At 65.7% G+C, this 115,343-nt stretch carries 95 protein-coding genes, 1 pseudogene and 1 riboswitch (1 of these 97 running past the window's edge); of the genes and pseudogenes, 46 read left to right on the forward strand and 50 right to left on the reverse strand.

Translation table 11 applies throughout. The features are described from left to right. Positions 1 to 154: 154 nt before the first annotated feature. Entirely contained in the window at positions 155 to 3,214 is a 3,060-nt protein-coding gene (locus IIE29_RS14010; RefSeq protein ID WP_343071912.1) for a DEAD/DEAH box helicase, read from the reverse strand. Positions 3,215 to 3,312: 98 nt separating this feature from the next. Further along, positions 3,313 to 4,587, reverse strand: coding sequence for an integrase catalytic domain-containing protein (locus IIE29_RS14015; RefSeq protein WP_209325920.1), 1,275 nt, complete (start codon positions 4,585 to 4,587; stop codon positions 3,313 to 3,315). A 207-nt stretch (positions 4,588 to 4,794) separates the two neighbouring features. Here IIE29_RS14015 and IIE29_RS14020 point away from each other — a divergent pair, with 207 nt between their 5' ends. The 4 genes from IIE29_RS14020 (at position 4,795) to IIE29_RS14035 (ending at position 8,429) form a co-directional block, all read left to right on the forward strand. Then, on the forward strand, positions 4,795 to 5,163 hold the full coding sequence (locus tag IIE29_RS14020) for a hypothetical protein (RefSeq protein WP_209325921.1): 369 nt from the start codon (positions 4,795 to 4,797) through the stop codon (positions 5,161 to 5,163). Positions 5,164 to 5,176: 13 nt separating this feature from the next. Then, positions 5,177 to 5,590: a VOC family protein gene (locus tag IIE29_RS14025; protein WP_209325922.1), complete on the forward strand. Its 414-nt coding sequence runs from the start codon at positions 5,177 to 5,179 to the stop codon at positions 5,588 to 5,590. A gap of 77 nt (positions 5,591 to 5,667) precedes the next feature. Then, positions 5,668 to 6,948 (forward strand): ArgE/DapE family deacylase, encoded by a 1,281-nt coding sequence (locus IIE29_RS14030; protein WP_209325923.1) that lies wholly within the window; start codon positions 5,668 to 5,670, stop codon positions 6,946 to 6,948. A gap of 167 nt (positions 6,949 to 7,115) precedes the next feature. Further along, positions 7,116 to 8,429, forward strand: coding sequence for an MFS transporter (locus tag IIE29_RS14035; RefSeq protein WP_209325924.1), 1,314 nt, complete (start codon positions 7,116 to 7,118; stop codon positions 8,427 to 8,429). A 50-nt stretch (positions 8,430 to 8,479) separates the two neighbouring features. On the opposite strand, the gene IIE29_RS17060 is transcribed toward IIE29_RS14035, so the two are convergent. Together IIE29_RS17060 and IIE29_RS14040 are read right to left on the reverse strand one after the other, a co-directional pair. Next, positions 8,480 to 8,614 (reverse strand): hypothetical protein, encoded by a 135-nt coding sequence (locus IIE29_RS17060; protein ID WP_281389163.1) that lies wholly within the window; start codon positions 8,612 to 8,614, stop codon positions 8,480 to 8,482. A gap of 51 nt (positions 8,615 to 8,665) precedes the next feature. Next, positions 8,666 to 9,475: a helix-turn-helix transcriptional regulator gene (locus IIE29_RS14040; protein ID WP_209325925.1), complete on the reverse strand. Its 810-nt coding sequence runs from the start codon at positions 9,473 to 9,475 to the stop codon at positions 8,666 to 8,668. A gap of 193 nt (positions 9,476 to 9,668) precedes the next feature. On the opposite strand from IIE29_RS14040, the gene IIE29_RS14045 reads away from it, so the two are divergent. The 5 genes from IIE29_RS14045 (at position 9,669) to IIE29_RS14065 (ending at position 14,176) form a co-directional block, all read left to right on the forward strand. Beyond that, positions 9,669 to 11,267, forward strand: coding sequence for an AMP-binding protein (locus tag IIE29_RS14045; RefSeq protein WP_209325926.1), 1,599 nt, complete (start codon positions 9,669 to 9,671; stop codon positions 11,265 to 11,267). A 48-nt stretch (positions 11,268 to 11,315) separates the two neighbouring features. Beyond that, a complete protein-coding gene (locus tag IIE29_RS14050; RefSeq protein ID WP_209325927.1) occupies positions 11,316 to 11,981 on the forward strand; it encodes a homing endonuclease associated repeat-containing protein in 666 nt (221 codons plus the stop codon). A gap of 81 nt (positions 11,982 to 12,062) precedes the next feature. Beyond that, positions 12,063 to 12,854 (forward strand): alpha/beta fold hydrolase, encoded by a 792-nt coding sequence (locus tag IIE29_RS14055; protein WP_209325928.1) that lies wholly within the window; start codon positions 12,063 to 12,065, stop codon positions 12,852 to 12,854. Between the two features lie 120 nt (positions 12,855 to 12,974). Beyond that, complete coding sequence (locus IIE29_RS14060; RefSeq protein ID WP_209325929.1) at positions 12,975 to 13,556, forward strand: hypothetical protein; 582 nt, start codon at positions 12,975 to 12,977, stop codon at positions 13,554 to 13,556. After that, complete coding sequence (locus tag IIE29_RS14065; protein ID WP_209325930.1) at positions 13,556 to 14,176, forward strand: OmpA family protein; 621 nt, start codon at positions 13,556 to 13,558, stop codon at positions 14,174 to 14,176. Before IIE29_RS14060 ends, IIE29_RS14065 begins: the two co-directional genes overlap by 1 nt. 44 nt (positions 14,177 to 14,220) lie before the next feature. Here IIE29_RS14065 and IIE29_RS14070 read toward each other — a convergent pair whose 3' ends face one another. Further along, positions 14,221 to 15,390: a pyridoxal phosphate-dependent aminotransferase gene (locus IIE29_RS14070; RefSeq protein ID WP_209325931.1), complete on the reverse strand. Its 1,170-nt coding sequence runs from the start codon at positions 15,388 to 15,390 to the stop codon at positions 14,221 to 14,223. A gap of 231 nt (positions 15,391 to 15,621) precedes the next feature. Continuing rightward, positions 15,622 to 16,848, reverse strand: a complete 1,227-nt coding sequence (locus tag IIE29_RS14075; RefSeq protein WP_209325932.1) for a metal-dependent hydrolase family protein — start codon at positions 16,846 to 16,848, stop codon at positions 15,622 to 15,624. An 85-nt stretch (positions 16,849 to 16,933) separates the two neighbouring features. Between IIE29_RS14075 and IIE29_RS14080 the strand changes: the two genes are divergently transcribed. Next, positions 16,934 to 17,776: a MurR/RpiR family transcriptional regulator gene (locus tag IIE29_RS14080; RefSeq protein WP_209325933.1), complete on the forward strand. Its 843-nt coding sequence runs from the start codon at positions 16,934 to 16,936 to the stop codon at positions 17,774 to 17,776. Positions 17,777 to 17,862: 86 nt separating this feature from the next. Then, entirely contained in the window at positions 17,863 to 19,287 is a 1,425-nt protein-coding gene (locus IIE29_RS14085) for a sodium:solute symporter family protein (protein ID WP_209325934.1), read from the forward strand. 99 nt (positions 19,288 to 19,386) lie between these two features. Here IIE29_RS14085 and IIE29_RS14090 read toward each other — a convergent pair whose 3' ends face one another. Further along, positions 19,387 to 19,923: a VOC family protein gene (locus IIE29_RS14090; protein WP_209325935.1), complete on the reverse strand. Its 537-nt coding sequence runs from the start codon at positions 19,921 to 19,923 to the stop codon at positions 19,387 to 19,389. Between the two features lie 33 nt (positions 19,924 to 19,956). After that, positions 19,957 to 20,613, reverse strand: a complete 657-nt coding sequence (locus IIE29_RS14095) for a GntR family transcriptional regulator (RefSeq protein ID WP_209325936.1) — start codon at positions 20,611 to 20,613, stop codon at positions 19,957 to 19,959. A gap of 186 nt (positions 20,614 to 20,799) precedes the next feature. Between IIE29_RS14095 and IIE29_RS14100 the strand changes: the two genes are divergently transcribed. The 6 genes from IIE29_RS14100 (at position 20,800) to IIE29_RS14125 (ending at position 28,585) form a co-directional block, all read left to right on the forward strand. Then, a complete protein-coding gene (locus IIE29_RS14100; protein ID WP_209325937.1) occupies positions 20,800 to 23,031 on the forward strand; it encodes an alpha-ketoacid dehydrogenase subunit alpha/beta in 2,232 nt (743 codons plus the stop codon). Positions 23,032 to 23,048: 17 nt separating this feature from the next. Continuing rightward, positions 23,049 to 24,410: a dihydrolipoamide acetyltransferase family protein gene (locus tag IIE29_RS14105; RefSeq protein ID WP_209325938.1), complete on the forward strand. Its 1,362-nt coding sequence runs from the start codon at positions 23,049 to 23,051 to the stop codon at positions 24,408 to 24,410. 54 nt (positions 24,411 to 24,464) lie between these two features. Beyond that, a complete protein-coding gene (locus IIE29_RS14110; RefSeq protein ID WP_209325939.1) occupies positions 24,465 to 25,232 on the forward strand; it encodes an SDR family NAD(P)-dependent oxidoreductase in 768 nt (255 codons plus the stop codon). A gap of 64 nt (positions 25,233 to 25,296) precedes the next feature. Next, positions 25,297 to 26,049, forward strand: coding sequence for an SDR family NAD(P)-dependent oxidoreductase (locus IIE29_RS14115; protein WP_209325940.1), 753 nt, complete (start codon positions 25,297 to 25,299; stop codon positions 26,047 to 26,049). Positions 26,050 to 26,140: 91 nt separating this feature from the next. Further along, positions 26,141 to 27,118, forward strand: a complete 978-nt coding sequence (locus tag IIE29_RS14120; RefSeq protein WP_209325941.1) for a cyclase family protein — start codon at positions 26,141 to 26,143, stop codon at positions 27,116 to 27,118. Between the two features lie 132 nt (positions 27,119 to 27,250). After that, the gene (locus tag IIE29_RS14125; RefSeq protein ID WP_209325942.1) at positions 27,251 to 28,585 is read left to right on the forward strand and encodes an MFS transporter; all 1,335 of its coding nucleotides are present in this window, start codon (positions 27,251 to 27,253) and stop codon (positions 28,583 to 28,585) included. A 24-nt stretch (positions 28,586 to 28,609) separates the two neighbouring features. Here the strand turns inward: IIE29_RS14125 and IIE29_RS14130 are convergent, their stop codons facing one another. Continuing rightward, positions 28,610 to 30,064 carry an NAD(P)/FAD-dependent oxidoreductase gene (locus tag IIE29_RS14130; RefSeq protein WP_209325943.1) on the reverse strand — a complete coding sequence of 485 codons (1,455 nt, stop codon included), beginning with the start codon at positions 30,062 to 30,064 and terminating at the stop codon, positions 28,610 to 28,612. 182 nt (positions 30,065 to 30,246) lie between these two features. Between IIE29_RS14130 and IIE29_RS14135 the strand changes: the two genes are divergently transcribed. The 3 genes from IIE29_RS14135 to IIE29_RS14145 all read left to right on the forward strand — a co-directional run bounded on the left by IIE29_RS14135 (position 30,247) and on the right by IIE29_RS14145 (position 32,114). Continuing rightward, positions 30,247 to 30,627 carry a cupin domain-containing protein gene (locus IIE29_RS14135; protein ID WP_246475964.1) on the forward strand — a complete coding sequence of 127 codons (381 nt, stop codon included), beginning with the start codon at positions 30,247 to 30,249 and terminating at the stop codon, positions 30,625 to 30,627. 81 nt (positions 30,628 to 30,708) lie between these two features. Continuing rightward, positions 30,709 to 31,494 carry an SDR family oxidoreductase gene (locus tag IIE29_RS14140; RefSeq protein WP_209325944.1) on the forward strand — a complete coding sequence of 262 codons (786 nt, stop codon included), beginning with the start codon at positions 30,709 to 30,711 and terminating at the stop codon, positions 31,492 to 31,494. 62 nt (positions 31,495 to 31,556) lie between these two features. Continuing rightward, positions 31,557 to 32,114 (forward strand): hypothetical protein, encoded by a 558-nt coding sequence (locus IIE29_RS14145; RefSeq protein ID WP_209325945.1) that lies wholly within the window; start codon positions 31,557 to 31,559, stop codon positions 32,112 to 32,114. A 34-nt stretch (positions 32,115 to 32,148) separates the two neighbouring features. Here IIE29_RS14145 and IIE29_RS14150 read toward each other — a convergent pair whose 3' ends face one another. After that, a complete protein-coding gene (locus tag IIE29_RS14150) occupies positions 32,149 to 32,442 on the reverse strand; it encodes a metal-sensitive transcriptional regulator (RefSeq protein WP_209325946.1) in 294 nt (97 codons plus the stop codon). Positions 32,443 to 32,555: 113 nt separating this feature from the next. Between IIE29_RS14150 and IIE29_RS16915 the strand changes: the two genes are divergently transcribed. The 5 genes from IIE29_RS16915 to IIE29_RS14170 all read left to right on the forward strand — a co-directional run bounded on the left by IIE29_RS16915 (position 32,556) and on the right by IIE29_RS14170 (position 38,483). Further along, positions 32,556 to 32,741 (forward strand): hypothetical protein, encoded by a 186-nt coding sequence (locus IIE29_RS16915; RefSeq protein WP_246475965.1) that lies wholly within the window; start codon positions 32,556 to 32,558, stop codon positions 32,739 to 32,741. A 46-nt stretch (positions 32,742 to 32,787) separates the two neighbouring features. Continuing rightward, positions 32,788 to 33,543, forward strand: a complete 756-nt coding sequence (locus IIE29_RS14155) for a sulfite exporter TauE/SafE family protein (protein ID WP_209325947.1) — start codon at positions 32,788 to 32,790, stop codon at positions 33,541 to 33,543. A 181-nt stretch (positions 33,544 to 33,724) separates the two neighbouring features. Then, positions 33,725 to 35,113, forward strand: coding sequence for an MBL fold metallo-hydrolase (locus IIE29_RS14160; RefSeq protein WP_209325948.1), 1,389 nt, complete (start codon positions 33,725 to 33,727; stop codon positions 35,111 to 35,113). 271 nt (positions 35,114 to 35,384) lie between these two features. Beyond that, positions 35,385 to 36,578, forward strand: a complete 1,194-nt coding sequence (locus tag IIE29_RS14165; RefSeq protein WP_209325949.1) for a pyridoxal phosphate-dependent aminotransferase — start codon at positions 35,385 to 35,387, stop codon at positions 36,576 to 36,578. A gap of 210 nt (positions 36,579 to 36,788) precedes the next feature. Further along, positions 36,789 to 38,483: a nucleobase:cation symporter-2 family protein gene (locus IIE29_RS14170; protein WP_209325950.1), complete on the forward strand. Its 1,695-nt coding sequence runs from the start codon at positions 36,789 to 36,791 to the stop codon at positions 38,481 to 38,483. Positions 38,484 to 38,630: 147 nt separating this feature from the next. On the opposite strand, the gene lgt is transcribed toward IIE29_RS14170, so the two are convergent. The 3 genes from lgt to IIE29_RS14185 are packed head-to-tail and all read right to left on the reverse strand — an operon-like array spanning position 38,631 to position 40,567. Next, complete coding sequence (gene lgt, locus IIE29_RS14175; protein ID WP_209325951.1) at positions 38,631 to 39,557, reverse strand: prolipoprotein diacylglyceryl transferase; 927 nt, start codon at positions 39,555 to 39,557, stop codon at positions 38,631 to 38,633. 33 nt (positions 39,558 to 39,590) lie between these two features. Beyond that, positions 39,591 to 39,926: a hypothetical protein gene (locus IIE29_RS14180; protein ID WP_209325952.1), complete on the reverse strand. Its 336-nt coding sequence runs from the start codon at positions 39,924 to 39,926 to the stop codon at positions 39,591 to 39,593. Beyond that, positions 39,923 to 40,567 (reverse strand): maleylpyruvate isomerase family mycothiol-dependent enzyme, encoded by a 645-nt coding sequence (locus IIE29_RS14185; protein WP_209325953.1) that lies wholly within the window; start codon positions 40,565 to 40,567, stop codon positions 39,923 to 39,925. The genes IIE29_RS14180 and IIE29_RS14185 overlap by 4 nt, the downstream gene beginning before the upstream one ends. Positions 40,568 to 40,772: 205 nt before the next feature. On the opposite strand from IIE29_RS14185, the gene IIE29_RS14190 reads away from it, so the two are divergent. Beyond that, the gene (locus tag IIE29_RS14190; protein ID WP_209325954.1) at positions 40,773 to 41,249 is read left to right on the forward strand and encodes a MarR family winged helix-turn-helix transcriptional regulator; all 477 of its coding nucleotides are present in this window, start codon (positions 40,773 to 40,775) and stop codon (positions 41,247 to 41,249) included. 247 nt (positions 41,250 to 41,496) lie between these two features. Here IIE29_RS14190 and IIE29_RS14195 read toward each other — a convergent pair whose 3' ends face one another. Continuing rightward, positions 41,497 to 43,698 carry a DUF222 domain-containing protein gene (locus IIE29_RS14195; protein ID WP_209325955.1) on the reverse strand — a complete coding sequence of 734 codons (2,202 nt, stop codon included), beginning with the start codon at positions 43,696 to 43,698 and terminating at the stop codon, positions 41,497 to 41,499. 362 nt (positions 43,699 to 44,060) lie between these two features. On the opposite strand from IIE29_RS14195, the gene IIE29_RS14200 reads away from it, so the two are divergent. Beyond that, positions 44,061 to 45,563 (forward strand): amidase, encoded by a 1,503-nt coding sequence (locus IIE29_RS14200; protein WP_209325956.1) that lies wholly within the window; start codon positions 44,061 to 44,063, stop codon positions 45,561 to 45,563. Between the two features lie 45 nt (positions 45,564 to 45,608). Here IIE29_RS14200 and IIE29_RS14205 read toward each other — a convergent pair whose 3' ends face one another. From IIE29_RS14205 to IIE29_RS14230, 6 genes are all read right to left on the reverse strand, one after another. Next, the gene (locus IIE29_RS14205) at positions 45,609 to 47,072 is read right to left on the reverse strand and encodes a lipase family protein (protein ID WP_209325957.1); all 1,464 of its coding nucleotides are present in this window, start codon (positions 47,070 to 47,072) and stop codon (positions 45,609 to 45,611) included. A gap of 421 nt (positions 47,073 to 47,493) precedes the next feature. Next, a complete protein-coding gene (locus IIE29_RS14210) occupies positions 47,494 to 48,924 on the reverse strand; it encodes a purine-cytosine permease family protein (protein ID WP_209325958.1) in 1,431 nt (476 codons plus the stop codon). A 261-nt stretch (positions 48,925 to 49,185) separates the two neighbouring features. Beyond that, positions 49,186 to 50,325: an acyl-CoA dehydrogenase family protein gene (locus IIE29_RS14215; protein WP_209325959.1), complete on the reverse strand. Its 1,140-nt coding sequence runs from the start codon at positions 50,323 to 50,325 to the stop codon at positions 49,186 to 49,188. Between the two features lie 106 nt (positions 50,326 to 50,431). Continuing rightward, positions 50,432 to 51,571 (reverse strand): CaiB/BaiF CoA transferase family protein, encoded by a 1,140-nt coding sequence (locus IIE29_RS14220; protein ID WP_209325960.1) that lies wholly within the window; start codon positions 51,569 to 51,571, stop codon positions 50,432 to 50,434. A gap of 88 nt (positions 51,572 to 51,659) precedes the next feature. Further along, positions 51,660 to 52,553 (reverse strand): LysR family transcriptional regulator, encoded by an 894-nt coding sequence (locus tag IIE29_RS14225; RefSeq protein WP_209325961.1) that lies wholly within the window; start codon positions 52,551 to 52,553, stop codon positions 51,660 to 51,662. 432 nt (positions 52,554 to 52,985) lie between these two features. After that, positions 52,986 to 53,549 carry a dihydrofolate reductase family protein gene (locus IIE29_RS14230; protein ID WP_209325962.1) on the reverse strand — a complete coding sequence of 188 codons (564 nt, stop codon included), beginning with the start codon at positions 53,547 to 53,549 and terminating at the stop codon, positions 52,986 to 52,988. 320 nt (positions 53,550 to 53,869) lie between these two features. On the opposite strand from IIE29_RS14230, the gene hutU reads away from it, so the two are divergent. Further along, on the forward strand, positions 53,870 to 55,591 hold the full coding sequence (hutU, locus tag IIE29_RS14235) for a urocanate hydratase (protein WP_209325963.1): 1,722 nt from the start codon (positions 53,870 to 53,872) through the stop codon (positions 55,589 to 55,591). Between the two features lie 128 nt (positions 55,592 to 55,719). On the opposite strand, the gene IIE29_RS14240 is transcribed toward hutU, so the two are convergent. After that, positions 55,720 to 56,595 carry an SDR family oxidoreductase gene (locus IIE29_RS14240; protein WP_209325964.1) on the reverse strand — a complete coding sequence of 292 codons (876 nt, stop codon included), beginning with the start codon at positions 56,593 to 56,595 and terminating at the stop codon, positions 55,720 to 55,722. Positions 56,596 to 56,903: 308 nt separating this feature from the next. Here IIE29_RS14240 and hutI point away from each other — a divergent pair, with 308 nt between their 5' ends. The 5 genes from hutI to IIE29_RS14265 all read left to right on the forward strand — a co-directional run bounded on the left by hutI (position 56,904) and on the right by IIE29_RS14265 (position 63,610). Continuing rightward, entirely contained in the window at positions 56,904 to 58,226 is a 1,323-nt protein-coding gene (hutI, locus tag IIE29_RS14245; protein ID WP_209325965.1) for an imidazolonepropionase, read from the forward strand. A 35-nt stretch (positions 58,227 to 58,261) separates the two neighbouring features. Continuing rightward, positions 58,262 to 59,938: a histidine ammonia-lyase gene (hutH, locus tag IIE29_RS14250; RefSeq protein WP_209325966.1), complete on the forward strand. Its 1,677-nt coding sequence runs from the start codon at positions 58,262 to 58,264 to the stop codon at positions 59,936 to 59,938. Between the two features lie 66 nt (positions 59,939 to 60,004). Then, on the forward strand, positions 60,005 to 61,321 hold the full coding sequence (locus tag IIE29_RS14255; RefSeq protein WP_209325967.1) for an allantoate amidohydrolase: 1,317 nt from the start codon (positions 60,005 to 60,007) through the stop codon (positions 61,319 to 61,321). Next, positions 61,318 to 62,784, forward strand: coding sequence for a formimidoylglutamate deiminase (locus tag IIE29_RS14260; protein ID WP_209325968.1), 1,467 nt, complete (start codon positions 61,318 to 61,320; stop codon positions 62,782 to 62,784). Before IIE29_RS14255 ends, IIE29_RS14260 begins: the two co-directional genes overlap by 4 nt. Positions 62,785 to 62,866: 82 nt before the next feature. Next, positions 62,867 to 63,610 (forward strand): IclR family transcriptional regulator, encoded by a 744-nt coding sequence (locus IIE29_RS14265; RefSeq protein ID WP_209325969.1) that lies wholly within the window; start codon positions 62,867 to 62,869, stop codon positions 63,608 to 63,610. A 100-nt stretch (positions 63,611 to 63,710) separates the two neighbouring features. Here the strand turns inward: IIE29_RS14265 and IIE29_RS14270 are convergent, their stop codons facing one another. After that, positions 63,711 to 64,928 carry a methyltransferase domain-containing protein gene (locus IIE29_RS14270; RefSeq protein WP_209325970.1) on the reverse strand — a complete coding sequence of 406 codons (1,218 nt, stop codon included), beginning with the start codon at positions 64,926 to 64,928 and terminating at the stop codon, positions 63,711 to 63,713. Between the two features lie 93 nt (positions 64,929 to 65,021). On the opposite strand from IIE29_RS14270, the gene IIE29_RS14275 reads away from it, so the two are divergent. The 3 genes from IIE29_RS14275 (at position 65,022) to IIE29_RS14285 (ending at position 68,751) form a co-directional block, all read left to right on the forward strand. Continuing rightward, on the forward strand, positions 65,022 to 66,569 hold the full coding sequence (locus IIE29_RS14275; protein ID WP_209325971.1) for an amidohydrolase family protein: 1,548 nt from the start codon (positions 65,022 to 65,024) through the stop codon (positions 66,567 to 66,569). Then, positions 66,569 to 67,279: a sulfite exporter TauE/SafE family protein gene (locus IIE29_RS14280; RefSeq protein ID WP_209325972.1), complete on the forward strand. Its 711-nt coding sequence runs from the start codon at positions 66,569 to 66,571 to the stop codon at positions 67,277 to 67,279. The genes IIE29_RS14275 and IIE29_RS14280 overlap by 1 nt, the downstream gene beginning before the upstream one ends. Positions 67,280 to 67,566: 287 nt before the next feature. Then, the gene (locus tag IIE29_RS14285) at positions 67,567 to 68,751 is read left to right on the forward strand and encodes a LacI family DNA-binding transcriptional regulator (protein ID WP_209325973.1); all 1,185 of its coding nucleotides are present in this window, start codon (positions 67,567 to 67,569) and stop codon (positions 68,749 to 68,751) included. A 116-nt stretch (positions 68,752 to 68,867) separates the two neighbouring features. Here IIE29_RS14285 and IIE29_RS14290 read toward each other — a convergent pair whose 3' ends face one another. The 3 genes from IIE29_RS14290 to IIE29_RS14300 all read right to left on the reverse strand — a co-directional run bounded on the left by IIE29_RS14290 (position 68,868) and on the right by IIE29_RS14300 (position 71,907). After that, complete coding sequence (locus IIE29_RS14290) at positions 68,868 to 70,250, reverse strand: uracil-xanthine permease family protein (protein WP_209325974.1); 1,383 nt, start codon at positions 70,248 to 70,250, stop codon at positions 68,868 to 68,870. Positions 70,251 to 70,398: 148 nt separating this feature from the next. Then, entirely contained in the window at positions 70,399 to 70,965 is a 567-nt protein-coding gene (locus tag IIE29_RS14295; protein WP_209325975.1) for a hypothetical protein, read from the reverse strand. 126 nt (positions 70,966 to 71,091) lie between these two features. Further along, a complete protein-coding gene (locus IIE29_RS14300; RefSeq protein ID WP_209325976.1) occupies positions 71,092 to 71,907 on the reverse strand; it encodes a class I SAM-dependent methyltransferase in 816 nt (271 codons plus the stop codon). Positions 71,908 to 72,362: 455 nt separating this feature from the next. On the opposite strand from IIE29_RS14300, the gene IIE29_RS14305 reads away from it, so the two are divergent. After that, entirely contained in the window at positions 72,363 to 73,637 is a 1,275-nt protein-coding gene (locus IIE29_RS14305) for an Nramp family divalent metal transporter (RefSeq protein WP_246475966.1), read from the forward strand. Positions 73,638 to 73,787: 150 nt separating this feature from the next. Here IIE29_RS14305 and IIE29_RS14310 read toward each other — a convergent pair whose 3' ends face one another. From IIE29_RS14310 to IIE29_RS14335, 6 genes are all read right to left on the reverse strand, one after another. Further along, positions 73,788 to 74,669 (reverse strand): metal ABC transporter permease, encoded by an 882-nt coding sequence (locus IIE29_RS14310; protein WP_209325977.1) that lies wholly within the window; start codon positions 74,667 to 74,669, stop codon positions 73,788 to 73,790. Further along, the gene (locus IIE29_RS14315) at positions 74,666 to 75,418 is read right to left on the reverse strand and encodes a metal ABC transporter ATP-binding protein (protein WP_209325978.1); all 753 of its coding nucleotides are present in this window, start codon (positions 75,416 to 75,418) and stop codon (positions 74,666 to 74,668) included. The genes IIE29_RS14310 and IIE29_RS14315 overlap by 4 nt, the downstream gene beginning before the upstream one ends. Next, positions 75,415 to 76,347, reverse strand: coding sequence for a metal ABC transporter substrate-binding protein (locus IIE29_RS14320; RefSeq protein WP_246475971.1), 933 nt, complete (start codon positions 76,345 to 76,347; stop codon positions 75,415 to 75,417). The genes IIE29_RS14315 and IIE29_RS14320 overlap by 4 nt, the downstream gene beginning before the upstream one ends. A 222-nt stretch (positions 76,348 to 76,569) precedes the next feature. After that, positions 76,570 to 78,150 (reverse strand): lipase maturation factor family protein, encoded by a 1,581-nt coding sequence (locus IIE29_RS14325; RefSeq protein ID WP_209326027.1) that lies wholly within the window; start codon positions 78,148 to 78,150, stop codon positions 76,570 to 76,572. 185 nt (positions 78,151 to 78,335) lie between these two features. Further along, a complete protein-coding gene (gene betT / locus IIE29_RS14330) occupies positions 78,336 to 80,606 on the reverse strand; it encodes a choline BCCT transporter BetT (protein WP_209325979.1) in 2,271 nt (756 codons plus the stop codon). Positions 80,607 to 80,786: 180 nt separating this feature from the next. Then, positions 80,787 to 81,302, reverse strand: a complete 516-nt coding sequence (locus IIE29_RS14335) for a hypothetical protein (RefSeq protein WP_209325980.1) — start codon at positions 81,300 to 81,302, stop codon at positions 80,787 to 80,789. A 95-nt stretch (positions 81,303 to 81,397) separates the two neighbouring features. Between IIE29_RS14335 and IIE29_RS14340 the strand changes: the two genes are divergently transcribed. Beyond that, complete coding sequence (locus tag IIE29_RS14340; RefSeq protein WP_209325981.1) at positions 81,398 to 82,072, forward strand: metal-dependent transcriptional regulator; 675 nt, start codon at positions 81,398 to 81,400, stop codon at positions 82,070 to 82,072. Position 82,073: 1 nt separating this feature from the next. Here IIE29_RS14340 and IIE29_RS14345 read toward each other — a convergent pair whose 3' ends face one another. Both IIE29_RS14345 and erm read right to left on the reverse strand, forming a co-directional pair. After that, positions 82,074 to 82,571, reverse strand: coding sequence for a hypothetical protein (locus IIE29_RS14345; RefSeq protein ID WP_209325982.1), 498 nt, complete (start codon positions 82,569 to 82,571; stop codon positions 82,074 to 82,076). Between the two features lie 43 nt (positions 82,572 to 82,614). Then, positions 82,615 to 82,725: riboswitch (SAM riboswitch) on the reverse strand. A gap of 541 nt (positions 82,726 to 83,266) precedes the next feature. After that, positions 83,267 to 84,025: pseudogene (erm, locus tag IIE29_RS17250) on the reverse strand (23S ribosomal RNA methyltransferase Erm); the annotation flags it as partial. A gap of 693 nt (positions 84,026 to 84,718) precedes the next feature. On the opposite strand from erm, the gene IIE29_RS14355 reads away from it, so the two are divergent. Further along, a complete protein-coding gene (locus IIE29_RS14355) occupies positions 84,719 to 85,753 on the forward strand; it encodes a PDDEXK family nuclease (RefSeq protein WP_209325984.1) in 1,035 nt (344 codons plus the stop codon). A gap of 164 nt (positions 85,754 to 85,917) precedes the next feature. Here IIE29_RS14355 and IIE29_RS14360 read toward each other — a convergent pair whose 3' ends face one another. From IIE29_RS14360 to IIE29_RS14385, 6 genes are all read right to left on the reverse strand, one after another. Next, positions 85,918 to 87,417, reverse strand: coding sequence for an inorganic phosphate transporter (locus IIE29_RS14360; RefSeq protein ID WP_209325985.1), 1,500 nt, complete (start codon positions 87,415 to 87,417; stop codon positions 85,918 to 85,920). Positions 87,418 to 87,819: 402 nt separating this feature from the next. Next, a complete protein-coding gene (locus IIE29_RS14365; protein WP_209325986.1) occupies positions 87,820 to 88,416 on the reverse strand; it encodes an HdeD family acid-resistance protein in 597 nt (198 codons plus the stop codon). A 70-nt stretch (positions 88,417 to 88,486) separates the two neighbouring features. Next, positions 88,487 to 89,485: a slipin family protein gene (locus IIE29_RS14370; protein ID WP_209325987.1), complete on the reverse strand. Its 999-nt coding sequence runs from the start codon at positions 89,483 to 89,485 to the stop codon at positions 88,487 to 88,489. A gap of 113 nt (positions 89,486 to 89,598) precedes the next feature. Beyond that, the gene (locus IIE29_RS14375; protein ID WP_209325988.1) at positions 89,599 to 90,405 is read right to left on the reverse strand and encodes a glutamate racemase; all 807 of its coding nucleotides are present in this window, start codon (positions 90,403 to 90,405) and stop codon (positions 89,599 to 89,601) included. Beyond that, on the reverse strand, positions 90,402 to 91,049 hold the full coding sequence (locus tag IIE29_RS14380) for an HAD domain-containing protein (RefSeq protein ID WP_209325989.1): 648 nt from the start codon (positions 91,047 to 91,049) through the stop codon (positions 90,402 to 90,404). The genes IIE29_RS14375 and IIE29_RS14380 overlap by 4 nt, the downstream gene beginning before the upstream one ends. Before the next feature lie 229 nt (positions 91,050 to 91,278). Continuing rightward, positions 91,279 to 91,674 carry an acyl-CoA thioesterase gene (locus IIE29_RS14385; protein ID WP_209325990.1) on the reverse strand — a complete coding sequence of 132 codons (396 nt, stop codon included), beginning with the start codon at positions 91,672 to 91,674 and terminating at the stop codon, positions 91,279 to 91,281. 227 nt (positions 91,675 to 91,901) lie between these two features. Here IIE29_RS14385 and IIE29_RS14390 point away from each other — a divergent pair, with 227 nt between their 5' ends. Continuing rightward, a complete protein-coding gene (locus IIE29_RS14390; protein ID WP_209325991.1) occupies positions 91,902 to 92,279 on the forward strand; it encodes a response regulator transcription factor in 378 nt (125 codons plus the stop codon). Positions 92,280 to 92,306: 27 nt separating this feature from the next. Here the strand turns inward: IIE29_RS14390 and IIE29_RS14395 are convergent, their stop codons facing one another. The 6 genes from IIE29_RS14395 to IIE29_RS14420 all read right to left on the reverse strand — a co-directional run bounded on the left by IIE29_RS14395 (position 92,307) and on the right by IIE29_RS14420 (position 101,257). Further along, a complete protein-coding gene (locus tag IIE29_RS14395) occupies positions 92,307 to 94,184 on the reverse strand; it encodes an XrtP-associated glycosyltransferase (RefSeq protein ID WP_343071914.1) in 1,878 nt (625 codons plus the stop codon). Next, on the reverse strand, positions 94,181 to 95,866 hold the full coding sequence (locus tag IIE29_RS17170) for a sensor histidine kinase (protein WP_209325992.1): 1,686 nt from the start codon (positions 95,864 to 95,866) through the stop codon (positions 94,181 to 94,183). Before IIE29_RS17170 ends, IIE29_RS14395 begins: the two co-directional genes overlap by 4 nt. A 205-nt stretch (positions 95,867 to 96,071) precedes the next feature. After that, a complete protein-coding gene (locus IIE29_RS14405) occupies positions 96,072 to 97,064 on the reverse strand; it encodes an electron transfer flavoprotein subunit alpha/FixB family protein (RefSeq protein ID WP_209325993.1) in 993 nt (330 codons plus the stop codon). Further along, positions 97,061 to 97,837 (reverse strand): electron transfer flavoprotein subunit beta/FixA family protein, encoded by a 777-nt coding sequence (locus tag IIE29_RS14410; RefSeq protein ID WP_209325994.1) that lies wholly within the window; start codon positions 97,835 to 97,837, stop codon positions 97,061 to 97,063. Before IIE29_RS14410 ends, IIE29_RS14405 begins: the two co-directional genes overlap by 4 nt. 2 nt (positions 97,838 to 97,839) lie before the next feature. Continuing rightward, entirely contained in the window at positions 97,840 to 100,353 is a 2,514-nt protein-coding gene (locus tag IIE29_RS14415) for a GcvT family protein (protein WP_209325995.1), read from the reverse strand. A gap of 127 nt (positions 100,354 to 100,480) precedes the next feature. Further along, on the reverse strand, positions 100,481 to 101,257 hold the full coding sequence (locus tag IIE29_RS14420) for an IclR family transcriptional regulator (protein ID WP_209325996.1): 777 nt from the start codon (positions 101,255 to 101,257) through the stop codon (positions 100,481 to 100,483). Between the two features lie 117 nt (positions 101,258 to 101,374). On the opposite strand from IIE29_RS14420, the gene IIE29_RS14425 reads away from it, so the two are divergent. Next, a complete protein-coding gene (locus tag IIE29_RS14425; protein ID WP_209325997.1) occupies positions 101,375 to 102,124 on the forward strand; it encodes an IclR family transcriptional regulator in 750 nt (249 codons plus the stop codon). 159 nt (positions 102,125 to 102,283) lie between these two features. Here the strand turns inward: IIE29_RS14425 and IIE29_RS14430 are convergent, their stop codons facing one another. After that, a complete protein-coding gene (locus IIE29_RS14430; RefSeq protein ID WP_209325998.1) occupies positions 102,284 to 103,144 on the reverse strand; it encodes a methylenetetrahydrofolate reductase in 861 nt (286 codons plus the stop codon). Positions 103,145 to 103,309: 165 nt separating this feature from the next. Here IIE29_RS14430 and IIE29_RS14435 point away from each other — a divergent pair, with 165 nt between their 5' ends. Next, the gene (locus IIE29_RS14435) at positions 103,310 to 104,593 is read left to right on the forward strand and encodes a glycine cleavage T C-terminal barrel domain-containing protein (protein ID WP_343071915.1); all 1,284 of its coding nucleotides are present in this window, start codon (positions 103,310 to 103,312) and stop codon (positions 104,591 to 104,593) included. 410 nt (positions 104,594 to 105,003) lie between these two features. On the opposite strand, the gene IIE29_RS14440 is transcribed toward IIE29_RS14435, so the two are convergent. From IIE29_RS14440 to IIE29_RS14450, 3 genes are all read right to left on the reverse strand, one after another. Further along, on the reverse strand, positions 105,004 to 106,464 hold the full coding sequence (locus IIE29_RS14440; protein WP_209325999.1) for an APC family permease: 1,461 nt from the start codon (positions 106,462 to 106,464) through the stop codon (positions 105,004 to 105,006). A 271-nt stretch (positions 106,465 to 106,735) separates the two neighbouring features. After that, a complete protein-coding gene (locus tag IIE29_RS14445; protein ID WP_209326000.1) occupies positions 106,736 to 107,032 on the reverse strand; it encodes an antibiotic biosynthesis monooxygenase family protein in 297 nt (98 codons plus the stop codon). 444 nt (positions 107,033 to 107,476) lie between these two features. Then, positions 107,477 to 108,835 (reverse strand): site-specific DNA-methyltransferase, encoded by a 1,359-nt coding sequence (locus tag IIE29_RS14450; RefSeq protein ID WP_209326001.1) that lies wholly within the window; start codon positions 108,833 to 108,835, stop codon positions 107,477 to 107,479. Positions 108,836 to 108,872: 37 nt separating this feature from the next. On the opposite strand from IIE29_RS14450, the gene IIE29_RS14455 reads away from it, so the two are divergent. Next, complete coding sequence (locus IIE29_RS14455; RefSeq protein ID WP_216629798.1) at positions 108,873 to 110,390, forward strand: FAD-dependent oxidoreductase; 1,518 nt, start codon at positions 108,873 to 108,875, stop codon at positions 110,388 to 110,390. A gap of 13 nt (positions 110,391 to 110,403) precedes the next feature. Further along, a complete protein-coding gene (locus IIE29_RS14460) occupies positions 110,404 to 111,615 on the forward strand; it encodes an alpha/beta hydrolase (protein ID WP_209326002.1) in 1,212 nt (403 codons plus the stop codon). Here IIE29_RS14460 and IIE29_RS14465 read toward each other — a convergent pair. Beyond that, positions 111,609 to 113,060: an XRE family transcriptional regulator gene (locus IIE29_RS14465; protein ID WP_209326003.1), complete on the reverse strand. Its 1,452-nt coding sequence runs from the start codon at positions 113,058 to 113,060 to the stop codon at positions 111,609 to 111,611. The two genes, IIE29_RS14460 and IIE29_RS14465, sit on opposite strands and share 7 nt — an antisense overlap. 176 nt (positions 113,061 to 113,236) lie before the next feature. On the opposite strand from IIE29_RS14465, the gene aceA reads away from it, so the two are divergent. Together aceA and aceB are read left to right on the forward strand one after the other, a co-directional pair. Beyond that, entirely contained in the window at positions 113,237 to 114,532 is a 1,296-nt protein-coding gene (gene aceA / locus IIE29_RS14470; protein ID WP_209326004.1) for an isocitrate lyase, read from the forward strand. A 276-nt stretch (positions 114,533 to 114,808) separates the two neighbouring features. Next, a protein-coding gene (gene aceB / locus IIE29_RS14475) for a malate synthase A (RefSeq protein ID WP_209326005.1) crosses the window boundary here: on the forward strand, positions 114,809 to 115,343 show its start. Its footprint extends 1,076 nt past the window's final position; 535 of the gene's 1,611 nt are visible here — the first part of the coding sequence; the start codon lies at positions 114,809 to 114,811; the stop codon falls past the right edge of the window.

Here is a 115,343-nt window from a genome sequence, read left to right on the forward strand (position 1 = left end):
TAATTTCCACCGACCCCATACCGGCATCGGTGGACTCACGCCATCAGCTCGTGTTCACAACCTCACGGGGAAGTACAGCTAGGGCGCAGAGCTCGTCCTACATCGGCGAGTCCGCGATGTGCATGGACTCCGACGCTCAAGGTGGAGTCTTGCCCTACCCCTCGAACAGCCCCTTGATGTCCTCGGCGGTCACCGTCTGGCTGAACGCCTGGCCTGAAGGCCCGCGGCCTTCGAAGGTGCCGGCCTCGGACATGAGGGAATCGAAGAGTTCGGCCTTGCGCTTCTGCAGGGCGAGCACCTTCTGCTCGATCGTGCCCTCGGCGACGTAGCGGTAGACCATGACGCTCTTCGTCTGCCCGATCCGGTGAGCGCGGTCGATGGCCTGATTCTCCGAGGCGGGATTCCACCACGGGTCCATGAGGAAGACATAATCCGCCTCGGTGAGGTTGAGCCCGAAGCCGCCGGCCTTGAGACTGATGAGGAACACCGGAGCCTCACCGGAGCGGAATGCATCGACGACCGCACCGCGGTTGCGCGTCGATCCGTCGAGGACGACATGGGGGACCCCACGGGCCTCGAGGCCCTCGGCCACGCGGTCGAGGAACGAGGTGAACTGGCTGAACACGATCGAGCGGTGTCCTTCGGCGATGACGTCGTCGAGGCGCTCCATGAGCGCGGCGAGTTTCGACGACGGCACTTCCGCATGCTCGGCGTCGACGATGCTCGGATCGAGGGCGAGCATGCGCAGCAGGGTGAGCGAACGGAAGACGATGAACCGCTGCTTGTCATATTCGCTGTCGATGAAGCCGAGGATCTTCTTCCGCTCCTTCTGCAGCACCCGATCGTAGAGCTTCCGGTGAGCGGCGTTGAGCTCGACGTTGATCACCTGCTCCTGCTTCTCCGGCAGGTCCGCGGCCACAAGATCCTTCGTCCGACGCATCATGAATGGGCGGATCCGCCGCTGCAGTCTCTGCATCCGGCCCGGATTCTCACCCGATTCGATGGGGCGGACATACTCCTCGTCGAACCGGCGCCGGCTCGGGAACAGACCGGGCGCGGTGATGGAGAACAGTGACCACACATCGCGAAGCGAGTTCTCCAACGGCGTGCCGGTCAGCGCCAGCCGGAACGGAGCGCGGACGGACTTCGCGGCCTGGTGGGTCAGCGCCGATGAGTTCTTGACGAACTGCGCCTCATCGAGGACGAACCCAGCCCAGTCGAGGCGGGAGATCGGATCCTCCTCGAGGCGCAGCATCGCATAGGACATGACGATGACATCCGCGCCGTCGACCACCTCGGCGAGTCGGCTGCCGCGCTTCTTCGTCGACTCCGCGACGACGCGCACGTCGAGGTCGGGGGTAAAGGCGGCGGCTTCCTTCACCCAGTTCGGCACCACCGAGGTGGGCGCGACGACGAGGAACGGCGGCAGCGTCGCATCGTCGGATGCGAGGGATCGGTCGGCCGCCTCGGCGACGGGATGTTGGATTTTCGCGTGTGAGATGAGCGCGAGCGTCTGCAGGGTCTTGCCGAGTCCCATATCGTCGGCGAGGATCCCGCCGAGGCGACACCGGTAGAGCAGCGCCAGCCACCGGAATCCCTGGACCTGGTAGGGCCGGAGCATCGCCCCATTCAGGTGGGGCACCTCGGCGGCGGGCAGATGGTCGAGATCGGCCAGGGCCTGGGCCGACTCCCTCCAGGTCACGGCCGGTTCGGACTCGTCGGCGAGGTCCTCGAAATCCGACCACAGGCCCACATGCATGCGGGAGATCTTTGGGGATTCGGGTTCCCATTCGGGGATGAGGTCCGCCTCGGCGAGGAGGGCCTTGAGCCGGTCGAAGATCGGCTTGTTCAGGGACAGGAACGAATCGTCGGAGAGTTTGATCTTCTTCGTGCCGCGCGCCAGCGCTTTGTAGAGCTTGACGAAGGGGACCGGGCGGCCGTCGATGGTGATCTGGAATCCGAGGTCGAACCAGTCGTTCTTCTCCGACTCGACCGAGGTGATCTTGACGTTCGGTTCTCCGCCGAGCTCTCTGTAGGGCTGCTTCTTCCCGCGGGTGATGACCTTGAGGTGCTCGATCTCCTCGAGCCCGGGCAGGACGTTGACGACGAAGTCGGCGGTGTCGGCGTCGTCGAGTTCGACATCGGTGATGCGGCTCAGAGCTGACCCCGTCTCGTGGGTCTCGGCCAGGAGCTTTTCGACTTCGGCAACCACAGCATCCTCGTGCTCGAGGTCGCGCAGCTGCGCATAATCCGCCGCCGAGGTGGCCGTGAGTTCTGCCCGATCGATGACCGGGTAGGTCCGCGTCGGTCCCGAATACTCCCAGTACCAGCGCAGACTGAGCTTGTCGCCGGCGCCGAAGGTGAGGAAGGTGACGAGTCGGGGCTGCCGGTAGGCCGGGAAGGTGACGGTGTCATCGCTGCTGACGACCTCGGCGCTGGTGCGCAGCTGCGGATAGTACTCCTCGAAGAACTCCTCGGTCTCGGAGACGGGGATCGTGATCGGGCCGGGCGACCTGAACACGGGCAGAGCCGACTCCTTCGTCGGGGATTCGGCCGGAGCGAGAGTGACTCTGAAACCCGAGGTGACGTCGATGCCGAAGAAACCGTGTGTCCAAATCGGCTTGATCAGCCCCGGGGCGAACTCGCGTTCGTCGATCGTCGCCCGGGGCTGGACGCGCAGCTGACCTTGGACTCGGCGGATGTCGATCGCTGCTGTGGCCGTCCGGCCGATGGATATGGTCATGCCCGCGTTGATGCCGACAAATTCGATGCCGATCCTCGCGCCCTGCTCGAGGTGCTCCCACAGCAGGGGAGTGTGGAAGTCGCCGAGGTGGAACGGCGCCCCATCGGGCGTGAAGTCGGTCTTGCCGCGAGTGCGCAGACCCGCGAGCTGGGAGAACCATTCCTGGTGGCGGGGGTCGATGTCGTACTGGCGGGCCATCCGATCGATGGTGCGCCAGGTCAGTGACTTCTTCACCCAGTTGCCCGACTCGCTGAGCATGAGCGGTCGGATAGCCAGGGACGGATTCGCTCCCGGGGTGACGGTGTCGCGGTCGAGCAGCACCGAATGCTGCGCCTCGAACCAGGTGCGGGGGATGACCTCGACGAGCTCGAAGCCCAACGCCACGGGCGTATGCATGCGCGGGGCTGCCTCGGCGAGGGGCGCGAAGGCCTCACGCCAATCGGCGGTCACGGCAGGTCGGGTTTCGGACACCCTGCCATCCTCTCACTCGAGGCTGACATAGCGTAATGCCTCATGTCAATATGCCCGCGAAAAGTAGTCGATGCCTCACATGGTTTTGCCCGCGAAACTCATCCGGTCTTGACCCTGACGCCCTTGCGTACCTCCGGCAGGGCTGACGGGAACGATGCCAGGTATAACTGCTCGGTCTTCTCGCGTGAGAGAACCAGCAGCCGGTCCTGGACCCGGGCGATCTCGGCAGCGATCTTCGCCGGGTTGAGACTGTCTCGATACGCCGTCATCTCCTGCACCTGTTTCGGCGACAGGACACCGGCGTCAAGGAGCCTGTCGAAGGGTGTACGCGGGGCGTCGTAGACCCGTTTGCGTCGCCCGTTCCTTGTCGAGGAGTAGCCGGTGGGTTTGATCGTGGGCATCAGGTAGTTCACCCGATCATTGACCAGGCGCCAGAGTCGGTTGAGGGCGCGTCTTTCCAAGTCGGTGTCATAGCGGTAGTAGAACCCGTAGCGGCGGACGACGTGGTTGTTCTTCGACTCGACCGTGGCCTGATCATTCTTCTTATACGGCCTGGATCGGGTGAAGTAGATGCCCCGCGACCCGGCCCATTCGATGACGTACTGGTTGAGGAATTCCGACCCGTTATCGAAGTCGAGGCCAGTGATCTGGAACGGAATCTCACGCGCTGCGGTCTTCAGCCCAGTCAGGATGTTCGTGTGGGCGTTGTTGCGCACGGTGCGGGTGTAGGTCCATCCGGTGTGGAAGTCGGTGAGGTTGAGAGTGCGGGCGAATTCTCCGGACTCGACGGGTCCGCAGTGGGCAACGGTATCGCCTTCGAAGAACCCGGGTTCGGCTTCAACTTCGTCGCCGGCCCGCCGGATCGTGATCGCTGAGCGCAGCAACGTGCCGGGCTTCGTCGTCGAGTGCCCACCGATGGCGTCTTTGGCCCGCACTGGTCCCAGGTAGCGGTCGATCGTGGCCGGGCTCATCATCAGCAGTTCCTTGCGCACACCCTTGGTGTAGCGTCCCTGGCCGGGAACCAGTTCGTGATGGGCTTCGAGGAGGTCGAGAAGGATCTGCATCGTCGCGTGGAGGTATTTGCCGCATTGGCCGCCGGAGATCGCCCATACGCGTTGCAGGGTCCTGGTCGCGTCGTAGGAGTATTTCCTGGCCCGAGGTTTCCGTGGCTGTGTGGCGACTGTCCGGCCGGGTCCGGGCGGGTGGTTCGCTGCTTGGGTCAGGCGGCGTCGGGCGTTGTCGCGGGTCCACCCGGTCACGGCCACGACTTCGTCGAGCACGGCTCCTTTGGTTTTCTTCGTCGCTTTCTTGTACGCCTTGGCGTATTTCGTGGTGATCTCGGCTCGTGTCGCCATCGACAGTTCACTCCCCATAGTGTTCGAGGGTCCACCATTTCGCGGGCAAAAGTATATGAGGCAGCGAGGGTGGCTCGCGGGCTGTTTATCTGAGTCTGGTCGCATAGTTGCCGATGATCCATACGTCTGCCTACCGTGGAAGCGGAAGATCGACAAGGATGCCTGATGCCGTGAAGCAAGAGCGAGGGGCTAGCCACGGCGGTGCCCCGCGCTAAGCTGGGGCATATGGATGAGAACAAAGGCGTTCACACAGAATTTTTCGACACCTACAGTCGGGCTCTGATCGACCGAGATGCAACGGCGATCGCCGACCACTATGCGGTTCCGGCCCTCATCGAATTCCCCGGACAGCGGATCCTCGTCACCGATGCGAGCCAGACGGAGAGCTTCTTCGCAGGAGCCTTCGACCAGTACGAAGGAGTCACCGAGGCAGACGCCGCCGTCTCGGATGTCGCGTCGACCGGGCACAGCATCTGGGCCGATGTCACCTGGGCATACCACGGCGGAGCTCCCGACGAGCGGAACATGTACCAACTCGTGCAGACCGATGACGGTTGGAAGATCGCTGTCCTCACACCACTGACGCTCGACTGAACGGGCGGCTGAGATGTCTGAATATCCCGAGTTGCTGCACACTGTGATCGATACAACGGTGCCGAGGCAGTCAGCCGAGTTCTATCGTCAGTTGCTCGGCTACGTCTATCGTCCCGGTGACGAGCCGGGTGCGGATGCTGACGCCGAGGGCCCCAACTGGTTGGTGCTTACCGACCCCCACGGGCGCAGAAAGTTGGCGTTCCAGCAGGTCGACCGACTCGAGCCGACCACCTGGCGGAAACCAGACGTTCCCATGCAGCTGCATCTCGACTTCACCGTGACGGACACGGGTGAACTCGCCCGACAGCGTCGCCGAGCCGAGGAGCTGGGAGCCGAACTGATATTGGACCGCACTGATGATGAGGACGAACCGCTTTACGTCTTCACGGATCTGGATGGCCACCCGTTCTGCATCTTCGTGGCATGACGTAGTGGCTGGCTCAGCTGAAGGGCCCGCTCCGCATCTCCGCCGACCATAAGCCCGCAAATCTGGAAGAGTAGATCATGAAACAAGAAATCGCCCAGGCCATCACCGTCGCCGTCGACAACGCGTTCGATCGTCAACTCGAATTCACCAGCGATCTGATCCGCTGCCCTTCTGTCCGCGGCAGCGAGGCCGGAATCCAAGATCGCATGGAACAGGAGTTCGCTGACAGAGGGCTGGAGATCGACCGCTGGCGCATCGACGAAGAGGACATCGAGAACCATGCGGGTTTCGGACCGATGACGGTGCCCTATGACGAGGACTTCAATGTCGTGGGCACGCATCGACCGGCCGCCATACAGGGCCGGTCGCTCATCCTGCAAGGCCACGTGGACGTGGTGCCGACCGGACCGCTGGAGAATTGGACCACTCCGCCGTTCGAGCCTCGAATCGAGGACGGCTGGCTCTACGGTCGTGGCGCCGGCGACATGAAAGCCGGTCTCGCGGCCAACCTCTTCGCCTTCGACGCGATCACCTCGGCCGGCTTCTCTCCTGCAGCCCCCATTCATCTTCAGTCCGTGGTGGAGGAGGAGAGCACCGGAAACGGCGCACTTTCGGCGCTTCTGCGCGGATACACCGGCGACGCTGTTCTCATTCCCGAGCCGGAAGAGAATGCACTGGTGCGAACCAACGTCGGAGTCATCTGGTTCACCGTGCGCGTCGAAGGAAAACCGAGTCATGTTCGAGAGATGAGCCAGGGCTTCAACGCCTTCGACGCCGCCAACGACGTCATCGCCGACCTGCGCACGCTCGAGGCGGATTGGAATGCACAGAAGGACCGGTTCCCAGGCTTCGAGGACGTCGACCATCCGATCAACTTCAACGTCGGACAGATCTCGGGTGGGGACTGGCCATCCAGCGTCCCATCGTGGTGCGAGATCTCCGTACGTGCCGCCATCTATCCGGGGATCGACCCGGAACAGGCATGGGAAGAGATCCAGGAGCACCTGCGGCATGCGAGCATCGCCCGGCGCGGCCAGGACAGTCGCTTGCCACGCTTGGAACGAACCGGCTTCTTCGCCGCAGGCTATCGACTCGAAGAAGGCGGCGAAGCCGAGAGCGTGCTCGCCTCGGCCCACCAGGACGTTTTCGGCCAGCCCCTGCAGACCTTCACCACACCGGGTTACCTCGACGGCCGGGTCTACACGAACTTCGGAGCGATGCCTACTCTGACCTACGGGCCGCGGTCCCTCGATATCCACGCGTTCGACGAACGGGTCCACATCGAGTCCGTCCGCAGCGTCACGAAGACCATAGCGCTCTTCATCGCCCAGTGGTGCGGACTGGATCCGCTGAGATAGAACCGCCGCTGGGCCAGCAGGCCGTTCGACCCTGTCATCCTACTCGCGTCGCGCGTACAATCATGGCTTACCTGACTGCATCAGGGAGAGCCCCGGGCACATGGAGTGTTCCATGAACCTGTCGCGTTCGCCCGGATGATCGACCGAAACAATGAGGATGACGTCGAATGACCGCAGACGAAGCAGACAGCTCTCAGCCCAGGTATATCGACTCGGCACAGCTGCGTCGAGTCTCGGCAGGATCCCTCATCGGCACCGCCATCGAGTGGTACGACTATTTCATTTACGGCCTGATCGCCGCCCTGGCCTTCAATGAACTCTTCTTCCCGACTTTCGACCCCGCCGTGGGCACCATCGTGGCGTTCCTGTCCTTCGCCATCGGCTTTGTGGCCCGGCCCGTCGGCTCCATCGTCTTCGGCCACCTCGGCGACAAGATCGGGCGCCGAAACACTCTCATCGCCACGGTCGTCGTCATGGGCATCAGCTCAGGCGCGATCGGGCTGCTGCCGACCTACAGCACGATCGGAGTTCTGGCGCCGATCCTCCTCGTCGTGCTGCGCATCATCGAGGGGATGTCTGTCGGTGGTGAGTGGGGCGGCGCCGTCCTCATGGTCGTCGAGCATGCTCCACCCGAGAAGCGCGCTTTCTACGGCGCGATGCCGCAGTACGGGTCGCCGATCGGCAATCTGGGTTCGAGCGGAGTCGTCGCTCTGGTGACGCTGCTTCCCCATGACCAATTCATCGCATGGGGTTGGCGCGTTCCGTTCCTCCTGTCCTTCCTCTTCATGGGCATTGCGCTCTACATCCGCTTCAAGGTCGACGAAACACCGGAATTCAGGAAGATCGTTCAGCAGGACCGAACGGTCAAGGTGCCCCTGTTCCACGTGCTTCGAACCAATTGGCGCCGTGTGCTCATCGGCGTGTGCGCCAGCCTCGTCGGCAGCGCGCCCTTCTATCTGCTGACGACTTTCATCGTCAACTTCGGCACCGAGACACTCCACTTGGCAGCCGGCATCCTGCTGACGGGCACGATGCTCGGCGCCGTCCTCGAAGGTATTGCGATCTTCTTCGGCGGTCAGCTCGGGGATCGGTTCACTCCGTGGAAGGCCGTAGGAACGACTGCGCTGATCTCTGTACTCCTTGCCTTCCCGCTGATGGCTCTGGTCGGCACCGCCTCTCCGCCGCTTGTGATCATCGGCATCGGTGTCGGCATCGGACTGCTTGGTCTTCCATACGGTGCGCTGGGCTCGATGATGGCCGATATGTTCCCCGATCGTTCTCGCTACACAGCTGTCGCCGTGTCCTACAACGTTTCGGGAGCCATCGGCGGCTTCGCGCCTTCGGTCGCCTTGGCTTCGGTGGCCGTGTTCGGCGGAACGATCTGGGCCACCGCGGTTCTGCTGGCGCTGAGCATGCTCATCACCGCATTCGGCGGCATCCTCGCGGGGCGCGCCGCCCATAACGACGCACTGACATCATGAAGGCTCTTCAGAGCAGCGCCTGACCGGGGCCCCACACCTGATCGATGCGGTCAGCCGAGCTGGTCGGCGAGGTCCTCGAAATCCTCTGCGATGACATTCCAGGCGCCGGAGGGATCGAGGTCACTCGTCTGATCAGGGCCGTGCTCGGTCGGGCGACTGACGAACACGCTGGCGTACCGCTCCATTGACGGCTGGCATTCGAGCTCTCAACGGTCGACGGACTGGCTCATTGAGGTTCAGGGGAGCAGCCCCTGGGCCTGCGCCTCGGCCACCGCTGCCGTGCGTGAGCGTGCATTGAGCTTGGCCATGATCGCTTTCATGTAGGCCTTGACGGTGAGCAGAGTGAGTCCCAGTCGGCCAGCGATCTCCCGATTCGTCAGCCCCGTGGCCACGAGCGTGAGCACATCGGTTTCCCGCACCGTCAGCGTGACGTGTCCGGAAGCGGGCTCGACCGTGGTCCCGCTGAGGTTCTCGGCGATGGAACGCAGTGTGTTCCTCAGCATCCGGTCGTCGACGGCGGAGCTGAGTTCGCAGAGTTCGGCATGGGCGCGGCGAGTTCGAGCACGCAGGGCCCTGGCGGCAGTGAGATCTTTGTCGACGCCGAGATGGACAGAAGTGAGCAGATCGTGTTCGAGCGCGCGGGCCTCGTCCATGAGCGTGGAGAGGATGCGGTCGGCGATGCGATTGTCATTGCGGTAGGCGACATAGAGGACCAGTAAGGTCTCTCGGCCGATGACCACCGGCGCCGATGCGATCGCACGCAGCTGCTCCGCCTGGATCACCTTGTCGTACTGGTGGGAGATGGTATCGGACTCGACATAGTCGTTCAGGACCAGCGGCCGGCGTTGGGCCACGGTCCGTCCGCCGAGTCCGACGTCATAGGCCAGCTCGATGCCCGGCAGAGCGCCAGCGGTCTGCCCGGAGAAGTGACGGAGCGCCAGACCGTGGGAACGGGTGGTCTCCCCTCCGAAGGACAGGGACACGCCGGTCCGGTAGCGGATGGCGTCGAGGGAGCGCTGAATCCGGTCGTTGCGGATCAGGGCCACACCTGCACCTCCGCTTTCTGCTGCATACCGTGAATAGATCGCGCACTGTCCTCTTTGGAGGGTAGCCGCGCTCACAGCCATTCTCTACGATGACTTCGAATAGGCGAAAGCCGTGTCTGATAAGGAAGAATGCATCGGCGATCTGAGTGCGCTGTAATTCGACCGCGAGCAAGAATCAATGAGGAGTTTGCAGATGGAGGACAACCAGGCCGTCGGCTCGACCGACGACATCCCGCGGGGCGCGCCCGCTCCGTGGCAGTCTCATCCGAGCATCGTCGCCGAGGTCGAGGCGCTCAAACAGAAATATACCGCCACCGATCTCTCGGTCGCCGAGGTGCTCTGTGATGTCCACCCGGCGGAGGACACCGCGTTCATCTGCGTCGATGACCGATTCGAACCCTATCGCCTGAGCTATGGCGAACTGTCAGAGCGATCACGCAGACTTGCCACCTACCTCAGCAACCTCGGTGTCGGATGCGGATCACGTGTCGGCGTCCTCATGGAGAAGACCCAGCAGCTGCCGATCGTCCAGGTGGCACTATGGCGTCTTGGCGCGATCGAGGTCCCACTCTTCACCGCGTTCGCGGGACCCGCAATCGCCACCCGCGTCAACGATGCCGAGGCCGCCCTCATCGTCGCCGACGCAGGCCAGCAGCACAAACTCAAAGGCATCGACATCCCTGTACTCGGGACAGGACCCGACCTCGACCAGGAGATCGACGTCCACGAGCCGATCGGCACCGCAGAGAAGATCGGCGGTGACGGTCTCTTCCTGCAGCTCTATACCTCGGGGACCACAGGTACTCCGAAGGCAGTGGGAGTGCCGGGCCGAGCGATCGGCGCTTTCATCGCCTATATGCGCTACGGTCTGGATGTCGCTGATGACGACGTGTTCTGGAACGCTGCGGACCCCGGTTGGGCTTACGGCCTCTACTACGGAGTCGTAGGCCCCATGGCGATCGGACAGGCCAATATCCTCTTCGCCGGACGATTCACCCCAGAGATGACGGGACGGCTGTTCGAAGAACTCAAAGTGACGAATCTGGCAGCCGCACCGACGATCTATAGGGCGCTCAAGAAAGACGGAGTGAGGGCAGAGAATCCTCTGCGGGTAGCATCCTCTGCGGGAGAGCCGTTGACCTCAGACGTCGTCGAATGGGCTCCCGAGGCTCTTGGCGTAACGGTCCGTGATCATTGGGGCCAGACCGAACAGGGAATGGCGATCTGCAACCCCTGGGACGAACGCCTCCTCGCCCAGGTGGCCCCGAATTCGATGGGCCAGGCGCTGCCGGGCTTCGTCGCCGGCACGGTCGGACCCTCAATCGCCCTGTCGGTCCTCGACAGCCCGCTGATGTGGTTCAGCGGTTATGTCGGTGATCCCGATCGGACAATGGAGCGCTTCACCGAAGACGGAGCCTGGTACTTCACCGGCGACGTCGGACGCTCGGAGGACGCGAACTTCTTCTTCGCTTCCCGCGACGACGACGTGATCCTCGCCGCCGGCTATCGCATCGCCCCCTTCGACATCGAGAGCATCCTCGTCACCGACGATGTCGTTGTCGAGGCCGCCGTCGTCGGACGTCCCGATGAGATCCGCGGAGAGGTCGTCGTAGCTTTCGTTGTCACTAACCAGGACGTGTCGGAGGACGAACTCCAGAAGCGACTGCAGCAAGCGGTGCGTGACGCTTACGGCGCGCACGCCTACCCGCGTCGTGTCCATATAGTCGGTGAGCTGCCGAAGACTCCCAGCGGCAAGGTCCAGCGCTTCGTCTTGCGCGAAGCCGCGATATGAACTGGGGCAGGTGTTGATCGCTACGACGTCGGACCCCGACCCCGTAGGATGGGAGGCGTGAATGCTGTCTCCGCGGATCGATCCCACACCTCGTCGCTGGCCGTGCTCGGAGCGCTGCTGTTCGTCACCGCGCGCAGCCTCGACTCCTCGGACACGCCGGGGACACCGGCGAGCGCCGACCCTGCCAAGCTCAGCCCCATAGACCGGGAGACCCTCGCCGAGGTGGAGACGGCCCTGACCTCCCAACTCGAGGACTCCGAGTCGACCGTGACCTCCACCCTCGCCGAGGTGGCCGCCGCCATCGCGTTCGTCCGCGGCCGTGCCGAGGTGCCGAGTCTGACTGCGAGCAGATACGACGCGCTGCGCAAGACGGTGCTCGGCAGCCTCGGGGCGACATCGGCCCAGGGGGCGACCATCTGGCCGCCGACCAGCCAGACCGCCGTGCAGCGCTTCGGGTCCTGGAACGAGGCCCTCAAGGCTGCAGGTCTGGCGACGAACAAGGTGGGGCGGGCCAAGGGGCAGCTGCGCTTCGACGAGGCGGCCTACGACAGGGCGATCGCCGAGTTCCTCGCCGACTGTGAATCGCAGGGAGTCGGAGCGACCTACAAGGCCTATACGGAGTACGCTGCCGAGCACAAGGGCGAGGTGCCCTCGGCGGCAGCGGTACGCAAGTTCTACGGCTCCTGGAACGCGGCGCTCGCCGCCGTCGGGTGAGAGCAGGGGAGTCGAACAGAAGATTTCCACCGTGCTGGCTCAATCAAGAGAACTGCTCCCGGTTCAGAGAGGAACGCGATTATGAGCACAGTAGTTTCCCAAGACGGTACGACCATCGCCTACGAGCTGCACGGAGACGGTCCGCCCGTCATCCTCGTCGACGGGGCGATGTGCTACCGCGAAGCAGGCCCGATGCGCGCGATCGCCGACCAGCTGCAAGCCACCCACACCGTGTGCCTGTACGACAGACGCGGCCGCGGAGAGAGCGGCGACACCCTTCCCTATGCGCCCGCTCGGGAAGTCGAGGACATCGAAGCTCTCGCAGAGGCGCTGGGTGGTCGGGCGGCTCTGCTCGGAATGTCGTCGGGAGGTGCTCTGGCGGTTCACGCCGCGGCGAAGCTCGGCGCAGCCGTGACCCACCTGCTCGTCTACGAGCCTCCTTTTTCGGCAGAACCCGCCGACTCCGGCACGGTGGAGCAGGCGGAGAAGGTGTCTGCTTTCCTCGAGGCCGACGATCGCAGCGGTGCGGTCGCGGCTTTCATGAACCAGATCGGTATGCCTCTGGCGATGATCGAGGGGATGAAGGAGTCGCCGGAGTGGGAGAGCTTCACCGCCATTGCTCCGACTCTTGCCTACGACAACGAAATCATGGCCGACGGTGCGATTCCGGCGTCTGCCTCCGAAGTCACCGCGCCCACTCTGGCGCTCGCGGGAGGAGTCTCCCGCGACTCCCTGCGATGGGGCGCCGAAGAGCTTGCACGGACGGTGAGCGACGGACGGTTCGAGACGCTCGAGGGCCAGGCGCATGACGTCGATCCCGGGGTCCTCGCCGGTCGGCTCGTGGAGTTCCTCGAGCCTCATCACGATCAGTGACCGGAACGGAGGCTCAGCTCCCTTTGTCGGTGACTACATCCGTGCTAGCGTAAATGCTCGAGAATGACGGAGTCGTCGGCATCGGCGGCTGCGCGGATACCGACGAAGGAAAGCGTCAGCATGGTGATTTCGCCCAAGCTCGGTCGGGGCCTCGCGGGAGCGGCCCTCTGCCTTCTGGTCGTGACAGGCTGCTCATCGCCGCAGGATTCCGACTCGAAGAGCGGCGACTCGTCGGCCGAGGAGGCCGGCAGCAAGGACGGAGCGAAGCCGGGCGTCGAGAAGGTCGATCCCGATGACGTCATCGCCAAGCAGGACGTCAAAGTGCCTGGATCGGATGAGGACGAAGTCACCGTCGCGATCCACTCCCTCGTGGTCGATGGGAAGACCCAGACGCTGACGATGGTCGTCACGCCGCACTTCAGATCTGTCGGTGATGACGAGTCGATCAGCATCTATGATTCCTGGGGCGAGAACAAATTCAACCCGCAGCTCATCGACACCGACAACCTCAAGGTCTATTCGCCGATTTCAGACACTTACGAAGAGTGGACCTCGGATCCTGTATTCACGAAGACGACGAACAATCAGCCGGTGACCGCGTGGGCGGTCTTCAAAGCTCCGGAGAACGACATCGATTCCGTCGACATCCGGCTGCAGGAATCGTGGCCAAAGTTCACCGACATCCCGATCACGGAGTCGTGATGAGGCGCGGAACGCACAGGCGATGGGCCTGCGCTCTGGGCCTGGTAGGGGTCGGTGTGATGATCGGCTCCGGGGCCGGAGTCATGGCCGGACCGAGCGTCAGTGCTGCCGCCGAATCGGAAGCGACGACTCCGGCGGACCTCCCGGTGCCCACGGAGAAGCAGCTGAACAACTCGGTCCAACGGTGGGAGCCGGGTGGCGTCATGGAGTGGAACACTTCCGACTCCGTCACCCCGCTGGCGACGAACAAGAAGGAGGGGAGCGACGCCGTCATCACTTTGGCCAGCGACATCCTCTTCGACTTCAACAGCGCCGATATCTCCGACAGAGCCGCAGAAGCGATTGCGAATACCGTGGAGAACGTTCCCGAAGGCACGAAGGTGACCGTATCCGGCTACACGGATTCGGTCGGCGACAACTCGGCGAACAAGAAGCTGTCGAAGAAGCGGGCGCAGGCTGTGGCCGACGTCATCGCAGACTCACGTTCAGACCTGGAACTGAGCGTCGAAGGCCATGGCGAAGCCGACCCGGTCGCAAAGAACTCCACGAAGGACGGCAAGGACAATCCGCAGGGTCGGGCGAAGAACCGGCGCGTCGAAGTCAGCTACGCCGACGACTGAATGCGCGGCGGCACCTGACGTGCGCTCGATGCGCAGACACGAGTTCACCGTCCCGCGGCGAATGCTTCCAGCCGGTCGCAGGCGGTGTTGATCGTCTCTGGGGAGACGGCGAACGTCAGGCGCAGGTAGCCCTCGCCGGCCCGGCCGAACGCCGAGCCGGGAATCGTGGCGAGATTGTGCTCCTCCAGCAGACGGGTCGCCAAGTCCCAGGAGTTCAGTCCCCATTCCCTGACGTTGACGAATGCGTAGAAGGTCGCCTCGGGGCGGATGAGGCTCAAGCCCTCGACGGCGTTGATGCGCTCGACCATGAGCTCACGGCGTTCCGCATAGGAGGCCACCATCGTGTCGACGACGCTCTGCGGTCCGTCGAGGGCGGCGACCGCCGCCTCCTGGACGAAGCCCGGCAGGCTCGAGGTCAGGCCCTCTTGCAGCAGGGCCATCGGTGCGATGTAGTCCTGCGAGCCGATGACGAAGCCGCATCGCCACCCGGTCATGGCGTAGGTCTTCGAGAAGCTGCCGACGGCGAGGAAGCGGTCGAAATCGGCCCGCACCTCGGCGACGGAGGTGAACTCGGCATCGTCGAAGACCATCTCGTCATAGACCTCATCGGAGATGACGGTGAACTCGTGCTCATCGGCGAGCTCGGCGATCTGCTCGATCTCGGTCCGGTCCATCACCGAGCCCAGCGGATTCGAGGGGCTGTTGATGATCACGGCCGCGGTCCTGTCCGTGACTGCGGCGAGCACATCCTCGGCGCGCAGTTTGAACTCGTTCTCCTCCCGCACGGGAACGGACACGGCCACCCCGCCGAGGCGGTGCACCTGACCCAGATAGTTCGGGAAGCTGGGGTCGGGGACGATGACCTCCTGACCGGGGGAGACAGTGACGTCGAGGGCGAACGTCAGCGCTTCCATGGCACCGAAGGAGACCATCACGTTCTCCGGCCCGAGACCGCGCCCCCACCGACCGGAGTACTTCCGGGCCAGTGCCTGCCGCAGCTCGGGGATGCCGGCATTGGCGACGTAGCGTGTGTTGTCGTTCTCGATGGCGCGGATGCCCGCGGCCTTGATGTGCTCGGGTGTGTTGAAATCCGGCTCTCCGACCGTGAGCTTCACGGCGTCGGGAAAGTCGAGTGCGAGGTTGAACATCTTGCGGATGCTCGAGGCCGGGTAGGTCTCGGCCATAGGTGAGATGCGGGAGGGGGTGCTGGTCATGCAGAGCGTCCGTTCTGATGCGTCTGGGGTTCGAGAATTGGTAATAGAATCTGCACCAGAATCTCGTACGAGAAGCTTGTGTCGGTTGGTGATTGGACTCATATAGGTCGCCAGCTGAGAGCCGAACCGGGCGAGAGAGGTCGTCGACAACGCTGTTGAGAATACCACCGGTCCCCGAGAAAACTGAGGAACCTTAAGGCAGAACCATACCTCGAAAGAACTCAGTCAGTTTCACTGAACCAGTCGGCCTCCCTTCAATACAGCATGGATGGCGCTATGTGGATCCCCAAGCACGGAGACGTCGTCGAGCGGGTTCGAGTCGAGGATGAGCAGGTCGGCGAAAGCTCCCGGTGCCACGACTCCCAGCTTCCCTTCCTGTCCGAGAAGCTCAGCAGCAGTGGTTGTTGCGGAACGCAGAACCTGTTGTGAGGTCTGCACTTGCGCACGGATTGCGAACTCCTGGCTCTGATGAGGTTGCATACCTCCAAGGAGATCTGACCCGTAGACGATCTTCACCCCGTGGTCGTTTGCGAGTTTGAGTGCGTCGAGCCCCGCGTAGAGCACGTCGTCCACTTTCGCCTGGCTGGCTTCTGGCAGACCGAACTTGGCACCGTCCTGTTTGAGCCGCTCGTAGGTCACAAGTGTTGGGACGAGGAAAGCGTTGTGGGCGAGCAGTAGCTGGATGCTGCGGTCATTGATGAGGTTGCCGTGTTCGATGGAGCGGACGCCGAGCTCGAGACCGCGATTAACGGCCCGGGCGGTGTAGGCGTGCCCGAGCACGTACCGGTTAGCCGCCGCGGCCTCCTCGACTGCCGCCCGAATCTCGTCGTCGGAGAATTGGGTTGAGTCGACTCGATCAGTCGGGGAAGCCACTCCGCCTGAAAGCATGATCTTGACGTGGTCAGCCCCAGTGCGCAGATTCTCTCTTGCGGCCTTACGTACGGCGTCAGCACCATCGCAGACGATGCCGATGTTCGGGCAACACAGGTGTTTGTCCATCACCTGTGTGCCCGGTCCGCGCATATCGGCGTGGCCACCTGTCTGAGACAGTGCTTTGCCCCCGAAGAAGAGGCGCGGCGCCGGGAAGAGATTCTCCCGTGCAGCCGCCGCCAGACCGAAGTCGGCTCCTCCTGCATCGCGAACGGTCGTGAATCCGCGGCTGAGCATGTCGCCCATCAGACGCGCCGCCTGAGCGCCGAGGTAGTACGGAGACTGGTCGCCGAGGTCTCCGAGGCTTGCCGTTGCTGCCAGGACATGGACATGAGCATCAATGAGGCCTGGGGAGACGATCCTGCCACCGGCGTCGAAACTGTTTTCCCCGTCTGCGACCGCGCCCCCACCCAGCTCGGTGATTCGATCACCATCAATCATCACCGTCGTCGGTTCGGAGACCGATCCCGTCTCCACGTCGAGGATCCGGGCGTTAGTGATCGTGTTGATGCTCAGATCGAGGTTCATTTCGCGTCTCCTTCATTGGAACCGAATAGGATGATGGGCCTAGATTAGATGTGATGCAATGTTCTTTGCAAAGGAAGTCCGGACTGTGAGCAGCTTCTCCGAGTGGATAGCCAGCCTGCGATCGAACGCCCGCCTCACGCGGGCGACAGATGCAGTTCTCGGCGTCATTGCTTCTGGCCCCGAGGAGGCCGCCTATTGCTCGGCCCAGGCGTTGGCGAATCTTGCGGACGTCAATGTCGCCACGGTTGTGCGAGCAGCCCAGTCGCTTGGCTACTCAGGCTGGCCCGCCTTTTCCGCTGACATTCGTTCCCGTTATCTCGCCTCGCTGAGTTCACGCAGCCTCTACCTCCACAATCGAGGAGCAGGGATGCTGGAGACGTCGATCGACAAGGACATCGAGCTCCTCGAGCGAATGCGCATAGAGCTCGACGAGAACGTGCTCAACACGATGGCCGAGCACATCATCTCTGCGGAGAGCACCGGCGTCTTTGCAACGGGTTCCTATGCTGCGCCCGGAATGCAGCTTGCGCACGTCGCCCAGATGTTGGGCTACCGCGTGCACTTGCACTCGGGTTCGGTGACCTCGATGGTCAATGAGGTCAACCTGCTGACGCCCAGTGACTGCTTCTTTGCGATCACCTTGTGGAAATCATCCCGGGCCCTCGTCCGGCTCGCCGAGGCGGCCCACGAGAAAGGGGCCAAAGTTCTTGTCATTTCCGATCGCAGAAACAGCCTGACCGAGATCGCTGACGAGTTCGCGCTCGTGCCAGCTGAATCCTCGGAGCTGATCTCTTCCCTCGTCTGTGCCACCAGCGCTATCCAGTATCTGTTGGGTTGCTTGGCCCGCCATGATGAGGAGCAGACCCAAAGAATGCTCGGGAAGATCGATGAACTTTGGGGAGTCACGGCGGCTATCACCGAGGAATGAGATTTCTGCAAAAAATATTGCATTCATAAGTATTCATCGTTGAGAATCGACTCAGCGCACTGTGCTCCACGACACAAGGGATACCCATGAACCTCACATTCGTTTTCGTCCTCATCGCTTATGTGGCGATCATGCTCGCCATTGCCGCTTGGTTCGGGCGCGCCTCTGCCATGAAGGACGGCGAGGATTTCGTGCTGGCTGGTAAATCGTTGCCGACGTGGGTTCTGGCTGGAACGCTGCTGGCGACGTTCGTCGGCTCCGGCTCGATCATCGGTGGGGCGAACTTCATCTTCAGCAATGGCCCATTGGCGGGGATGCTCTTCTTCGGGGGTACTTTCTGCGGCATCATTGTTCTCTATCTCATTGCACCTAAGGTGCGGCAGAACGGCTTCCGGACTGTTCCTGAGCTGTTCGAGTCGAAGTTCGGACGTCCTGTCCGTGTCGCTGGCACGATCATCGTCCTCGTTGCCTTCGTTGGCATTACGGCATATCAGTTCACCGGGGCGGGCTACATCCTCACTCTCATCACGCCGCTGAGCACGACGCAGGCGACCATCGTGGCGACCGTGCTCATCACCTTCCTGTCACTGTCGGGAGGGCTGAAGTCCGTCGCTTGGACAGATTTTCTGTCGGCGGTACTCATCGTCGTCTCTCTTATCGGCACTCTCATCTGGGTTTTTGTCAGCGACCTCGGTGGGTTCGGTTCCTACGTCGAGCAATTGGACCCGGCGTTCAAAACGTTCACCGGTGTTCTCACTCCCTGGCAGATCCTCGGATACTTCCTCCCGCTGTTCCTCCTCATCCTCGGTGACCAGAACATGCATCAGCGACTGGCTGCGGCCCGCTCTCCAAAGGTCGCGCGGAATGCGACGATCCTCTTCTTCGTGGGAGCCGGGCTGATCGTCGCCCCGATCATTCTGCTGGCCTCGAGCTCGTCGATTCTCATGCCCGACGTCAACCCAGACATGGCCGTGCTCGCGCTCGCGGAAGGCGACTTCACCCCGGCCGGCATCGGTGCAGTGCTCCTCGTGGCGGCTCTGGCGCTCATCATCACCACGGGTTCTTCGTACCTTCTCACCTGTTCCGGCAATGTCGTTTATGACCTTGTGTTTCTGAAGAACAAGGAGCGTGGGGACTCGAAGCAGGGCGTGCTGGTCGGACGGCTCTCCGTTCTCGGCATTGCTGTCCTGGGGTTCGTCATGGTCCAGTTCTTTGAGTCCGTGCTCGCGTTGCAGATGTATGCGTACACGATGTACGGCGCTGCCATCACGCCTACCGTCCTCGCCGCTCTGTTCTGGAAGCGCGTAACGGCTCCCGGAGCGTTGGCGTCAATGGTCGCCGGCGGGGTGGTGACGATCTTCTGGGAAGCCACCGGGCGCGCCGAGGCGATCAATTCCGTCATCCCGGCGCTGCCGGCGGCCGTCGTTGTTCTGGTTGTCGTCAGTCTCGCGACCCAGCGCCGTTCCGGACGCATGTCGCAGGTTCCGAGGACGCCCGTTTCCGAGAACTGAGACGATGCGGAAAGTCCTAGCCGGTTCTCTTCGGCTTAGAGCAGTCGCAGAGTCGGGAGGAGCCTCGGGCCTAAAGCAGCCCGATGCCGATGCTGCGGCTCACTTCTCGGGCGCGCGAGGATCCCAGAGCAGAGTAGAAGCCTCCGCCTCATACGCCTTGCCCTCGGGGAAGCTGACGAGTTCGAACTGCATGCCCCAGGGCGAGAGGAAGTAGACCCAGCGTTGGCCCCTGCTGGAGCCGCTGCTGGCCGTCGGCTCGCCGAGGACCCGGATGCCCTTGCTCCGCAGCCAATCGACAGCCTCGTCGAGATCGGAGACGTAGAAGGCGAGATGATGGCCTCCGATGTCCGAGTTGCGAGGCTGGGTCCGGTTCTGATCAGGAGAGTCGTAGGAGAAGACCTCGAAATTCGCTCCCGTGTGGCAGCGGTAGAAGCGGATCTCCTGCATCACGGCGTCGGGATGCACATTGAGCCGATCGACCATGAGCCCGGGATCGGCAGGGAACGGACCGAGCGAATAGACGTGTGTGCAACCGAGGATGTCGGTGAAGAAGGTGTGCGCCTGCTCCATGTCCGGGACGGTGAAACCGATATGATCGGTGCCGACGAGACCGGGGAGACCCGCTTCTGTGCTCATTGAGTTGTCCTTTCGGTGGTCATTTCGTCGTACTCACGCAGTCGCGAATACTTCGGGATGATGCTCGAGCGCCAAGCGCGTGCGTCGAATGTGGACGGCCATGAGCTCCTCGGCCGAGCGCACATCGCGGTCGCAGATGGCTTTGACGAGCAGATCGTGCTCCATGTGGGTCTCCCTCAGCCCGGAATCCCAGACCAGTTCCATAAACGCCCGACGGTAGTGCTGTGTCGAGTTCCAGAGCCTGTCGACCATCGAACGCAGATTATCGACCGAAGGCCCCTCGAAAGTCGCGAGATGGAACTTCCGATCGAGGTCGAGGAACTCCTCGACAGAGTTCGCCGCGTTCGCCTCGGCAGCCAGTTCGCTCAGCCGTGTCAGAGAGTCCGGCGAATGCAGGGGCACAGCCAGTCCGAGGAGCAGAGGCTCAAGCCGTTCCCTGATGAGATAGCTCTCCTGCAGCTCCGCCAGATTCATCGAAGCGACCCAGGCTCCAGACGAGGCGATGATCGTCACGAGACCGGCCGACTCGAGGATACGCAGAGACTCTCGGATGGGGATGCGGCTCACTCCGAACTCTTCTGCGATCTCTTCTTGGAAGATCCGCGTGCCGGGACCGAGGGTGCCGCTGAGAATCCGTTCGCGGAGCGCGTCCGCGATGCGCACGCTCGATGCCGAAGACGATGTGGCCATTGCTGGTTCCTCTGTGGGTCGTAGGAGTTTCAGTCGATCAGTTAAGACTATCGAGTTCCCTTCGCTTCACTGAGTGTATACATATAGGGCGAAAATCGGGCGCAAGACTGCAATAATACGTTTGAATGTATACGCAGACTGGGTTAACGTGGTCCGCAACACAGTCCTCGCACCTCTGGAGCATCGATGCCCGTCAACCAAGAAATGTCTGCGCCGAACCCGGTCGAAGTCGTATCCACCACGACTGCTGACTGGGACGCCGCCGCCCCGGAGCTTCTCGAATCGATGCTCGTCCACTCACACACGATCCGGATCTTCGAAGAGATCGTCCTCGGACTCGCGGGCAGCGGATTGGTCCACGGCCCGGCGCATTCGAGCATCGGACAGGAGGGTGCGGCAGTCGGCTCCGTCCTCGCCCTGCGAGCAGCGGACGGGGTCAATGGCACCCACCGCGGCCATCACCAGTTCCTCGCGAAGGGACTCTCATACCTGCGGCCGGAAGGACTGAAGGCCGTCGACGGGATCAAGGCCGATGAACTCACGGAGTTCGTCCACCGCACCCTCGCCGAGATCCTCGGGCTCAGCGCCGGTTTCAGCGGAGGCCGCGGCGGATCCATGCACCTGCAGTGGACCGAAGCCGGTGCCCTCGGCACGAACGCGATCGTCGGGGGAGGCGTCCCTCTGGCCGCCGGCAATGCTTGGGCTCAGCGCCACGACGCGCTCAGTCAGGCCTCGGCGACCGACAGCGAGGCGAGCCCCGATATGGGAGTGACGGTCACATACTTCGGCGACGGCGCCTCGAACATCGGATCCACGCTGGAGACCTTCAACCTCGCCGCCGCCTGGAAGCTGCCTCTGTGCTTCTTCCTCGAGAACAATCTCTACGCGGTCTCGACCTCTGTCGACGACGTCACCGGCGAGGGCAATCTCGCACTGCGCGGCCCGGGATTCGGCATCCGGTCCTGGCAGGTCGACGGTATGGACCCGCTGGCCGTCTACCTCGCTCAGCAGGCCGCCGTCGAGCACATGCGCGCCGGTCATGGACCGACTCTCATCGAAGCGCGCACCTACCGCTTCTTCCACCAGAACGGCCCGTTCCCCGGTTCCGCATTCGGCTACCGCTCCAAAGCCGAGGAGAAGGAATGGCGGGAGAAGGACCCTGTTGACAAGGTCGCCGGCGAAATGATCCGCCGCGGTCTCCTCACGGACAAGGACAACGAGGATCTTGCGGAGCGCATTCGCGAGGTCATCAACCGGATCGTCGGCGACCTCACCGAAACCGACCCGGAATCGACGAAGGGCGCCCAGCGGATCCGCCAGGCCGAATGGCCCGACACCGCCGAGGCGGACGCTCACATCCGCTCATCGGCTGCACTCGGCGAGCTGCCTCCGGGAACCCACGGACCCGCATCCGAAGAGACGATCGAGCGGCGCTTCGTCGACGCGATCGCCGACACCCTCGAGCACAGGATGAGCACGGATCAGTCCGTCGTCGTCATGGGCGAGGACGTCCACCGGCTCAAGGGCGGTACGAACGGAGCGACGCGCGGGCTCGCGGAGGCCTATCCGGATCGGGTGCTCGGAACACCCATCAGTGAGAACGCGTTCACCGGCCTGGCCGGCGGGCTGTCGATGACCGGTCGCTACAGTCCCGTCGTCGAATTCATGTACTCCGACTTCATGTGGGTCGCCGCCGATCAGGTGTTCAATCAGATCGGCAAGGCTCGTCACATGTTCGGCGGCCAGTCCTCGATGCCGGTGGTGCTGCGGTCGAAGGTCGCAATGGGAGCCGGATACGGTTCCCAGCATTCGATGGATCCGGCAGGAGTCTTCGCCACGAACCCGGGGTGGAGGATCATCGCTCCCTCGAACGCCGAAGACTACATCGGGCTGATGAATACCGCGCTCGACCTCGATGATCCGGTGCTCGTCCTCGAACATGTCGATCTCTACGCGCGCAAGGACCGGATCCCGTCCGGCACTCCCGACTACCGGCTGCCGTTGGGCAAGGCCGCTGTCCGTCGGGCGGGCACCGATGTCACAGTCCTCAGCTACCTGAACATGGTCTCCCTTGCCCTCGACGAGGCGGAGGCGCGCACGGATCTCGACGCCGAGGTCATCGACCTGCGCTGGCTCGACCGAGCCAGCCTCGACTGGCAGACGATCGGCGACTCCATCCGGCGGACGAACAGCGTCCTCATCGTCGAGCAGGGACCGGTCGGCACCTCCTACGGATCCTGGCTGGCCGACGAGATCCAGCGCAGGTTCTTCGACTACCTCGACCAGCCGGTCCAACGCGTGACCGGGCGTGAGGCGAGCCCGTCCATCTCGAAGATCCTCGAATCCGCAGCAAACGCCGGTCCCGCCGAAGTCACCCGCGGCTTCGACCTCATCGCCGACGGCCTGGGCCGCAACTGAGAGCAAGGAACAACACCATGGCACAGCTTGTCACCCTCCCCGCCATCGTCGCGGATGCCACTGACGCCGTCATCGAATCCTGGTTGGTCGAAACGGGCGCGGACATCAGCCACGGTCAGGCTCTGGCCGATATCGAGACTGAGAAGGCCACAGTCGAGCTCGAGGCCGAATCCTCCGGCACGCTCGCCCGGATCCTCGTCGCAGCCGGCACCACCGTCGAGGTGGGAGCCCCGATCGCGGTGCTCGCCGAGCCGGGCGACGGCGAAGCCGAGATCGATGATCTTCTCGCGGGCGTGAACGCAGAGACCACCAGTTCGACGTCAGGCGGCGACTCATCAGCAGAGGTCGAGAAGGATCAGCCAGCAGACGAGGGTCTCGAACGCTCGAACGCTTCGAGGGCCGGCACCGCAGACGCCGCTGCCGACGCTCCTATCGACACCGCCGAGGTCGCTGCCTCCGATATGACCCGGGTGTTCGCCTCGCCGCTGGCCCGTCGTCGTGCCCGCGAACTCGGCATCGACGTCACCGGACTGAACGGCAGCGGTCCGGGAGGCCGAATCATCCGCTCTGACGTCGAGACCGCGGCCGAGACCGCGGCCGAGACCGCGGCCGAGACCGCTGACAGCGGCTCGGCAAGCGCCCCGAGGTCCGCACAGCCGTCGACCGTTCCCGCGGGAGACGCCGCAGGCACCGGCTATACCGATGTGCCGCTGACCGGCATGCGACGGGCGATCGCTCGCCGTCTCACAGAGTCCAAGTCCACCGTTCCCCACTTCTACCTCACCGGCGACATCCGCATGGATGCCCTGCTCGACTTCCGGAAGCAGATCAACGTCTCCCTGGAAAGGCAGGGGATCAAGGCGACGATCAACGACCTCGTCCTCAAAGCTCTCGGTCATGCCCTGCGCGAAGTGCCCGAGGCGAATGCGATCTGGAACGAGAACTCCATCCGGACGTTCGACTCCGTGGACATCTCCATGGCGATCGCCACCGAGGGCGGCCTGCTGACCCCAGTCGTCCGTGATGTCACCAACCTGTCGATGGCCGCCCTGTGCCGCACGACCCAGGACCTCAAGGTCCGTGCCGGTGAGAAGGCCATACGACAGCAGGAGCTCGAAGGCGGTTCCTTCAGCCTCTCCAATCTCGGGATGTTCGGCACGCGTGAGTTCTCCGCGATCCTCAACCCGCCGCAGGCAGGCATCCTCGCCGTGGGAGCCACCGAGCAGAGAGCCGTCGTCAGCGACGGCGAACTCGCCGTCGCTTCGATGATGACCGTGACCTTCTCCGCTGATCACCGGGTCATCGACGGCGCCGTTGCGGGCAGACTCCTGACCTCACTTCGGGATGCCCTCGAAGACCCGATGAGCCTGGTGCTCTGACCTCACCGAGGGCAGAGACCGCATGCAAACACAGATCGAAGGAGATTGATGGAAATGAGTTCCACAGACAGCGCACCCGTGCTCGCCGTGACCGGAGGCGCCTCGGGAATCGGCTGGGCCACCGTCGAAGCATGGTGTCGCGACGGCGGCGCTGCAGTCATCCTCGACTTCTCCCGGGAGAAGCTCGACGCTGCACTGGCGGGGGCGCCCTCGGACTGGTCCCTGCGGGGAATCATCGTCGATGTCACCGACCGTGCCGCTGTCGACGACGCATTCGCATCGATCGCGGAGACTGAACAGCGGCTCGACGCGCTCGTCAACTGCGCCGGCAACGCCAAGCCCGTGCCGAGCGCCGAGATGAGCGACTCGGACTGGGAAGCCCTCCTCGAAGTGCACCTCACCGGGACGATGCGTGCCTGCCGTGCCGCCCACTCACTGCTCAAGAACGGCGGCGGAGCGATCGTCAACATCTCCTCGGTGGCAGGAGTGGCGGGCATGCCGAAACGCGCCAGCTACAACACCGTCAAACACGGCCTGATCGGATTGACGAAGAGCCTGGCAGTGGAATGGGCGTCCGACGGCATCCGAGTCAACGCAATCGGACCGGGATACACCTGGACTCCATTCAACGCCGCGCTCGAAGAGCAGGGCCTGCTCGACCCCGCTCCGATCACCAAGCGGATCCCGCTGAACCGGTGGGCACAGCCGGAGGAGATCGCGGCCGGCATCACTTTCCTCGCCGGGCCCAAAGCATCCTTCGTCACCGGCCACACCCTCATGGTCGACGGCGGAATGACCATCGACGGCAACTGGTACGAGTGACCGCAGCCCCGGGACGCCCTCGCTGAAGGCGACTCCGGCATCTTCTGAACGAAAGGCAACAACCATGAACCCATTCGCCCCGGACCTCTTCTCCGGACGACGTGTGCTCATCACCGGCGCCGGGGGAGGAATCGGTTCGAAGAGCGCCGAGTACTTCGCGGCCGCTGGAGCCGAACTTGTCCTCGTCGACCTCGCGCCCGAGATGGTCGAGGCTGTCGCTGCAAAGCTGCCTGAAGGCACCTCGGTCTCTCAGCTCGCGGGCGACCTCACCGACGCCGGCACGCTCGAAGAGCTGCGCCGCCGCGTCGAATCTGCCGGCGGCATCGATCATCTCGTGCTCGCCGCCGGCATCTACACCGCTCATCCGGTCGCGGAGATGAGCGACGAAGACTGGGACCGGACGATGACCATCAACCTCGACAGCAGCTTCAAGCTGACTCGCGCCCTGATCCCGCACATGCGCGAGGGCGGCTCCATCGTCAACTTCGGTTCGATGGCCGGTTCCCGCGGCAGCCGCAATCACGCGCACTACGCGGCCACCAAGGGAGCGATCGTCTCCTTCGGCAGGAGTCTGACCTGGGAACTCGGGGAGCGGAACATCCGTGTCAACGCCGTCGCGCCCGGAATCATCGCGACGCGAATGACCGAAGGGCTCGTCGCCTCCGGCGGTGACGCCCTCCTCGCTGCGACGCCGCTGCATCGGTTCGGACGACCGGAGGAAGTCGCCTCGGCGGTGGTGTTCCTCTGCTCTCCGGCGGCGTCATTCATCAACGGTGACACCCTCCATGTCAACGGCGGGCTGCATATGGCCGGCTGAAGCACCTGATTCGGCCACATGGCCGCCCGGCTTCACCGGACCATGCGGGAAGCCGTCCCGAAGCACACGAATCACATTCGAAGGAGAAGACATGAGTGATACGAACGTTCCAACGCTGGCCGAACTCTTCGGTCCCAACCCACCGACGAACTGGGGCAGATGGGGTGCCGAGGACGAAATCGGAACCCTCAACTACCTCGGCCCGCAGGAGGCGCTCAAGGGCGTCGCTGAGGTGAAGACCGGCGAGAGCTACACCCTGCAGATCCAGATGGGGTGGGACGACGAGCGCGGAGACCCGGTGTGGCCCGGTCGTCCCCAGATCGAACGCAAGAACGTGCGCGATGCCGAAGTGTGGGCGAAGGGAGAGACGGGACTCGACCCCTACCCGGGAGGGCTGACAGACGCCGACGACGTCGCGACCATCGCGCTGCAGGGTTCGACCCAGTACGACGCACTCGGCCACACGTGGTACGACGACCAGATCTGGAACGGCTACGATTCGCAGACGACTGCCGGTGCCCTGTCCAAGGCCTCCATTCTCCCGATCGCCGAGCACGGCATCGTCGGGCGCGGCGTGCTCGTCGACATGGCGCGTCATCGCGGCAAGGACGTCCTCGACAAGGGGGAGACCTTCACCCATGAAGACGTCCTCGCCGCGGCCGAGGCCCAAGGTGTCGAGATCAGACCGCGCGACATTCTCGTCATCCGAACCGGCTTCATCGGCTCCTGGTATTCACGCCAGCCCGAGGAGTTCTTCGCCGACTTCATCGAGCCCGGTCTCACTTACTCGCGGGAGCTCGTCGAGTGGTTCCAGTCGATGGAGATCGCCAATCTGGTGACCGACACCATCGCGAACGAAGTGACCACCGATCCCGAATCCGGAGTGCTGCTGCCTCTGCATGCCGCGTTCCTGCGCAATCTCGGACTGCTCATGACGGAGATGACGATCCTCGACGAGCTTGCCGAGGCCTGCGCCGCGGACGGCCGCTGGTCGTTCCTCTACACGGCTGCTCCTCTCAAGGTCGTCGGAGGTACCGGGGCACCGGTCAATCCAGTCGTCATTCGGTGAATCCGCCCGCCGCCGCAGTGGCATCGTGAGGCAGGCCGCCTCGCACACCGCAGACGCGATACCGCTGCGGCGGCGCTCGAACTCCGCCTCGAGACCGGTTCCCTCCCATCCGCTCTTCACGAAAGGCCCGCCTTGTCCTCATCAACCACCGCTGCCGCAGCACCCGATGCTGCGGCCCAGCGCAGGAACGCTCGCAACGCTGCGACTTCGGGGTTCGTCGGAACCGCACTCGAATACTACGACTTCTACATCTTCGCCACTGCTGCCGCCCTCTATCTGCAGCCTCTCTTCTTCCCCAGCGAGGGAGGACTCGGGCAGATCATGGCGCTCGCCACCGTCGGTGTCTCCTATGTTGCCCGCCCTGCCGGCGCGATCATCTGGGGATGGCTCGGCGACGTCCTCGGACGCAAGACCGCGCTGATGGCCTGCATCGTGCTCATGGGTGCCTCGACATTCATCATCGGTCTGGTCCCCGCATACTCGACCATCGGAATCTGGGCACCGATCCTGATCGTCCTCATGCGACTGCTGCAAGGCCTCTCCGCCGGCGGAGAGTCACCAGGGTCAGCTTCGCTGTCGATGGAGACGGCGCCGGAGAATCGCCGCGGCTTCTACGCCAGCTGGACGATCGCAGGTGCGACCGCAGGCCTCGTCCTCTCCTCTGCCGTGTTCATCCCGCTGAATCTGCTTCCGCAGGAATTCATGCTGAGCATCGGCTGGCGGATCCCGTTCCTGCTGAGCATCGTCGTCACCGTCATCACCATCTACATGCGAGCACGCTTGCAAGAACCCGAGATCTTCGAGGAGGCGAAGGAGAACGACGAGACGGTCAAGGTTCCGCTGTTCCATCTGATCAAGCACTACCCGCTGCAGATGCTCCGAGTGGCGGGAATGGCTCTGTTCCTCCTCATGGTCGGCCTCTTCAGCACCTTCTCCTTGGCGTACGGCACCCAGGTCGCAGGAGTCTCCAGCAGCGAGATGCTCGCGCTGATCACAGTGTCGAACCTCGGCACCCTATTCATGATCCCGTTCCTCGGGCACCTCTCGGACAGGATCGGACGCAAACCCGTCTTCATCTCGGGCTGCATCGGAATGATCGTGCTCACCTTCGCCTACCTCGGCGCCCTGTCCCATGCCGCTCCGGGGCACACGGGTCTCGTCTGGGTGCTGGGAATCCTGCTCATGTCCTTCGCCTATGCTGCGGCCAACGGGATCTATCCCGTCTATTTCCCGGAGCAGTTCCCCGCGAACATCCGCTACAGCGGAATGGCCATCAGTCTCATGCTCGGCCTGGTCCTCGGCGGATTCTCGCCAGCGATCGCCCAGACGATCAACGGCGCTGACAACAACTGGGTCGGCGTCGCGCTCTTTGCCGCTGCCGGAATCGCTGTCTCAGCGATCTGTGCTGCATTCAGCCCCGAAACCGCGAAGACGCCGACAGCGGAACTCGGTCTGAAACGCAACTGACATTCTCAGACCGTCGGCAATGGCCTACTCGTGCAATCCGGCCAGGCGGGAACCGAACTGGGCGAGCAGGCTCGTGCGCTTCGCTCCGGTGATGCGCTCCCACTCGTCGGCGATGCCGAAGATCCGATACATCGACCGGATGCCCAGCCACCTGATCGGTTCCGGCTCCCACTGCCCGGAGAAGTGATCGTTCCACGGCAGCCCGGTCAGCGGGGTCGCTTCCCCCGATGCACGGTCGAGCAGGGTCTTCGCGGCCAGATGCGTGGCCGTCACCCCGTGCCCGGCATAGCCGCGGGCCACGCCGATCCGCTGCTCGGGGTCGAAGAAGATCCCGGCGCACCAATCCCGTGTCACACCGAGGGCCCCGCGCCAGGCGTGGGCGATGTCGAATTCGAGGTCCGGGAAGAGCGAGGACAGGCGGGTGCGCAGCAGTTCGACAACCTCGGCGGGGACCTCGCCGTCCCCGGGCAGACCGGACCGATACGCATAGGGCGCCCCGCGTCCGCCGAGTGCGATGCGATCATCGGCGGTGCGCTGAGCGTAGATGAAGGTGTGGGCGGTGTCGCCGAGGCATTCGCGGCCTGCCCACCCGATGTCCTCCCACGCTTCGGCCGGCAGCGGTTCGGTTGCGATCATCGAGGAGAAGACCGGAATCACCTGTCTGCCTTCGAGCCCGGGCAGGTTGCCGCTGACGGTGTCCGAGTAGCCCTCGAGGCAGACGAAGATCGTCTCCCCACGCACCGGTCCGCGGTTCGTCGCGACGACGCCCTTGCCGATATGGCCCGCCGAGGTGTCCTCGCAGATCGTCACCCCTTGATCGCGCAGCACTCGGGCCAGGCCGCGGCTGAGCAGGGCCGGGTCGACGGCGGCGGTGCCGGGGAAGTGGATGCTGCCCTGTGCCTGGTCGACGTTGATGTGTGCTCGGGTCTCCTCCGCGTCGAGGAACTGCATGTCCTCGGGGCCGTAGCCGAACTGCGCATTGCCCTCGAAGAGCTCGCGCAAGCGGGACATTCCGGCTTCCGACTGGGCGACGTCGATATGGCCGCCGCGCACCTGGTGGGCGTCGATGCCCTCGGTCTCACACACCTCGAGGACCTCGTCGATCGAATCGAAGAGAGCGGACTGGAACGCACGTACGCTCGCGATCCCGTCGAGCCCCGCGGACGCGACCGGCCCGGTCGGGTCGGACTTGAGGACGCGGTCGACGGCCTCGGCGTACTTGGCCCTGTTGCCCGGCAACAGGGTCGACAGCCACCCGCCGTTGCGCCCCGAAGCGCCATAGCCGATGTGCCTGGCCTCGATGATCGTGATCTCCCAATCGGGGTGTGCCCGGCGGGCGCAGTAGGCCGACCACAGGCCGGTCAGTCCGCCGCCGACGATGACGAGATCCTGCTTCTCGGCCGGCAGTGGGGAGGGGGTGAGGGGTTCGGCCGGCGAGGCTGCCAGCCAGTGTGAGGCTTCACCGTTGAAGTAGGGCATGGATCAACTCCTGGTCATCGACGCGTGCGGGTCATCAGCGCGTACGGAATCAGTTCTATCTCACGCCAGGAGCGAAGTAAATGGTTGTTCCCGAACGTATTGCCTGCTGGAACCGCCGACGGCAGGTTCTGAATACGCGGCCTTGTTCGCCGAACCGGAGACTGTCTGGCTACACTGATCGCATGAGTGCAATGGAGCCGATCGACACCCGTGGATTCCCTCTCGACCACGAACCCATCGAGGACTGGCAGGCAATCGATGCGGCCGCCTCGGCGGGGGAGGCCGACGACGCGACGACCACCGCCTTCGCCGATCTCGGCACGATCGCCGGAGCCGACTACGGACTGTGGGAGATGAGCGCCGGGGCGATGCGCGACGTCGAAGGCGAGGAGGTCTTCCTCGTCGTCTCCGGGACCGGTCGGATCGAGTTCGACGAGCCGACCCGAGCTGATATCGCGCTGGCGCCGGGAACGCTGGTCCGCCTCGAGGACGGGATGAAGACCCGCTGGTTCATCGACGAGGCACCCTTGCGAAAGCTCTTCATCGCCCCACACGAGGACTGAGCCCGCACGAAGACCAAACCCGCACGAAAACCGAACCCGCACACAGACCGAGCCCACACGAGGACTGAGAGAGGGAGCATCATGGCACGGACAATCGTCGTCACCGGAGCGGCATCGGGAATCGGGGAGGCGACCGCCGCCATCCTCGAACGCCAGGGGGACACCGTCATCCGCGTCGACCTCGAACGCGGAGACGTCACCGGCGACCTGGGCGACCGGGACTCCATCGCACAGGTCGCGCAGAAGATCGCCGAGATCAGCAGCGGACGGATCGACGGACTCGTGGCCAATGCCGGCGTCTCCTCGCCGACCCCGCTGTCGCCGAAGATCAACTGCATCGGCACCGTCCGGCTCATCGAAGCGATGCGTCCGCTGCTCGTCGAATCCGACGCCCCGCGGATCAGCGTGACCACCTCGGCGGCGACGCTGCAAGGAAACGACGAGACGCTCGTCGATCTTCTGCTGGCCGGAGACGCCGAGGCGGCCCTGTCCCGCGGTGCCGAACTGGCAGACCAAGGGCCCGAGGTCGGCTATGCGAACTACTCGAGTTCGAAACGGGCGATCTCGCGGTGGATCCGCCGAGTCGCGCCCACCGGTGACTACGCCGGGCTGGGGATCGGCATCAACGGGGTCGGACCCGGCCAGGTGCGCACCGCGATGACGAAGGAGCTCTTCGCCTCCGAAGAGGGACGGAAGCAGGCCGCGACGGCCATGCCCACGCCCTTCAACGGCCCCGCCGACGCCGAGGACATCGGGGCGGTGCACGCCTTCCTCGTCTCCGCCGCGAACTCACGCATGACCGGGCAGATCATCTTCGTCGACGGCGGGTTCGACGCCCTCAGCCGCGGCGACGACATCTGGGACTGAACCGGAATCCCGAACCCGGGCTAGACTCGAAAGACAGCTGCCTTGGGTGAAAGGGATCAGCGATGATCGACCTGTCCTTCCCGCGCGACTTGGTGATGATCGGCGCGGTGTTCGGCCTCGCTGCGTTCATCTGGTCCGGATGGGCGCAGGAGGCCCCACCGGATCGAGCCGTCTTCCGGATCATCCTCGGCGGACTCTCGGCGGCCGGGCTCGCCCTGGCGATGCCGAGCATCTTCCTGGCCATCGGCAATTGGTCCGAACCGAGTGCGATCGCCACGGGCACGACCGCGTTCACGATCTACATCGTCGTGGTCTGGGCGGAGATCATCGCGGCCGCCGTGCTCAGCTTCTTCGCCCTCCGGTCCGGCCACGCCGAGGCGGTCGCCCCGCTCATCCTCGCGATCGTCGGCATCCACTTCTTCGCGCTCGCCGTTGTCTTCGCCCAGCCGGTCCTCCACCTCGCGGGGGCGCTCATCACGCTCATCGCGATCATTGCGTTCTTCCTCCCGCGCAGCCTCGCCGCGCCGAGCTTCTGGTGCGGTGTCCTCGGCGCCCCTGTGCTGCTGGCCATCGGGCTGTGGTGCCTGCTGGCCGGACGCGCAGCTCTGGCCGTGGACTGACCGGCCTGATCGCTCGGCTGCGGGCAGAGACGGCTCAGGCCAGGGACATGAAGAGCTTCTGCAGCTCTTCGGGTTTGATCCCTTCGGGATTGTCCGGATCGGCCAGGCACTCTTCGAGGGCCGTGGAGATCACGAGGAACCCTGCCCGATCCAGGGCCTTGGACACGGCCGACAGGCGCTGGACCACCGTCCGGCATCCGGCGTCCTCCTCGACGGCGCGAGTGACAGCGGCCAGCTGTCCTTCCGCGCGCCGCAGACGGTTGACGATCGCCCGCTTCGCTTCGGCAGTGCTCGCGGCATCCTGACTCGCCGCAATCTGGTCATCCATTCGATTCTCCTCCTCAACGCTGGTGTTGACATCGCTGGCGGACAACCCGCTACAATCATCAGCATACCCCATAGGGTATATATATTGATGAATTCGAGAGAAGAAGGTCGATCATGTGTCGAGCGACTCGCTGCAGCACCTGCGGAAAAACCACCTGGGCCGGATGCGGCCAGCACATCGCGCAAGTCAAGGCCGAAGTCCCCGCTGGCCAGTGGTGCAACGGCAAGCATTCGCAGGCCGAGCAGGATGCTGCGCGGGCGCAGCGACCGGGATTCTTCTCCCGCCTGTTCGGACGGTGAGCCGGCTCCGCATGGCCGGAGCTGAGGCAGTCGGAAGAGGCAATCGATGATCGCGGCGCTCGGCTTCGGTCTGATCGTCGGGGCCCTGCTCGGGCTCGTCGGCGGCGGAGGCTCGATCCTCGCAGTTCCGGCGCTCGTCTACGGGGTCGGTCTGTCGATGTCCGACGCCGTGCCCAGTTCACTCATCGTCGTCGGCGCCTCCTCGGCGGTGGCCGTCCTGCCGCGCATGCGTCGCGACGTCGACTGGCGACTGGCCCTGACGATCGGCGTCTCGGGCGCACTCACCGCCGTCGTCGGTACGGCGGTCAACTCCCACCTGAGCCAGCCCGTGCTGTTGCTCGTCTTCGCCGCGATCATGGTCCTGGCCGGGGTGCGGATGCTCCTGCCCTCCGGCGGCTCCGCCGGCGCCGATGAGGAAGCGCCGACCTGGCGGAAGCTGCTTCCGAAGGCAATCGGAACCGGACTCGTCGTCGGCTTTCTCACCGGCCTCCTCGGTGTCGGGGGAGGCTTTCTCATCGTTCCGGCCTTGACGCTCATCCTCGGGGTGCCGATGTCGGTGGCCGTGGGCACCTCCCTGGTCGTCATCGTCATCAACTCCCTGGGAGGCTTCCTCTCCCACCTCGGTGACCTCAGTCTCGATTGGGGGCCGACTCTGGTCTTCGCCGCAGCCGCGATGGTCGCCTCGCTGGTCGCGGGACGCTTGGGGCGGTCGCTGTCGAACACAGTGCTCAAGCGCGGATTCGCAGTTCTCGTCCTCGTCGTTGCGGCCTTCGTCGCCGTCAGCACTCTGGTGACGTGGTGAGGATTCTGCACTCGGCCGGGCTCTCGACGCGCAGGGCCAGCTCGGCGAGGCTCTCGACGCACAGCGGAATATACCCGCAGGGGTATGTGTTGAATCTTTTCAAGAACCGATGTCAATCTGGTCGACCGATAGTGGGCCGCAGGCCCGAACGCAGCATCGACCGGGGAAAGTGAGAAGACCTATGCTTCTCGAACGCATCTACGACGAAGACCTGGCACAGGCGAGCTACTTCATCGGCTGCCAGGCGAACGGCACTGCGCTCGTCGTCGACCCGCGACGCGATGTCGGTGTCTACCTCGACCTCGCCGCGAAGAACGACATGACGATCACCGCAGTGACCGAAACGCACGTCCACGCCGACTATCTGTCGGGAACCCGCGAACTGGCCGCAGCCACTGACGCGCAGATCTACGTCTCCGGGGAGGGCGGAGACGAATGGCAGTACGCCTTCGAGGGAACACGGCTGCGTGACGGAGACGAGTTCAGCCTCGGCAACATCGTGATCACGGCGATGCACACGCCCGGGCACACTCCCGAGCATCTGTCGTACCTCGTCACCGACGGCGCATTTGCCGACCAGCCGGGATTCGTCCTCACCGGTGACTTCGTCTTCGTCGGCGACACCGGTCGCCCCGACCTGCTCGATGAGGCGATGGGAGCCGAAGACACCCGCTATGAGGGCGCGCGCCAACTCTTCGCCAGTCTGCGCGACAAATTCCTCGCTCTTCCCGACTACGTTCAGGTCCTGCCCGCTCACGGTGCCGGCAGCGCCTGCGGCAAGGCCCTGGGCGCGGTGCCGACGACGACAGTGGGCTACGAGCGTCTGTTCTCCTGGTGGGGCAAGCATCTGGCCGCCGATGACGAACAGAGCTTCGTCGACGAGCTGCTCGACGGCCAGCCCGACGCCCACGCCTACTTCAGCCGGATGAAGAGGCAGAACGTCGCCGGTCCGGCGATCCTCGGAACGCGCGGGCCGCTGCCCGAGGCGGATACCGCCGATCTGGCGCCCGAGGTCAGCGCCGACTCGGTGACCTTCATCGACACCCGACCCGTCGAGCAGGTCCACGAGGCGAGCGTCGTCAACGCCATCAATCTGCCCAACCCCGGCAAGATCGCCAGTCACGGCGCCTGGGCGATCGACCCCGAGACCGACACCCGGCCGATCTTCGTCCTGGCCGACGATCAGGACGCGGCAGAAGACATCCGCGATCGCCTTCTGCGTGTGGGCATCGACGAAGTCAGCAGCTTTGTCACAGGCATCGACGGGCTGCCGACGACAGTCCCGCAGGTCGTGCGCCCCGAAGACCTCGACAGCTTCGACGCCGCTGGTGTGGTCGATGTGCGGAACAAGACCGAGCACGCCGACGGGCACGTTCCCGGCTCCCAGCAACTCAGCGCCGGACGTGTCCTGTGGCACCAGGACGAGCTGCCCCACTCAGGCACATTCGTCACCTACTGCCAGACCGGCGTGCGCAATTCGGTCGCGGCGAGCACGCTGCGACGGGCCGGGCATGACGTCGCCGAACTCGACGGCAGCTATGCGGCCTGGAGCGCCTGGAAGAACTCCTGAGCCCGCTCGGGCGCATCGGCCGACCCCGGGTCTGCCGGCCCCGCGGCGAGAGGTACGCTGCGGGGCCGGTCGCCTGTGCGGAGTTGGCGACCAGTCCGGCCGCTGATCGGCCGGTGACTCTGTCGGTGCACCACGAAGTCCCCTAAGGTGTGGGATAAGGCCGTCTCGGCCGACGAGGTCCGCCTCTGAACCCAATGCAGGAGACCCTTGTGAACCCTGCGCCGGGATCGCTGTCGGACCCCGCACGCCCGCGCATTCGAAGGAGCCGACAATGAAGACTGCTCGCCGCTTGGACAACCTCGGCACCGAGACCGCGTTCCGAGTTGCCCAGGCCGCCGCCGAGTGGAAGGCGCAGGGGAACGAGGTCTTCCCGTTCCACCTCGGCGATCTCAATTTTCCCATGGCCGGCCACATCGTCGAGGCGATCGAGCAGGCCATCCGCGACGGCAAGACCGGCTACTGTCCCGGTCCCGGCGTCCCTGAGCTGCGCGAGGCCCTGGCCGATGACATCGGTTCGCGGCGCGGCATCACGATCGACCCCGCCGAGGTGGTCGTGACCACCGGGGGCAAACCCGTGATCACGAAGTTCCTCCAAGCCGTCATGGACCCCGGCGATGGTGTGCTCTATCCGAATCCCGGGTTCCCGATCTACGAATCCCAGATCGAATACCTCGGCGGAACCGCGCTGCCCTACCGATACGTGCCGACCGAGGGCGGCTTCGCCATCGACCTCGACCATCTGCGGGCCTCGATCGACGAGAACACGACGGCGATCATCTACAACGACCTGCAGAACCCGATCTCGGCCGAGTCGACTCCGGCCGAGCGCGAAGCCGTGGCCGCCATCGCGCAGGAATTCGACCTGTGGGTGCTCTCCGATGAAGCCTATTTCGAGATGCGCTACAAGGGGCGCTCGCAGTCCATCGCCGCGCTGCCGGGAATGGCCGAGCGGACCGTCATCCTCTACACGTTCTCGAAGAAGTACGCGATGACCGGATCCAGGCTCGGGTGCGCGGTGGCTCCGAAAGCCGTCGCCGAGGCGATCTCGACGATGAACACCAACGACGAATCCTGCACCAACCAGTACGTGCAGTGGGCGGGCATCGCGGCGCTGCGCGGACCGCAGGGGCCGGTGGGGCAGATGCTCGAAATGCTGCGCAAGCGGCGCGACGCCACCTGCCGCCTGATCAACGAGATCCCCGGCATGAGTGTGGCCACCCCGGGTTCGACGTTCTACGTCTTCCCCGACGTCACCGAGGCGATGGCCGCCAAGGGGATCTCGACCTTGGCGGATTTCTCCACCGAGGCGCTGCACGCCACAGGAGTCTCCTTCTGCACGCGTGAGCACTTCGGGGCCCCGCAGCCGGGGGAGGAGAGGTCGTATATCCGTCTGGCCTACTCGGGCATCGACGAGTCCGCGATCACGACCGGTCTCGGCCGGCTCAAGGAGTGGATCGAGAGCTGAGCGGGGCCGCCTCGGCGAGGTGGGTCGCAGGCCCGGTTACCGAAGAGTCAGATTTGACTTGGACGTGAAAAGGGAAGAGGGTGATCAGGATTACATTTTCTGGAAAATGTGATCCACGATACGAAAAAGATAAGAGGTTCGACGCGTAGCCGCAGCGACGTAGGTGAGTCTGAGCCCCTTGCTGAGAAACCCTCCTGGAAAGTTCTATCGATGACACAGAAGTCCACGAAACGCCGTCTCAACTCGCTTCCGCCGGATTCCGACCGGCCCGAGGATTCCTGGCTGCCGCTGCCGCAGCAGTTCGCCTACGGCCTGCAGCACGTGCTCACCATGTACGGCGGAATCATCGCCGTGCCCATCATCATCGGCGGGGCGGCCGGTCTCTCCCCCGCCGAAAGCGGACAGATGGTCACGGCAAGCCTGTTCGTCGGCGGCCTCGCCACACTCATCCAGAGCATCGGCTTCGGCTTCATCGGTTCAAAGCTTCCCCTCATCCAAGGCGTGTCATTCGCCGGCGTCGCCACCATGCTGGCCATCCTGCAGGGTGGCGGGACCGTCAACTCGATCTTCGGCTCGATCATCGTCGCCAGCATCATCGGCTTCGTCATCGCCCCCTTCTTCGCCAAGATCATCCGGTTCTTCCCGCCGGTGGTCACCGGAGTGGTGATCACCTCCATCGGCCTCACCCTCATCCCCACCGCAGCTGATTGGGCGATGGGCGGGGACGAAGAAGCAGCCGGATACGGCTCGATCAGCAATATCCTCTTGGCGTTCATCACCTTCGGCATCATCCTTCTGCTCAGCAAGGTCGGATCCGCAACGATCTCCCGACTGTCCATACTCATCGGCCTCGTCCTCGGCACCGCGATCGGAGCGCTGATGGGCAAAGCCGATTTCTCAGAGATCGGCTCCTCCGCCCCCGTGGCTCTGCCGGCGCTTCTGCCGTTCGGGGTGCCGACTTTCGACATCGCATCAATCCTGTCGATGCTCATCGTCATCCTCGTCATCAAAACCGAAACCGCAGCCGATATCATCGCCGTCGGCGAGATCGTCGGAACTCCGGTGAACTCGAAGCGAGTGGCCAACGGCCTGCGGGCGGACATGCTGTCCTCGACCATCGCCCCGTTCTTCGGTTCGTTCACTCAGTCGGCATTCGCGCAGAATGTGGGACTGGTCGCCCTGTCGGGGATCACGTCCCGATTCGTCGTCTCGGCCGGTGGCGTCATCCTCGTCGCACTCGGACTCATCCCATTCCTCGGCGAGGTCGTCGCCGCTGTGCCGATGCCCGTGCTCGGCGGTGCAGGCTTCATCCTCTTCGGAACCGTGACAGGATCGGGCATTCGCAGCCTGAAGACGGTGAGCTTCGAAGGGAATATGAATCTCATCATCGTCTCGTCCTCACTCGCCTTCGCGATGCTGCCGGTGATGAAGCCGGACGTCTACGATGCATTCCCGAACTGGTTCCAAGTGGTGTTCCATTCCGGCATCTCCTCGGCGGCGATCATGGCTGTCCTGCTCAATCTGCTGTTCAACGAGTTCACTGCCGGCAATTCGAAGGACCCCTCGGTATTCGCGGCGAAACCGATCCGGTACCTCACTCCGACCAATCTCAAGGACCTTCGTGAGGGCGACTGCTTCATCGACGGCAAATTCGTCGACTGCGACGGAGAAGAGATCCCTGTCATCCCCGATGAGAAGGAAGACGTCGTCAGAACAGCGATCGAGAACGGCGATATCGCACATACTTCCCAGATCAAGCTCGTCGTCGAAGACGGGGAGTCCCCAGATTTCGCGCCGTCTTCGGACCATGCATCGGAAGCCGACGACAATGCGTCGCAGGCACCCTCTGTGAGCACCACGGACCATCCCGAAGGAGCCGCGCGATCGGAGGCGGAGCGGGGCTGAATTCCGTCCGTGACCCGATCCGGGTGAAGGACGGTCTGGCCGGATTCCACGGTCTGGCCGCATCTGATCCAGGTGATGGACTGCCCCGGATCCCTCATGGTCCAGGTGATGGCGGTCGTGGGGGAGCCGCCTCGGCGAGGGTGAGCCTCAGGATTCGGCCGGCTGCGGTTCACGTCCCTTGATGAACGGTGATTCCTCGGGTTCGGGGTGGCGCTTCCACTGCACGAGCATGATGGCCACGCCCAGCGCCACGGCTCCGATCGCGCCCCAGACGTTCGTGCGCAGACCGAGGATGACGAAGCTGGGGTCGAGGCGGATGGACTCCCAGACGATGCGGCCGGCGCCGTACCACATGAGGTAGACGGCGAAGAGTCGTCCCCACTGGAAGAAGATGTGGCGAGAGAGGTAGAGCAGGACCAGGGCGCCGAGGCTGTTCCAGATGACCTCGTAGAGGAACGTCGGGTGGAACAGAGTGCCCGGGGGAGTGCCGAGCGGGATCGCCGGATTGCCCGGATCGATCTCGAGCCCCCAGGGCAGGGTGGTCGGCAGGCCGAAGAGCTCCTGGTTGAACCAGTTGCCGAAGCGTCCGCATGCCTGGGCGAGGATGAGGCCGGGAGCGAGGGCATCGAGCAGCGTCGTGAGCTTGAGGCCGAGCCGGCGGCACATGATCCAAGCGCCCAGGGTGCCGCCGATGAGCGAACCGAAGATCGCGATGCCTCCCTCCCAGATCGCCCACACGGATCCGGGTTCGAAGGGGTTCCACGGGTTGCGGCCAGGGCCGAAGTAGTCCGTGTAGTGCGTGATGACGTGGTAGATGCGGGCGAAGACGATGGCCATCGGCACGGCCAGGGTCGCGATGTCGAGCACCTGCCAGTCCTCGACTCCGCGTGCGGTCAGACGGCGATTGGTCAGGACGATCGCGATGATGATGCCCACGAGGATGCACAGCGCATAGAAGTGGATCGTCAGCGGGCCGAGCTGGAAGCTCGAGATGCTCGGACTCGGGATCGCCGCCGAGATGTCGTGCGGCAGGGCGGTGTCGGCGAGCGTTGCGCTCGTGGGAACTGCAGGCATGGACTCAGTCTATTTGCGACGACTGAGAATCCCTTATGCAGTCGCCAGCCCGCCGTCCGCCGTCCCTTCCGCGCGGAGGCTCCGGCGGTGACGCAGTCGGATCCGCAGCCGGTGGCCGGCCTCGACCAGAGCGAAGCCGATGACGAGCACCCCGAGGGTGACCAGACCGTACTCCAAGGGGAACGTGCCCGGGGAGAACGCCGGGTCGCTGCCTCCTTCGAGGCTGGCCAGCAACAGGTACAGAGTCTGGAAGACGAACGCCCACAGATAGGCGACGGCATAGATGAGATGGGCGGCCAACCTCGAGCGGAGCAGGCAGCCGAGCCAGAAGGCCCCGAGTGCGGTGATGATGGCGACCATGATGATCATTTCCTTAAGAGAGGTGGTGAATTGAGCAGGGACATTCCCGGTCCGGACAGGTGCGGCAGCGCGGCTTCGGTGCGGCCCGTGACGAGCAGGAGCAGATCGCCGAGGCGGCCCTCGACTGGTGCGCCCGATCCGACGATGAGGTCTGCGTCCGTGGCGGTGAGCCGGATGCCGCGCAGGCGTCGTCGTGCGTGGAAGGGCCAGCCCATCGACCAGGCGTGGTGGAGCGCGGCGAGGCCCGCGGACGTGGGGATGGCACGAGTCATTCCCAAAGGGCGGACGATGTCCTGACCGTGGACGAGCACATCGAGCAGCGCATTGTCCGGGCTGGTCAGCGGCGGCAGATGCCGGGATGCGGCGGTGCGCCTGAGCTCGGCGATGATCTCCTCGGTGGGGAAGCGTGCGTAGGCGCGGGCGATGTCCCGGCCGAAGGCCCAGATGTCGCCGCGGGAGCGGATGAGGCCGACCATGATCTGTCCCAATGTGGGCGCGGTCGGTGTCATGGCCAAGTGCGCTGTTACGTCCCGCACGCTCCATTCGGAGCACAGGGACTGGGTCGTCCACTGCTCGGGAGTGAGTTCGGTGAGTGTCTCGGCGAGATCGAGCCGCTCGGCTTCCACGGTGGACCACAGTGCATCGTCCATGATGCTTTCTCCTCTGTGAAGGGCGTTCCGTCTGTGCAGGATGGACCGTCTGTGTGAGACGGCCCGTCTGCGTGGGGCGGACCGGTTCAGGGTTCGAGTGATCGGTGAGGGCGGTGGAATGAACAATAGTAGTCAGATAGTCTGACTATTATAAGAGCCGCCGTAAAGCGGCACAAGAGCTGTTTCGAGCAGTGGGGGAATGCTGATGGGTGAACAGAGCGCGCAGTCGGGTTCAGACCGGCAGTCCCGTCCGAGCGGGCAGCCGAGCCTCGGGATGCTGGCCTTCCTCGCCTACCGGCAAACGGAGATGCGGTCGATGACCGCCGTCGAAGCAGCCGGGTACACGATCACCCTGTCGCAGGCACGGCTGTTCGAGCGAGTGAGCCCCGAGGGTTCACGACTGACCGAGCTCGCTGAGTCTGCGCAGCTGACGAAGCAGAGTGCTGCCTACCTCGTCGACGAACTCATCACAGGTGGCTTCTTGCGACGTTCGCCCGACCCCGAGGACGGGCGTGCCAAGCTCATCACCATCACTGACCGAGGGTATGAGGTCATCGCTGTTGCCCGTCGGTCGGAGGCCGAGGTTGAAGATGAATGGAGGAGCCAACTCGGGGACGGATCATTCGATACGCTGCGCCGGCTGCTCGCCGACCTGAGCGAAGTCACGGATCCTTTTCGGTGACGGCGTGCAGGCTCGCGCTGTGAGGGCGACTGGCCATATTTCGTACAGGCTTCAGTGCGCGTCTGCGTCATTTCGCGTCTCATGCATCTGCTCGCGTCCTGAAACATGGACCAAATATGGTCGGCAGGGCGGCGGCCGTGGGCTCAGACTGCGGTACGGACGCCGATTGTAGGTGTGGGCGCAGATTGTGCCCTGCGTGCTCACCCGAGATGAAGACACAGCGATGCCATTGAGCCACCGAGCAGGGCTATGTGCCGAAGAGACCGTCGATGATGTCGTCGGTGATGAACCGTGAGTGCAGGATGAGAGCGCGAGCGGGGTCGATGCTCTCTGGCGGGCGCCAGGCCGGCCGCCCGTCAGTGAGCATGAGGACTTCCCAGTCGGAGCGGTCCATGAGGTGGTGGTGATAGGAACAGAGCAGGCACATGTTGTTGATGTCGGTCTCACCGCCCCTGGCGTACGGCACGACATGGTTCACGTCGCACCATCCCGCTGGTGCGTCGCATCCGGGGAACACACATCCGCGATCCCGGGCGGTGACGATCGCGGTCTGCTTCTTATTGGCGAAGCGCTGATCCGTGCAGACTTCCACCGTGCGAGCCTTTTCGTCCATCAAGTGGAAGAAGACCGTGCCATTGAGACCGCGACGGGTGATGTCGCCCATCGGGAATCGGGCACCGGAGCCTGTGGTGGCTTCACCGGTGCCGTCGGCGACATCAGACGCCTTGGCTGTGACGACGAGAGCATAAGGTGAACCCTTGGCAGCTTCCTTCATGCTGATGCGCGAGATGAGAGTAGCAAAACGCTCGTAGATCCAGATCCTCGCGCCGGGCTGCTCGCTCATGAGATCAACGGCCGCACCATCGGCGCGGACACCGTGACCGGCAGGAATGGAACGGTCGGAATCGGCCCTATCGGCCTCGGCCTCACCGGCAGCCTCGACGACGGCCCACGGGGGTGCATCGAAACGGTCTCCGGCGAGTACGGCGTCGATCGGTTCGAACCGTTCCTCGCCGCGAGCCTGACCGACTCCGGCGTTCGGGGCGAATGCTGGAGCGTCTTCGCCCTCGGCAACGGCCGCTGCGGCGTTCGTGGGCCCTGCTCCCGCTGTGCTCGATGTATTGCCTTTGCCGGATTGGATCCGCGATGTCAGCAGCCCATGAAGTTCGGATCCCGCTACGGGATCGAGGACGCCCTCCAGCCTCCAGTCACCGTTGCGTTTGGGACGGGCGGTGACGAAATAGGCGGAACGATCGCTGGGGTCGAGCGGCTCCGCACCGTCGGGGTCGATAAGAGCGAGCATCCGACGGAAGATGTCGCGGAGCTCGCTGACAGTCACCGACGCCGCGTACTTCACGAGGTCGGATTCCACTCGGGATTTCGTCTCCTGGTCCACCCACGCTGGCAGCGCCTTGAGGCAGTCTTCGATGACAGTGAGATGCTCGGCCGGCAGGGTGCCGAGGTGGAGCTGCTCGGCAACGAGTGGGTGCTCGGGCTCGAGCGGTTGGCCATCGAGGGCGACACGTCCCCCAAGATTCTCTGCCAGCTTTGCGCGGCGATTCGCTTCTCGACCCGAGAGATTGAGGCGTTCCTGGATGAGCGCCTTGGTCGACTTGGCGCCACTGTCTGCGGGCGTGCCGACGCGTTCGTAGACGGCCAGCGCCAAAGTGGACAGGGACTCACTGATCCGACGCAGTGCCTCCGCGCCATCGATGACCTGCAGGGCCTCGCTCGGCCCCATCGGCCGGTCGAATGTCCGAAGCGCTCCAACCAGTCCGGTCAGCGAGGCGATCGAGTCAGTGATCTCGGGAGCGGTTGCGGCAAGGTCGTTCCAAGCTGCGTCGGTGAGGATCGGGTGCTGCGAGGCGGGTCGCTGAGAATCGTCTCCAGCCTCGGACTGAGCAGCGACGGGAGCTGTGCCGTTGCTGCTTCCGGTGATCGCGTTCGCAGGCTCGGCGGTTTCGGGCTGCGTGGTTGAGCTGGTCTGCTCATTCGTTTCGAACTGTGCGGTCGGATCTGTGTGTGCAGTCGAATCCGTCTGTGCGTTCGGCTCAGCCTCGGCAGAAATCGCTGGTTCGACGGCTTCGCTCGATTGCTCGCCGTCGGCAGCCGATGTATCGTCGCGTGATTCTTTGTCGTCGGTCGATAGGGCGTCGTCGGTCGGCACAGGGTCAAGGGCGTTGAACATCTCGGCGAGGCAGTGGTCGCTGAGGTCGAGTCCGGCTGACTTGAGCTGTTCTGCCAGAGACGCAGGGCGCGGTGACTCGGCTTCGGGCTGCACGAGTGCGTTGTCCGCGGATTCTTGAGCAGCGCAGGGCGGGAGGTCGGTGAAATCCGCGGGGCTCGAATTGATCGGCGGCCTTCTGCTCGCTCCGCTGCGCGAGTCAGCGGCGGCACGACGGTCGCGCTTTCCTGACTTGCGTCGCTTGCGGTCGGGGGTGAAGGTCATCGCTGGCGAGTTCCGTTCGTCGTTGAAGGTCTCTTGTTCTCATTCTAGACGGTCAAGTTGGATAAAACAATAGAAATTTCGAAAATCATTCGATTCGAAACAGCTTCGTTGGCGTTTGAAGTGCAGATCAAGGCAAATGATTCATTCAGGGTCGATTTGACGGCGACTCTACTCGTCGGCACTGACGCGGATCGATGTCGATTGAAGCGCAGAGCGGATTCTTTGCGACGGAGCGGCCCCACCACCACGGCAGGACTTCATCGCAGCGGTGGGCCGCTCCGTCGCCGAGCCGCGGTCGAGCGATACCGTATGAGCAACGCCCGTTCCGGGCCCGACTGTCGAACTCACGCCGAGGTGATCTCATGAACTCAGCCGCCGAATCCTGGACTCTGTCCGCCACCGAGGCACTCGCGCGGTTCCGTGCCAAGGAACTCTCCCCTGTCGACCATCTCGCTGCGCACATCGGTCGCATCACCGCCGAGGACGAGCGGGTCAATGCGGTCACCGAGGTCGTCGAGGAGGCGGTCACCTCGGCGAAGGAGGCCGAGCGCTTCTGCGCGAATGCCACCGATGACGACCTCGCCGAGGCGGCCGCCACCCGTCCGCTGCTCGGACTGCCCGTGATCGCCAAGGAGAAGCACGCCCTGGCAGGCCGCGAGCTGACTCAAGGCCTCATCCACGAACGCGACACCATCGCCGAGGCGGACGCGGCGATCATCGCCCGCATCCGCGCAGCAGGAGGGGCTATCCATGCCCGCGCGACGTCGCCGGAGTTCAGCTGCGCAACGATCACGCACTCGCCGATGTGGGGTGTGACGCGCAATCCGTGGAACCTCGAGCTGTCGCCGGGCGGGTCGTCGGGCGGATCGGGTGCGGCGCTCGCCGCCGGCTTCGCTCCTCTGGCCACGGCCTCGGATATCGCCGGTTCGACGAGGCTGCCGGCCGGCTTCACCGGCACCGTCGGCTTCAAGGCTCCGTACGGCCGGGTCCCCGGGGCGCAGCCGCTGGCTGCGGACTGGTACCGCGGGGACGGGCCGATGGCGCGCACCGTGGCCGATGCCGCCCTGCTCGCGCGAGTCATGGTCGGGCTCGATGCCAGCGACCATGCGACGATCGATTCATCAGGATTCCTCGACGGCTTCGATGCTGCCTCCGGCGAGGTGGTGGAGGGCCTGCACGGCCGGCGGATCGCGCTGTGTCTGCGGTTGGGGGACTTCCCCGTCGTGGAGGACATCATCGCCAATACCCGCGCGGTCGCCTCGGCGCTCGGATCCGCCGGTGCAATCGTCGAAGAGATCGAGCTGCCATGGACGGCCGAACGGATCTTCGAAACGGCGTTCACTCATTTCGGCAATATCCTCGCCCCGGGGATGCGGGCGGCGACCCGTGGGCACGAGGACACTCTGGCCGACTACACACTGCGGTTCATGGACGACGCCGAGGCTGTGGCAGCGCGACGCTCGCAGTACGACGGTCTCGCGATGGAGGCGCAGATCCAGGCCGAGCTGGCCGCCGCCATGGACGGGTTCGATGTTCTCCTGGCGCCCACCTCGGCGGTGGCGGGGTTGGAAGCCGACGCCAGCTACCTCGACGGGATCACGATCGATGCGACCGGTATCGGCCGGGACGGTTCGGACGGTGACGTCGGAGGGTTGCGCCTCGACCATTACTGGCAGGCGCACATGACGATGCCGTTCAACATCTGCAATCGGGTGCCGATCGTCAATGTGCCCTCGGGTCTCGCCGACTGCGGCATCCCCACCGGCGTGCAGATCATCGCCCATCCCTACGATGACCGGCGGGCCTTCGAGGTCGCCGCCGCGGTCGAGCAGCTGCTGCCGTGGCGGAGGCTCGCGCCGATGTAGAGTCGGGCGAGCCTCCGCGAGAAGCTGCTCAGGCTGCCGACTCGCTCAGAGCCGCCAGCAGCTGTCGAGCGGAGCCTTGCCGGCGAAGGTGCGATCGGTGAAGGCCTCGACTCGGGGCAGCGAGACGACGTAGCCGCCGACGTGTGTGGGTCCGAGATTGTCCTCGAAGGCCACGCGGTTGCCGGCCTTGCACCACGTCGAGGCGAGATCGCGTCCCTGCTCGAACGGGACCACGTCATCGAGTCGGCTGTGGTTGACAAGGACGGGGACGTCGGGGATCGATGACTTCCCCAGGAGCTGCTTGTCGATGATCGGTCGGAACTCTTCGTCGACGAGCTCCTGGAATGAGCTGCCGTCCTTCGTCAGCGTGCTCGTGTCGGTGAAGGCGTGGCTCACAAGAGCCTCCATCGTGCACTGATTCGAGGCGCTCTCCACGGCGTCGAGCCCCTTCTGGTTGAGATGCTCGGAGAGCTCGACTCCGCTCTGTTCGGCGAAGGTGTCGATGCCGTAGAGGAGGAACGCCGTGTATACGCTGGAGAGCTTGGAGACGGTGTCGTACAGGTCTGCTGGGACGGCCCCCGCCGAGGCGGATGCGATGTTGAGATCGGGTGCCCAGTCCTCGGCGAGCTCCATGGCCGAGGCAGTCGATTGGCCGCCCTGTGAATAGCCGCGCAGCTGGAGCTTCGTATCGGCGTCGATGTCGCTTCCCTCGACATTCTGAACCGCTTTGGCCGCGTCGAGCACGGATCGGCCCTCTTCGACGCGATTGAGGTAGTGGTGCGTGCCCTCGGTGCCGAGGCCCATATAGTCGACGACGATCACCGGGTGCTTCGCCGCCAATGCGGAGGTGACAGAGATGCCTTCGTATTCGGTGCCCATGCTCATCTGCCGGCTGGGGGCGCACTTGTCGGCAGTGCCCTGGGTTCCCGGGGAGAGGACGACTGCGTCCTCCGCAGTCCCTGTTGCCCCTTCGGGGGTGAGCAGGGTGGCGGTGGCGGCACGCGCATTGCCCTGCTCATCGGTGGTCTTGTACATGAACGCCGTGGTCTTCGCGTTGTGCTTGATGAGCTTGACCGGGTCGAGGTAGAACGTCGACGGCGACTGCTTGACCACGGCGCCGTTCTCTTCCGGCAGCTGGTCCGGGGTCTTGTAGAAGTCTTCGGGGACGTCATTGGAGGGCAGGTCCTCGAGAGCTGCGGCGTACTCGATGTCGGCAGTGCTGATCTCGTCGGACTTGTCGACGGCGGCGCGCGCTTCTTCGACGCTGATGCCGTCGGGCACATTGCTCTCGTTCAGCGAGCTGGAGCCCTCGGCCTGGCGGTCTTCGACGAGGTCTTCGGCCTCGGCCTCGGTCTGCGGAACGAGTTCGCTCGCCTGTGCCGGCGTCGCGGTCGGGCCGAGGGCAAGTGCGAGGCTGGTCAGGGCCGCGGCTCCGAGTGCGCTGGCCGGCCCGAGCCGGCGGCGCGGGCGGAGGCTGCTGGTTGCAGGCGTGTCTGTGGGAGTGCGCATAGGCATGTGTCCTGTTCTGTCGTGGATCTCTGCATTGAGGTCGTGCGTCTCGTCAGTGAGAAGGTGCTGACAGCGGCGGTGCGGACCAGCGTGACAGGGGTGTCGTCGGCGAGGCCACCCGCGGTGCGGTGCCCGTATGGTGACGGGCGTCACTGATATTACTTGATAGTAAAACCGATTGGTAACCTCGGGGTTTCTTGAGATGCGCCATCGCGCCATCGCAGATCCAGTCGGAGCCGCCCGCCGAGGCGCACAGGCGACGGCCGCGCCAACCGAGGCGCACAGGCGACGGTCGCGAAACGAGCATCGACGCCTCGGGGCCGGTCTCCGTGTCGGAAACCGGCCCCAAGGCGTCGATGATTCTCTTGCAGACGAGGCAGTGGCAGCAGGGTCGGCGGCACCGGCTGCCATGCGCCGGGAATCACGCCCGTTCGAGCTCCTCCACCTCGGGGTAGATCGTCTCCTTCGGGGCGACGCCGTGATTGCGGATGAGGACGTAGTAGAGCACGAAGGTGACGACGATGCCCACAAGCCACGAGATGTCCGCGCCGCCGAGCTTCGCAACGAGCGGGCCGGTGTAGAACGACTGAGCGAGGAACGGGATCTGGATGACGACGCCGACTCCGTACGAGAGCAGCGCGCGCCAGTTCCAGTTGCCGTAGCGTCCGTGGCGGTCGTAGAAGGCTGGGATGTCGAAGCGGTCCTTCGAGATCAGGTAGTAGTCGGTGAGGTTGATGATGCTCCATGGGGTGAAGACCATGAGCAGGGCGAGCACGAAGTTCTTGAAGTTCGCGAGGAAGTCCGCCGAAGCGAGCAGAGCGACGAGGACGGTCAGCGTGACGATGCCGATGACGAAGACCGCGCGGGTCCAGCGGCGGATGGTCGCCTTATTGCCGAACGAGGTGAGGATCGTCAGCGTGCACATGAATGCGCCGTAGGCGTTGAGCGTGTTGACGGTCAGCTTGCCCAGCAGAATGACGATGAAGATGAGCAGCGCATAGACCCCGCCGCCGACGATGTCTCCGACATAGCCGACCTGGTTGTCGACGAAGCGGTTGCCCGACTCCGTCATGGCGGCGGCGCCGATGAGAGCTCCCAGCGTCATCGACCACTGCGAACCGATGACCGAGCCGCCGAAGGTGAACCAGAAGGTCTTCGACGCCGGGGTCGAGCGCGGCAGGTAGCGCGAGTAATCGGCGACATAGGGGCCGTAGGTCAGCTGCCAGCCCACCGACAGGGCGACCGCGGAGAGGAATGCGGGGAAGGCGAAGCTCGAGTGCGAGATCAGTCCGGGCACGTCGACCTGAGTGAGCACACAGTAGGTGATGAACAGGAACCCGAGCAGACCGGTCACCGAGGAGATCCGACCGAGCACGTGGATGTACTTGTAGCCCAGCAGCGCCACCAGCGCGGTGAGCGCGCCGAAGATGACGATCCCCACGGCGGGGGTCTCGACGCCGATGATGAGGTTGACGGCCTGGCCGGACAGCACCGCGCCGGTCGAAGCGAAGCCGATGTACATGAGCACGACGAGCACGAGCGGAATGATCGCGCCGATGATGCCGAACTGGGCGCGCGAGGAGATCATCTGCGGCAGACCCAGCTGCGGACCCTGAGCCGAGTGCAGAGCCATGACGATGCCGCCGATGATGTTGCCGATGAGCAGACCGACGATGGCCCACAGTGCGTCAGCGCCGAAGACGACGGCAAGGGCGCCGTCGACGATCGCGGTGATCTGCGTATTGGCCCCGAACCACAGCGTGAACTGGGACTTCGGCGTCCCGTGTCGCTCGGCGTCGGGCACCATCTCGATGGACCGTTTTTCGATCCCCGAACTGGATGTACCAGCCATGAATTTCTCCTTTGAACTTATGAATCAGGAACAGTGTGGCACCGCAGCGCACGCTGGTACGAGGTCCACATCACTCTTTCCGTCCGAGATATCGGAAATATCCGCGAGGTCCAACAATAGATTCCCTCAGGATCATTCGCCGAGACGTCTCGCCGAGGCGGCCCGACGCGTGCGATCCCCGCGCCGGGGCCCCGACGTTCCCGACCCTCGCGCCGAGGTGGGCCCTTACCCCGAACGTCTGCGAGGCCTGACCCCCGCCGCCTACTTCGCCAGCGACCGGGCGATGATGGTGCGCTGGATCTCCGAGGAGCCTTCGTAGATGCGGTAGATCCGCGCATCGCGGACGTATCGCTCGAGCGGGAAGTCCCTGGTGAAGCCGTAGCCGCCGTGGATCTGCAGGGCTTCGTCGGCGATGAAGGCGGCGGCCTCGGAAGCGGCGAGTTTGGCCGTCGCCGACGAGAGGGTGAAGTCCACCTCGGCGTCGCGCTGCTCGGCGGCGTCCATCGTCAGCAGCCACGCCGAACGGTACTTCGTGTACATGTCGGCGAGCTTGAAGGCGATGCCCTGCAGGCGATTCAGCGGCTTGCCGTTGATCCTGCGCTCACCGGCCCAGGCGACTGCCGCATCGAGCGCGGCCTTGGAGATGCCCAGACTCATCGCCGCCACCTCGATGCGACCGCGGTCGAGCACCCGCATCGCTGTGGTGAAGCCTTCGCCCTCGACACCGAGCAGCGCATCGGCGGGAACGACGGCATCGATGACGAATTCGTAGACCGGGCTGCCGCGCAGGCCCATGGTCTTCTCCGGAGGATTGAAGCTCAGTCCGTCCCGGGCCTCCTTGGTATCGACGATGAAGGCGCTGATCCCCTTGTGCCCGGACTCCGTGTCCGTCTTCGCGTAGACGACGATGAAGTCCGCGAAACCGGCATTCGTGATGAAGCACTTCGTGCCCTTGATGTGCCAGCCGCCCTCGACGCGGGTGGCCTTCGTCGACATCTCCGCCGGGTTCGATCCGGCCCCCGGCTCGGTCAGCCCGAAGGACCCGATCACCTCTCCGGCGGCGGCTCGCGGCAGCCAATCCTGCCGCTGGCGATCGGTCCCGCCGAGCAGGATCGAATCGGTGGCGAGGAACTGTGCGGTCACGATCGACGCCGTCGACGCGCAGGCCTCGGTCACCGCAGCGACCATCTGGCTCATCGCCGCCGAACCCACGCCCGGCCCGCCGAACTCCTCGGGCAGGTTGAGCCCCATGACCCCCACCTCGGCGAGTGTCTGCAGCGTTTCGTCGGCGACGCGCTCGTCCGCATCCGCGGCGGCTGCCTGCGGGGCGAGGACGTCCGTGCTGATCCGGGTGACGGCGTCGAGGATCTCCTGTTCGTCGGCGGTGATGTCGAAGGCCATGGGTGCTCCTAGGGTGTGGTGATCGTGTGCGGTATGAGGGCGGAGGCAGGGAGGGGCCGACGCCGAGGCGGCTCGGTCGGAGAGTGCCCGTGGGGTCGGGCAGGGGTCAGTGCCGGGGTGCGGCGCTGAAGTCGGCATTGTGTTCGCCGAGGCGGGGCGCCGGCAGCGTGGACGCGGGCCGGACTCCGTCGACGAGGAGCGGATGGCCGAGGTAGGCGTGCCCGGTGCGTTCGTCCTCGACGGCGAGATCCCGGCTTGCGCCGATCGGGCCGTCGAGAGCCTCGGCGTAGTCGAGGACGGGGGAGTTCGGGACCCCGGCGGCGTCGAAGATCGTGCACAGCTCGTCGACGGTGTGGCCCGTCGTGAACTCTTCGATCTCGGTGCGCAGCGCTTCGTCGTTGGCCGAGCGCTGCGCATCCGTGGCGAAGCGAGGGTCGGCGGGAAGGGAGGGTTTGTCGAGGGAGTCGGCGAGGACTCCGAAGAGCCGGTCGTTGGCCACGGCGATGACGATGAGACCATCGGCGGCCCGGTAGGTGTCGAAGGGGGCCGAGACGGGATGGCGATTGCCGACCCTGGCCGGAGCGGAACCTGCCGCATGGATCGAGGCGTTCGTCGGCTGCATGGCGAGCATGACGTCGAGCATGGGAATGTCGATGTGGGCTCCCTCGCCGGTGGTCTGACGGTGGAAGAGGGCAGAGGAGATGCCGAAGGCGGCGAAGACTCCGGCGGAGACATCGGCGATGGATTCGCCGACGCGGGTGGGCGAACCATCGGGGAAGCCGGTCGAGGCCATGAGACCGCTCAGCGCCTGGATGACGGTGTCGTAGGCGGGGCGCTGGGACTGGGTGCCGTGCTGACCGAATCCGGAGATCGAAGCGTAGATGACATCGGGTTTGATCGCTTTGACGTCCTCGTAGGAGAGTCCGAGCTTCGCCGCGACGCCGGGGCGGAAGTTCTCGACGACGACATCGCAGTCGGCGATGAGCTGAAGCAGACGAGCATGGTGGTCAGGATCTTTGAGATCGGCCTCGATGGAGCGCTTGCCGCGATTGAGTCCGGTGAAATAGGCCGACCCGGTTCCGGTGAAGGGTCCGAGGTGTCGGGAATCGTCTCCGTGACCGGGCATCTCGATCTTGATGACTTCGGCGCCCTGGTCGGCGAGCATCGCAGTGGCGTAGGGGCCGGCGAGGACGCGGGAGAAATCGACGACCCTAACTCCCGCGAGGAGGTGCTTCATTGCGTTCATGAGTGCCATCCTCGGCGCTGGCCTGTACGAATACAACGGCGACTGTATGGATTTCGTCCGAGGTGTCGGAAGGGGCCGGCGCTTGATCTCAGCGCACGGTCGGCAGCACTGCCTCGGCGACGTCGAGGACGGTGTCCAGAGCCGCATCCTGGTGGTCGAGCCGGTGAGCGAGGTAGAGCTGGGTCATCTCGTCCGGGGCATTGAGCGGCACGGCCGAGATCCGTGAGTCGTAGCCGGCGGCGACCGAGTCGAAGGTGATCGTCACGCCCATGCCGGCGGCGACGAGCGCGGAGATCGACTGGGAGTCCGGGGCCTCCTGAATCACACGCGGATTGAAACCCGCGTCGAGGCACAGACGCATGGCGGTCTCGCGGAGATTCGAGTTCGGCCGGGCCGGCAGCAGGACGAAGGGTTGGTCGGCGAGTTCCTCGACATTCACCGTCTTCCGGCCGGCCAGTCGGTGCGAGCTCGGCATGGCGACGCAGGGGCGTTCGATCGCCACCGGACGCCCGGCGATCAGCGGAGGACGCTGGCGCCAGCGGACGAGCGCAAGATCGAGGCTGCCGTCGATGATCCGCTCGAGTCCCTCATCGGCGTAGACCGTCGACTCGAGTTGGAAGACGATTCCTGGATTTCTCTCGTGCGAGGCTGCGACGAGGGCGGCGGCGAGCTCGCGCGAGGAGGGATGGGAGTAGCCGAAGCGCACGTGGCCGACCTGGCCGCTGGAGGAGCGGTGGACCGATTCGATGGCGGCCTGCTGGGTGGCGAGCATGTGCTTGGCCGGTTCGAGCAGGGCGCTGCCCGCCGGTGAGAGGCTGACCGAGCGGGTGGTGCGCTGGAACAGGGAGGCTCCGAGTTCGGCCTCAAGCGCCCGGATCGTGCGGCTCAGGGGCGGCTGGGCCATGCCGAGGCGTTCGGCGGCGCGACCGAAGTGGAGTTCCTCGGCCACGGCGACGAAGGCGCGGATCTGCTGCAGCTCCATGGTCGATCTCCGGGTTCTTCTCTCAAGGGCACGGGGCTCCTGCGTCTGAGCGGTCGGGCTCATCTTCGCCGAGCCGGACGCTTGCCACAGATTATTGCATAAACAGGCAATAATAGTTGCGATCTTTTGGTGAAAGAGGAATTTGCGGTCGTCTGCGATCCCTAGCCAGTGACACTGTAGGCAGTTTGTCTCAGGCCCTCCGCGGGTGCATCAGCGAGGGCAGGCCGGTGGCTCCGAGATTTCTCCCACCTTATCCTGCTCGCGACCGGACACGAGTTATCCTGCTCGCGACCGGACACGAAATCATCTGGCTGCAGGCTTCCGCGGGCGTTGGGGCACGCGAAGGCGCGCGGGCCGATGAGGCACGGACCGTGGGAGGCGCAGGCCGAAGGGCCTCGCGTGGGAAAATGTCGGGTCGATGCGGGCGCGGCGTCAGCGTGGAACGCCGTAGCGAAGGTAGATGACCTGCGAGGCGAAGGTCCGGGACTCGAGGAGTTCGAGGTTCGCGTGTCTTCCGTGGTGGGCGAAGAACGGCGTGCCGCCGCCGACGAGGACCGGGTGGACGCGGATGCGGTACTCATCGATGAGGTCGAGATCGGCCGCCTGGGCGGCGAGTCCGGCCCCTCCGATGCCGATCTCACCATCGGGGTGTTCGCTGCGGAGGCGCGCGACAGCCTCGGCGAGGGGTTCTGCCGCCAGCTCGGAATTGCCGACGACCCCGGTCAGAGTCGACGAGAAGACGAGCTTCGGCAACGCCCGCCAGAGCCGACCGAAACCGGCCTCGGCGAAGTCGAGATTCGGGTCCCGGTCCGCAGTCTCCCAATAGACCATCGTCTCGTAGAGCCGGCGGCCGAGCAGGTGGGCGCTCAGTCCCTGCGCCTCCTCCAGGGCGAGAGCGAAGACCTCTTCGTCGGGGACCGACCAATCGAACTGCCCCTCGGCGTCGACGATGTACCCGTCGAGCGAGGTGGACAGGGAGTACACGATGCGGCTCATCGTTCCTCTTCTCACGGGTTGGGGCACGTAGGGCGGGCGCGAACATTCGCGTGGGGCACGAACGCCTGGCGTGAGCCCGCCCATCGTCGCGCTCGAGCACTGCCATGGCGTGGATCCAGTGTGCGCCTCGGAACGGACGCGCACCAGGGCCGTCCGAAATATCGGACAGAACTTGGCTTGAGCCACTTTCGGAATCCTGCCCAGCCGACAGAATGGATGGTGTAGTCAGAGCAGACAGCGCAGGGGAGGACATCCCTCGGCGCAGCGATGAAGCGGGCCACTGGGTCCGCCTCGTCGGACACAGCGACAAGGAGAACCCCATGACCACCAAGCCGTCGTTCACCCAGCACGACCCGAGCCGGGTCATCCGCGCCGACCGCGGAACCGAGATCACCGCGAAGTCCTGGCAGACCGAAGCGCCGAAGCGCATGCTCATGAACAACCTCGACCCCGAGGTCGCCGAGCGCCCCGAGGACCTCGTCGTCTACGGCGGAACCGGTCGCGCGGCGCGCTCCTGGGAAGCCTACGACGCCATCGTCAAGACCCTCGACGACCTCGAGGACGACGAGACCCTCCTCATCCAGTCCGGCAAGCCCGTCGGAGTCATGCGCACCCACGAATGGGCCCCGCGCGTGCTCATCGCGAACTCGAATCTCGTCGGTGACTGGGCGAACTGGGAGCACTTCCGCGAGCTCGAGGCCGAAGGCCTGATGATGTACGGCCAGATGACGGCCGGCTCCTGGATCTACATCGCCACGCAGGGCATCCTCCAGGGCACCTACGAGACCTTCGGCGCCATCGCCCGCAAGCGCTTCGACGGCACCCTGGCCGGCACGCTGACCATCACCGCCGGCTGCGGCGGCATGGGCGGCGCGCAACCCCTGTCCGTGACGCTCAACGGCGGCGCCTGCCTCATCATCGACGTCGACAAGACCCGCCTCGACCGCCGCAAGGGCAAGCGCTACCTCGACGAGGTCGAGACCGATCTCGACACCGCGCTGAACAAGGTCATCGAGGCCAAGAAGAACAAGCAGGCCCTGTCGGTCGGGCTCGTCGGCAATGCCGCCGAGATCCTGCCGATGATCCTCGACCGCCCCGAGGCCGCCGAAGTCGACATCGTCACCGACCAGACCTCCGCCCACGATCCGCTGTCCTACCTGCCCGTCGGCGTGAGCGTCGATGACTGGCACGACGAGGCCGAGCAGGACGCCGAGAAGTTCACCATCCGCGCCGAGGAGTCCATGGCCAAGCACGTGCGCGCCATGGTCGAGTTCCAGGATCGCGGCGCCGAGGTCTTCGACTACGGCAACTCGATCCGCGACGAGGCCCGCAAGGCCGGCTACGACCGCGCCTTCGAATTCCCCGGCTTCGTCCCCGCCTACATCCGACCGCTCTTCTGCGAGGGCCTCGGACCGTTCCGCTGGGTCGCGCTCTCCGGTGACCCGAAGGACATCGAAGTCACCGACCAGGCACTGAAAGAACTCTTCCCCGAGAACGAACACCTGCACACGTGGCTCGACGCAGCGCAGGAATACGTCGAGTTCGAGGGACTGCCCGCCCGCATCTGCTGGCTCGGCTACAAGGAACGCCACCAGGCGGGCCTGCTGTTCAACCGCCTCGTCGCCGAGGGCAAGATCTCGGCCCCGATCGTCATCGGCCGCGACCACCTGGACTCCGGTTCGGTCGCCAGCCCCTACCGTGAGACCGAGTCGATGCTCGATGGCACGGACGCCGTGGCCGACTGGCCGCTGCTCAACGCGCTGGTCAACACCTCGTCGGGTGCCACCTGGGTGTCCATCCACCACGGCGGCGGCGTCGGCATCGGCCGCTCCATCCACGCCGGCCAGGTCTCCGTGGCCGACGGCACCGAGCTCGCCGCGCAGAAGCTCGCCCGTCTGCTCACCAACGACCCCGGCATGGGCGTCATCCGCCACGTCGACGCCGGCTATGACCGTGCCGCCGAGGTCGCCCGCGACCGCGGTCAGCGTGTGCCGATGATCCCGGAGCTCGATCAGCGCGACGAGGACTCCGCCGCGCAGTAAGTGGGCTGCGGGCTGCGTGGGACTGCGGCGCCTGAGCCGAGAGCTCGGTCTACGACTGGAAGCTTCCGTTGCGAACGGGGCTCTCTGTCGTGGATCGAGCCGTCGGCGTAAGTGCCACCGCTCGAGCCCTACTCGTCGAGGAAGATGTCGAGCTCGAGGTCCGTGGCCTGCGGGTCGTGGTTGTAGACGGAGAAGTCCGTCACCCCCTGCGCTCCCAGCACCTCTTCGTCGATGAAGAAGTTCCCGGTGACCTCGCGCGGATCCGAGGTGAGGATCGTCCATGCCGATTCGGACACGATCTCGGGCCTGCGGCTGCGGGCCATGAGCTCAGCCCCGCCGAGGAGGTTGTTCACCGCCGCCGTCGCGATCGTCGTCTTCGGCCAGAGGCTGTTCGCCGCCACCCCATCGGCCTTGAGCTCCTCGGCCAGCCCGAGCGTGACCAGGGACATTCCGTACTTGGCCATCGTGTAGCCCAGGTGCTTGCCCGCCCACGCGGGGTTGAGGTTGAGCGGAGGGGAGAGGGTGAGCACATGTGCGGCGTTCGAGGCCTTGAGGTGCGGCAGCGCTGTCTTGGCGAGCAGGAACGAGCCGCGCGCGTTGATCGACTGCATGAGGTCGAACTTCTTCATCGACAAGTCCGCCGTCGTCGACAGGTCGATGGCGCTGGCATTGTTGACGACGATGTCGATCCCGCCGAAGGTCTGCGCGGTCGTGGCGACGGCCTCGGCGACGGAGTCATCGTCACGGACGTCGCCGATGATCGGCAGTGCCCTGCCGCCGGCCGCTTCGATCTGCTCGGCCGCAGTGTAGATGGTCCCCTCGAGCTTCGGATGCGGCTCGGCGGTCTTCGCCACGATCGCCACATTCGCCCCGTCCTGCGCTGCGCGCAGTGCGATCGACAGTCCGATCCCTCGGCTGCCTCCGCTCATAATGATCGTGCGTCCGGCCAGCGAACGTGTGTTGCCGGTGTCTTCGCCCGCGCCGAGGCGGCTGTCAGTGCTCATCGTTGGTCTCCTTCGTCCGTGGTCCGATGCCGAATGGCATGTGTGGTGCCAGGGTACCGCTCGGCTGCGGGCTCCGTCGTGGTGTCCGCAGCAGTTGTGGGCTCTCGGCGCGCAGGAGCGGGCGCCTCGTTCCCTGCACCTCTGCGTGTAGGGGCGCGCTGCCACGAGTGCGGCCTCTGGACAGAAGTGCTCCTTGCGCTGCACTTGTCCGAAATATCGGACGAATATCTTTGCGCGCGGTTCTGCGCCGCGAGCACGCAGTCCATACTGGGATTGAAGGATTCTCGATCGGAAGGGGCCGACGCATCATGCAGCTATTCACCGGGATCAGCGAGCTGGTCGTCAACGACCTCGACAACCTCGGCGAGCTCGACGTCATCGCCGATGCCGCGCTGCTCATCGACGACGGCCGGGTCGTCTGGTCCGGACCGTCCGCCCAGGCGGACACCGCAGTCGCTGCGCATTTCGGCGCCGGCGAAGAGCGACCGGGCGGAGTCGACGACAGCGCTCCGGCGGCCCCGCGCCCCGAGGTCGCTGCGGTCAACGACGATGACATCGTCAACGGCGAGGTCACCTCGGTGGGGGAGCTGGCAGCGATCGAGACCATCGATCTGGGCGGCAGAGCCGTCATCCCTGGCTTCGTCGACAGCCACAACCACCTCGTCTTCGCCGGTGACCGGTCCGAGGAATTCGCCGCCCGCATGGCCGGGCAGAAGTACTCGGCTGGAGGCATCGCGACCACTGTGGCAGCCACCCGGGCGGCCACGGAGGACGAACTCGAGGCCAACCTCGTCCACCTGCTCGACCAGGCTCGCCGTCAGGGCACGACGACCTTCGAGATCAAGTCCGGCTACGGGCTGACACTGGATGATGAGATCCAGGCTCTCGACATCATCAACCGGCACACCGATGAGTCCACCCTCATCGCCGCCCACGTCGTCCCGCCCGAGTTCAAGGAGAACCCTGACGGCTATGTTGACCTCGTCATCGACGAGATCATCCCGGCTGCAGAGGGCAAGGCGAAGTGGATCGACGTGTTCTGCGAAAAGGGCGCCTTCACCGAGGAACAGACTCGGCGGATCATCGAGGCAGGCAAGGCCGCAGGCATGAAACCGCGCCTGCATGCGAACCAGCTCACCGAGGGCGGGGCGCTCAGACTCGGCGCCGAACTCGGCTGCGCCTCCGTCGATCACGCGACCTTCGCCTCGGATGAGGACCTCAAAATCCTCGCCGAGGCCGGCACCGTGGTCACCCTGCTGCCGAGCATCGAATTCTCCACCCGCCAGCCCTATCCCGACGCCCGCCGATACGTAGATGCTGGAGTGCGATTGGCCATCGCCACCGACTGCAACCCGGGCTCGGGCTTCTCCAACAGCGTGCCCTTCGCCATCGCCATCGGCGTCCGCGACATGCACTTCACCGTCGAGCAGGCGGTGTGGGCGGCGACGGCCGGAGGCGCCAATGCTCTGCAGCGGCGCGACATCGGACACCTCGGCGTCGGTGCCCGAGCCGACCTCGCCGTTCTCGACGCGCCCAGCTGCCGACATCTGGCCTACCGGCCCGGCGTCCAGCTCGTCGAACGCGTCTACTCCGGCGGCGATCTCATCGCCGACAACCGCCCGAACGACTGACTTCCACACCTCAAGAAATCAAGGAAAGGCTCCTGATGACCGATTTCATCGATCTCGACCCCGATACCCTCACCTTCGCGCAGGTGGTCGACGTCGCCCGCCACGACGCCAAGGTCTCCCTGTCCGAGGCCACCCTGGCCCGGGTGAATAAGTACCGCGAGGCCGTCGACGCCCTTGCCCAGGCCGAGAAGCCCGTCTACGGCGTCTCGACCGGATTCGGCGCTCTCGCCCAGCGTCACATCCCCGCCGAACTGCGCACCCAGCTGCAGAAATCCCTCATCCGCTCCCATGCCGCCGGCGTCGGCGACCCCGTCGAGCGCGAGGTCGTGCGCGCACTCATGCTGCTGCGCGCGCGGACGCTGGCCACCGGTCGCGCCGGAGTCCGCGCCGAGGTGCTCCAGACCTATGTGGACCTGCTCAACGCCGGCATCACCCCCGTCGTCCACGAGTACGGTTCGCTCGGCTGCTCGGGAGACCTCGCACCGCTGTCGGCCTGCGCACTCGTCGTCATGGGCGAAGGCGTGGCCGAAGGACCCGACGGTGTCGCCGGACCTGCCGATGAGATCCTCGCCGCCGCCGGCATCACCCCGGTCACCCTGGCCGAGAAGGAGGGCCTGGCTCTGGTCAACGGCACAGACGGCATGCTCGGCATGCTCATCATGGCCCTGACCGACCTCGAGAACCTGCTCACCGCCGTCGACATCTCCGCCGCGATGAGCATCGAGGGCCTGTTCGGCACCGATGCGGTCTTCGCCCCCGAACTCCATTACGCTCTGCGCCCCCACGACGGTCAGGCCGCCTCGGCTGCGAACATGCTCGCCTCGCTCGCCGACTCCGGCATCACGGCCAGCCATCGCGATTCCACCCACCTCGTTCAGGACGCCTACTCGATGCGCTGCGCCCCGCAGGTCAACGGCGCCGCCCGCGACGCCGTCGCCTTCGCCACCGGGGTCGCCGAACGCGAACTGCGCTCGGCCATCGACAACCCGGTCGTGCTCACCAACGGCATGGTCTCCTCGAACGGCAACTTCCACGGCGCGCCCCTGGCACATGCGCTGGACTTCCTCGCCATCGTCGCCGCCGACGTCGCCTCGATGTCCGAACGCCGCACCGACCGGATGATGGACGTCACCCGCAACCAGGACCTGACCCCGTTCCTCGCCGATGACGCCGGCGTCGACTCGGGCCTGATGATCGCCCACTACACGCAGGCCGCGATGGTCTCCGAGGCCAAGCGGGGCGCGGCTCCTGCCTCGGTCGACTCGATCCCGTCATCGGCGATGCAGGAGGACCACGTGTCCATGGGCTGGTCGGCCGCCCGCAAGCTGCGCAAGGTCGTCGACAACCTCGCCTCCGTCATCGGCATCGAACTCTACGCCGCCTCACGCGCCTGCGATATGCGCGAGGCCGCCCCGGCCCCGGTCACCGGAGCCGTGATCGCGACCATCCGTGAGACCGTGCCCGGCCCCGGCCCCGACCGGTTCCTGTCCCCGGAGCTCGCCGAGACCATTGCGAAGGTCAAGGACGGAACGCTGACCGCCGCCGCCGAGGCGGTCGCCGAGTTCCGTCACACCGTCACCTCCGCTGCCGGCACCTGGCAGCCGGCCGGCGGTGGACCGGCCGTCAACGATCCCGAGTTCACGGCCCTGGGCAACCTCGAGGCGGCCGCCGAGGCCTCGGGGACCGCTGCGGCGACGACCCACCAGGACTGATGCCGACGCGGGGCTGCCAGCACGGGGCGGCCCCACACCCACTGACTTCGAACGGAGTGAACTGAGATGAGCGATGTCGTCTCCCTGTTGAGGCAGATCGAGGACACCGGTCGGGATGTCCGCGGCCCGGGCTACCAGCGCCCCGGCTTCTCGGCCACGGAGCGTGAACTGCGTGACTGGTTCCTCGCCGAGGCGGCCCGCCGCGGTCTCGACACCGAGATCGATGCCAATGGCATCACCTGGGCCTGGGCCACCCCGCCCGGTGAGAACGCCGTCGTCACCGGCTCCCATCTCGACTCCGTTCCCGGCGGCGGTGAGTTCGACGGGCCCCTCGGGGTCGCCTCGGCGCTGGCGGCCTTCGACGAACTGAAGTCCTCCGGCGCGCTCGAACGGGCCAGGCGACCTCTCGCCCTGGCCGTGTTTCCCGAGGAAGAGGGCTCGCGCTTCGGCGTGGCCTGTCTCGGTTCCCGGCTGCTCACCGGCGCGATCGACGCCGAACGCGCACTCGGGCTCAAGGACTCGGCTGGGGACACCTTCGCCGAGGTCGCCCGTGGCTATGGCCTCGACCCGGAGCGGGTCGGGCGTGACCAGCCTCGGCTGGCCGGCATCGGTTCATTCATCGAACTCCATGTCGAACAGGGCATCGGTCTGATCCGCACCGATCAGGCCGTGGCCATCGGTTCCTCGATCATCGGCCACGGCCGCTGGCACTTCTCCTTCGCAGGGCAGGGCAACCATGCCGGCACGACGCCGATGAGCCACCGTGCCGATCCGGTTGTCGCGGCCTCCCGTGTGATCGGGGATATCCCGACACTAGCGGCCGCCACTGACGCGAGCGCCGTGGCCACCGTGGGGCGCACGCTCATCCACCCTGGCGGGACGAACGTCATCGCCTCGGCCATGAGCTTCTGGCTCGACATCCGCCACCCCGATGACGCCGTCGTCGAGCAGGTGCTCGACGCCATCCGCCAGCGCGCCGGCTCCCACGCCGCCGATGCCGGTGTCCAGGTGACCGTCTCGCAGGAGTCCTACTCGCCGACCACCCACTTCACCGCCGAACTCAACTCGCGGCTGACCTCGGTGCTGCCGCAGGCGCCGCTGCTGCCCTCGGGCGCCGGGCACGATGCTGGCATCCTCGCCGCCCATGTGCCCTCGGCGATGCTCTACGTCCGCAACCCCACCGGTGTCTCGCATGCGCCCGAAGAGGCCTGCGAGGTCGACGATCAGCGGGCCGGGGTCGATGCCCTCGTCAGAGTGCTGGAACGAGAACTGGGGCTGACCGAACCGACCGGACCCGAGGATGATTCCGCGATCGGGTCCACGGAGGACTCTGCAGTCGGACCCGCGGATGATTCCGCGGCAGGGAACGGGGGCGTGCGATGAGCATGCAGTTCTGGTGCGAGTCCGCATGGGTTGACGGGGCCGTGGCCAACGGCGTCCTGCTCACCTCCGATGACACGGGCACGCTCAGTTCGGTCGAGACCGGTGTCACCTCAGCCCCCGCCGGCGCCGAGGTGGTCCCCGGCCTCACTCTGCCCGGCGGAGTGAACGCGCACTCGCATGCCTTCCACCGCATCCTGCGCGGCCGCACCCACGGCGACGGCGGCACCTTCTGGACCTGGCGAGAAGTCATGTACTCGGTCGCGGCGAAGCTCGAACCGGAATCCTATGAGACCGTGGCCCGTGCCGTGTTCGCCGAGATGCTCGCCGGCGGATACACGTCGGTGGGGGAGTTCCACTACGTCCACCACGCACAGGACGGAACACCGTATGGGGCCGAGCCCGAATTGGGACGTCCCCGCGGGGACGCGGCGGCGAATGAGTTCACGAGCGCACGTGAGGACGAGTCCCGTCCCCGCGGGGACGCCGCCGGCGATAGCGCCGGGAACAGGGCGCACGCGATGGAGCGGGCGCTGGCACGGGCGGCCGCCTCGGCGGGGATCCGGATCCGACTGCTCGACACCTGCTATCTCACCGGCGCCATCGATGCCGAACTCTCCGATGAGCAGGCGCGGTTCGGCGATGGCACGATCGACGGCTACATGGACCGCCACGCGGCTCTGTCGACTGCTTTCGCCGATGAGTTCCCCGTCGGCGATCCCGGCGAGAGTTTCGTGCACATTGGCGCGGCCATCCACTCGATCCGCGCCGTGCCCGCCGCCAACCTTCCCCGGTTCGCCGAACTCGACGGGCCGGTGCATGTCCACCTGTCCGAGCAGCCGGCGGAGAACGAAGCCTGCCGGGCCGCGTACGGGACGACGCCGACGCAGGTGCTCGCCCGCTCCGGCGTCGTCGGACCGAACCTCTCGGCCGTGCACGCCACCCACTTGAGCGAGGACGACATCGCGGTCCTCGGACGGTCCCGGGCCTCGATCGTCATGTGCCCGTGCACCGAGGCGGACCTGGCCGACGGCATCGGCCCGGCCCGCGAACTCGCCGAGGCCGGGGCCGTGATCTCGCTCGGATCCGACCAGCACGTCGTCCTCGACGCCCTGCGCGAGACCCAAGGACTCGAGGCAGGAGAGCGTCTGCGCTCAGGTCAGCGCGGTCGCTTCTCCCCGGCCGAGCTCATCACCGCTCTCACCGAGGGCGGTGCCCGCAGCCTCGAACTGCCCGTCGGTTCGCTCGAGGCCGGGAAGGCCTGCGACTTCGTGGCGCTGCGCACTGACAGCAGGCGCACCTTCGGGTCACTCGACGAACAGATCATCCTCACGGCCACCTCGGCGGATGTCCATCTCACCGTCAGCGGCGGCCGCGTGCGGGTGCGCGAGGGAGTCCACGCCGAACTCGGAGACATCTCGGCCCTCTACACGCAAGCCTTCGCGGCGCTGGGGATGGAGGGCTGAGCCATGGCCGAGGCCATCGGGCGTGACGCGGTCGGCGTCGGGGGCGGCGGCATCGGAAGCGTCGGGTTCGGAGGAGCCAGCCGTGGCTGAGGTCCCCGCCCTGCGCCGGGCGATCGCGATCCTGCGGCACATGGCCTCGTCGAACCGAGCGATCACGGCCGGTGCCCTGGTCCGGTCCCTCGACATTCCGCGCTCGAGCGCCTACGACATCCTCGCCGTGCTCGAAGAGCTCGGTCTCGTCGCGCGCACCGAATCGGGCTTCGTCCTCGGTGCCGGCGTGCATGAGCTCGGGGCGTCCTACCTGCGGACGAACCCGCTGCAGCGGCTCGCGCAGCCGATCGTGCGCCAGTTGGCCGAGGACACGGCCACGACCGCGCAGCTCGCCGTGATCCGCGGCTGGGAGACCGAATACGTGCTCAAGGAGCAGTCACTCAAATCGGTCGCCGTCATCACCGCCACCGGCGTGCGCATGCCCAGCTACCTGACCGCGACGGGGCGGGCGATCCTCGCGCAGCTGTCGAAGTCCGAGGTGCTCGCGATGCTGCAGTCCGAGACCGGCTTCGTCTCCCGCACGGGCAAGGGGCCGACCTCGGTCAAAGCCCTGAACGCGGTTCTCGCCCAGGAGCGTCGGGCGGGCTGCGCGATCGAACACGGCGAGGTCACGCCCGGGATCTCGACGATCGCGGCCCCCGTCTTCGATGTGCTGGGGCGGCCGATCGCCGCCATCGGGCTCTCGGTGGTCACCGAGACCATGCCCGAAGACACCGGACACCTGGTCGACCAGGTGCGGACCGCCGCCGCCGAGGTGACCGCGAAGCTGCGGTGATGCGCAGCTGCGGCTCGGTCCTCCTTGGCCGGACGATCGCCGGGAGGGGCCCTGTTGTCGCTTCGTGCAGCACCGAGCGGAACAATCGGCGAGAGCAGTCTCACCGGCGGGTCAGCACCACGGCGACCTCGAGGTGCTTCGTGTGCGGGAACATGTCGAAGATCCGCGCCTGGGTCGCCTCATAGCCGGGCATCCGGGCGAGGTCCTTGGCCAGGGAGACCGGGTTGCAGCTCGAATAGACGATGTGCTCGACGCCGGAGCCCTCGAGCGCGGCCGACAGTCGCGCCCCGATCCCGCGCCGAGGCGGATTGACGATCACGCAGTCCGGCCGTTCGGCACCGGCTGCGCCGGCGGTCAGGGCCGCCTCGGCGAACTCCGTGGCATCGTCGGCGAGGAACTGCGCCTCGACGCCGAGCTCCTCCGCACTGATCTTCGCGGACTCGATCGCCTGCTCACTGACCTCGACGCCAGTGACTCGTCGGACTCTGTGATCCTGATCGTCGCCGCTGCGGCCTCCCGGCTGCGCACAGTGGAGAGCGAACCCGCCGACACCGCAGTAGAGGTCCCACAGACTCTCCGCCGCCACCGCCTCCACCCACTCGGCGACCTGCTCGTAGAGGCCGATCGCCACGGTCGTATTCGTCTGGAAGAAACTCTGCGGCCTCAGATGCAGATCCACCCGGTCGAGGTTCATCCGCAGAGAGCCGCCGTGCAGCAGCTCCTCGCGGCTTCCCTCGAGGACGGCCTTGTGCTCAGGCAGGAGGTTGACCGAGACCACGCGCGCGTGCGGCACGAGTTCGAGGAAGCGGGTCCGGCGCGATCGCAGCACATCGAGACCGTGCTGAGTGCGCACGACGAACCTGATCATGAGGTCCCCGGACGGAGCCGCAGTGACATGGACGAACTTCAGCTCGCCTCGGCGAGCGGAGACATCGTAGGGCGCGAGCCCGGTGGCATCGAGGAACTCTGCGAGAACCGGAATCACCGCCCGGATCGTCGGTGCCTGGATCCCGCATTCGCGCAGGTCGACGCCGTGGAACTCCTGGTCGAGGATGCCCAGGGTCACCTGCCCGGCTCTGCCTCCGACGGCGAGTTTCGCGCGGTTGCGGAAGTCGCGAACAGCTCCGGTGAAGCTCGGCAGCCACACCGACGGCGCGACGGCAGCCAGAACCTCATGACACCAGATCTCCTCGTCGGTGATCTGCTGCCGGTACTCGGTTTCGATGAGAGCGCACGAACGGCATTCCCCGCGCTCGAAATACCCGCATTCGAGTCGACCGTAATCCGCCGAGGCGGGTGTGAGCGGCAAGGTCGTCATCCCCTTATTCTAATCGTTGACCCTCCCCACCGCCGACCGTAGAATAGACAGGACCAAATCGATTTGGCTCCACCCTCGAGCATGAAGGATCCCATGACTCAGCTGCGCGCGCTCCATCAGGCACCGACTCTGCTCGTTCCCGAGAAGGTCCTCCTGCCCGAAGGTGCGCAGTCCGGTCACGCGGTCCTCGTCGAGGGCGGCCGTATCCGCGCCGTCGGACCCGTCGCCGAGGTGGCCGCCGCAGCCGAAGAACAGCTCGACGGAGCCGGCGAAGAATCCAAATCGGGCTCGCACTCCCGTCCGGCCGCCGTCCGCATCGACCTGCCCGGCCGCCTGCTCATGCCCGGGTTCATCGACGCCCACCACCATCTCACGCAGACCTTCGGCAAATCCCTCGTCTTCGGCGAACCCTCGGAGATCTTCCAGCGCGTCTGGGTGCCGATGGAGTCGAACATGGACGCCGAGGCCATCGACGTCGCCACCCGGCTCGCGGCCTGGGAATCTCTGCGCGGCGGCTTCACCACCGTGGCCGACGCCGGCACTCGTTCCAGCGTCGACGTCTCCGCGATCTCCGACGTCACCTCCGATGTCGGGCTGCGCTGCGTGCTCGGGATCATCTGCAACGACCTCGGCGGGGGCGTGCGCACCTCGACCGTCGCCGAGGTGACCGCCGCAGCCGAGCGCCACCTGACCAGGTGGGACGCCGAGCCGCTCGTCCACCCGTCCCTCGCCGTGTCCATCCCGGAGGTCGCCTCCGACGAGGCTCTCGTGGCGCTCACGCAGATGGCCCGCGAGGCCGGAGTGCCCTTCCAGACGCACCTCAACGAACACATCGTCGCCGTCGAACGCTCCCTGACCTCGAGCGGAGAACGTCCGCTCGAGAGGCTGGCCCGCCTCGGTGCGCTCGGCCCGGAACTGCTCGCCGCGCATGCCACTCTGCTCACCCCACGAGAGATCCGACTGCTGCGCGACTGCGGAGGCGCGATCTCGTACAACCCGGTGGCGAGCTCGTGGAAGGGCAACGCGGTGGCGCCGGCCCTGCTCATGCACGAACTCGGAATCCGCATCGGCCTCGGCACCGACGGCACCCGCTCGGACGCCTTCCGCCTGCTCGACGCCGCCGAGACCGCGCAGCGGCTGACGGGAGGAATGGACGTCGTCGACTCCTCGACCGGCGGCGGCTGGACCTGGCTCGAACAGGGTCTGCGCGGCGGCGCGAATGCCGTCGGACTGGGCGGGCAGATCGGTGAGATCACGCCCGGAGCCCGGGCCGACCTGCTCGTCGTCGACATCGACACCCCCGAGTTCGTGCCCTCCTGGGACGTACCCTGGGAGCTCGTGCGCCTGGCCAACCGGGACCAGATCGAGGCCGTCATCGTCGACGGCCGGCTGCGGCTCGAACACGGCTGGCCCGTCGACTGGGACGGCCGAGCCTTCCTCGACCGCGCTCAGGAGGTCTCTCACCGCGTCGTGAAGAACTCGCCGATCACCCGCATCGACCCGAGTGCGGCCGAACACCGGGCGACATGGATGACCGAGCACGCGGCCGCCTCGGCGGGGAACTTAACGGGGAACGGAGGAACCGCGGGAGTGCGGGACCCACGCACGGGTGGGACCGCCTCGGCGGGGGACCGCGCCTGATGACGATGCTCGCATTCGCGATCATCGCGGCCGTCGTCCTCGTCTCCGCGTTCGTGCAGGGATCGACGGGGATGGGGTTCGCGATGATCCTCGCTCCGGTCGTGACGTTCATCGATCCGAGTCTCATCCCCGTGATGCTGCTCGTGCTGATGATCCCGCTCAACTTCTACATCGCCGCACGCGAACGTGAGCACATCGACTGGACCGGGGTGACATGGATCAGCGTCGGCCGTTTCGCCGGCACCTTCGCGGGCCTGTGGATCCTCGTCATCGTCAACCTCCACCAGCTCGCGCTGCTCATCGGCTGGTCCACGCTCATCGCCGCGCTCATCGCTCTGCTCGCCCCGAAGTTCTCCCCGAACCGTCCGGTGCTCGCCACCGTCGGTCTCATCACCGGCGTCACCGAGACCTCGACCGGCATCGGCGGACCGCCCTACGCCCTGGCCTACCAGCACAGGCCGGGGCCGGAGCTGCGTTCGACGGTGGCCGTATGCTTCCTCGTCGGCGAGGTCATCTCGCTCATCGTGCTCGCCTTCAGCGGGCAGGTCACGACGGAGACGATGATCGTCACGGCATGGATGCTGCCGTTCCTGGCCATCGGTTCGTTCCTCTCCCGCTACGTCCACCACCGCCTCGACGGACCGGTGCTGCGCTATATCGTCCTCGGCTTCGCCATCGTCTCCGGGGCGATCGTCATCGTCCAGGCATGAGGGCGCGAAGGCGAGAATGCCGGGGCCCCGGTGTGGGGAGGCGCGCGGGACTGCCCAGGCGCTGTGCCGCTGAACAGGTGGGGCCGCCGGGGCAGCACCGACTAGTGGTCGCAATCGGATACTCGGGCCGCAAGAATAGGTCGCAATCGGATACTTCTGGGCGCGAAAAATGTCCGTTTGCGACCTATGTTCGGGGAATCGAGCCTCGGCGCCGGTCGACTACAGGCAAATCTGCAGGCGCCCTCGGCTGGCATCTCTGTGATGGCACAGTGAAGTAGGCTGAAACCATGTCCGAATCCCCGCGTGTCCACCGCGTCACGATCGCCGATGTGGCACGTGAGGCAGGTGTGTCGAGGACGACGGTCTCGCACGCGCTCAGCGGTCAGGGCAAGGTCAATGCGACCACTCGTGAGAAGGTCAGAGAAGTCGCGGAGCGGCTGAACTATCGGCCCAGCGTCCGTGCCCAGAGCCTGCGATCCGGCCGATCACAGGCGCTCGCCCTGCTGTCGTCGATGCCGGCGGCCGTGTCGGCCGGCCCGTCCCAGCTGGGCTTCTTCACCGAACTGGCCATGGGATGCGCGAGAACCGCGCTGCTCAAGGGCTATGTCTTCGTGCTGGCCCCGCCCAATGAGGAGACCGATCCCATCGATCTGCTCGACATCGACGGAGCGATCCTGCTCGAACCGACCGTCGACGACCCCCTCGCCGAGGCGCTGCGTGATCGCGGCATCCCCTACGTGACGATCGACGGGCCCGGCACGATCGACGGGCCGAGCGCGGGTGGCGGACGGTCAGCCGATCAGCCCGGAGATGCCGAAGCAGGGTCCGGCAGCAAGTGGAGCATCGACCTGCACCACCGGGCGACAGCCGGGCTGCTGCTTGATCACCTCATCGAGCAGGGCGCCGCACAGCCGGCGCTGCTGGTCAGCCGCAGCCTGCGCGGCGCCCAGACAGCGGCCCGCGCCGTCTACGCCGAGACCGCCGCAGCCCGCGGTTTCACACCGCTGATCGCCGAGGCGACCGAGACCGGGGGAGAAGAGGCAGCCTACGCAGCCACGAAGACGCTGCTGAGCGAACACCCGGACATCGATGCGGTGCTCGCCCCCGTCGACACCTTCGCCACCGGAGCGGTGAGGGCTGCGAAGGACGCTGGAAGAAGCGTCGGCGAGGACCTGCTCATCGTCACCCGATATGACGGCCTGCGCGCCCGCACCAGCGTTCCGCCGCTGACGGCGGTCGACCTCGGCCTCGAGGCGATCTCGAGTGCGGCCGTCGAGAAGCTCGTGGCCGTGCTCGACGGTGAGGGCACCGACGAGACCGAGTCCACGGCCGACGGCGAGGGGCCCGAACGGGCCGGAGAGACTGCCGTTCGTGAGCCCGCCGAGGTGACCGCGACGGGCACGGCCTCGTTGCCTGTGACCAGCCCCCGGCTCGTCATTCGGGAATCGACCGCCGGCCCCCAGCGTCGCTGAGACCGGCCGGCTCGCGATCGTGAGTGCTCGACCGCCGACAGTGAACAGCCGAGGAGCAATTCGCGACAGCCGGCGGCTACCGACAAACCACGGCAGCCGCCCTTCGACGGCGGACCTCAGATCCGGTAGTCCGAGGGTCTCTGGTCGAGGCGGCTCGGATCGTCGATCGGGGTCCGGGACTTCGGAAGCCGATTGCGTGTTCCGGTGTGGTGGAAGAGCAGATTGAGCAGCACCGAGACGAAGGCGGCCATGGCGACACCGCTGCCCAGCAGAGAGGCGGCGCTCGACGGCAGCTGCGAATACATGCCGGGAATGAGCACGGGCATGAGCCCTGCGGCCAGGCCCACAGTGGCGGTGATGAGGTTTCCTGTCTCGTTGAAGTCGATCTTCGCGAGCATCTGGATGCCGAGCACGGCGATGATGGCGAAGACGACCACGGCGGTCCCGCCGACGACGGCCGACGGTACGCCGTTGAGGATGCGCGCCACGGGGCTGAGGCCGATGAGGATGAGGATGATGCCGGCGATCGCGGTCACATATCGGCTGCGCACGCCCGAGGCGCGGACGATGCCGACGTTCTCGCCGCTGGTGACCATGGCCGGTGTGCCGAAGATTCCGCCGAGCGCAGTGATGATGCCGTCGGAGCGGATGAGACGAGGAACCGCACGACTGGGTTCGACCTCCTTCCCGACGATCTCGCCGTTGATGATCGTCTGTCCGGTCGCCTCGGCCATGGAGGCCAGTGCCCACAGCAGCATCGGGATCGCGGCGATGAGATCGAACTTCGGTGAGCCGAAGGGGAAGAGGACCGGGAACGCGAACAGCGGGCCGTCGGCCTGACCGGAGAAGTCCGTGGCGCCCATGAATGCGCCGACGACGGTGCCGCCGACGAGTCCGACGGCCACCGAGAGCTTGCCGAGCATCCCCCGCAGGAACCGGAAGCACAGCACGGTGATGGCGATCGTGATGAGGCCGAGCAGCAGGTTCTGCGGGTCACCGAAACCGGGGGCATCCGCTTCGCCGACGATGAGCTTTCCGGTGACCTGGACGAGGTTGATGCCGATGACGATGACCATGATGCCGATGACCAGCGGCGGGAAGAACTTCAGCACCTTGACGAACAGCGTCACCGCGAGGATGTAGAACACACCGGTGAGCAGCACGGCGCCGACAGCGGTCTCGACATCGGTGCCCTGGGCGATCGTGATGAAGAGGATCGTGGCCGCGCCGCCGGGGAGCATGACGAAGGGCAGCCGAACACCGATCTTCCACACGCCCACCGACTGCAGGATCGACCCGAGGCCGGAGAAGACGAAGACCGCCGACAGCACCGCCGAGGTGGTCGCCGTGTCCAAGCCGAGCGCAGTGGCGATGAGGAAGACCGAGGAGATCGGAGTCGCCACCATGACCAGCACGTGCTGGATCGCGAAGGGGATCAGTGTGTGGATCGGCCGGAGCCGATCGACGGGATGGATGTCGGCATTGGGCGCTGCGGTCATGGCACTGCTCCTCGGGGCGCATCAAGATCATCGGCCCGCACATCAGCGGCCAAATCGATTTGTTCAATCGTGCATCGTGCCGCGGACGGTGTCAACACTCGGCCGGAATCCGGACGGTTCGAGCACTGAGGATCGCATGCGTGGTCGCTCAGGCGAAGGCGAAGCTGAGGGCGAGGAAGGTGCCGAAAGAGGCGAAGGGAGCGACCGCCGCCGCGGCGATGGCGACGATTCCGAAGGTGCGACCGCGCCCGGTGATCGTCGAGACGATGCCCATGACGATGGCTGCGGTCCCGAGGCAGGCGCACAGTGCCTGGAGTGCGACGAGACCGATGGCCAGGCCCTGGTACCAGTCGGGTGTATCGGTGAAGTAGTAGCCCGAGGCCGCCTCCGCGGGGCCGACCGTGGCACCGAGGAGCGCCGAGGCGGCCAGAGTCAGAACCGTGGCGAGGATCGACAGGATCAGGGCCGTCTTTCCCAGAGCAGGCGACTCCGCCGGATCAGCGGCACGGGCCGCACGGGTCGTACCAATGGCACCGGCCGTACCGGCGGCACGGGTGGCGCCGGCCGCCCGTGAGCGCGGCGCATACTCGCAGTGATCGAAGCCGGCGCCGGGGGAGGAGTAGATCAGCGGGGCGTGAGGACTCGGGGTCCGCGGCTGCTGTGCCGCGAGCTCATCATCGGTCGGCTGCGGGTAGGTGAAGTCCGGCGAGGTCATGCCTCGACGCTATCGACGCCGAGGCGGCCCGGCCCATGCGGCTGTCCTGCAGGGAGTGTCGGGAAATCCTCCCTCCTGCGCGATCTCCAGGCCCTGCCTTCGGCGCCTCCGGGAGGTGGGCGGCGTTCAGGGGCGATGGGCGACGATGAGGAATCGCTTCTGCGTGACCTCGATGGGCTCGGTCGACTTCGCGAGGCTCCCCAGCACGTCGAGATTGGGCATCACGGAGAAACCCGGAACGTCCCAGGGAATGTAGGCGAGGTATTCGATCACCGCCTCGACGTCGGTGAAGCACATCGTGCCCTGCCACTTCCGTGCCGCATCGATCGTCAGGCCCTGACTCTCGACCTCGTCGAGGCAGGGTTCGAGCTGCTGACCGAGGTTGCCCAGTCCGGCCCCGAAGAGATCCCGGAACTCCTGGGCTTCGGTCCCATCGACCTGCTGGGTGACGAAGCGGCCTCCCGGGGCGAGCACGCGGCCCACCTCGGCGATGTCGTAGCTTTCGTGCCGGTTCATCACGAGATCGAACGTGCCATCGTCCCAGGGCATCTCCGGATGGTGGTCGCTGTCGTACCTGGTCACTTCGACCCCGTATTCCCGCAGCGCCGAGGCGGCCAGCGGAACGTTCGGCTCCCATCCCTCGCTCGCGGTGATCGTGGGCGCGGATTCGCCGGGCGGTCTGGCTTCGTCGAGGCGGTCGATGAGGTCGATGAGGCGCTCGCCGCCGCCGGTGCCCATATCCAGGCAGCTGTTCGACTCGGCCATCGCGTCGAGGCAGATCTGGTCGAAGTCCCACGGCGGGTCGTCGGCGATGAGGCGACCTGCCAGCGGGGAGAAGTCCCACCCCGTCATCGATGCAGTGTCATGGATCCACGCCCATCGTTCGTGGCGCTCTTGGGGCGTCTCGTCGCGGGTGCGTCGTCTGTCGGCATATTCGGGCATGTTCACACTCCTCTGCCGGACGGTTCGGCACCTCCGCCGGCGCCGATGCCGTACTTCGACTCTAGGCCAGACCTGCAGCTCATGCACGAGGAATCGCGGTCTATCTGCGAAACACGGCGGGCGCGACGCCGAATCGGTATCCGAATCCATCCGCGCGCGGCCCTTGGGCAGTCGAACCCACCCGGATTCGGCGCTTGGGTGGGAGAAAAGGGCTGATCTGGCTCGTGGATTCTCGGCCCAAAACGCCCACCCAAGAGCTGGGGAGAGCGCAGGACGGGCTCGCTCACACACGATTACGGCAGGCAGGCGCCCCGATCCCGACCGGATGTCGCGGCCTCGGGTCTCGCGGCCGGAAGTCCACGGCGCACGGGCTCTCGACGGTGGCGGAGTCGCTTTCCAGAGCGGGTGCCGGTTTCCTGCCGCCGCCACACCCTGTTGCTCGCAGAAAAGAGTTAATGTACCTTAACTTCATGAACGTCGATTCCTCCTCCGCTGTGCACACGGACGGGCGCGGCCGGAAGAAGAGGATCTCCACGGTCGCTCTGCTCGGTCCGGCCTTCGTCGCCGCCATCGCCTACGTCGATCCGGGCAATGTCGCGGCCAACCTCACCGCCGGCGCCGAATACGGATACCTGCTCGTCTGGGTGCTCGTGGCCGCGAACCTCATCGCCGTTCTCGTCCAATACCTGTCCTCGAAGCTCGGACTGGTGTCCGGGAGGTCTCTGCCGAGCCTGCTCGGCGAGCGACTGAGCCGCAGGTCCCGACTGGCCTATTGGTCGCAGGCGGAGATCGTGGCCGTCGCCACCGACCTCGCCGAGGTGATCGGCGGCGCCATCGCCCTGAACATCCTCTTCGGCCTGCCGCTCCTCCTCGGCGGGATCATCGTCGGAGTCGTGTCGCTGTTCCTGCTCTCGATCCAGTCCACCCGCGGCCAGCGCCCCTTCGAGACGGTCATCATCACCCTGCTCGCAATCATCGCCATTGGCTTTCTGGCAGGCCTGTTCGTCGGCGACGTGGACTGGGGACAGGCCGCCGGCGGAATCGTCCCCAGACTGGAGGGCACGAACTCGGTGGTGCTCGCGGCGAGCATGCTCGGCGCGACCGTGATGCCCCATGCGATCTACCTGCATTCGGCGCTGTCGGTCGACCGGCACGGCAGAACGCCCAGAGCCTCGGTGCCCCAGCTGCTGCGAGCCAGCCGCTGGGATGTCGTGCTCTCCCTCGTCATCGCCGGTTCAGTGAACATCGCGATGCTGCTGCTGGCCGCCGCCTCGCTGCGCGGACAGGAGGGCACCGACACGATCGAGGGCGCTCATGCGGTCGTGACGGCCAACCTCGGCGAGGTCGTGGGGCTGTTCTTCGGCATCGGTTTGCTCGCTTCGGGCCTGGCCTCGAGCGCGGTCGGCTCCTACGCGGGAGCGTCGATCATGCAGGGGCTGCTGCGGGTCAACGTGCCGATCGTCTGGCAGCGGGCGGTGACGATGATCCCCGCCCTCATCCTGTTAGGGGTCGGCGTCGATCCGACCTGGGCGCTCGTGCTCAGCCAGGTCGTCCTCAGCCTCGGCATCCCGTTTGCGATGATTCCCCTGGTCAGGCTCACGATGAGCCGGACGGTGATGGGGCAGTACGCGAACGGACGCTGGATCACCGTGGTCGCGGTGGCCGCCTCGGCGCTCATCATCGTCCTCAACCTCATCCTCATCGTCCTCCTCGTTCTCGGCATAGACTGAGAGTGGCCGCACGCGCGACTTCCCCGGTCCGAGTGCCGCGCGTGCGGTCCTCCGCCCCCGCCGAGGCGGCTCTCCGTCGCCCGTGCCACCGCCCTCGGCGAGCCCGCTGACCTCCCGTGACCCCGCCGAGGCGGCAGACAGCGGTTCCGCTCACCCGACCTGACCCGCGCCGATCCGGCGGCGCCGTCGGCGGGCGGACACACTGCGGCCGATGAGCCCCTGGCGTGGGGCGAACAGATAGACGAGGAGGAAGATCGCCCCCTGCGCGAGTACGACCATCCCGCCCGAGGCCGTGTCGAGGTAGTAACTCGAATAGAGGCCGATGAGCGCGCACAGGACCGAGACGGCCGGGGCGATGAGCAGCATCCGCTGGAACCGGTCCGTGAGCAGATAGGCCGTGGCCCCGGGGATGATGAGCATCGCCACGACGAGGACCACTCCGACGGCCTGCAGTGCCACGACCGAGGTCAGGGCGAGCAGCCCGAGCAGGACCGCGCCGAGCACGCGCGGATTGATCCCCAGGGCATGGGCATGGGTGGGGTCGAAGGCATAGAGCGTGAAATCGCGGTTCTTGGCCACGAGCACGGCCAGGGTGATCACGCCGAGCGCAGCCACCTGCACCAGCTCCGTGGCCGAGACGCCCAGCAGATTGCCGAAGATGATGTGGTTGAGATCGACGTGCGAGGGCGTGACGGAGATGAGGACGAGGCCGAGCGCGAACAGAGACGTGAAGACGATGCCGATGGCGGCGTCCTCCTTGATCCGGCTGGTGTCACGCACTGCGCCGATCAGCCCGACGGCGAGGAAGCCGAAGACCACCGCTCCGAGGGCGAAAGGTGCGCCGAGGACATAGGCGAGCACAACCCCCGGGAGGACGGCGTGGGAGACGGCATCGCCCATGAGCGACCAGCCGATGAGCACGAGCCAGCACGAGAGCAGGGCGCACACGATCGAGGCGATGAGCGTGGTCGCCAGGGCCCGGAGCATGAAGTCGAAGGCGAAGGGCTCGAGGGCGAGTTCGATGAGGCTCATGCCGCATCACCGCCGCCGGCCGTGCCCGTGACGTCGAGGCCGAAGGCCAGGGCGAGGTTGTCGGGACGGAGCACCTCGGCCGGGGAGTCGTGGAGCAGCACTCGCCGCATGAGAAGGACTGCCTCGTCGGCGAGGTCCGGCAGCGCATGCAGGTCATGGGTCGACACGAGCACCGTCACCCCGGTGGCCGCGAGCTCCTTGAGCAGCCGGACGATGGTGGCCTCGCTGCGTTTGTCGACCCCGGCGAAGGGTTCGTCGAGCAGCAGGATCCTCGCTCCCTGGGCGATGCCGCGAGCGACGAAGGCCCGTTTCTTCTGCCCACCGGAGAGCTGGCCGATCTGCCGGTCGGCGAAATCGGTGAGTTCGACCCGCTCGAGGGCCAGGTCCACGGCCTCGCGGTCGGCCCTGCGGCGAATGCGCAGCGGGCCCATGTGCCCGAAGCGTCCCATCATGACGACCTCGCGGACCGAGACAGGGAAGTCCCAGTCGACGTCCTCGCTCTGCGGGACATAGCCGAGCAGTCCGGCCCGGCGGGCCTTCGCGGGGGACTCTCCGTTGATGGACACACGTCCGGAGTCGGGGGTGACGATGCCCATGATGGTTTTGAACAGCGTCGATTTGCCCGAACCGTTCATCCCGACCAGGCCGCAGATCCGGCCGGGCTCGAGTGTCAGGCAGGCGCGGTCGAGGGCGAGCACCTGCCCGTAGTGGACGGTCGCCTCGGCGACGGTGATGGCGGGAGTGCTCATGCCTCGCCTCCCGTCAGCGCGGCAGCGATCGTCTTCGCGTCGTGGCGGATGAGATCGAGATAGGTCGGGACCGGGCCGTCGGCGTCCGAGAGCGAATCGACGTAGAGAGTGCCACCGAATTCGGCGTCGGTGGCTTCGACGACCTGATCCATCGGCGCCGAGGAGACCGTGGATTCGCAGAAGACGGCTGGAACCTCGTTGTCCTCGACGAAATCGATCGCCGAGGTGATCTGTCCCGGCGTCGCCTGCGATTCGGCGTTGACCGGCCAGATGTACTTCTCGCTCAGTCCGGCGTCCCGGGCGAGGTAGGAGAGGGCTCCCTCGCAGGTGACCAGCGCGCGCTGGGACTTCGGCAGCCTCGCCAGGTCGTCGACGAGCTCGTCCTGAACGTCTTGGAGCTGCTCGCCGTAGTCTTCGGCGTTGGCCGAGTAGTCATCGGCATGCTCCGGGTCGAGCTCGGCGAAGGCGTGGGCCATGTTCTCGGCGTAGATCTGAACGTTGAGCGGACTCATCCAGGCATGCGGGTTGGGTTTGCCGGCATAGGCGTCTCCGGTGATCGACAGCTCGTCGACGCCCTCGCTGACGACGGCGTGAGGCACGTCGATGTCGTCGACGAACTGGGAGAACCACTGCTCGAGGTTGAGTCCGTTGTCGAGGACGAGGTCGGCCTTCGCGGCCTTGCGGATGTCTCCCGGGGTGGGTTCGTAGCCGTGGATCTCCGCGCCGGCCTTCGTGATCGATTCGACCTCGAGGTGGTCGCCGGCGACGTTGTCCGCGATGTCTGCGAGCACCGTGAAGGTGGTGAGCACCATCGGTCTGTCACCGGCGCCTTCGGCCGTCGCAGTGCCGCCGCAGGCGCTGATGCCCAAGGCGAGTGCGGCCGCAGTGGCGACGCCGAGGGCTCGGGGGATCGGGTGTGTGGAGGGCAGGGTCGGTGTGCTCGGACGGCTGGGTCGGCCACGGGAATTGCATTGCTGGGACACGAGGGCTCCTGGTTCGACGACGGGGCCTGGATCAAAGTTAAGGTACGTTAACTTTAGATTGTGACCTGAGGAAAGCCAAGTCGTGTCGCACAGCCTCGCCGAGGCGGCCCTCGGTCGGAGAGGTGCCCGGGTCGAGCAGGTCGGGGCGGATCGGCCGCCGCCGAAGCCTCAGTTCTCGCGCAGGTCGATCGGCCTGACCAGGACGCGCGGGTTCGAGCGCACCCACCACGGGCGAGGCCGCCCGGCGGCTGCCGCGGCTCGGCGCTCGGCACGAGTGGCGTAGCGGTAGGTGAAGACCCGGACACGGATGAGCTCGGGTGCCTCGCCGTCGAAGGGGTCGGGACCCATGAGGCGGCGGATCTGCTGATCGCCGGAGCCGATATGGCGCAGAAGTTCGGAGAACCACGACTGCCGATAGTCGCCGAGGGCGGCGAACCACATGAGCCAATCGAGCCGGAGGTGGTAGGGCGCGACGAGGGGGCTGATCCGCTCGACATCGCCGGGTTTGCCCTTGAACCGATACTCCCGCCACCCCTCGTCCGCAGGCAGATCCTCGTCGGTGTCGTGGCCGTCACCGACCTCCCCGCTGTCCTCGCCCGGATCGATCCAGCCCTCGATGATGATCTCGTTCCGGGTCTCGGTCATCGACCCGAACGCACCGTAGGCATTGCCGAGGCCGAGCCGGTTGAAGCTCGCGTTCATCAGCTGACCGGGGGAGAAGAGATTGCGCACAGCCGGCACATTGAGCCAGCACTGCCAGGCGACGAAGACGAGCACGAGGACCATCCACCACACCGGGGAAGGACCGGTGCCTGCGGACGGGCCGATCGCCTCGGCGCCGGCGGATCCGGTCACCTTATCGACGACGGAATCCCAACCCCAGCCGGGGAAGGGGCCGCCGACGATCCAGCGGAAGAACGAATCGCTGATGCCGGAGCAGGCGATCAGGATCGTCGCCCAGTTCAGCCACGCGTAGTTGCCGGTGATGACGAGCGCGAATTGGGTGATGATGATCGCCGCGGCCGCGAACGAGGCGATGGGCTGGGGCAGGAACAGCAGCCACGGTGCGATCAGCTGCACCACATGGCTGCCCAGCGTCTCACCGCGATGCCACCAGGCGGGCGTGAGGTGGGCGAGCCGGCTGAGCGGATTCGGCATCGGCTGCGTCTGATGGTGATAGTCCATCGCGGTGAGGTCGCGCCAGGAGCTGTCGCCGCGCATCTTGATCATGCCAGCGCCGAACTCCACGCGGACGACGAACCAGCGCAGCAGCAGGATCATCGGCAGGGTGGGAACCACCTCATGGGAGCCGAGGAAGCCGACGAGGAACCCGGCCTCGAGCAGCAGCGATTCCCAGCCGAAGCCGTAGAAGCGCTGCCCGATCGACGTGATCGAGAAGTACAGGGCCCACATCGCCAGGAACACCGGGATCGGCACCCAGGCGGGACCGGCTTGGGGCAGGCCGATGATCGCCGAGGCGGCCAGGACCATTCCGATCACGCTGACGAGCCGGAGGCGGCCGTCCGAATACGGAAAGCGCTTCCAGCGGAAGATCGTCGGCGCCTGCTCGGCAGTGGTCAGCGCGATGAAGCGCGGGGCCGGGGTCAGCCCGCGCTCGCCGAGGAGGGCCGGGAACTGGGTGAACGCGGAGAGGAAGGCGATGAGGAACAGGACGCCGAAGCCGCGTTGGATGATCTCGCGAGAGATCGTGTAGTCCTCGGCACTCAGCAAGGACAGCACCGCGGTCATGTCCACGGCGATCACCTCCAGGTTCGTGCGGCGTTCTCGGCGTCCCTGTCTCGACTATGGTGCCCAGCTCGGCATCGCGCAATACCCGTGATGAATGCGCCGAGGCTGCCCCCGAGATCGGGGGCAGCCTCGTTTCGGTCCCGGTCAGGGCGCCGAATGGGTTCGGTGTGCGTGCACGATGCCGCTCACTCGTGTGCCGGTTCGGGCTCCGGTTCGATCTCTTCGACCTCATCCGCCGAGGTGGGGACCGCCGGGATCGAGTCCGTGGCCGGCGGTGCCGGCGGGGTGACGACCGATTGGTAGGAGTGCTCGTGCGAGTACGCGAGGAACGACAGGTGGTTCTCGTAGCGGTCGAGGACGTCGTCGATGATCTGCTGGGAGCTCAGGCCCATGAGGTCATAGCCCTCGGAACCGGTCTGGGTGAACACCTCGATCCGGTAGTAGACATCGTCGCCGCGCGGTGCATTCCGGGCGCCGAAGGACGGCACATTCGCCTCGACGGCTGCGGTCTCGTAGTGGAAGTCGCGCTGCTCGCCCATGTCGACGTTGAGCGTGTGCGTCGTGATTCCGGTGTCCTCGTCGAGTGTCTGGAGGTGTTCGACGGTGTAGCCGAGTTCGCGGAACTCTGCGGCCACGGCCGTCAGTGAGGGTCCGACCACCTCGGCGACGAACCGGGCGACGGACTTCTGCGACGGATAGGAGCGCAGCGTCGCCAGACGCTGGCGCCAGGTCTTCTCCGGTGCGCGACCGCCGTGGGCGGCGACGGTGCGGCGTCTGCGGATGCGTCCCTCGCGTTCGGCGCGCTCCATTCGCAGCACCTTCGAGAACGAGGCCATGACGAGGTAGGCGATGACCGTCACCGGCAGAGCGAAGATGAGCGTGGCGTATTCCATCGTCGTCACCCCGCCGGCGACGAGCATGGCGATCGTGAGCACGGCGGTGACGAGCGCCCAGAAGATGCGCAGCCACTTCGCGCCGTCCTCCTCCGGGTTCGGGATCGTCGAGGAGAAGTTCGACATGACCATGGCACCGGAGTTCGCGGACGTGAGGTAGAACAGCAGCCCGGAGAGCGTGGCCAGGCCGATGAGGAAGGTTGCGCCCGGGAACATCTCGAGCAGCGAGTACCAGCCCTCCTCGGGGGAGTCGATGGCGAGCTGCGCGAACGCATTGTTGCCGCTGAAGACCTCGGACAGCGCCGAGTTGCCGAAGATCGAGACGATGATGAAGTCGCAGAGGACGGGAGCGGTGATCGCGGCGATGACGAACTCACGCAGCGTCCGGCCGCGGGAGATGCGGGCGAGGAAGAGCCCGACGAAGGGGCCCCAGGCCAGCCAGAACGCCCAGAAGAAGAGCGTCCACGCGCCCATCCATTCGGAGCCATCGCTGACATAGGCGAAGGTCGACAGGGTGCGTTCGGGCAGGGTGAAGACGAAGCGGCCGATGTTCTCGACCATGGCGTTGAGCAGGAACGCGGTCTTGCCGGTGACGAGGATGTAGAGCATCATCGCCGCGCACGACCACAGGTTGAGCTCGGAGACGAGCCGGATGCCCTTGTCCACGCCCGAGGTGCAGGCGGCCACCGTCATGACGACGGCGACGAGGACGAGTGCGATCTGCAGCGCGAGGCCTTCGGGGAGTCCGAAGAGCATCGAGAAGCCGACGTTGAGGAGGACGACGCCGATGCCCATCGAGGTGGCCACCCCGAACACGGTGCCGACGAGGGCGAAGATGTCGATGACATCGCCGGTGACTCCGCGCACGCGCTTGCCCAGCAGCGGGTAGAGGACCGCGCGGATCGACAGCGGCATGCCCCAGCGGTAGGCGAAGTAGCCCATGGCCATGCCCAGCAGCGAGTACATCGACCAGCCGGCGATGCCGTAGTGGAACATCGTCCACACCACGGCGTCCTGAGCGGCGGCCGCGGATTCCGGATCGGCGTTGACCGGTTGGAGGTACTGGGTGATCGGTCCGGTCACCGAGTAGAAGAGCATGTCGATGCCCACCCCGGCGGCGAAGAGCATCGCGACCCAGGTGAAGAGGTTGTACTGGGGGCGGGAATGGTCGGGACCGAGGCGGACCGAGCCCTCCTTCGACAGGGCGACCCAGAGGACGAAGCCGATGACGACGGTGACCGTGACGACGTAGAACCAGCCGAGGTTCTCGGCGATCCAGTCGACGGCCATCTTCATCGTCGACTGTGCGGAGCTCGGCATCACCATGGCCCACACGGAGAAGGCGAGGATGATGAGCGAAGCGATGATGAACACTCGCCAGTTGACTCGCGAACCACGTTCGTCGGAGAGCTCGGCCGGCCCCTTGCTCATCTCCGAACTGTCGATCGGCGCGCGCTTGCCGGGGTCGGTGTCTCGGCTGACTCTGGTGGCTGGGTCGGTGCCGCCGAAGCGTTCTCGTTCGACGACCGGGCGTTTCAACGTCTCTTCGTTCGGATCCTGCACGCATCAACCTCCGGTAGGCAAAAAGTGGACAGGGCCCGAAAAGGGCCCGGTCCATTCTATGGGTGGAGGAATCTCACGGAGACATCACCCCCTGTACTCAGGAAACCGGGAGCGTGTCAGGGTGGCTTGATGGGCAGCGGCATCAGGGGCCGGGTGAGTGCTGTAAAACGGCGGAATCGCTCAGCTGCGGTGTCGGCCGGTCACCCCGTTGACCGTCACGACGAATCGGTGCGCCTCGGCGGGTGCGGTCTCTTCGAGGCGCAGCGACGATCCGAGGTGCAGTTCGACCGTCACTGTCGCGCGGTCGCGGAAGTGCTCCGAGCGCGCCGTGCTGATCTGCCGGGAGGCTGCCTGGGAGAGCTGGGTGATGGCACCGCTGTCATCGGTGCGCACCCGCAGGATCCGCAGGTCGGTGAGGATGAGGTGATCGGAGACGAAGGGCGGCAGGCTCTGCAGGTGTGCGTACTCGACCTCCCCGGGGCGGAACAGAGCGGTCGGGGATGAAGTTCGGGCAGTCGTCGACCGCTGCGTCGGTGCTGAGCGAGGGGACGCCCGGCGTCTCATCGCGAAAAGCGGCGTCCTGGCAAGGGCGCGGAAGAGTCCTGTGCGCGAGCCGTCCGGGCCCGCAGCCGCACGCCCGGTGGCAGGGCCGGCGGATGGGGGCACGTGGTGAGCGGGGTCGGAATGGGGAGTCATAACTGTGATTCTGGCAGTCCCGCCTCGGCGGCGGGCGGTGTGCAGGTAATGGTTTCGCAACATGTGTTCCCGATCGCCCATGGGATACTGAAGGCATGCGTGCAGGTGAAGTGTCCGAGGTCAGCCAGGATTACCTCAAGGCCATCTGGTCGGCCCAGGAATGGGGTGGGGATCCGATGACCGCGACCGAGCTCGCGAACCGATTCGGGACGACGAAGGCCAATGTCACCGAGGTGCTCAAACGCCTCGACGAACTCGAGCTCATCACCCGGGTGCCCTATCGTCCGCCGGTCCTCACCGCCCACGGCAAGGCCATCGCCCTGTCGATGGTGCGACGGCACCGGCTGATCGAGACGTTCCTCGTCGAGTCGCTCGGCTACGGCTGGGAAGAGGTCCACGACGAGGCCGAGATCCTCGAACATGCCGCCTCCGACAGGCTCATCGATCGCATCGACGCGTTCCTCGGTCATCCCACGTCGGACCCGCACGGTGACCCGATCCCCGGCCCGGACGGGCGTGTGGACTCCCACACGCCCACCCTGCTGGCCGAGGCGGCTGCCGGACACTACGAGGTGCTGCGAGTCTCGGACGCGGATCCGCAGGTCTTGGGCAAGCTCGCCGAGGCGGGGGTGCTTCCCGAGGCCGCACTCGAGGTCATCGACTGCTCCGATGAGCACGTCACCGTCGCCATCGGCGGAGGTCAGGAGATGATCGAGACCGCGCTTGCCGCTGCCGTCTATCTGCGTGACTCCGCCTCGAGCGAGGCCTGACTCACGCTTCGGCGTCTCCTCTCTTCTGCGTCCGCGGGAACCGCGGTTCGGCGCGCAGCAGCGCCAGGCTCGTGGCCGTGCGCGCGTCGAATCCTTCTGTCAGGAACAGACGCGGCCAATCGCGCCAGAGTTCGGACTCATATGGCGTGCCGGGCACATAGGTCTTGAAGACTGCCTTCCGGTGCCCCGGGTGGGAACGGAACGAAGCGGGAGGGATCGTCTGCAGCGTCTCGAACAGGGTCTGATAGAGCACTGGAGTGAACCCGTCGCCGCGGGCAGTCTCGGCTGTGCGCACCCACTCGGGGCCGGTGACGGGCACGCCGCGTTCGATGGCCGTGTGCATCTGCGCCTTGATGCCCGCACGCTGCGGATCGGGGGAGTGACGCAGCAGCACGCGAGCCCAGTACAGGGCCTCGTCGGCCTCAAACCCCGGCCACCGATCCTCGGGGCTGTGGTGTCGGTCAGAGGGGAGATGGTCGTCGTGGAAGTCTGCGGACATGGTGGACCGTCCTTCCCGGACGCGCTTCTGCAGCGCGGATCCGGATCGAAGCTTGCCCGGACTGGCTGCCCGGACCCGTTCTTCCCCTGGGGCACCCGGTCGATGACGGGTTGCCGCGTGGCCGGCCAGGTACCGATGGCCACGACTCATGAACGTGTTCTCAGTGTAGGGGGAAGGGATGACACGGACGTCGGACAGTGGGATTGCCCGGCGACCTCGTGACTGTGAGGTCGCTGGGCGTTCCCGGTCGACGTCTACCTCCGCGGCAAATTCCACCTCGGCTGCGGCTGCTGCGGCTTCTTGTGCTGGTTCATGAAACCGCGCTCGCCCTGCAGGTGCCCTTTGTCATGGCTCCTCGCCTTCGCCGAGGCGCCCGGAACAGAGGCCTGGAGCTTCTCGGTGGCCTGTTCGGCACCGACGATCGGCAGTTCGCCGGTGATCACCGGTCTCTCCGCAGCCGCGTCCGCTCCGGTGACTGCCGGAGCATCGCCGGTGACTGCCGGATCGGTTCCGAGCACCGTGCCGCGGCTCTTCTTCTGGTCTTTCTCTTTGCGCTTGGCATTGCCGTCGTTTCGCATGGTGTGTCCTTTCGTCGAATTCCTCTGTTTGCGTGTGGCTGTTGCCGACTTCGGCTGAGTGCGCGAGTGCTGCCGCGCCCTCGCGTTCTGCGGAGCTGGATCGCCGGCCAATTCGGTGTACAGGCCGGCCCATTGGTCGGGTGTGAGGTCTCTTGGCAAGGCATCTCCTCTGATGTCGTTGCGGTCCAAGGTCGCTTGCAGTGTGCGCTGACCAGTGATGCTCATCCTCGAGAGGATTCCTTTCATTCCCCGCCCTCGGCCGGTGAATACCGCGTGGACGAATCGGTGATAGTCGGATCGGTCCCTGTAGGGGATCGAGCTGGTGGAACAGCGATCGATGGAGAGGATGCCACCATCGACGCTGGGCTTCGGTGTGAACGCATCGGCGGGGACACGTTCGACGAGACGGAAGTCGAACCAGGGAGCCCATTGAGCGGTCATCATGGTCGAACCGCCGACTCCGGCGCGTTTGCGGGCCACTTCCCATTGGGTGAGCAGGATCGCCCGCTGCCAGCGTCTGGAACGCAGCAGCTTGCGGAGGATGGGAGTGGTGAGATGGAACGGCAGATTGCCGACGATGACCGGCCGGTCGAACCGGGTGGTCAGGATGTCGGCGTGCCGGACCTCGGCCCGAGGAAATGTGTCTTCAAGGTGATCAAGCCTCGTTTCGTCGAGTTCCACGAGAGTGAGCGGGCGTCCGAGCCGATAGAGCTCGTTCGTCACTGCTCCGCCTCCGGGGCCGATCTCCATGATGGGACCGGAGGTGGCGCGGGTCAGGCTCGCTATCGTGGCGATGGTGGTGGAAGAGCGAAGGAAGTTCTGGCCGAGTTCGTGTCGGCCGCCGTGCACCGAACGGGATGAGGGATGGGGTCGCATTGGAAGGTGCTCCACGGTTGGAGATGGAGGCACCCGAGGCAGCGCAATGAGGGTGAATCCGATCGATCAGGGAATGATCGTTGAGGAGTCAGCCGATTGTCGCATCGCCCGGATGCCGATGACGATCCGGGAGGACAACGCGCTTGCAGAAAGAGATGGAGGCGACCGAAGCCGGTCAGCCGATCACGGAGACTCCGTCGAGCGCGCCGTCAGGCGCGGCGAGGACGAATGCAGAAGCAAGGCGCAGTCATTGCGCTGCTGTTCAATGTTCCCATGGGCACCAAGCTAGCACAGGGCCGATGCGACCACCAGAGTACGGCGAGAAGAGCATGGACCTAGTTGTACTTCCTCATGAGGCTGTGAACACGAGCTGAATTCGAACCGCAAAATTGGACGGGCTCTGGTTGTAAGACGTGTGCTGGTGCCTGCTCGTCATCATGCCCAAGGATGCCGCGCTTATGACGGTGAGCAAGCTCGTCACGTCATTGAAGATGTGAAGTAATCTTTGATGCAACGTGGGTGTCGTCAGACCTGATGGTGGCGATGATGAGCTAATCCACAGACAATACAATCCACAATTCCGAATGGCTGATGTCAGCTCGGGCATCTATCTGGCATAGGCCCAAATTAGGCTGGCTTTGCGGCTCATCTTGCCGCTGAGCAGACGTTTAGATTAGCGAAAGGGACGGCAGCGTGAGCAAGATTTTGCAAGTCGATGGCACGAATGCGCGGATGCTAATGCAATCGCGAATGAGCGATCAGCAGTTTACTGAACCAGTACATCTCGAAAGTTGGATAATTCAGCATCCGTCAGTCATAGATCCAGGTATAAAGATCATAGCCAACCAGTTCTCCGGATGGGAGTCACAGGAAGGAACGACTCGGGATAGACCAGATCTGCTGGCCCTCGCCGATACCGGTGAGCTTGTTGTTATTGAACTCAAGCGCGGTAGTGATCGAAATGTGCATCTACAAGCTTTGACTTATGGAGCCCTGAGCGCGACTTTCACGAGGAATCAGTTGGCGGAGGCTCACGCGACGTGGCTTCGTCGGCAAGGTGGCGAAGATGTTTCTACTGAATCAGCGTTGGAACAACTGGCAAACCATGTAGACGGTGATTGGACTGACGAGCTCCTAGCCGCTCCTCGGTTAGTGCTTGTCGCTGAGGACTTCCCCGGTCAGGTCATCACCACAGTGCAATGGCTCGCCACCGTTGCCCCGAACCTCGTCGTCGAGTGCCATGAATATCACATTTTCATAGGGGATGACGGTTCGACGAATGTGAATTTTCAACGCCTGTTTCCCGTTGACGACCTCTCAGATCGTCTCCTTCGTCCCGCATCAATGAAGGTTGAAAATGCGAGCCGTGCCGTAGCTGAGAATAAGCGTGGCGCAAGGTCGGTAAGTGTCATTACTGAATTCGGGCTGATTCCAGAAGGCGGAATGATGACCTTGGAGCTGGAGTCGAGAGTGGTCGCAGAAACGGCCGCGATTGTTAATTCATGGCTAGCCGAGGAGCCGAATCGTGACCGCGTGCGATGGACGTCTCACCCTTCACGACCGCTGATTTGGGAGGCATTCGAAGAGGACGACGTGCAGTGGTCACCAACCAAACTACGAAACGAGATCTTTCGTCGAGCAGGAGCACCGGTTCCGACGTTTTCTGCAGCCGATGCATGGTGCTATGACGGCCGATCGCTGTACTGGATTGCAGACGAGTATCGGTGATCTTGCTAAGAGGTGAGGGAGCATCGCTTAGGTCAAACAACCGGTTACTGGTTGTCTTCGCAATAGAGCCGCGCGTTTTGGTGCATATGGTGCAGGTCCAGGACTGCAGAATTTAACGCGATTCCGAGATTTTCGCGGGCGGCCCGCCAAAGCACCGGCCCTTGTCAGCCGAGGACGGTGCGCAGCGTCAGGACGCCGACGGCCCCGATGGTCGCCGCTGCCGGCAGCGTGATGACCCAGGCCAGAGCGATCGGCTTCATCAGCTTCCAGTTCGCCGAGCGGTTGACCAGTCCGACGCCGATGATCGCGCCGATGAGGATGTGGGTCGAGGACACGGGCAGTCCGCTGACCGAGGCGGCCATGACGATTCCGGCCGCGGCGAGTTCGGCGGCGAAGCCCGAGGCCGGGTGGATCTCGGTGAGGTTCGTTCCGACTGTGGCGATGACCTTGCGGCCGATGAACCACAGGCCCGCGATCAGGGCGATGCCGCAGGTGAGCATCGCAGCGAAGGGCACGGTCGTCTCGGCGTGGATGCTGTCGGTGCGCAGCACGTCGAGGACGGCGGCGAAGGGGCCGACGGCGTTCGCGATGTCGTTGGAGCCGTGGCTGAAGGCGAAGGCGGAGGCGGTGAACACCTGCATCCAGGAGAAGAGGATGTAGGTCGCGCGGGGGACCGTCTGCTTGCGCAGGGTCTTGGCGAAGACGAAGACGGCCAGCCACACGGCGATGCCGATCATCGCCATCACGAGGATGCCGCCGAAGGTGCTCACGCTCATGTCGAGGTTCTTCAGCCCCTTGAACAGCAGCATCGCGGTGATGATGACCGCGCCTGCGGCGGCGACGAGGGGAACCCAGCGCTGCAGCGACGCGTGCGTGCCGATGGTTCCTGCCTCCGCCTCGGTGGTGGTCGCCTCGTCGATCTGTGCGTCGACGGTGCCCTCCGCGGCGGCGACGGGCGCCAGCATGTGCGGTTTCAGGGTGTGCGAGAGCGTGTTTCCGAGGACGTACTTCTTGATCAGCCCGTAGATGAGAAATGCGGCGAGCCCGCCGAGCACCGGTGAGAGCACCCAGGAGATCGCGATCTGGCCGACCTCCGACCACTGCACCATGGACAGGCTGCCGGTGCCCGTGACGAAGCCGATGGTCAGGGAGGCGCCGATGATGCCGCCGATGATCGCGTGCGTCGTCGACACGGGCCAGCCCATGCGGGTCGCCAGGAGCAGCCATACGGAAGCGCCGAGGAGGGCGGCCATCATGATGAACGCGAAGTCCATCGGGTCGAGTGCGACGGCCCCGAGGTCGACGATCCCGCTCTTGACCGTGTCGGTGACGTCGCCGCCGGCCAGCAGGGCGCCGCTGACTTCAAACACGGCGGCCACGAGAAGTGCCTGCTTCATCGTCAGGGTGCCGGCGCCGACCGATGTGCCGAATGCGTTCGCCACGTCGTTGCCGCCGATGTTGAACGCCATGAACGCGCCGAAGATGACCGTCGTGATGAGCACCATTCGAGGTGCGTCCCGGCCCACGAAGTCGAATGACCACAGCGTGAAAGCGATGAGGGTGACCGCGAGGAGGGCACCGAAGACCAGGTGCCAGAGGCGGTCATTGCTGCGGCCGACGGCAGGCGTCGGAGTGTGGCGCTCCGGGGCCAGAACCTGGGTCATTCAAAACTCCTAGCGAAGATCATTCGTACAGGCTGGATCTGACTCCATGATTCGCAGGCTGGATGACCGCAGGGTTACGGGGAAGGTGAACGGACGGTGAACTCCGATCCCGGGCGGCGGGAACTCTCGATGCACAGTCGATGCAGTTCGCTCTGCGTTCACGTGAATTTCCAGGTCAGATGCTATGCGAGCGGGTTCGAAAGGATGGGGCGCGAAGGTGAACGCGGCAGGGAACATCGACTGTGACACTGGACACGGACGCACGGATGGCGTGCTCGAGCGTGACTGCGACCACCCACGCCTGAGCGGACGGCCGCTCAGGCGTGAGCAGCTGACCGCAGAAACGCGGGCTATCGGCTGGTGCAGGTGAAGGAAGAGCTCGCCGAGGCGGCCGACTGCGGCCTATTCGATGATCTCGCCGCTGATGACATCGCCGCCGCCGTCGTCGGGACGATTGCGGTACGGATCGGCCTTGATACGGTGGTCGGCCTTGCGCAGGCGCAGGCCCAGGGCGACGAGGGCGATGCCGACGAGGATGATGAACCCGGCCAGGGCGAAGATCAGGGTGGTGACCCCGGCCTGAGGAGCGAAGAGGAAGAAGGCCCCGAGGATGATGCCGAGGGCGCCGATGACCGTGAGCACCCACCAGGAGCGGACGCCGACCCGACGGATGAAGAAGGACACGGTGAGGGCGAGGAAGCTGAAGAAGATGATCGCGAAGCCGGTGAGCACCATGACCATGGACGCGAACAGCATCGGGGTGAGGAAGATGAGCACCCCGAGGAGGATGAGCAGGACGGCGCGGGCAACCAGACTGCCGGTGCGGCCTCCGCGCGGAGCGAAGACGAGGGAGGACACGGCGATGACGGCGAGCCAGCAGGCGAAGATGCGCACGACCACCTCGGCGGTGGCGCCGGGCCAGACCAGCATCAGCACACCCATCACGAAGGCGATGACACCATTGATGATGACTGTCCTGCTGGTGCGCTTGAGGTCCATGACTCCAGCCTAGTCGTTCGGCTTGGACGGACGCTGAGCGAGGTGAGGCTCCTTCGGGTCGCCTCGGGGCTCAGGCGTGACCGAGGTGGCCCTCCTGCTCGGTTGCATCCGATGTGGTGCGCTCCTGCTCCGGCATGTCAGAGGTCGTGCGCTCCTGCTCGGGCATGATGCCGGTGAGCCTGAGCGATTCGGACATCGCCTTGACGATCGCGTCGAGGTCGGCCGTCGTCGATGCCTTCGCCTGTCCGCCCGCGTCGGCCGGCGTCTCGTCGTCGCTGAGCGGGAACTCCTCGGCAGGTGCCGCCGCGGATGAGGACGGGGTGTTGCCTTCGAGGAAGCGGAGCAGCTCGACGGGGAAGGGCAGGACCAGGGTCGAGTTCCGCTCGGCGGCCACCTCGACGATGGTCTGGAGCAGTCGCAGCTGCAGGGCCGAGGGGGTGTGGGCCATCGCCTCGGCGGCCTGGGCGAGCTTGTTCGACGCCTGCAGCTCACCATCGGCGATGATGACGCGGGAGCGGCGCTCGCGTTCGGCTTCGGCCTGGCGGGACATCGAACGCTTCATCGTCTCCGGCAGGGCCACGTCCTTGATCTCGACGCGGTCGATGTGGATGCCCCAGTCGACAGCGGGGCTGTCGATCATGATGGCCAGGCCCTGGTTGAGGCGTTCGCGGTTGGTGAGCAGGTCGTCGAGCTCGCTCTGGCCGATGATCGAGCGCAGGGAGGTCTGGGCGACCTGGCCGACGGCGAGCTGATAGTCCTCGACGTCGACGACGGCCTTGCGCGGGTCGACGACCTTGAAGTAGATGACGGCGTCGACGCGGACGGTGACATTGTCGCGGGTGATGCCCTCCTGGGCGGGGATCGGCATGGTCACGATCTGGAGGTTGACCTTCTCCATCTTGTCGACGAAGGGGACGATCGCCGTCATGCCCGGTTCCTTGGGGTCGGAATTCACCCTGCCGAGTCGGAAGATCACCCCGCGCTCATACTGTTTGACGATCCTCAGGCTGTTTCCCAGCGTGATGGCTCCGAGTGCGACAAGTGCGGCGAGGATACTGAGCGCCAACATGTCGAATCGCCTCCTTTGACGACTGACTGTCTCTCCATGCTAGCACTCGTTTGGTCAAAGGTGTTCAGGTCGGTTATAATCCCGGCCCATTCGCAGGAGAAGGTGGAGGCGCCTCAGCCGCGGTCGGCGTCACTCTCGCGTGACTCTCGTGCCAGCAGCCGCTTCCCGGCCGGATAGGCGGTCAGGGACTCGGGTAGACGCACGCGGCGGCCCGATGCGTAGGTCGCCAAGACGCGGCCCGTGCCCGGCTGTTCGTCGCCGATGCCGGCGGGTTCGAGGCCGATGCGGCGCAGGGTCTGCTTTGCCACGGGCATGGGGGAGTCGAAGAGGGTGAGGGCACCTGCGCGGGCGGCCATGATTCGGTCGGCGACGAGTCCGTAATGGGTGCAGCCGAGGACCACGGCTTCCATGCCTGGCCCCATCTGGGCGAAGGCGTCCTCGATGGCACGATCGATCGTCGGGAGGTCTCCGATGTTGATCGCCTCGGCGAGTCCCGGGCAGGCGACCTTGGCCACGTGCAGATCGTCGGCGAACGAGTCGATGAGGTTCTGCTGGTAGGCGCTGCCCGTGGTCGCCGGTGTCGCCCAGATCGCGAAGTCCTGGCCCGTCCCGGCGGCCATCTTCACTGCCGGGACGGTGCCGATGACGGGGATATCGGGCTCATAGCGGGCCCGGACGGCCTCGAGTGCCTGCACCGAGGCGGTGTTGCAGGCGATGACGATGGCATCGGGTTCCCATTCGGCGAGCACCCCGGCCGAGTGCAGAACGCGCTGTTCGAGCGTTTCGCGGCTGAGGCCGCCGTAGGGAGTGAAGTCCGGGTCCATGGACAGGATCAGGTCGGCGTCGGGGGCGAGGTGGAAGAGTGCGTCGGCGGTGCCGAGGAGGCCGAGACCGGAATCGAGCAGGCCGATGCGCGTCATGCATCCTCTTTCGTCTGGGAAGCTCTCGAACCGGTGAGCTTCGAAACGGCGGCCTTCGGACGCGCGGTCTTCGGGTCGCCGGCTTTCGGGTAGGCGAACCCTCTGATCTCCTTGAGGTGCGCCTTCGTCAGACCGTGTGAGAAGTCGGGGGCAATGAGTTTGAGGCGGTTCGCCGAGTAGCGGTTCTGAAAGTATTCGCGCGTGGCCGGCCAGGCCAGGTCGTCGTCGATCCAGATCGCCCGACCGTGCTCGTGCACCGCCAGCCATTCCTCCATCGCTTTGGCTTTCCACCACAGCTGCGGGTCGGCGGCGTAGCGGTTGTGGGTCTCATCGGGCATTTCGATGACTTCGAAGGAGTTGCGCAGTCCGAATTTCGGTTCGAGTTCGGACTTGCATCGCTGCGACCAGGTCGACAGCCATACGACGTCGACCTCGTGGGTTTCGACGATGCGGTCGAAGAACGCGATGACGGCGGGGCGGTAGTGGAGTTCGTAGTTCCACGCGTGCAGCTTCTTCCGGCCTTCGGTCATGATGCGCAGGGTGGGCACCGGATAGGAGTTGAGGACGCCGTCGACGTCGAGGAAGACCGTGACATGGCGAGCCTGCCTGCGTGCCGAGACCGGCGACGGGGGTGCTGCTGCCATCGTTCCTTCCTGTGAGCTCTGGCGCTTCGGCCTGGTGAGGCCGTCGCCGCGCTGGCCTGGGGGCGGAGCGCTTCCGCCCGCACCAGAGTCGATCACAGGCAAGTTTACCGCTGTCCGCTGCTGAAGGCCGAGCCGATGTGCCGACGGACCCGTATCCGGCGACTTCGGGCGAGCCAGTGGACGCCCACTCCGGAAGGTCTCAGATCGCGGTGATGTGGTCTGGGTCGCCTCAGCCCTGCAGGTACGGTTCGAAAGCGGCGCGCAGCTCGGGCGTCAGCGGGGTCGGCTTCGAGGTCTCGCGATCGATGTGGACGAGGACGCAGTCGTGGTCGAAGACCTGTCGTCCGTCCTGGTCGCCGCGGGTGTTGACGGTGAATGAGGAGTTGCCGAGTTTCTTCACCGAAACGCTCATCGTCAGCTGCGGTCCGTACATCACGGGCACGATGTAGTCGATCGACTGGTGGGCCACGAGCAGGCCGCCGCCGGTGATGTGGCCGGCGCGGATCTCATTCATCCAGCGGATGCGGCCCTCCTCGACGAGGGTGATGAGACGTGCATTGTTGACGTGGCCGAGCATGTCCTGGTCCGACCAGCGCACCTCGGGTGAGTATTCGAATGTCTTCACATGTGCCTCCATGCCCCGCTGCGGCAAGCGCATGCCCTCAGCGGCTTCGAAACTTAACGATCGTTCCACAGTTAATCAGGTGCGGCTTCCCAAAGGGAAATCCGCGCGACCGCCTCGCCGTCCCCCTAGGCGGTGCGCGAGGAACTGCTCACGATGGCGAATCTCGGCGCGGCCCGTACGGAGACTAAGCTGAAGGCCAGACCGCACTACATTCGCAGAGGTGGAGAATGGCCCCGAAGAACGCACTGGTGATCGAGGACGATGACGATATCCGGCGGCTCCTGGAAGTCGTGCTGGAGCAGAGCGGCTTCGAGGTCGAATCGGTGGCCACCGGTGAGTTGGGCATCGAGCAGCTCCCCGCCGCCGAGCGCTCGCTCATCACCGTCGATCTCGGTCTCCCCGATGTCAATGGCATCGATGTGGTCGCCCGGATCCGCCAGCAGACCACGGCGACGATCGCGGTGATCAGTGCTCGATCGAGTCAGAAGGACCGAGAGGCCAGCCTCGGCGCGGGGGCCGACGCCTTCCTCACGAAGCCGTTCCGCCCCCGCGAGCTCAAGCAGTGGGTCAATGACATCAGCGGTGATTCGGAGGCCGTCGGCTGACGACCAGGCTCGAACGAGCCGACGACATCAGTGGCGACCGCGGGTGGGCAGGTCGAGGAATGTGGCGCGCACCTCGGCGACAGTGTCGTCTCCCACGCGTGAGAGACGATGCAGAGCCGAACGGGCCGCCTCGAGGTCCTCGGTCTCGACCATCGTGGTGAAGTCCTCCGCAGCGACCTGCAGCCGCTTCGCCCCGATCATGGTCGCCGACACTCGAATGCTTGCGATGGCATCGCCGATCTCTATCGGGCCCTCCGCCGCAACAGCCTGCTGGAGATTCGCGAGGCGGCGCGGCCAGATGAGCGCGAAGCGCGAGACGATCTCGGCAGCGTATTCGTCTCTTCCCTCGAGCTCCTCGGCCAGTTCGGCCAGGCTGTTCTGATCGAGCAGAGGCACGGGCTGCAGAGAGGCCGGAGTGAAGGTCGACGCAGAGAGCACTCCATCCGCGTTCCGTTTGGTCTTCGCCCAGGAGTTGCGGCCCGTGAGCATCCTGGCAACCGCTCGTGGGTAGTAGAAGTACGTGAAGTAGACGTAGACGAGATAGCCGAGGCCGAACAGCACGGCGCTGACGATGCTGATCGGCTCGGGCCCCCAGCGTCGGTACAGCGGCCCCCAGAGTGCATAGGGCAGCACGACGAAGACGAGACCTGCCAGGAACATCACCCAGGTCGCGGCATCGTCGAGGAATCCGAAGCGGTTCTCGCTGACTGCGACGGCGGTGACGGTCGGAATGAGAACGAGGTTGAGCATCATCAGCAGGGGCTGGCTCATGAAGTAGTGGATCTCGAGGAACCCGGGGAAGGTGAGGGTGCGGCTGCGGCGCAGCGCGGGGAGGTTCGAAGCGCACTCCATGATTCCCTGAGCCCACCTCGTCCTCTGGGTGAGCAGCCGCCGGAAGAACGGGAGGGCCTCCTGCGAGACGTGTGCCTGCGGGAAGTAGCCGTTGCGGAAACCCGAGCTGAGGATGTTCAGGCCGAGTTCATAATCCTCGCTGAGCTTATTGCCCCAGGGGCTGCCATGTGCGGCGGTCAGTCGGTCGAGCACCGACAGACGAGTGAACTGACCATTGCCGCCCATGCCCACGGTGCCGGTGGCGACACGCAGCTGCTGCATCGCCGAATTCGAGGTGCGGAACTCGATGTCCTGCATGCGCACGAGGTATCGGCCGAGCGTGTTGATGAAACCACCGCGGCCGGGGCGCGGCTTTCGGTCATTGCGGTTCTTCATCCAGACCTCGAGCTGTGCGGCCCCGAGGGCTTCGTCGCCGAAGCCCGCCGGTCCCGAGAGCACCTCGAGCGCGTTCTCGGAGAGGAAGCCATCGGCATCGAGGACCCCGACGATCGCGCGCTCGCGGTCGGCGGGATCCTGGCCGATCCATTCCGAGACCGTCCGGTAGGCGGCGTTGAGCGCTTTGCCCTTGCCCGTGCGCGCCTCGGGAGGGACGCGGGAGATGAGGTGGATTCGTTCGTCGACGTCCATGAGGTCACGCACGATGAGCGCAGTCGTGTCCTCGCTCGCGTCGTCGATGACCCACACGTGTGCCTGAGGGAAGGACGTCCTGGCCGCGGAGACCGTGCCGGCGACCACGCTCTCCTCGTCCCTGCAGGGGATGAGGAAGTGCCAGGTGAAGGCCGAGGGATCGCCGTGGTGGACGTTCCGGCGCCTGGTGTAGGCCAGAACGAGCATGCTGACGTAGGCCAGTGACAGCGAAGCAGTGATCGTGATGGTGATGAGGGCGATGTCGTACCACCAGTGTCGTCCCAAGGAGCCGAACGCACCGGAGAAGCAGAAGATGTATCCCGCGAGTGCCCCATAGACGAGTGAGGCGATGAACGCCAGCGGTGTGATGACGATCGTTCGGGGGAGGTCCTGCAACGTCGCCTCCTCGACTTCGCTGCTCGTCACAGTGTCGCCCCTTCCCCGGTCGTCGGGATGCGCACGCTGAACCGCGTGCCGCGGCCCAGGGCGGAGTCGACCGTGATCGTTCCGCCGTGAGCGTCGACGATGCTCTTGGTCACGGCGAGGCCGAGACCGACCCCGCGCTTCGTCGACGTCTGTGCTGCCGTGCCGCGGAAGAAGGGCGAGAACAGGCGGTCGAGGTCGGCGGAGTCGATGCCGCGTCCATCGTCGACGACGTCGAATCCGATGCCGGCGGCCTCCACGGCTGATCTCACGGTGACCGTCCGTCCCGTTCCCGAATACTTGATGCCGTTGAAGACGAGGTTCGTGAGCACCTGGGTCAGCCGCTTCTCGTCGGCGTTGATGTGCAGATGGTCGATCTCGCCGAGTGAGAGTCGGACGCCGTGCTCGGTGGCCGCAGGACACAGTGCGCCGATGACCTCTTCGATGAGAGCACCCAGATCGAGGTCCGTCCGCTGGAGCCGCAGACGGTGCGAGCCGGCCTGCTGTTCGAGCAGGATGTCCTCGACGAGGGCGAAGAGCTGTTCGGAGTTGCGCTGGATGACGCCGAGGTGGCCGACCGCGGCCGAATGCTCAGTCGCGGGATCGTCGACGAGTTCGTCGAGGGCGAGCTCCGTGTAGCCGATGATCGATGTCAGTGGGGTGCGCAGCTCATGGGAGACCGAGGCTGTGAACTCCTCACGGGAGCGCATCAGGTGCTGGGTGGTGGTGACGTCGTAGCTGAGGACGATGGTTCGCGGTGCCAGAGAGGAATGCCGTGATAGGCCTTTTGCACTCACCGACAGCGCCCTCTGCCCGTCCCCGCACTCGCCGACCCAGATGAGTTCGTCTTTGAAGCTCTCGCCACGGTGCGCGCGGTTGAGCGGGTTCCGCGCCTGTGTCAGTGGCGTAGCGCCATCGGATTCGAAGATCCGCGGCGCACCCTCGTGCTGGTCCGCCTCGAGGGACAGGAGTTCGGCGCAGTGCTGTGTGAAGGCCGGATTCTCGAAGATCGGTTCGCCCGTTTCATCGAGTGCGAGCACTCCTACGTCGAGACTCTCTCCGGTCGCACGCAGCACAGCAGCGGTGCGTTTGGCTTCGCCGGTGAGACGCTCCTGGACGGACAGTGCCGTGAGCAGGCGGCGATTGCCCGCGCGAAGACGGAGGTCGAAACCGATGATGATGCCGGCGACGAAGACCACTGCTACGGGCAGGACAGCAGTGAGGAGGATCTGAGCGGCGTCGACGGAACCAGTTGAGCTGCCGAAGAGGCTGACCGAGGACACCGACACGAGCACCGCCGCCGTGGCGACGATGGCGCCGCGGGTGCGCAGAGCGAAGACCAGCCAGACGGTGGGGATGAACGCGAGAGTCGAGAGTGCACCGCCATCGGGGTAGGTTCCGAACCGGCACAGGCCCAGGGCGATGAAGTCGAGGAGAGGGAGGATGAAGTCGGGCAGCTTCGAACGGCCGAAGCGTTCGGGCGCGAAGGCACTGGCCGTGGCAAGGACGAGCACGCCGATGCCGGCGAACATCCACAGGTCGCGGTGGTTCTCGGCTCTGAGCGCGTCGAGCAGCACCGTGGTGAAGCCGAGTAGCAACGCGAACGCGAGCTGGTTGATGAGCCTGAAAGCGCGGACATCCCCGGCGAGGAAAGCCAGCCGGACGAACCGTCCGAAACGCGTCACTGTAGGGCACTCACGATGCTGCGAGGGCGGTCGTGCGGATCGGCTGGGACCGCAACATGGTGAGAAGGAGAGGAGAACACGGGTGCCGCCTTGACAGCTTGAGGATGCGAGCGGGAACCGACGTGGACTCCCGCTCGCAGTATATCCGGCTCTTGGGGCGACTCAGCCCCGGCAAAGGGCAGTTCATCCCTGGCAAAGGGGACGGTCACCCCCGGCGACGGACGATCTCCTCGTTGACGGCGGCGACCACCTCGTGGAGATCGCCGATGATCGCATAGTCCGCACGCTGGACCATCGTCGCCTCCTCGTCGGTGTTGATGGCCACGAGCGTCTTCGCTCCCTCGACGCCGGCCATGTGCTGGATCGCGCCCGAGATCCCGCAGGCGATGTAGACGTCAGGCGAGATCCGGCTGCCTGTCTGGCCGACCTGCTCGACATGCGGCCGCCACCCGAGGCCCGTGACCACACGAGAGACGCCCAGGGCCCCGCCGAGGTGGTCGACGAGTTCGAGGACCTCGCCGAAGCCGTTCTCCGAGCCCACTCCGCGACCGGCTCCGACCACGGCTCGTGCGGAGGTCAGTCCCGAAGCGTCGTCGGCGTCCTCGGTCTCGGTGCGTACGACACGGGTGCGCAGGTCCTCCTCGGCGATCTCGAGTTCGTACTCGAGGACCTCCGGGTCCGCCGGGGTCGTCTCCTCAGGGGTGCAGGCGTGGCCGGCGACGGTGAGCACCTGCAGGTTGCCGTCCAGGCGGAGCCTCTCGAACGCGGTCCCGCCGAAGACCTGCCGCAGCAGCCCGTCGTCATCGGCGGAGACGACATTGGCCGCCATGCGTTCGCCTGTCCGGACCGCGGCATGGGCCATGAGCTCCATACCCCGCGGTGTTCCCGAGGCCAGCAGCGTGCCGGACGCGGGCGCGATGTCGACGATCGCCTGCGCCCAGGCGGCCGCCGAATACTCCTCGAGCTCCGGATGCTCGAGATGGTGGATGGTCTCCACTCCCAGCCGCCCGAGTTCGGCGACGGCGTCCTCGCTGAGGTCGCCGACCACCACCGCTTCCGTGTTGCCCGCGTTCGAAGCGCCGCCGTCAGGCAGAAGGGAGAGCAGCGTCCTGGCGTGGATGCGGGCGAAGGTGACGGCCTCGGCCGAGGTGAGCGTCACCTGGCCGTCGGCATCGGTTTCGACGAATACGAGTGTCATGGCCGGATCACTCCGATCTCTTCGAGGACATCGACCAGGGCCGGCGCCGCCTCGGGGCCTTCGCCGAGGACGGTCACCGAACTCTGCTTGACCTCCGGCAGTTCGAGCCGGATGCGCGGATTGCCGGCACCGGGCTCCGGCGCGTCGTATTCGGCGATAGGGGCCCTCTTCGCCTTCATGCGTCCGGTGATCGACGGGTAGCGCGGGTCGACTCCGCCCTCGTGGACGGCGATGACGGCCGGCAGATCGACGGTGAAGATCTCGGTGCCCGCCGGCCCGATCCCGCGCGCCTCGATGCCGCCGGAGTCGGTCGGGCTGAGCGTCTGGATGTTCGACAGCACCGGGTATCCGAGGTCGTAGGCCAAGCGGATGCCGACCTGGAAGTCGCCGGTGTCGGCGGCGTCGTCGCCCAGCAGCACGAGATCGAACGTCTGTCCCGACTCGGCCCGGTCGCGGACGACGTCGCCGATGACCTGGGCGATGTCCTCCGGTCCGAACGCGGCCGGGTCGGCGGTCTCGATGAGGATGCCGTCGTTCGCGCCTACGGCCACGGCCGCGCGCAGCTGTTCGACCGCCTCGGCGGGGCCAACGGTGAGCACGGTGACCGTGCCCCCGGTCGCGGCGGCGGTGCCGATCGCGAGCTCGACCGCGCACTCCTCGTGCGAGGACATCGTGTGGCCGAGGCCGGACTCGTCGATGCCCGCACCTGTGTCGTCGAGGGTGACGCTGCCGGCGATGTCGGGGACGCGCTTGATGCACACGAGAATATTCATCGTCAGCTCCTGATGCGTTCGTTCTCGGGATCGAACAGCGACGTGGAGTCGACCGACGCCACGGTCACCGGATAGAACTCCTCCATGTAGACGACCTGGAGACGGTTGCCCAGCACCGCCTCGGCGGGCGGGAGGAAGGCCATGAGGACGTGCTTGCCGAGGCTCGGAGCCGAGCCCGCCGAGGTGACGTAGGCGCCCCGTCCGTGCCCGTCGACCAGCGGCTCACCGTTCGCGGAGACAATGGGTTCCCCGCCGAGCATGAAGCGCTTCTCGCCGCTGGAGCTCGTGTGGTCGTCCACGGTGAGCGAGCACAGCACCGTCTTCGGCTCGGCCTCGCGGTGCCGCAGATGAGCGTCCCTGCCGATGAAGTCCTGAGGTTTGACCTTCGGCCTGCTCATTCCGACCTCGACGACGCTGCGCTCGGAATCGAGTTCGGCCCCGAACGCGCGGTAGCCCTTCTCGATCCGGCCGGTGGTGCCGTAGACGCCGAGGCCGACTGGGACGAGGCCGTGTTCGCGGCCTGCGTCGAAGAGGAGGTCCCAGAGCTTCAGCCCCGATTCCATCGGCACGTAGAGCTCCCAGCCGAGGTCGCCGACATAGGAGATGCGGGAGGCGAGCACCTCGAGCGAGTCGATCTCGATGGTCCGGCAGGTGCCGAACCGGAACCCCTCATGGGAGACGTCGGCATCGGTGACGGCGCCGAGGATGTCGCGGGCCCGCGGTCCCCAGAGGCCGATCGTCGTCCACGAGCTCGTGAGATCGGCGATCTGGGCACCGGTCTCGGGCAGCCGGTCGGCGAACCACTTGAGATCGACCATGCCGTGGGCTGCGCCGGTGACGACGCGGAACCGGTCGTGGGCCAGCCGCATGATCGTCAGATCCGAGCGGAAGCCGCCGCCCTCATCGAGGATCGGAGTGTAGACGACGCGGCCGATGGTGACATCCATCTGCGCCAGCGCGATCCGTTGGACCGCGTCGAGGGCGGCAGGGCCGAAGACATCGAAGATGACGAAGCTCGAGAGGTCGACGAGCCCGGCACGCTTGCGCAGGGCCAGGTGTTCGGCATTGATGATCGGCGACCACCAGCGGGAGTCCCACTCGGCGCTGCGGTCCATCACGGCCTCACCGAACTCCTCGAGCAGGCCCGCATTCGATTCGTACCACTGCGGCCGCTCCCAGCCTCCGGCTTCGAAGAACACTGCGGACAGCTCCTTCTCCCGCTCATGCATGGGGGAGAGGCGGATATTGCGATCGGAGTTCCACTGCTCTGCGGGGTGGACGATGCCGTAGGTCTTGTTGAAGCCTTCCGAGGTGCGCGCCTGCACATGGGTGCGGGTGCGCTGGTGGGAGTGGAAGCGGGCGATGTCGGCGGCCTGAACGTCGATCTCCGGCAGACCGTGCGTCATCCATTCGGCCACCGCCCGGCCGACTCCCGGCCCCTCCTTGATCCATACGGCCGCCGCCGACCACAGGCCCTTGACCTCCGGCGATTCGCCGAGGACGGCGGGCCCGTCCGGGGTCAGCGAGAGGAGACCGTTGATCGCGTAGCGGATCTCGACCTCGGGGTTCGACAGCACCTCGGGCATGAGTTCGACGGCCTGTTCGAGCTGCGGATCGAAGTCCTCATCGGTGAAGGGCATCTCCGTGGGGGAGAGCTTCGCGGATTCGTTCGAGGGGATGTCGTCGGGCTCGTGGAGGATCGGCCGGTGGGCGTAGGAGCCGATCTCCATGTCCGAACCGTGTTGGCGCTCATAGCAGAATGTGTCCATATCGCGCACGATCGGGAACGAGATCTCGCCGGGGCGCTCGGCCAGCTGGGGGACGGGTCCGACGCTGATCATCTGGTGCACCGCCGGCGACAGCGGGATCGAGGCGCCGGCCATGGCTGCGATGCGCGGCGACCACACTCCGCAGGCGACGAGGATGCGCTCCGTGGCGATCTCGCCCTTCGTCGTGTGCACGCGCGCGATCCGGCCGTCTTCGACGTCGATGCCGGTCACCTCGGTGTTGGGTGACACCGTCAGCGCACCCTTGGATTCGGCGGATTCGCGCATCATCGTGCCCGCGCGCACCGAGTCGACGACTCCGACGGTGGGCGTCCAGAAGGCGCCGACGATGACCTCGGGATCGAGGAAGGGCACCTTCTCGGCGACCTCTGCGGGGGTGACGAGCTCCGATTCGATGCCCCAGGCCCGAGCCGAGGCCATGCGCCGCCTGAGCTCCTGCATCCGCTCCTCGGTGCGGGCGACCTCGAATCCGCCGGACTCGGTGAAGACGCCGAGCTCCTTGTATTGGCGCATGCTGTCGAGCGTGAGGTCGGTGATCTCGCGCGAGTGGTCGACGGGGAAGATGAAATTCGAGGCGTGCCCGGTCGAGCCGCCTGGATTCGGCAGAGGGCCCTTGTCGACCTGGACGATGTCCGTCCAGCCGAGCTCGGCGAGATGGTGGACGAGGCTGTTGCCGACGATGCCGGCTCCGACAACGACGACGCTTGCCTGGGCGGGAATGGAAGCCATGGGCGGCTCCTCTCTGAAGGCTTCTTCGCCTTCACCGACACTGTTGCGAAATATGCAACGAGGTGCGCGATGTGGAACTTTGTATGATGATCGTCCCCCTGCGGAGACGGGCGTGTCAAGGGGTCGGTCAGTGTTCGCGCCAGCCGAGGCGGGCGGAGATGTCGGCGGCGGCCGAGGTGAGGAGGTCCCGCGCGGAGCGGGCCCTCTCCTCGGTGAAGCGGAAACTCGGGCCGGAGGCGGAGATCGAGGCGATGACGTCGCCGTGGGCATTGCGCACGGGGGCCGACACGGCGGTGAGGCCGACCTCGAGCTCATCGACGACGAGCGAGAACCCGTCCGCGGCCACCTCGGCGATCTGGGTGAGCAGCTGCGGGATCGAGGTCACGGTGTGCGGGGTGAAGCTCGGCAGCTTCGCGGCCAGGGTCGAGCGGATGCTCGCCTCGCTCATTCCCGAGAGCAGGACCTTGCCGTTCGAAGTCGCGTGCAGGGGGATGCGCTGGCCGACCCAGTTGTGGCTCTGCACCGAGGCAGTGGATGCGGCCTGGTCGAGATACAGGGCGGCGCCGTCGGAGAGCACGGCGACATTGATGGTCTCCCCGGTCGCCTCGGCGAGCATCTTCGCGATCGGCCGCGCCTCCTGGACGATGTCCAGCCGCGCGGTCGTCGCTCCGGCCAGACGGAGGATCGACAGACCCAGGCGGTACTTTCCGCGATGCTGGTCCTGCTCGACGAGCCCGCGGGCCTCGAGGGTGGCGACGATGCGCGAGGCGGTCGACTTGTGCACCCCGAGCTCGCCGGCGATCTCGGTGATGCCCGCCAGTCCGGTGCGGGCGATGATCTCGAGGATCGTCACGGCCCGATCGACGGACTGGACGGTGCCGGAGCCGGGCCCATTGTTGCTCATTTCGAAACTGTAACGCACGAAGCGCAACCCGACCAGAGCCCGACCGTGTGAGGTAGGGTGAGTCCGGCTGGTGGACCGCGTCCGCCGGCCTCACTGTCCCCGACGGAGCTGAGCACGATGAGCAATGGGACCCAGTCGATCGACCGGGCGGCCGAGATACTGTCGCTGGTCGTCCGATCCGACGACCCGATCTCCTACACCGAGGTCGTCGACGCGACAGAATTGGCCCGTTCGACGGTTTCGCGTCTGCTTTCGGCGCTCGAGCGCAACGGGCTGGTCGAGCGTGACGGGGACGGGCTCTATCGCGGCGGCCCGCTCTTCGCCACCTACGCCTCGCGCTTCGACCGGGTCGAGAACCTCGTCGCTGCGGCCGATCCGACCCTGCAGCGCCTGAGCGAGGAGACCGGGGAGACGGTCAACCTGGCCGTGCCGGGGCCCAAGGGGGTCGTGCAGGTCGCCCAGGTCGATTCGACCTTCGTCCTCGGTGCCACGAACTGGGTCGATGTCGACGTTCCGCCGCACTGCTCGGCGCTGGGCAAGATCATGTACGCCTTCGACGTCATCCCGCTGCCGACGGGACGTCTTGAGCGGCGCACGGAGCGCACACTGGGTTCGCGCAAGGAGCTGACCGACAACCTCGCCGAGGTGCGCGAACGCGGCTTCGCCATCGTGCACGAGGAGTTCGAGGTCGGCCTCGACGCGCTGGCCGCGCCGGTGTTCGGCGTCGACGGTGACGTGGTCGCGGCCGTCGGCATCTCGGGGCCGACGATGCGCATCGCCGATCATCATCAGAAGCTCGGTGCGCTGCTGGCCGACGAGGCGGGGCTGCTCTCGCGCACACTCAAGCGCAAGGTCGCCCACCGGTAGGGCGAGCGGTCTGCCCGTCGGGCGCCTCCGAAGCGAGAGGTGGTCGCAATCGGATAGTTTCGGCCGCAGAAAGTGTCCGATCGCGCCCACTTCTCGGGCAGATCCTCCCGCAGCGACTGAGCGGTGACCGAGTGATCGAGTGACCGAGCGGCGGCTCGCTTACTGCAGGCTGGTGAACTCCTCGGCCCCGCCGAGCGCTGCGAGCTGCTTGCGCCGCCAGACCTCGGTGTCCTTGATCTGATTGAACGTGTAGATGTGCAGGCCGGCCACGCCCATGGAGGCGTCGTCGAGGACCGGAGCGAGCTTGTCGAGGAACTTCCGCGGATTGTAGCCGCCAGGTTTGGCCATCCGAGTGAACGTCGCAGTGTTCTTGCGCAGGAACCGCGTGGACTCGCCGACGCCGATCTTCGTCGCCACCCGTGCGAGCTTGCCCAGCTCGACCTTGCCGGCGATGCCGAGGATGACCGGAAGCTCGATTCCGCGCGAGCGCACTCTCGGCAGCCACGCGGCGATCGTCGCCGGGTCGAAGCACAGGTTGGACACGATGTGCGTAGCGTAGTCGCGCTTGTCCCACATGGCCTGGACGGTCACGTCATCGGAGATGAGCGGATGGGACTCGGGGTAGGCGCTCACGCCGATGTGCTGGAACGGCGCCGCCATGCTCGAGAGGTCGAAGAGCAGGTCGAGGGCTCCTGCGTAGCCGCCGGCAGGGGGAGTGGCGTCACCGGCGGGGACGAAGATCCGGTCGACCCCCGCCTCGGCGAGTCGGCCGACGATCTCTTCGAGCTCGGTCCTGCCCTGGACCATGCGCGCGGCGACGTGCGGCACGGCATGGAAGCCGAACGCCTGCAGCTGCTCGGCGGTCGCGATGGTCGCTTCGAGGCTCAGCCCCGTCGAGGCGGTGACCGTGATCTCGCGGCCGGGGGCGATGTGCTCCTCGATGCGGTCGACGACTCCTGCCGTCGGCAGGATCTCGTAGCGGGCGGTGCTGAGAAGCGTGCGCAGCGTTGCCTTTGACATCCTCGTCTCCTTCTCGAAAGCCCGATCCGTGAAACTCGGGGATCGAGTCCCTTGCGTCCCGGTGTATTCGATCTTACACTCATTATACCCATAATATGGGAATTGAGTTCCATAATATAAAACTGTGCGAGCAGGGGGAACACCATGGACAACAACGTCCCGTCAGTGGATCAAAGCGACAGAGAAGTCCCGATCAACCTACGTCAGTCCGGCCCGACTCCGGTCGAGATGCTCATCGACACCCGCGTCCGCAAGTCCCCATACTGGGAGCTGTCCATGCAGCAGGGCTGCTGGCGGGCGTCGATCTACAACCGCATGTACCATCCGCGCGGCTACATCCCCCGCGAAGACGGCGGGATGATGGCCGAGTACCAGTCCCTCGTCAATGACGTGACCCTGTGGAACGTGGCGGTCGAACGCCAGATCCAGGTCAAAGGCCCCGACGCCGAGGCGTTCGTCAACTTCGTCATCACCCGTGATGCGACGAAGATCCCGGTCATGCGGGCCCGCTACGTCATCCTGTGCAATGAGGCCGGCGGCATCCTCAACGATCCGATCCTGCTGCGCGTCGGCATCGACGAATTCTGGTTCAGCCTCTCCGACACCGACCTCATGCTCTGGTTGCAGGGGGTCAACGTCGGCGGACGGTTCGACGTCACGATCCAGGAGATCGACGTCGCACCGGTGCAGGTCCAGGGTCCGAAGTCCGTGGACGTCATCGCCGATCTCGTCGGTGAGGAAGGGCGCACGCTGCCGAGCTTCGGCCTCATGGAGGCTCAGGTCGGCGGTCACGACGTCATCATCTCTCAGACCGGGTTCACGGGCGAGAAGGGCTACGAGATCTACCTCAAGGAGGCGACGAAGTACGCTGAGGACATGTGGAACGCCGTCCTCGAGGCCGGGGTGCCCTACAACCTCAGGGTCGTCGCACCCAGCCACCATCGCAGGATCGCCGCCGGCATCCTCTCCTGGGGACAGGACATGGACTTCGAGACCCTGCCGTTCCAGGTCAACCTGTCTTACCAGGTGCCCCGGAAGAAGGAGGCCGACTACATCGGCAAGGCTCGGCTCGAGGAGGTGCGGGAGCAGATCGAGGCCGGCACACCGCCGTATCGCAACCAGCTGGTCGGACTGCTGGTCGGAGGCAAACCGATCACCGACTACGCGCCTGACTTCTGGCTCGTCTCCGCCACCTCCGGTGGGGAGGCAGTCGGGTACGTGACCTCGCCGTGGTACTCACCGGAGCTCGAGGCGAACATCGCCATGGCCTATGTGCCCGTCGAGGCGACGGCCCTCGGCACCGAGTACTGGGTGCACCTGCCCGAGCCCTTCGCCGACAAGCCGGGCGAACCGGTTCGCGCCGAGGTGGTCGAGATGCCGTTCCGCCCCAGCGTCAACCCCAACCAGCGAGAGCGTCTGAAGATGCGCGGCCTCGACGCCGCTGTCTGACCACGCCGCTCGCGCCGAGCGCCGTCTCGTCTCGAGAGCACTCTCGCACGCCGAGAGTCCTCTCGATTCGAGCTGACGCCGAGCGCGGCCCACAATCCGAGCGCGGTCGCTGCTGCCCAGAGCCGGCGGCCGCGTTCGCACATCCGCAGTCTGCTTCCTCCCCCGAGCGGAGTTCGCAGCACTCACCGCTCGCAGCACCTCCTGCCGTTGGCGGCACCACGTACCCTTCGCAGCATCACGTACGGTCCGCAACACCTCCTACCCTTCGCGGCACCTCCTACAGATAGAAACGCCCCCCTCACCGTTAGCCGCATATCGTCCCGTTGAAACGGGAGGCTATGCGACCAGCGACGAGGGGTGCTGTGCTCGGGTGCCGGCGACGCGAGGTGTCCGCGCTGGCTCAGCCGCGTCTACTTTCCGCGGAGGGCCTTGACCTTGGCGAGAAGTTCGGTCTCCGCGTTCGGGCCGGCCTTGATGCCGGTGGGCAGTCTGAACATGAACCAGATGCCGACGAGCAGCCACACGGCGAAGCCCACCCACGACTGCCACGCCAGCTGGGCCGAGACCGGGGTGATCGGGATGTAGAGGATGAAGAGGATGAGCGTGAGCACCGAGGAGATCACGCCGATGATCACGCCGCCGTTGCGCGGTCCTCCGATGCGCAGAGGCCGTTCCATGTTCGGTTCGCGCTTGCGCAGGATGAGGAAGCCGACGCTGACGAGGAAGTAAGCGATGACGATGGCCGGCGATCCCGCGTCGACGATCCAGCCGAGGGCGGCGGTGCCGAAGAACGGCGCGATCGCCGAGAGGAGGCCGATGAAGATGATGGCGTTCGACGGGGTGCGGTACTTCGGGTGCAGCTTGCCGAACCACTTTGGGATCATGCCTGCCGCGGACATCGCCCACATCAGGCGGGATGAGCCCATGAGGAAGGCGTTCCACGAGGTGATGATGCCGGCCAGACCGCCGGCGATGACGATCTTGCCCCACACGGTCGAGTCGAACATGATCGACAGGGCATCGGCGGTGACGAGATCGTGGGTGCCCATCTGGTCGGCGGGCATCGCCATGGACGTCGTGCCGATGATGACGACGTAGAAGACGATCGCCATGATGACCGAGAGGACGACGAGTTTGCCGATCTTGGCCGGAGGAAGCTTGACTTCCTCGGCGGACTGCGGGATGACGTCGAAGCCGACGAAGAGGAACGGCACGACGGCCATGACACCGATGAAGCCGGCGCCGCCTCCGGTGAACAGCGGCTCGGTGTTCTCGAGCTTGCCGCCGACGAAGCCGCCGGTCAACAGCATGAGGCCGACGATGATGAGGAACCACACGACGAAAGTCTGCACCAAGGAGGCGACCTTGACTCCGCGGATGTTCACGAAGGCGATGATGATCGCGGTGATCGTGCCGACCAGGGCCCAGGTGAGGTAGACGTCGAAGCCGGCGACGTTCCACAGCTTGATCTGTTCGAGGTTCGGAAACAGATAGAGCGCGGTCTTCGGCACCGATACGGCCTCGAACATCACGACGCTGATGTAGCCGCCGGTGATGGCCCAGGAGCCGAACAGCGAAACGCGAGGACCCATCGCACGGATGAGGTAGTTGTGCTCACCGCCGGCATGTGGCATGGCCGCGACCATCTCCGAATACACGGTGCCGACGAAGCACATGATGACGCCGCCGACGGCGAAGGCGATGATCGCGCCGAGCGTGCCGGCGCCGTTGAGCCATTCTCCGGTGAGCACGACCCAGCCGAAGCCGATCATGGCACCGAAGCCGATGAAGAGGGCGTCAACCGTGCCGAGGGCGCGGACGAAGCCATGTCCCCGGTCATCGGAGACGGTCTGGGTTTCAGGCTGACTCATGGGATACCTCGTCACTTCTCTGTGGATGGATAAGTGGTGCGCCGCGGGCGCGAGTCGACGCGCGCGAGCTCCGAGAGGCAGAGTAGCAGGATTCTGAAAGTTACTGGAGAGTCGATCGCCCGACTGCCCGAAGACCGTTGAGATACCCGGTGAATCGATCAAGGACGCCGACGCAGAGGTCGACGTCCTTGACTGTGACGCTCACTTGCCGAGGTCGACGTCCTTGACTGTGACGCTCACTTGCCGAGGTCGACGACCTCGACTGTGACGTTCACTCGCCGAGGTCGACGACCTCGAACTCGAGGAGGTTCGCAGATTCGGTGACGGGCTTCTTTCCCATGGATTCGTGCGCCGAGGTGCGGTTCGCGCGCCAGTTCTCGAAGTCCTCGCGGGTCGCCCACTGAGTGTAGACGAAGTACTGGTCGCCTCCGGCGACGGGACGCAGCAGCTGGAAGCCCTCGAACCCGTGGGCGTCATCGACGGAATGCTTGCGTTCGGCGAAGCGCTTCTCGAGTTCGGGACGGGCGGCCTCGGGGACGGTGAGGGCATTGATAGCGACAACGGACATGGCTGTTCCCTTTCAGCAGAGACTTCGTTTGTCGGCGAACCGTGACGCTTCAGTCGTTGCGGTCATGCGACCCCCGAGGTCGGCGATGCTCGTGCGAACACCTCGACTCCGGCGTGAGAGCCGCAACCTCGAAGCGAACGTCAGGCTCACCCTTGAGCCTACGACCTCGACCCGAGCGCCGACTGAGGAGTCCAACTGTCTGCACGCAGAGTCTCATTTCCCAGTGACCTCCGAACAGACCGGAGCACATGCGAGCGCCGAACGAGTCAGGTCAGGGCCGAACGAGTCAGGTCAGGGCGGAGCTGCGGACGAGCTGTGCGCGCCAGACTCGAAGATCGCGACGCTCCCGACCCGGGGCCAAGGCGTTTGTGGTCACTGCGCCGAGGCGAATCCGGTGAATCGGGTCTTTCGCCTCGGTGCAGTGACCACAAACGCGGTGCAGGCCTACTCGCCCTCGACGACGTCGAGCCGGGTGAACGGCAGTCCGGGGGAGTGGACGTCGGCGGCGCGACGGATGCGTTCGGCGGTGAGCTCGCTGATCGTCGGGAACTCGGCGTCGCCATCGCCCCCGCCCGAGCCTGCCCCGCGAGACCCGCCGATTCCGCCCGAGCCTGCCCCGCGAGACCCGCCGATTCCGCCCGAGCCTGTCCCGCCCGAGGCAGCCTCGGCGCCGTCCCCGGCCCGCTCGTCCTGGGCAGCAGCCACGGCGCGGGCATTCTTCGATCGCAGGGGCTCCGGGGTCTGCACGAGCACGAACGACCGCGACCCCGAATCCCGTTCGTTCGCGGCCATCACCGCCTGCGCCGTGGTCCCGGAACCGGCGAAGAAGTCGAGGACGATGGCCTCGGGATCGAAGAACGTCTGCGAAGCCACGAGCGCCTTGACCAGTTCCACGGGCTTCGGATAGCTGAACACCCCGGCCAGCCCCAGCGGTTCGAGATCGTTCTGCCCGCCGAGGGCCTTGATGATCGAGTACATCTTCGAACTGGCCTTCTCCGCCGGCGTCACCCGCACCACCGCGTGCTTGCCCGCCTCCCCCCACGGGCGCAGAATGTACTCGCCCGAGTCCAGCTTCGCGTCCACCTCGGCGAGCTTCTTCTCTCCCTTGACGGCGAGGATGTCCTCGTACATCAGCCGCCGCTCGGATCCGCGGGCATAGCGTCCGAACCCGGCACGCAGCACATCGGTCTCCACGAGCATCCGGTGTCCGTCGATGACCTCGAGCTTCGCCGGTGACTTCTTCTCCGTGAGGAACGGCCCCACCCGGCTCGCGTCCCGCCCCCAAACGTGCACATAGTCGTGCCCGCGCACGAAGGACGGCGCATTGCCCCCGCCCTTGGCGCGCTGATGGATGAGCGTGCCCAGCGAATTGTCCTCGCCGAAGATCTCATGCCCGAGCAGCTGCGCCCACGCACTCTCCTGGTCATCGAGGTGCAGGAACAGCACGCCGTCGTCGCGCATGAGCTCGCGGGCCAGCAGCAGACGCGGAGTCATGAAATTCAGCCAGCTGGCGTGATCGTGCCCGTGGTCCTTGTAGGTGTGTGCATTGCCCGTGTTGTACGGCGGGTCGATGTAGACGACCTTGACCCGCCCCTGATGCGTGGCCAGCAGCGCCGTGAGCGCCGGCAGATTGTCCCCGACGACGAGGAGGTTCTCGCGCGGATCGGGAACGTAGGGTTCACCCCCGTCGCCGAGGCGCAGCTGCGGGCCATCGCCGAGGTGGGGGTGGGACTGACCATCGAGGAGGCGACGACCGAGGGCGAACGCCTGGGCCTTGCCCGGCCATTCCAAGACGGTCGTCATCCTTCTCCTTCATCCCGAACGGTGCCAAGATTGCTGTATGAGTATTTCACGAGTGGCCGTGGTCGGTGCCGGCGTCCTCGGAGTCGCCGCAGCTCGCGAGGTCACCAGGAGACTCCCCGACGCCGCAGTCACCGTCATCGACAAGGCCGATTCCGTGGCCGCACATCAGAGCGGTCACACCTCCGGCATCGTCGATGCCGGACTCGAACAGATCCCCGACTCCACCGCGGCCGCGCTCGCCCGCCGAGGCGTGCAGCTGCTGATTCCCTATATGGCCGAACGCGGCGTGCCCTACCGCGAATGCGGACAGCTGATGATCGCGCAGAACACCGACGAGGCGGAGCGGCTCGAAGAGCTCTTCGCCCGGGCCGAGGACAACGCGATCCCCGGCGTGCGCCTGCTCGAACGACACGAGATCCGCGAGGTCGAACCCGCAGTCAGGGGTGTCCTCGGGCTGTGGGCTCCGCACGCCGCCGTCGCCGACTTCGCGGCACTGGCCGAGGAGCTCGCCTCCGATGTGCGCCTCGCCGGCGGCACCATGCGCTTCGGGACCGAAGTGACCGGATTCGACGTCATGAGCAACGAGGTCCGGCTGCGGGGACGCACAGCACCGGCGCGAGCCGAGCCCGCTGAGCGCGATGCGGAATCCGGTGCAGAACACGGCGCGGATGACGAGCCTGAAACCGCCGCAGATGATGCCGACCGACGAGCCGAACAGGTCCACGACCGACCGCGGACCTACCGAGGTGACGAGACCCGGGAGCCGATCATCGGCGTCGGCGATGAGCTGCGCGATCGCTTCGGCGAGCAGGAGTGGTTCAAGCAGGCCGAGTCGACGATCGGACAGTGGCGAGAGAAGCTGTCGAGTTCGTGGTCGCGCAGCTCCGACACCCGCCCCGCAGACACACCGACCGAGGAGGTCCTGGGCACCTTCGACATGGTCATCGTCTGCGCGGGGCTGCAGGCCGACCGACTCGCGGTGGCCGCCGGATCGGACGCACAGCCCCGGATCGTGCCGTTCACCGGCGATCACTACACGGTCCCGCCCACCGGCGCCGAGGCGGTCCGCGGCATCGTCGGCTCCGTGCCCGACCCGCACGCCCCCTTCGCCGAGACCTCGATCCTCCGCGGACTCGACGATGCGCTCGTCCTGGGCCCCAACACCTTCGTCGCCCTCGGCCGGGAGACCTATGACAGGCGCGGCTTCGACCTCGGCGACATCGGATCGACAGCACGGTTCAAGGGCTTCTGGAAGTACGCCGCGCAGACCGCCAGGACCGCGGCCCGCGGCGTGAGGCCCAGGGTGAGCAGGTCGGCGTTCGTCGACGGAGTGCGCAGATTCGTTCCCGGACTCGAGGCCGCATCCGTCGAGGAGGGCTCGCGCGGGGTCCGCGCACAGGCGATGAACGACGACGGTGAGCTCATCGACGACCTCGTCACGACCGTCCGCGGCCGGCTGACCATGGTCAGGGCCGTCCCGAAGTGGGGAGCCACCTCGGCGCTGGCCATCGCCGAGACCATCGTCGACCGGGTCATGGAGGGCCTGGCCCGCTGACGGGCAGGCGTCGATGATCGAAACAGAGCAGCTGTGCACGTGGTCCCTGGAATCCGAACGCGACGACTGGACGCTGCGCATCCTCCTGCGTGGTGAGAACATTCCCGCCGACTGCCGACCGGGCCCCGAACAGTCCCTCTTCGCCGACCTCAACGGAATCACCGGCCGCGCCGATGTTGCCCGAGGGATCATGGTCCAGCAGGAGGGCTCGGGCGGCGACGCGTATGCGATCGACCTCGAGGTTCCCCGCGGATTCCGCGGCAGCCTCCACTTCATGCCCGTGCCCACAGGGCTCAGCACCGCCGACCGTCCCACCTGGCTCGACGCGCTCGACGGTGCCTTCGTCCCGACACGCCACCCCGGTCTGCGGGTGGCGCGCAGCATGCGCGGCATCAGCGTCCTCGAGATCGCGGCTCCTGACGCCCACCCGCTGCGGTGGTCTGTTCCCGATCCTCTCCAGCCGCATCGGCTCCGCATCGGTTCCCGCGATGTCGAGGAACGCCTCGTCACCCTCGATTCCACGCCGAGGCGGATCTGGATCTGCCGTCCGCAGCGGGCGCCCGCCTCGGCACCGGTGCTCGTCGTCTTCGACGGGCGAGGGTTCGTCGACGGCGGACTGCTGGCGGCAATCGAGGAACTCGACTCGCCTCCGTCGGCGGTCATCGCGATCGATCATGAACCTGCCGATGCTGACGTCGCGGACTCGGTCCTGGGAGGGTCGACGCTGCCTTCCGGTCCGCGCGGTTCCGCCCTGCCCGCCTCTGGCCTGCGGGCCTCCGATCTCGTGATGAATCCCCGCTTCTGCGACGACGTGCTCGACCTCGTCGCGAGCCTGACGCCCGATCCTGACCACGCGGCACGCACGCTCGTCGCCGGAGCCTCCTACGGCGGTTTGGCCGCCGCCTACTTCGCCCTCCGCCATCCGCAGCGCTTCCGCGGAATCTGCCTCTCACCGTCGTTCTGGCAGACCGACGCCGCCGGGCGCAGGATCTGGCATCACATGCCCGAGCCCGGCACCTGCCCACGGCCGGCGTTCGTCATCGACTACGGCACACTGGAGACTGCGATCGCCGATGCCGTCGCCGAGGCGGTCCCGGAGTTCGCCGCCCGCGGACTCGACATCGAAGCCCGGTCATTCGTGGGCGGTCACGAACACCTGTGGTGGCGCGAACTCCTGCTCGTCCGCCTCGGCGAGGCCCTCGCGGAAGACCCCGCGCCTCACTGAGAGTGGCGTTCGAGGAATTCGTAGACCTCGGTGTCGTCGACACCGGGCACCGCGCCCGGCGGCACCGCGGCCAGCAGCGAAGCATGCATCCGGGCTGAGGGCAGCGCCTGGTCCTCCCATTTCTCCGCCAGATCCTGCGGCGCCTGCCGGCAGCAGGACGGCTCGGGGCATTCGGACTTCGAGCGGATCTGTGACTCCCTGCCCTCGAACCAGCGCACATGGGAGAACGGAACGCCGACGCTGATGGCGTAATCGCCGCCCGGCAGGACGCGTGCGGTGCACCAGAACGACCCGTGCGGGGTGTCGGTGTACTGGTAGTAGGGGCTGAAGCGGTCGGCGACGCGGAAGACCGTGCGCGAAGTGAAGCGCTTGCAGGCGAACTGCCCCTCGATCGCGCCGAGCGGGTCGGTGGGGAAGGGCAGGCCGTCGTTCGAATACGCCTTGTGGATCGTGCCCGAGTTATGGACCTTCATGAAATGGACGGGCAGCCCGAGGTGCTCGGTGGCGAGGTTCGTGAACCGGTGCGCGGCCATCTCGTAGCCGACGCCGAACATATCGCGCAGATGCTCGACGGAGAGCACGCGCTTCTTCTTCTCCTCCTCGAGCATCGGCACAGCCGCCGATTCGGGCAGCAGGATCGCAGCGGCCAGATAGTTCGCCTCGACACGCTGCTGGAGGAACTCGTGGAAGTCCTTCGGCGAGTCGTAGCCGAGCACATGCGGGGCCAGGCTCATCAGCAGGTGGGAGCGCGGATCGAACGCGGCATCGGCGTTGGGCAGGTAGAGCCGCTTGTTCGCGGTATCGGAGATCGACCGCGTCGAGTCCGGCAGGTCCGAGACGTAGTGGAGGCTGAAGCCGAGCTTCTCGGCGATGAGCGCGGTCTGCCGCTGCGAGACCGTGCCCGATTCGTAGCCGACGAGGTCGAGCAGCTCGGCCGCGGTGGACTCGAGTTCGGCGAAGTAGTTGTTCTTCTCCCGCATCCGGTCCCGCAGCTCACGGTTCGCGCGCCGGGCCTCCTCGGGGGTGGCCGCGCGGCGTTCGAGAGCTTCGCCGAGCTGGCGTTGCAGACCCACGATCGCCTCGAGCGCATCGGCCGGCAGGGACTTGATCCGCACCTGCGGCAGACCGAGGGACGAGTACATGGGCGAGGCCTGATTGCGTTCGGCCTCGAGCTCGAGGGCCTGCCGTTCGTCGATCGGGGCGGGGTCGATGAGCTCGGCGACATCGGTCCGCAGGGCCTTGGCGATCGCGGCCAGGAGCGTGACAGAAGTTTCTCGCTTGCCGTTCTCGATCGTCGAGATCTGCGAGGCCGCACGCCCCACTTCCTGCCCCAGCTCGTTCAGCGTCAGACCACGCTGTTTGCGAAAAAATCGAATTCTTCTGCCGATGCTCAGCTGATCGGTCTGCTGGTTCTCTGTGTCGACTTCGGCTCCAACGCTGACCAAGGCCGCTCCAATCGGTTCTGTGTGCCAGTTCACTCTCGTGAGAATCAGTATGACAGAACGGCGAAATTTCTGAAACCGGAAATATCGAGATTATTCATTCAAAATTCCCCTACCGGAGCACTTGCGGCCCCCACAGAATGAATACATCAACCCCGATCGACGAGGAGAGAAAGACAATGACTGACAACACCACGCAGAGCAACCTGCACGATGCCGAGGCCATCCGCCGCGATTGGGCGACCAACGCCCGCTGGTCGGGAGTCGCTCGTGACTACGAGCCCGAGGACGTCGTCAAGCTGCGCGGTTCGCTGATCGAGGAGCACACGCTGGCCCGCCACGGAGCCGAGCGCCTCTGGGACCTCATCAACACCGAGGACTACGTCAACGCACTCGGCGCGCTGACCGGAAACCAGGCCGTCGAGCAGGTCAAGGCCGGACTCAAGGCCATCTACCTCTCCGGCTGGCAGGTCGCCGCCGACGCCAACGCCGCCGGCCAGACCTACCCGGACCAGTCGATCTACCCGGCCAACTCGGTGCCGCAGGTCGTGCGCCGGATCAACAACGCACTCATGCGCGCCGACCAGATCGAGACCTCCGAAGGTCGGAAGAACGTCGACGACTGGTTCGCCCCGATCGTGGCCGACGCCGAGGCGGGCTTCGGCGGCACGCTGAATGTCTACGAACTCATGCGCTCGATGATCAACGCCGGCGCTGCCGGCGTCCACTTCGAGGATCAGCTCGGTTCGGAGAAGAAGTGCGGCCACCTCGGCGGCAAGGTCCTCGTTCCGACCTCGCAGCACATCCGCACCCTCAACGCGGCTCGACTGGCGGCCGACGTCGAGAACGTGCCCAGCCTCGTCATCGCCCGCACCGACGCCGAGGCGGCCACGCTCATGACCTCGGACATCGACGAGCGCGACCAGCGCTTCGTCACCGGTGAGCGCACCGCCGAGGGCTTCTACAAGATCACCAACGGCATCGAGGCGGGCATCGCCCGCGGTCTGTCCTTCGCTCCCTACTCGGATCTGCTGTGGATGGAGACCTCGACGCCCGATCTCGAGGCAGCCAAGCAGTTCGCCGAGGCGATCAAGGCCGAATACCCCGACCAGATGCTGTCGTACAACTGCTCGCCGTCGTTCAACTGGCGCAAGCACCTCGACGATGCGACCATCGCGAAGTTCCAGCGCGAGCTGGGAGCCATGGGCTACAAGTTCCAGTTCATCACCCTGGCCGGCTTCCACGCGCTCAACTACTCGATGTTCGATCTGGCCCACGGCTACGCCCGCGAGCAGATGAAGGCCTACGTCGACCTGCAGGAGCGCGAGTTCGCCGCCGAAGACCGCGGATACACCGCTACTCGCCACCAGCGCGAGGTCGGCACCGGGTACTTCGACCTGGTCTCGACGGTGCTCAACCCGGATTCCTCGACCACCGCACTGGCCGGATCCACCGAAACCGCTCAGTTCAGCTGAGCCGACGCGCTCGGTTCAGCCGAGCGAACAGGCCGCGCGACCTGCCTCCCAGCGGGGAGGCGGTCGGCCGGCCACCACATACCCGGCGCGGATCGGCAATGTTTTCACGGGGTTTGCATTGTCGGTCCGCGCCGTCACACCACACGCTTCGAACCCCGACCGGGCACAGAGATCCCCGGAGCAGCACCACCGCAATCGGCGGGCCGTCCAGGCTCCGTCCATCCAGGCAGCACCACACAAACCAGGCAGCACACTACGACGGGTGAGGAGAAGCCCATGTCTTTCATCAAGATCAACGCGCCGCTCGAAACCGGCTTCGGCACCGTCCTCTCGGAGCCCGCTCTGACGTTCATCGCCACACTGCACGACGAGTTCGCCGGCACCATCAGCGACCTGCTGCGCACGCGCCGCAACCGCGCGGCCGAAATGAACGGCGGGACCCTACCGCGGTTCAAGCCCGAGACGGCCCGCATTCGTGCCGACCGGTCCTGGACCGTCGCCGGATCCCAGGGTGCTCCCGGCCTCGAAGACCGCCGCGTCGAACTCACCGGCCCGGTCACCGAGCCCGAGGTCGTGGCCGCGCTGAACTCGCAGGCCAAGGTGTGGCTCGCCGACCTCGAAGACGCCACGAGCCCGACCTGGGTCAACGTCATCGGCGGTCAGCTCAACCTCTACCGCGCCATCCGCGGCCAGCTGCCCGGAGTGCACAACGACAACCAGCCGACCATCGGACTGCGTCCCCGCGGCTGGCACCTGCCGGAGAAGCACCTGCTCTACGTCGACGACAACGGTGAGGAGTTCGCAACCTCGG

The organism is Brevibacterium renqingii (genome assembly GCF_017808095.1).
Classification (GTDB): domain Bacteria; phylum Actinomycetota; class Actinomycetes; order Actinomycetales; family Brevibacteriaceae; genus Brevibacterium; species Brevibacterium renqingii.

Bases quoted from the DNA above. Each gene is read 5' to 3' on its own strand.
- IIE29_RS14140 (WP_209325944.1), top strand. From the start codon at position 30,709: ATGGCACGGACAATCGTCGTCACCGGAGCGGCATCGGGAATCGGGGAG.
- IIE29_RS14390 (WP_209325991.1), top strand. From the start codon at position 91,902: ATGGCCCCGAAGAACGCACTGGTGATCGAGGACGATGACGATATCCGG.
- IIE29_RS14030 (WP_209325923.1), top strand. From the start codon at position 5,668: ATGAAACAAGAAATCGCCCAGGCCATCACCGTCGCCGTCGACAACGCG.
- lgt (WP_209325951.1), bottom strand. From the start codon at position 39,557: ATGCCTGCAGTTCCCACGAGCGCAACGCTCGCCGACACCGCCCTGCCG.
- IIE29_RS14425 (WP_209325997.1), top strand. From the start codon at position 101,375: ATGAGCAATGGGACCCAGTCGATCGACCGGGCGGCCGAGATACTGTCG.
- IIE29_RS14110 (WP_209325939.1), top strand. From the start codon at position 24,465: ATGAGTTCCACAGACAGCGCACCCGTGCTCGCCGTGACCGGAGGCGCC.
- IIE29_RS14090 (WP_209325935.1), bottom strand. From the start codon at position 19,923: ATGAGCACAGAAGCGGGTCTCCCCGGTCTCGTCGGCACCGATCATATC.
- IIE29_RS14240 (WP_209325964.1), bottom strand. From the start codon at position 56,595: ATGAGCACTGACAGCCGCCTCGGCGCGGGCGAAGACACCGGCAACACA.
- IIE29_RS14120 (WP_209325941.1), top strand. From the start codon at position 26,141: ATGAGTGATACGAACGTTCCAACGCTGGCCGAACTCTTCGGTCCCAAC.
- hutU (WP_209325963.1), top strand. From the start codon at position 53,870: ATGACCACCAAGCCGTCGTTCACCCAGCACGACCCGAGCCGGGTCATC.
- IIE29_RS14260 (WP_209325968.1), top strand. From the start codon at position 61,318: ATGAGCATGCAGTTCTGGTGCGAGTCCGCATGGGTTGACGGGGCCGTG.
- IIE29_RS14075 (WP_209325932.1), bottom strand. From the start codon at position 16,848: ATGAACCTCGATCTGAGCATCAACACGATCACTAACGCCCGGATCCTC.
- hutH (WP_209325966.1), top strand. From the start codon at position 58,262: ATGACCGATTTCATCGATCTCGACCCCGATACCCTCACCTTCGCGCAG.
- IIE29_RS14455 (WP_216629798.1), top strand. From the start codon at position 108,873: ATGAGTATTTCACGAGTGGCCGTGGTCGGTGCCGGCGTCCTCGGAGTC.
- IIE29_RS14345 (WP_209325982.1), bottom strand. From the start codon at position 82,571: ATGTCCGCAGACTTCCACGACGACCATCTCCCCTCTGACCGACACCAC.
- IIE29_RS14365 (WP_209325986.1), bottom strand. From the start codon at position 88,416: ATGGACCTCAAGCGCACCAGCAGGACAGTCATCATCAATGGTGTCATC.
- IIE29_RS14145 (WP_209325945.1), top strand. From the start codon at position 31,557: ATGATCGACCTGTCCTTCCCGCGCGACTTGGTGATGATCGGCGCGGTG.
- IIE29_RS14415 (WP_209325995.1), bottom strand. From the start codon at position 100,353: ATGGCTTCCATTCCCGCCCAGGCAAGCGTCGTCGTTGTCGGAGCCGGC.
- IIE29_RS14380 (WP_209325989.1), bottom strand. From the start codon at position 91,049: ATGGCAGCAGCACCCCCGTCGCCGGTCTCGGCACGCAGGCAGGCTCGC.
- IIE29_RS14020 (WP_209325921.1), top strand. From the start codon at position 4,795: ATGGATGAGAACAAAGGCGTTCACACAGAATTTTTCGACACCTACAGT.
- IIE29_RS14300 (WP_209325976.1), bottom strand. From the start codon at position 71,907: ATGCCCGAATATGCCGACAGACGACGCACCCGCGACGAGACGCCCCAA.
- IIE29_RS14225 (WP_209325961.1), bottom strand. From the start codon at position 52,553: ATGGAGCTGCAGCAGATCCGCGCCTTCGTCGCCGTGGCCGAGGAACTC.
- IIE29_RS14025 (WP_209325922.1), top strand. From the start codon at position 5,177: ATGTCTGAATATCCCGAGTTGCTGCACACTGTGATCGATACAACGGTG.
- IIE29_RS14035 (WP_209325924.1), top strand. From the start codon at position 7,116: ATGACCGCAGACGAAGCAGACAGCTCTCAGCCCAGGTATATCGACTCG.
- IIE29_RS14195 (WP_209325955.1), bottom strand. From the start codon at position 43,698: ATGACCTTCACCCCCGACCGCAAGCGACGCAAGTCAGGAAAGCGCGAC.
- IIE29_RS14220 (WP_209325960.1), bottom strand. From the start codon at position 51,571: ATGAACGCAATGAAGCACCTCCTCGCGGGAGTTAGGGTCGTCGATTTC.
- IIE29_RS14200 (WP_209325956.1), top strand. From the start codon at position 44,061: ATGAACTCAGCCGCCGAATCCTGGACTCTGTCCGCCACCGAGGCACTC.
- IIE29_RS14100 (WP_209325937.1), top strand. From the start codon at position 20,800: ATGCCCGTCAACCAAGAAATGTCTGCGCCGAACCCGGTCGAAGTCGTA.
- IIE29_RS14180 (WP_209325952.1), bottom strand. From the start codon at position 39,926: ATGATCATCATGGTCGCCATCATCACCGCACTCGGGGCCTTCTGGCTC.
- IIE29_RS14460 (WP_209326002.1), top strand. From the start codon at position 110,404: ATGATCGAAACAGAGCAGCTGTGCACGTGGTCCCTGGAATCCGAACGC.
- IIE29_RS14050 (WP_209325927.1), top strand. From the start codon at position 11,316: ATGGGAGGCGTGAATGCTGTCTCCGCGGATCGATCCCACACCTCGTCG.
- IIE29_RS14340 (WP_209325981.1), top strand. From the start codon at position 81,398: ATGCGTGCAGGTGAAGTGTCCGAGGTCAGCCAGGATTACCTCAAGGCC.
- IIE29_RS14375 (WP_209325988.1), bottom strand. From the start codon at position 90,405: ATGACGCGCATCGGCCTGCTCGATTCCGGTCTCGGCCTCCTCGGCACC.
- IIE29_RS14165 (WP_209325949.1), top strand. From the start codon at position 35,385: ATGAAGACTGCTCGCCGCTTGGACAACCTCGGCACCGAGACCGCGTTC.
- IIE29_RS14150 (WP_209325946.1), bottom strand. From the start codon at position 32,442: ATGGATGACCAGATTGCGGCGAGTCAGGATGCCGCGAGCACTGCCGAA.
- IIE29_RS14310 (WP_209325977.1), bottom strand. From the start codon at position 74,669: ATGAGCCTCATCGAACTCGCCCTCGAGCCCTTCGCCTTCGACTTCATG.
- IIE29_RS14445 (WP_209326000.1), bottom strand. From the start codon at position 107,032: ATGTCCGTTGTCGCTATCAATGCCCTCACCGTCCCCGAGGCCGCCCGT.
- IIE29_RS14205 (WP_209325957.1), bottom strand. From the start codon at position 47,072: ATGCGCACTCCCACAGACACGCCTGCAACCAGCAGCCTCCGCCCGCGC.
- IIE29_RS14135 (WP_246475964.1), top strand. From the start codon at position 30,247: ATGAGTGCAATGGAGCCGATCGACACCCGTGGATTCCCTCTCGACCAC.
- IIE29_RS14360 (WP_209325985.1), bottom strand. From the start codon at position 87,417: ATGACCCAGGTTCTGGCCCCGGAGCGCCACACTCCGACGCCTGCCGTC.
- IIE29_RS14420 (WP_209325996.1), bottom strand. From the start codon at position 101,257: ATGAGCAACAATGGGCCCGGCTCCGGCACCGTCCAGTCCGTCGATCGG.
- IIE29_RS14335 (WP_209325980.1), bottom strand. From the start codon at position 81,302: ATGACTCCCCATTCCGACCCCGCTCACCACGTGCCCCCATCCGCCGGC.
- aceA (WP_209326004.1), top strand. From the start codon at position 113,237: ATGACTGACAACACCACGCAGAGCAACCTGCACGATGCCGAGGCCATC.
- IIE29_RS14095 (WP_209325936.1), bottom strand. From the start codon at position 20,613: ATGGCCACATCGTCTTCGGCATCGAGCGTGCGCATCGCGGACGCGCTC.
- IIE29_RS14280 (WP_209325972.1), top strand. From the start codon at position 66,569: ATGACGATGCTCGCATTCGCGATCATCGCGGCCGTCGTCCTCGTCTCC.
- IIE29_RS14290 (WP_209325974.1), bottom strand. From the start codon at position 70,250: ATGACCGCAGCGCCCAATGCCGACATCCATCCCGTCGATCGGCTCCGG.
- IIE29_RS14085 (WP_209325934.1), top strand. From the start codon at position 17,863: ATGAACCTCACATTCGTTTTCGTCCTCATCGCTTATGTGGCGATCATG.
- IIE29_RS14295 (WP_209325975.1), bottom strand. From the start codon at position 70,965: ATGACCTCGCCGGACTTCACCTACCCGCAGCCGACCGATGATGAGCTC.
- IIE29_RS16915 (WP_246475965.1), top strand. From the start codon at position 32,556: ATGTGTCGAGCGACTCGCTGCAGCACCTGCGGAAAAACCACCTGGGCC.
- IIE29_RS14045 (WP_209325926.1), top strand. From the start codon at position 9,669: ATGGAGGACAACCAGGCCGTCGGCTCGACCGACGACATCCCGCGGGGC.
- IIE29_RS14270 (WP_209325970.1), bottom strand. From the start codon at position 64,928: ATGACGACCTTGCCGCTCACACCCGCCTCGGCGGATTACGGTCGACTC.
- hutI (WP_209325965.1), top strand. From the start codon at position 56,904: ATGCAGCTATTCACCGGGATCAGCGAGCTGGTCGTCAACGACCTCGAC.
- IIE29_RS14170 (WP_209325950.1), top strand. From the start codon at position 36,789: ATGACACAGAAGTCCACGAAACGCCGTCTCAACTCGCTTCCGCCGGAT.
- IIE29_RS14430 (WP_209325998.1), bottom strand. From the start codon at position 103,144: ATGTCAAAGGCAACGCTGCGCACGCTTCTCAGCACCGCCCGCTACGAG.
- IIE29_RS14105 (WP_209325938.1), top strand. From the start codon at position 23,049: ATGGCACAGCTTGTCACCCTCCCCGCCATCGTCGCGGATGCCACTGAC.
- IIE29_RS14215 (WP_209325959.1), bottom strand. From the start codon at position 50,325: ATGGCCTTCGACATCACCGCCGACGAACAGGAGATCCTCGACGCCGTC.
- IIE29_RS14065 (WP_209325930.1), top strand. From the start codon at position 13,556: ATGAGGCGCGGAACGCACAGGCGATGGGCCTGCGCTCTGGGCCTGGTA.
- IIE29_RS14155 (WP_209325947.1), top strand. From the start codon at position 32,788: ATGATCGCGGCGCTCGGCTTCGGTCTGATCGTCGGGGCCCTGCTCGGG.
- IIE29_RS14070 (WP_209325931.1), bottom strand. From the start codon at position 15,390: ATGACCAGCACCCCCTCCCGCATCTCACCTATGGCCGAGACCTACCCG.
- IIE29_RS14130 (WP_209325943.1), bottom strand. From the start codon at position 30,064: ATGCCCTACTTCAACGGTGAAGCCTCACACTGGCTGGCAGCCTCGCCG.
- IIE29_RS14285 (WP_209325973.1), top strand. From the start codon at position 67,567: ATGTCCGAATCCCCGCGTGTCCACCGCGTCACGATCGCCGATGTGGCA.
- IIE29_RS14255 (WP_209325967.1), top strand. From the start codon at position 60,005: ATGAGCGATGTCGTCTCCCTGTTGAGGCAGATCGAGGACACCGGTCGG.
- IIE29_RS14230 (WP_209325962.1), bottom strand. From the start codon at position 53,549: ATGAGCCGCATCGTGTACTCCCTGTCCACCTCGCTCGACGGGTACATC.
- IIE29_RS14305 (WP_246475966.1), top strand. From the start codon at position 72,363: ATGTACCTTAACTTCATGAACGTCGATTCCTCCTCCGCTGTGCACACG.
- IIE29_RS17060 (WP_281389163.1), bottom strand. From the start codon at position 8,614: ATGGAGCGGTACGCCAGCGTGTTCGTCAGTCGCCCGACCGAGCACGGC.
- IIE29_RS14410 (WP_209325994.1), bottom strand. From the start codon at position 97,837: ATGAATATTCTCGTGTGCATCAAGCGCGTCCCCGACATCGCCGGCAGC.
- IIE29_RS14370 (WP_209325987.1), bottom strand. From the start codon at position 89,485: ATGTTGGCGCTCAGTATCCTCGCCGCACTTGTCGCACTCGGAGCCATC.
- IIE29_RS14440 (WP_209325999.1), bottom strand. From the start codon at position 106,464: ATGAGTCAGCCTGAAACCCAGACCGTCTCCGATGACCGGGGACATGGC.
- IIE29_RS14315 (WP_209325978.1), bottom strand. From the start codon at position 75,418: ATGAGCACTCCCGCCATCACCGTCGCCGAGGCGACCGTCCACTACGGG.
- IIE29_RS14275 (WP_209325971.1), top strand. From the start codon at position 65,022: ATGACTCAGCTGCGCGCGCTCCATCAGGCACCGACTCTGCTCGTTCCC.
- IIE29_RS14405 (WP_209325993.1), bottom strand. From the start codon at position 97,064: ATGACACTCGTATTCGTCGAAACCGATGCCGACGGCCAGGTGACGCTC.
- IIE29_RS14115 (WP_209325940.1), top strand. From the start codon at position 25,297: ATGAACCCATTCGCCCCGGACCTCTTCTCCGGACGACGTGTGCTCATC.
- IIE29_RS14185 (WP_209325953.1), bottom strand. From the start codon at position 40,567: ATGGACGATGCACTGTGGTCCACCGTGGAAGCCGAGCGGCTCGATCTC.
- IIE29_RS14190 (WP_209325954.1), top strand. From the start codon at position 40,773: ATGGGTGAACAGAGCGCGCAGTCGGGTTCAGACCGGCAGTCCCGTCCG.
- IIE29_RS14055 (WP_209325928.1), top strand. From the start codon at position 12,063: ATGAGCACAGTAGTTTCCCAAGACGGTACGACCATCGCCTACGAGCTG.
- IIE29_RS14325 (WP_209326027.1), bottom strand. From the start codon at position 78,150: ATGACCGCGGTGCTGTCCTTGCTGAGTGCCGAGGACTACACGATCTCT.
- IIE29_RS14160 (WP_209325948.1), top strand. From the start codon at position 33,725: ATGCTTCTCGAACGCATCTACGACGAAGACCTGGCACAGGCGAGCTAC.
- IIE29_RS14210 (WP_209325958.1), bottom strand. From the start codon at position 48,924: ATGGCTGGTACATCCAGTTCGGGGATCGAAAAACGGTCCATCGAGATG.
- IIE29_RS14015 (WP_209325920.1), bottom strand. From the start codon at position 4,587: ATGGGGAGTGAACTGTCGATGGCGACACGAGCCGAGATCACCACGAAA.
- IIE29_RS14450 (WP_209326001.1), bottom strand. From the start codon at position 108,835: ATGACGACCGTCTTGGAATGGCCGGGCAAGGCCCAGGCGTTCGCCCTC.
- IIE29_RS14060 (WP_209325929.1), top strand. From the start codon at position 12,975: ATGGTGATTTCGCCCAAGCTCGGTCGGGGCCTCGCGGGAGCGGCCCTC.